General features: G+C 71.8%; 104 protein-coding genes and 1 tRNA gene (2 of these 105 running past the window's edge). 65 read left to right on the forward strand and 40 right to left on the reverse strand.

Going from position 1 to position 113,466, the window contains the following annotated elements:
- Together rsgA and aroA are read right to left on the reverse strand one after the other, a co-directional pair.
- A protein-coding gene (gene rsgA, locus DAI20_RS10155) for a ribosome small subunit-dependent GTPase A (RefSeq protein WP_108250419.1) crosses the window boundary here: on the reverse strand, positions 1 to 258 show its 5' portion. The gene continues 786 nt to the left of window position 1, outside the view; only the first 258 of its 1,044 coding nucleotides appear in the window; its start codon is at positions 256 to 258; its stop codon lies off the left edge, out of view.
- Between the two features lie 25 nt (positions 259 to 283).
- Positions 284 to 1,687, reverse strand: coding sequence for a 3-phosphoshikimate 1-carboxyvinyltransferase (gene aroA / locus DAI20_RS10160; RefSeq protein ID WP_108250420.1), 1,404 nt, complete (start codon positions 1,685 to 1,687; stop codon positions 284 to 286).
- 110 nt (positions 1,688 to 1,797) lie between these two features.
- Here aroA and DAI20_RS10165 point away from each other — a divergent pair, with 110 nt between their 5' ends.
- The 3 genes from DAI20_RS10165 (at position 1,798) to DAI20_RS10175 (ending at position 3,191) form a co-directional block, all read left to right on the forward strand.
- Entirely contained in the window at positions 1,798 to 2,445 is a 648-nt protein-coding gene (locus DAI20_RS10165) for a sigma-70 family RNA polymerase sigma factor (RefSeq protein WP_205781409.1), read from the forward strand.
- On the forward strand, positions 2,442 to 2,684 hold the full coding sequence (locus DAI20_RS10170; RefSeq protein WP_108250421.1) for a zf-HC2 domain-containing protein: 243 nt from the start codon (positions 2,442 to 2,444) through the stop codon (positions 2,682 to 2,684). The genes DAI20_RS10165 and DAI20_RS10170 overlap by 4 nt, the downstream gene beginning before the upstream one ends.
- 66 nt (positions 2,685 to 2,750) lie before the next feature.
- Positions 2,751 to 3,191: a GNAT family N-acetyltransferase gene (locus tag DAI20_RS10175; protein WP_108250422.1), complete on the forward strand. Its 441-nt coding sequence runs from the start codon at positions 2,751 to 2,753 to the stop codon at positions 3,189 to 3,191.
- Here DAI20_RS10175 and DAI20_RS10180 read toward each other — a convergent pair.
- The gene (locus DAI20_RS10180) at positions 3,188 to 3,808 is read right to left on the reverse strand and encodes a helix-turn-helix domain-containing protein (protein WP_108250423.1); all 621 of its coding nucleotides are present in this window, start codon (positions 3,806 to 3,808) and stop codon (positions 3,188 to 3,190) included. The two genes, DAI20_RS10175 and DAI20_RS10180, sit on opposite strands and share 4 nt — an antisense overlap.
- 47 nt (positions 3,809 to 3,855) lie before the next feature.
- Here DAI20_RS10180 and DAI20_RS10185 point away from each other — a divergent pair, with 47 nt between their 5' ends.
- Positions 3,856 to 4,728 (forward strand): class I SAM-dependent methyltransferase, encoded by an 873-nt coding sequence (locus DAI20_RS10185; protein ID WP_108250424.1) that lies wholly within the window; start codon positions 3,856 to 3,858, stop codon positions 4,726 to 4,728.
- Positions 4,729 to 4,841: 113 nt separating this feature from the next.
- Positions 4,842 to 5,873, forward strand: a complete 1,032-nt coding sequence (locus DAI20_RS10190; RefSeq protein WP_108250425.1) for an NAD(P)/FAD-dependent oxidoreductase — start codon at positions 4,842 to 4,844, stop codon at positions 5,871 to 5,873.
- A gap of 72 nt (positions 5,874 to 5,945) precedes the next feature.
- Here the strand turns inward: DAI20_RS10190 and DAI20_RS10195 are convergent, their stop codons facing one another.
- The gene (locus tag DAI20_RS10195; RefSeq protein ID WP_108250426.1) at positions 5,946 to 9,923 is read right to left on the reverse strand and encodes a multifunctional oxoglutarate decarboxylase/oxoglutarate dehydrogenase thiamine pyrophosphate-binding subunit/dihydrolipoyllysine-residue succinyltransferase subunit; all 3,978 of its coding nucleotides are present in this window, start codon (positions 9,921 to 9,923) and stop codon (positions 5,946 to 5,948) included.
- Between the two features lie 148 nt (positions 9,924 to 10,071).
- On the opposite strand from DAI20_RS10195, the gene guaB1 reads away from it, so the two are divergent.
- The 3 genes from guaB1 to DAI20_RS10210 all read left to right on the forward strand — a co-directional run bounded on the left by guaB1 (position 10,072) and on the right by DAI20_RS10210 (position 14,108).
- On the forward strand, positions 10,072 to 11,511 hold the full coding sequence (gene guaB1, locus DAI20_RS10200; RefSeq protein WP_108250427.1) for a GMP reductase: 1,440 nt from the start codon (positions 10,072 to 10,074) through the stop codon (positions 11,509 to 11,511).
- A gap of 193 nt (positions 11,512 to 11,704) precedes the next feature.
- Entirely contained in the window at positions 11,705 to 13,072 is a 1,368-nt protein-coding gene (locus DAI20_RS10205; RefSeq protein WP_108250428.1) for a hemolysin family protein, read from the forward strand.
- Positions 13,065 to 14,108 (forward strand): hemolysin family protein, encoded by a 1,044-nt coding sequence (locus DAI20_RS10210; protein WP_108250429.1) that lies wholly within the window; start codon positions 13,065 to 13,067, stop codon positions 14,106 to 14,108. Before DAI20_RS10205 ends, DAI20_RS10210 begins: the two co-directional genes overlap by 8 nt.
- Positions 14,109 to 14,339: 231 nt before the next feature.
- On the opposite strand, the gene DAI20_RS10215 is transcribed toward DAI20_RS10210, so the two are convergent.
- Both DAI20_RS10215 and DAI20_RS10220 read right to left on the reverse strand, forming a co-directional pair.
- Positions 14,340 to 15,416 carry an NADH:flavin oxidoreductase/NADH oxidase gene (locus DAI20_RS10215; protein ID WP_108250430.1) on the reverse strand — a complete coding sequence of 359 codons (1,077 nt, stop codon included), beginning with the start codon at positions 15,414 to 15,416 and terminating at the stop codon, positions 14,340 to 14,342.
- 55 nt (positions 15,417 to 15,471) lie between these two features.
- Positions 15,472 to 16,092, reverse strand: a complete 621-nt coding sequence (locus DAI20_RS10220) for an HAD family hydrolase (protein ID WP_108250431.1) — start codon at positions 16,090 to 16,092, stop codon at positions 15,472 to 15,474.
- Between the two features lie 82 nt (positions 16,093 to 16,174).
- Here DAI20_RS10220 and DAI20_RS10225 point away from each other — a divergent pair, with 82 nt between their 5' ends.
- From DAI20_RS10225 to DAI20_RS10235, 3 genes are all read left to right on the forward strand, one after another.
- Positions 16,175 to 17,017: an ADP-dependent NAD(P)H-hydrate dehydratase gene (locus DAI20_RS10225; protein WP_438501981.1), complete on the forward strand. Its 843-nt coding sequence runs from the start codon at positions 16,175 to 16,177 to the stop codon at positions 17,015 to 17,017.
- 93 nt (positions 17,018 to 17,110) lie between these two features.
- Positions 17,111 to 17,437 carry a DUF7882 family protein gene (locus tag DAI20_RS10230; RefSeq protein WP_108250433.1) on the forward strand — a complete coding sequence of 109 codons (327 nt, stop codon included), beginning with the start codon at positions 17,111 to 17,113 and terminating at the stop codon, positions 17,435 to 17,437.
- The gene (locus tag DAI20_RS10235) at positions 17,437 to 17,667 is read left to right on the forward strand and encodes a hypothetical protein (protein ID WP_108250434.1); all 231 of its coding nucleotides are present in this window, start codon (positions 17,437 to 17,439) and stop codon (positions 17,665 to 17,667) included. Before DAI20_RS10230 ends, DAI20_RS10235 begins: the two co-directional genes overlap by 1 nt.
- Positions 17,668 to 17,760: 93 nt before the next feature.
- Here the strand turns inward: DAI20_RS10235 and DAI20_RS10240 are convergent, their stop codons facing one another.
- Positions 17,761 to 18,087, reverse strand: coding sequence for a DUF7882 family protein (locus DAI20_RS10240; RefSeq protein WP_108250435.1), 327 nt, complete (start codon positions 18,085 to 18,087; stop codon positions 17,761 to 17,763).
- A 150-nt stretch (positions 18,088 to 18,237) separates the two neighbouring features.
- On the opposite strand from DAI20_RS10240, the gene DAI20_RS10245 reads away from it, so the two are divergent.
- Genes DAI20_RS10245 through DAI20_RS10255 form a run of 3 tightly spaced genes read left to right on the forward strand, consistent with a single transcriptional unit; the run spans position 18,238 to position 21,226 of the window.
- The gene (locus DAI20_RS10245) at positions 18,238 to 19,509 is read left to right on the forward strand and encodes a glycosyltransferase 87 family protein (RefSeq protein WP_108250659.1); all 1,272 of its coding nucleotides are present in this window, start codon (positions 18,238 to 18,240) and stop codon (positions 19,507 to 19,509) included.
- Between the two features lie 59 nt (positions 19,510 to 19,568).
- A complete protein-coding gene (locus DAI20_RS10250) occupies positions 19,569 to 19,886 on the forward strand; it encodes a thiamine-binding protein (RefSeq protein ID WP_108250436.1) in 318 nt (105 codons plus the stop codon).
- 59 nt (positions 19,887 to 19,945) lie between these two features.
- Positions 19,946 to 21,226, forward strand: a complete 1,281-nt coding sequence (locus DAI20_RS10255) for an MFS transporter (RefSeq protein ID WP_108250437.1) — start codon at positions 19,946 to 19,948, stop codon at positions 21,224 to 21,226.
- A gap of 29 nt (positions 21,227 to 21,255) precedes the next feature.
- Here DAI20_RS10255 and DAI20_RS10260 read toward each other — a convergent pair whose 3' ends face one another.
- The 5 genes from DAI20_RS10260 to metX form a co-directional block, all read right to left on the reverse strand.
- Positions 21,256 to 21,912: a response regulator transcription factor gene (locus DAI20_RS10260; protein ID WP_108250438.1), complete on the reverse strand. Its 657-nt coding sequence runs from the start codon at positions 21,910 to 21,912 to the stop codon at positions 21,256 to 21,258.
- Positions 21,913 to 21,963: 51 nt separating this feature from the next.
- Positions 21,964 to 23,205: a hypothetical protein gene (locus tag DAI20_RS10265; RefSeq protein WP_108250439.1), complete on the reverse strand. Its 1,242-nt coding sequence runs from the start codon at positions 23,203 to 23,205 to the stop codon at positions 21,964 to 21,966.
- A complete protein-coding gene (locus DAI20_RS10270; protein WP_108250440.1) occupies positions 23,202 to 24,365 on the reverse strand; it encodes a sensor histidine kinase in 1,164 nt (387 codons plus the stop codon). The genes DAI20_RS10265 and DAI20_RS10270 overlap by 4 nt, the downstream gene beginning before the upstream one ends.
- 239 nt (positions 24,366 to 24,604) lie before the next feature.
- On the reverse strand, positions 24,605 to 25,276 hold the full coding sequence (locus tag DAI20_RS10275; RefSeq protein ID WP_108250441.1) for a response regulator transcription factor: 672 nt from the start codon (positions 25,274 to 25,276) through the stop codon (positions 24,605 to 24,607).
- A gap of 186 nt (positions 25,277 to 25,462) precedes the next feature.
- Entirely contained in the window at positions 25,463 to 26,668 is a 1,206-nt protein-coding gene (metX, locus tag DAI20_RS10280) for a homoserine O-acetyltransferase MetX (RefSeq protein WP_108250442.1), read from the reverse strand.
- 266 nt (positions 26,669 to 26,934) lie between these two features.
- Here metX and DAI20_RS10285 point away from each other — a divergent pair, with 266 nt between their 5' ends.
- Positions 26,935 to 27,948, forward strand: a complete 1,014-nt coding sequence (locus tag DAI20_RS10285; RefSeq protein ID WP_108250443.1) for an RNA polymerase sigma factor — start codon at positions 26,935 to 26,937, stop codon at positions 27,946 to 27,948.
- Between the two features lie 140 nt (positions 27,949 to 28,088).
- Here the strand turns inward: DAI20_RS10285 and DAI20_RS10290 are convergent, their stop codons facing one another.
- Together DAI20_RS10290 and DAI20_RS10295 are read right to left on the reverse strand one after the other, a co-directional pair.
- Positions 28,089 to 29,426, reverse strand: a complete 1,338-nt coding sequence (locus DAI20_RS10290; RefSeq protein ID WP_108250444.1) for a bifunctional o-acetylhomoserine/o-acetylserine sulfhydrylase — start codon at positions 29,424 to 29,426, stop codon at positions 28,089 to 28,091.
- A gap of 96 nt (positions 29,427 to 29,522) precedes the next feature.
- Complete coding sequence (locus DAI20_RS10295; RefSeq protein WP_240606008.1) at positions 29,523 to 30,668, reverse strand: acyltransferase family protein; 1,146 nt, start codon at positions 30,666 to 30,668, stop codon at positions 29,523 to 29,525.
- A 133-nt stretch (positions 30,669 to 30,801) separates the two neighbouring features.
- Here DAI20_RS10295 and DAI20_RS10300 point away from each other — a divergent pair, with 133 nt between their 5' ends.
- From DAI20_RS10300 to DAI20_RS10325, 6 genes are read left to right on the forward strand one after another with little or no spacing between them, the layout of a single operon-like run.
- Positions 30,802 to 31,581: an SDR family oxidoreductase gene (locus DAI20_RS10300; protein WP_108250445.1), complete on the forward strand. Its 780-nt coding sequence runs from the start codon at positions 30,802 to 30,804 to the stop codon at positions 31,579 to 31,581.
- A 40-nt stretch (positions 31,582 to 31,621) separates the two neighbouring features.
- A complete protein-coding gene (locus DAI20_RS10305; RefSeq protein ID WP_108250446.1) occupies positions 31,622 to 31,825 on the forward strand; it encodes a hypothetical protein in 204 nt (67 codons plus the stop codon).
- The gene (locus DAI20_RS10310) at positions 31,822 to 32,385 is read left to right on the forward strand and encodes a phosphoribosyltransferase (protein ID WP_108250447.1); all 564 of its coding nucleotides are present in this window, start codon (positions 31,822 to 31,824) and stop codon (positions 32,383 to 32,385) included. The genes DAI20_RS10305 and DAI20_RS10310 overlap by 4 nt, the downstream gene beginning before the upstream one ends.
- A 37-nt stretch (positions 32,386 to 32,422) precedes the next feature.
- On the forward strand, positions 32,423 to 33,145 hold the full coding sequence (locus DAI20_RS10315; protein WP_108250448.1) for a Type 1 glutamine amidotransferase-like domain-containing protein: 723 nt from the start codon (positions 32,423 to 32,425) through the stop codon (positions 33,143 to 33,145).
- A complete protein-coding gene (locus DAI20_RS10320) occupies positions 33,142 to 33,852 on the forward strand; it encodes a uracil-DNA glycosylase (RefSeq protein ID WP_108250449.1) in 711 nt (236 codons plus the stop codon). The genes DAI20_RS10315 and DAI20_RS10320 overlap by 4 nt, the downstream gene beginning before the upstream one ends.
- Before the next feature lie 13 nt (positions 33,853 to 33,865).
- The gene (locus DAI20_RS10325) at positions 33,866 to 34,444 is read left to right on the forward strand and encodes a GNAT family N-acetyltransferase (RefSeq protein WP_108250450.1); all 579 of its coding nucleotides are present in this window, start codon (positions 33,866 to 33,868) and stop codon (positions 34,442 to 34,444) included.
- Positions 34,445 to 34,678: 234 nt separating this feature from the next.
- Here DAI20_RS10325 and DAI20_RS10330 read toward each other — a convergent pair whose 3' ends face one another.
- The 5 genes from DAI20_RS10330 to DAI20_RS10350 all read right to left on the reverse strand — a co-directional run bounded on the left by DAI20_RS10330 (position 34,679) and on the right by DAI20_RS10350 (position 38,305).
- Complete coding sequence (locus DAI20_RS10330; RefSeq protein ID WP_108250451.1) at positions 34,679 to 35,812, reverse strand: baeRF2 domain-containing protein; 1,134 nt, start codon at positions 35,810 to 35,812, stop codon at positions 34,679 to 34,681.
- A complete protein-coding gene (locus DAI20_RS18790) occupies positions 35,805 to 36,104 on the reverse strand; it encodes a hypothetical protein (RefSeq protein ID WP_205781411.1) in 300 nt (99 codons plus the stop codon). The genes DAI20_RS10330 and DAI20_RS18790 overlap by 8 nt, the downstream gene beginning before the upstream one ends.
- Positions 36,105 to 36,267: 163 nt before the next feature.
- A complete protein-coding gene (locus DAI20_RS10340) occupies positions 36,268 to 37,041 on the reverse strand; it encodes a hypothetical protein (protein ID WP_108250452.1) in 774 nt (257 codons plus the stop codon).
- On the reverse strand, positions 37,038 to 37,946 hold the full coding sequence (locus tag DAI20_RS10345; protein WP_108250453.1) for an ABC transporter ATP-binding protein: 909 nt from the start codon (positions 37,944 to 37,946) through the stop codon (positions 37,038 to 37,040). Before DAI20_RS10345 ends, DAI20_RS10340 begins: the two co-directional genes overlap by 4 nt.
- A complete protein-coding gene (locus tag DAI20_RS10350; RefSeq protein WP_108250454.1) occupies positions 37,943 to 38,305 on the reverse strand; it encodes a GntR family transcriptional regulator in 363 nt (120 codons plus the stop codon). The genes DAI20_RS10345 and DAI20_RS10350 overlap by 4 nt, the downstream gene beginning before the upstream one ends.
- 160 nt (positions 38,306 to 38,465) lie before the next feature.
- On the opposite strand from DAI20_RS10350, the gene DAI20_RS10355 reads away from it, so the two are divergent.
- On the forward strand, positions 38,466 to 39,890 hold the full coding sequence (locus tag DAI20_RS10355) for an amidase (protein WP_108250455.1): 1,425 nt from the start codon (positions 38,466 to 38,468) through the stop codon (positions 39,888 to 39,890).
- Between the two features lie 66 nt (positions 39,891 to 39,956).
- On the opposite strand, the gene DAI20_RS10360 is transcribed toward DAI20_RS10355, so the two are convergent.
- On the reverse strand, positions 39,957 to 40,988 hold the full coding sequence (locus tag DAI20_RS10360; protein WP_108250456.1) for an LLM class flavin-dependent oxidoreductase: 1,032 nt from the start codon (positions 40,986 to 40,988) through the stop codon (positions 39,957 to 39,959).
- Positions 40,989 to 41,383: 395 nt separating this feature from the next.
- On the opposite strand from DAI20_RS10360, the gene DAI20_RS10365 reads away from it, so the two are divergent.
- The 5 genes from DAI20_RS10365 to DAI20_RS10385 all read left to right on the forward strand — a co-directional run bounded on the left by DAI20_RS10365 (position 41,384) and on the right by DAI20_RS10385 (position 46,356).
- On the forward strand, positions 41,384 to 42,247 hold the full coding sequence (locus DAI20_RS10365; RefSeq protein WP_108250457.1) for a siderophore-interacting protein: 864 nt from the start codon (positions 41,384 to 41,386) through the stop codon (positions 42,245 to 42,247).
- 4 nt (positions 42,248 to 42,251) lie between these two features.
- On the forward strand, positions 42,252 to 43,322 hold the full coding sequence (locus DAI20_RS10370; protein ID WP_108250458.1) for an iron chelate uptake ABC transporter family permease subunit: 1,071 nt from the start codon (positions 42,252 to 42,254) through the stop codon (positions 43,320 to 43,322).
- Positions 43,319 to 44,392, forward strand: coding sequence for a FecCD family ABC transporter permease (locus tag DAI20_RS10375; protein ID WP_240606009.1), 1,074 nt, complete (start codon positions 43,319 to 43,321; stop codon positions 44,390 to 44,392). The genes DAI20_RS10370 and DAI20_RS10375 overlap by 4 nt, the downstream gene beginning before the upstream one ends.
- Positions 44,393 to 44,424: 32 nt before the next feature.
- The gene (locus tag DAI20_RS10380; RefSeq protein ID WP_108250459.1) at positions 44,425 to 45,249 is read left to right on the forward strand and encodes an ABC transporter ATP-binding protein; all 825 of its coding nucleotides are present in this window, start codon (positions 44,425 to 44,427) and stop codon (positions 45,247 to 45,249) included.
- A 69-nt stretch (positions 45,250 to 45,318) separates the two neighbouring features.
- Positions 45,319 to 46,356, forward strand: a complete 1,038-nt coding sequence (locus tag DAI20_RS10385; RefSeq protein WP_108250460.1) for an ABC transporter substrate-binding protein — start codon at positions 45,319 to 45,321, stop codon at positions 46,354 to 46,356.
- On the opposite strand, the gene DAI20_RS10390 is transcribed toward DAI20_RS10385, so the two are convergent.
- Together DAI20_RS10390 and DAI20_RS10395 are read right to left on the reverse strand one after the other, a co-directional pair.
- Entirely contained in the window at positions 46,340 to 46,747 is a 408-nt protein-coding gene (locus DAI20_RS10390; RefSeq protein WP_108250665.1) for a Fe-S oxidoreductase, read from the reverse strand. The genes DAI20_RS10385 and DAI20_RS10390 overlap by 17 nt on opposite strands.
- Positions 46,744 to 48,183, reverse strand: coding sequence for a dihydrolipoyl dehydrogenase family protein (locus DAI20_RS10395; protein WP_108250461.1), 1,440 nt, complete (start codon positions 48,181 to 48,183; stop codon positions 46,744 to 46,746). The genes DAI20_RS10390 and DAI20_RS10395 overlap by 4 nt, the downstream gene beginning before the upstream one ends.
- 88 nt (positions 48,184 to 48,271) lie before the next feature.
- On the opposite strand from DAI20_RS10395, the gene DAI20_RS10400 reads away from it, so the two are divergent.
- Positions 48,272 to 48,442, forward strand: a complete 171-nt coding sequence (locus DAI20_RS10400; protein ID WP_108250462.1) for a CsbD family protein — start codon at positions 48,272 to 48,274, stop codon at positions 48,440 to 48,442.
- A gap of 110 nt (positions 48,443 to 48,552) precedes the next feature.
- On the opposite strand, the gene DAI20_RS10405 is transcribed toward DAI20_RS10400, so the two are convergent.
- From DAI20_RS10405 to DAI20_RS10435, 7 genes are all read right to left on the reverse strand, one after another.
- Positions 48,553 to 49,356 carry a crotonase/enoyl-CoA hydratase family protein gene (locus DAI20_RS10405; RefSeq protein ID WP_108250463.1) on the reverse strand — a complete coding sequence of 268 codons (804 nt, stop codon included), beginning with the start codon at positions 49,354 to 49,356 and terminating at the stop codon, positions 48,553 to 48,555.
- 22 nt (positions 49,357 to 49,378) lie between these two features.
- Positions 49,379 to 50,224, reverse strand: coding sequence for an arginase family protein (locus DAI20_RS10410; protein WP_108250464.1), 846 nt, complete (start codon positions 50,222 to 50,224; stop codon positions 49,379 to 49,381).
- Positions 50,225 to 50,376: 152 nt separating this feature from the next.
- Entirely contained in the window at positions 50,377 to 51,117 is a 741-nt protein-coding gene (locus tag DAI20_RS10415) for a PspA/IM30 family protein (RefSeq protein WP_108250465.1), read from the reverse strand.
- A 38-nt stretch (positions 51,118 to 51,155) separates the two neighbouring features.
- Entirely contained in the window at positions 51,156 to 53,204 is a 2,049-nt protein-coding gene (locus DAI20_RS19095) for a TPM domain-containing protein (protein ID WP_205781412.1), read from the reverse strand.
- Between the two features lie 76 nt (positions 53,205 to 53,280).
- Positions 53,281 to 53,943, reverse strand: coding sequence for a cyclase family protein (locus DAI20_RS10425; protein WP_108250467.1), 663 nt, complete (start codon positions 53,941 to 53,943; stop codon positions 53,281 to 53,283).
- A gap of 34 nt (positions 53,944 to 53,977) precedes the next feature.
- Positions 53,978 to 54,838, reverse strand: a complete 861-nt coding sequence (locus DAI20_RS10430; RefSeq protein ID WP_108250468.1) for a hypothetical protein — start codon at positions 54,836 to 54,838, stop codon at positions 53,978 to 53,980.
- On the reverse strand, positions 54,831 to 55,415 hold the full coding sequence (locus DAI20_RS10435) for an RNA polymerase sigma factor (RefSeq protein WP_108250469.1): 585 nt from the start codon (positions 55,413 to 55,415) through the stop codon (positions 54,831 to 54,833). The genes DAI20_RS10430 and DAI20_RS10435 overlap by 8 nt, the downstream gene beginning before the upstream one ends.
- A gap of 214 nt (positions 55,416 to 55,629) precedes the next feature.
- Here DAI20_RS10435 and DAI20_RS10440 point away from each other — a divergent pair, with 214 nt between their 5' ends.
- Positions 55,630 to 56,562: an acetamidase/formamidase family protein gene (locus DAI20_RS10440; protein ID WP_108250470.1), complete on the forward strand. Its 933-nt coding sequence runs from the start codon at positions 55,630 to 55,632 to the stop codon at positions 56,560 to 56,562.
- A 62-nt stretch (positions 56,563 to 56,624) separates the two neighbouring features.
- On the opposite strand, the gene DAI20_RS10445 is transcribed toward DAI20_RS10440, so the two are convergent.
- From DAI20_RS10445 to DAI20_RS10460, 4 genes are all read right to left on the reverse strand, one after another.
- Positions 56,625 to 57,542, reverse strand: coding sequence for a DUF1206 domain-containing protein (locus DAI20_RS10445; protein WP_240606010.1), 918 nt, complete (start codon positions 57,540 to 57,542; stop codon positions 56,625 to 56,627).
- Positions 57,543 to 57,591: 49 nt separating this feature from the next.
- Positions 57,592 to 57,954 (reverse strand): hypothetical protein, encoded by a 363-nt coding sequence (locus tag DAI20_RS10450; protein ID WP_159084994.1) that lies wholly within the window; start codon positions 57,952 to 57,954, stop codon positions 57,592 to 57,594.
- Positions 57,955 to 58,397: 443 nt separating this feature from the next.
- Complete coding sequence (locus DAI20_RS10455; RefSeq protein ID WP_159084995.1) at positions 58,398 to 59,858, reverse strand: HNH endonuclease signature motif containing protein; 1,461 nt, start codon at positions 59,856 to 59,858, stop codon at positions 58,398 to 58,400.
- A 309-nt stretch (positions 59,859 to 60,167) separates the two neighbouring features.
- Positions 60,168 to 60,239: transfer RNA gene (locus tag DAI20_RS10460), tRNA-Arg, on the reverse strand.
- 111 nt (positions 60,240 to 60,350) lie between these two features.
- On the opposite strand from DAI20_RS10460, the gene DAI20_RS10465 reads away from it, so the two are divergent.
- The 3 genes from DAI20_RS10465 (at position 60,351) to DAI20_RS10475 (ending at position 62,512) form a co-directional block, all read left to right on the forward strand.
- Entirely contained in the window at positions 60,351 to 61,031 is a 681-nt protein-coding gene (locus DAI20_RS10465) for a pyridoxine/pyridoxamine 5'-phosphate oxidase (RefSeq protein ID WP_108250473.1), read from the forward strand.
- Between the two features lie 85 nt (positions 61,032 to 61,116).
- Positions 61,117 to 61,620 (forward strand): LpqN/LpqT family lipoprotein, encoded by a 504-nt coding sequence (locus tag DAI20_RS10470; RefSeq protein ID WP_108250474.1) that lies wholly within the window; start codon positions 61,117 to 61,119, stop codon positions 61,618 to 61,620.
- A 130-nt stretch (positions 61,621 to 61,750) separates the two neighbouring features.
- Entirely contained in the window at positions 61,751 to 62,512 is a 762-nt protein-coding gene (locus DAI20_RS10475) for a gamma-glutamyl-gamma-aminobutyrate hydrolase family protein (protein ID WP_108250475.1), read from the forward strand.
- Positions 62,513 to 62,709: 197 nt separating this feature from the next.
- Here the strand turns inward: DAI20_RS10475 and DAI20_RS10480 are convergent, their stop codons facing one another.
- Entirely contained in the window at positions 62,710 to 63,432 is a 723-nt protein-coding gene (locus DAI20_RS10480) for a hypothetical protein (RefSeq protein ID WP_108250476.1), read from the reverse strand.
- A gap of 151 nt (positions 63,433 to 63,583) precedes the next feature.
- On the opposite strand from DAI20_RS10480, the gene argS reads away from it, so the two are divergent.
- From argS to prmC, 9 genes are all read left to right on the forward strand, one after another.
- Positions 63,584 to 65,248, forward strand: coding sequence for an arginine--tRNA ligase (gene argS / locus DAI20_RS10485; protein WP_108250477.1), 1,665 nt, complete (start codon positions 63,584 to 63,586; stop codon positions 65,246 to 65,248).
- An 18-nt stretch (positions 65,249 to 65,266) separates the two neighbouring features.
- Positions 65,267 to 66,052, forward strand: a complete 786-nt coding sequence (locus DAI20_RS10490) for an LmeA family phospholipid-binding protein (protein ID WP_108250478.1) — start codon at positions 65,267 to 65,269, stop codon at positions 66,050 to 66,052.
- Positions 66,053 to 66,305: 253 nt separating this feature from the next.
- Entirely contained in the window at positions 66,306 to 67,844 is a 1,539-nt protein-coding gene (locus DAI20_RS10495; RefSeq protein WP_108250479.1) for a diaminopimelate decarboxylase family protein, read from the forward strand.
- The gene (locus tag DAI20_RS10500) at positions 67,841 to 69,172 is read left to right on the forward strand and encodes a homoserine dehydrogenase (RefSeq protein ID WP_108250480.1); all 1,332 of its coding nucleotides are present in this window, start codon (positions 67,841 to 67,843) and stop codon (positions 69,170 to 69,172) included. The genes DAI20_RS10495 and DAI20_RS10500 overlap by 4 nt, the downstream gene beginning before the upstream one ends.
- A gap of 124 nt (positions 69,173 to 69,296) precedes the next feature.
- On the forward strand, positions 69,297 to 70,373 hold the full coding sequence (thrC, locus tag DAI20_RS10505) for a threonine synthase (protein ID WP_108250481.1): 1,077 nt from the start codon (positions 69,297 to 69,299) through the stop codon (positions 70,371 to 70,373).
- Complete coding sequence (gene thrB / locus DAI20_RS10510) at positions 70,370 to 71,302, forward strand: homoserine kinase (protein ID WP_108250482.1); 933 nt, start codon at positions 70,370 to 70,372, stop codon at positions 71,300 to 71,302. The genes thrC and thrB overlap by 4 nt, the downstream gene beginning before the upstream one ends.
- 280 nt (positions 71,303 to 71,582) lie before the next feature.
- A complete protein-coding gene (rho, locus tag DAI20_RS10515) occupies positions 71,583 to 73,931 on the forward strand; it encodes a transcription termination factor Rho (RefSeq protein WP_108250483.1) in 2,349 nt (782 codons plus the stop codon).
- A 4-nt stretch (positions 73,932 to 73,935) separates the two neighbouring features.
- Complete coding sequence (gene prfA, locus DAI20_RS10520; RefSeq protein WP_108250484.1) at positions 73,936 to 75,018, forward strand: peptide chain release factor 1; 1,083 nt, start codon at positions 73,936 to 73,938, stop codon at positions 75,016 to 75,018.
- Positions 75,015 to 75,872 (forward strand): peptide chain release factor N(5)-glutamine methyltransferase, encoded by an 858-nt coding sequence (gene prmC, locus DAI20_RS10525; RefSeq protein WP_108250485.1) that lies wholly within the window; start codon positions 75,015 to 75,017, stop codon positions 75,870 to 75,872. The genes prfA and prmC overlap by 4 nt, the downstream gene beginning before the upstream one ends.
- 47 nt (positions 75,873 to 75,919) lie before the next feature.
- Here the strand turns inward: prmC and DAI20_RS10530 are convergent, their stop codons facing one another.
- On the reverse strand, positions 75,920 to 76,978 hold the full coding sequence (locus DAI20_RS10530; protein ID WP_108250486.1) for a magnesium and cobalt transport protein CorA: 1,059 nt from the start codon (positions 76,976 to 76,978) through the stop codon (positions 75,920 to 75,922).
- A complete protein-coding gene (locus DAI20_RS10535) occupies positions 76,965 to 77,672 on the reverse strand; it encodes an HAD family hydrolase (protein WP_108250487.1) in 708 nt (235 codons plus the stop codon). Before DAI20_RS10535 ends, DAI20_RS10530 begins: the two co-directional genes overlap by 14 nt.
- Before the next feature lie 45 nt (positions 77,673 to 77,717).
- On the opposite strand from DAI20_RS10535, the gene DAI20_RS10540 reads away from it, so the two are divergent.
- From DAI20_RS10540 to DAI20_RS10600, 13 genes are all read left to right on the forward strand, one after another.
- Complete coding sequence (locus DAI20_RS10540) at positions 77,718 to 78,401, forward strand: L-threonylcarbamoyladenylate synthase (protein ID WP_108250488.1); 684 nt, start codon at positions 77,718 to 77,720, stop codon at positions 78,399 to 78,401.
- Position 78,402: 1 nt separating this feature from the next.
- Positions 78,403 to 79,671 carry an MraY family glycosyltransferase gene (locus DAI20_RS10545; protein WP_108250489.1) on the forward strand — a complete coding sequence of 423 codons (1,269 nt, stop codon included), beginning with the start codon at positions 78,403 to 78,405 and terminating at the stop codon, positions 79,669 to 79,671.
- Positions 79,668 to 80,141 (forward strand): Cg1360 family ATP-synthase-associated protein, encoded by a 474-nt coding sequence (locus tag DAI20_RS10550; protein WP_108250490.1) that lies wholly within the window; start codon positions 79,668 to 79,670, stop codon positions 80,139 to 80,141. The genes DAI20_RS10545 and DAI20_RS10550 overlap by 4 nt, the downstream gene beginning before the upstream one ends.
- 174 nt (positions 80,142 to 80,315) lie before the next feature.
- Positions 80,316 to 81,119: a F0F1 ATP synthase subunit A gene (atpB, locus tag DAI20_RS10555; RefSeq protein ID WP_108250491.1), complete on the forward strand. Its 804-nt coding sequence runs from the start codon at positions 80,316 to 80,318 to the stop codon at positions 81,117 to 81,119.
- A gap of 84 nt (positions 81,120 to 81,203) precedes the next feature.
- On the forward strand, positions 81,204 to 81,443 hold the full coding sequence (gene atpE, locus DAI20_RS10560) for an ATP synthase F0 subunit C (RefSeq protein WP_108250492.1): 240 nt from the start codon (positions 81,204 to 81,206) through the stop codon (positions 81,441 to 81,443).
- Positions 81,444 to 81,474: 31 nt separating this feature from the next.
- A complete protein-coding gene (locus tag DAI20_RS10565) occupies positions 81,475 to 82,038 on the forward strand; it encodes a F0F1 ATP synthase subunit B (protein WP_108250493.1) in 564 nt (187 codons plus the stop codon).
- A complete protein-coding gene (locus DAI20_RS10570) occupies positions 82,039 to 82,827 on the forward strand; it encodes a F0F1 ATP synthase subunit delta (protein WP_108250494.1) in 789 nt (262 codons plus the stop codon).
- A 30-nt stretch (positions 82,828 to 82,857) separates the two neighbouring features.
- Positions 82,858 to 84,495, forward strand: coding sequence for a F0F1 ATP synthase subunit alpha (gene atpA, locus DAI20_RS10575; RefSeq protein WP_108250495.1), 1,638 nt, complete (start codon positions 82,858 to 82,860; stop codon positions 84,493 to 84,495).
- A 90-nt stretch (positions 84,496 to 84,585) separates the two neighbouring features.
- Entirely contained in the window at positions 84,586 to 85,488 is a 903-nt protein-coding gene (locus DAI20_RS10580) for a F0F1 ATP synthase subunit gamma (protein ID WP_108250496.1), read from the forward strand.
- Positions 85,489 to 85,502: 14 nt separating this feature from the next.
- On the forward strand, positions 85,503 to 86,963 hold the full coding sequence (gene atpD, locus DAI20_RS10585) for a F0F1 ATP synthase subunit beta (RefSeq protein WP_108250497.1): 1,461 nt from the start codon (positions 85,503 to 85,505) through the stop codon (positions 86,961 to 86,963).
- 2 nt (positions 86,964 to 86,965) lie between these two features.
- The gene (locus DAI20_RS10590) at positions 86,966 to 87,232 is read left to right on the forward strand and encodes a F0F1 ATP synthase subunit epsilon (RefSeq protein ID WP_108250498.1); all 267 of its coding nucleotides are present in this window, start codon (positions 86,966 to 86,968) and stop codon (positions 87,230 to 87,232) included.
- A gap of 56 nt (positions 87,233 to 87,288) precedes the next feature.
- Positions 87,289 to 87,825, forward strand: a complete 537-nt coding sequence (locus tag DAI20_RS10595; protein ID WP_240606011.1) for a P-loop nucleotide/nucleoside kinase family protein — start codon at positions 87,289 to 87,291, stop codon at positions 87,823 to 87,825.
- Complete coding sequence (locus DAI20_RS10600; RefSeq protein WP_108250499.1) at positions 87,825 to 88,580, forward strand: YaaA family protein; 756 nt, start codon at positions 87,825 to 87,827, stop codon at positions 88,578 to 88,580. Before DAI20_RS10595 ends, DAI20_RS10600 begins: the two co-directional genes overlap by 1 nt.
- Positions 88,581 to 89,138: 558 nt before the next feature.
- Here DAI20_RS10600 and DAI20_RS10605 read toward each other — a convergent pair.
- Positions 89,139 to 89,744 (reverse strand): DNA-3-methyladenine glycosylase I, encoded by a 606-nt coding sequence (locus tag DAI20_RS10605; RefSeq protein ID WP_108250500.1) that lies wholly within the window; start codon positions 89,742 to 89,744, stop codon positions 89,139 to 89,141.
- Positions 89,745 to 89,856: 112 nt separating this feature from the next.
- On the opposite strand from DAI20_RS10605, the gene DAI20_RS10610 reads away from it, so the two are divergent.
- The 11 genes from DAI20_RS10610 (at position 89,857) to DAI20_RS10660 (ending at position 111,339) form a co-directional block, all read left to right on the forward strand.
- Positions 89,857 to 90,819, forward strand: coding sequence for an aldo/keto reductase (locus tag DAI20_RS10610; protein ID WP_108250501.1), 963 nt, complete (start codon positions 89,857 to 89,859; stop codon positions 90,817 to 90,819).
- Between the two features lie 62 nt (positions 90,820 to 90,881).
- Positions 90,882 to 92,324, forward strand: a complete 1,443-nt coding sequence (locus DAI20_RS10615) for an aminobutyraldehyde dehydrogenase (RefSeq protein ID WP_108250502.1) — start codon at positions 90,882 to 90,884, stop codon at positions 92,322 to 92,324.
- A 180-nt stretch (positions 92,325 to 92,504) separates the two neighbouring features.
- On the forward strand, positions 92,505 to 93,746 hold the full coding sequence (locus DAI20_RS18975; RefSeq protein WP_240606012.1) for an FHA domain-containing protein: 1,242 nt from the start codon (positions 92,505 to 92,507) through the stop codon (positions 93,744 to 93,746).
- 4 nt (positions 93,747 to 93,750) lie between these two features.
- A complete protein-coding gene (locus tag DAI20_RS10625) occupies positions 93,751 to 94,599 on the forward strand; it encodes a PP2C family protein-serine/threonine phosphatase (protein WP_108250503.1) in 849 nt (282 codons plus the stop codon).
- Between the two features lie 168 nt (positions 94,600 to 94,767).
- Positions 94,768 to 96,201, forward strand: a complete 1,434-nt coding sequence (locus DAI20_RS10630) for a serine/threonine-protein kinase (protein WP_108250504.1) — start codon at positions 94,768 to 94,770, stop codon at positions 96,199 to 96,201.
- Positions 96,202 to 96,216: 15 nt separating this feature from the next.
- Positions 96,217 to 102,123, forward strand: coding sequence for an Ig-like domain-containing protein (locus DAI20_RS10635; protein ID WP_108250505.1), 5,907 nt, complete (start codon positions 96,217 to 96,219; stop codon positions 102,121 to 102,123).
- A 35-nt stretch (positions 102,124 to 102,158) separates the two neighbouring features.
- Positions 102,159 to 103,130: an AAA family ATPase gene (locus DAI20_RS10640; protein ID WP_108250673.1), complete on the forward strand. Its 972-nt coding sequence runs from the start codon at positions 102,159 to 102,161 to the stop codon at positions 103,128 to 103,130.
- Between the two features lie 128 nt (positions 103,131 to 103,258).
- Positions 103,259 to 104,641: a DUF58 domain-containing protein gene (locus DAI20_RS10645; protein ID WP_240606013.1), complete on the forward strand. Its 1,383-nt coding sequence runs from the start codon at positions 103,259 to 103,261 to the stop codon at positions 104,639 to 104,641.
- Positions 104,641 to 107,013: a transglutaminase-like domain-containing protein gene (locus DAI20_RS10650; RefSeq protein WP_108250506.1), complete on the forward strand. Its 2,373-nt coding sequence runs from the start codon at positions 104,641 to 104,643 to the stop codon at positions 107,011 to 107,013. The genes DAI20_RS10645 and DAI20_RS10650 overlap by 1 nt, the downstream gene beginning before the upstream one ends.
- A gap of 248 nt (positions 107,014 to 107,261) precedes the next feature.
- The gene (locus tag DAI20_RS18980) at positions 107,262 to 108,176 is read left to right on the forward strand and encodes an FHA domain-containing protein (protein WP_240606014.1); all 915 of its coding nucleotides are present in this window, start codon (positions 107,262 to 107,264) and stop codon (positions 108,174 to 108,176) included.
- A gap of 118 nt (positions 108,177 to 108,294) precedes the next feature.
- Complete coding sequence (locus DAI20_RS10660) at positions 108,295 to 111,339, forward strand: FtsK/SpoIIIE domain-containing protein (protein WP_108250507.1); 3,045 nt, start codon at positions 108,295 to 108,297, stop codon at positions 111,337 to 111,339.
- Between the two features lie 94 nt (positions 111,340 to 111,433).
- On the opposite strand, the gene ald is transcribed toward DAI20_RS10660, so the two are convergent.
- The 3 genes in view from ald to DAI20_RS10675 are tightly spaced (at most 16 nt apart) and all read right to left on the reverse strand, a layout consistent with a single transcriptional unit that may run on beyond the window.
- The gene (gene ald / locus DAI20_RS10665) at positions 111,434 to 112,552 is read right to left on the reverse strand and encodes an alanine dehydrogenase (protein WP_108250508.1); all 1,119 of its coding nucleotides are present in this window, start codon (positions 112,550 to 112,552) and stop codon (positions 111,434 to 111,436) included.
- Between the two features lie 16 nt (positions 112,553 to 112,568).
- Entirely contained in the window at positions 112,569 to 112,904 is a 336-nt protein-coding gene (locus DAI20_RS10670) for a hypothetical protein (RefSeq protein ID WP_108250509.1), read from the reverse strand.
- A protein-coding gene (locus tag DAI20_RS10675) for an asparaginase (protein WP_108250510.1) crosses the window boundary here: on the reverse strand, positions 112,901 to 113,466 show its 3' portion. It continues 439 nt past the right edge of the window; 566 of the gene's 1,005 nt are visible here — the last part of the coding sequence; the start codon falls outside the window, past its right edge; the stop codon is at positions 112,901 to 112,903. The genes DAI20_RS10670 and DAI20_RS10675 overlap by 4 nt, the downstream gene beginning before the upstream one ends.

A 113,466-nucleotide genomic window follows, 5' to 3' on the forward strand; every position in this document is an offset into this window, starting at 1 on the left:
GTTCGTCACGACCGAGTTGCGCCCGAGCTCGCGGGCCTTGGTCGCCGTGAGCTCGTGCTCGTCCGGCGTCCCCTCGCCGACGAGCACGCCGTACCTGCCGCGATCCATGGTGGTCACCCGGCCGGGGATGGCCTCAGCGTGCCCGGGCCGCGTCTTGGTCCGCGGCCGGTTCCCCTTGGGGTTCGGCCGCGTGCGCACGGCCGACTCGTCGTACTCCTCGTACTCGTCGTCCTCGTCGAGTCCCGTGAGCCAGCTCATCGCGCGGCGTTCCGTTCGCGCCGGATCACAGCAGGCTCAGCGGGTCGACGGCGGCGGGGGTGCGCCCGAGGAGGGGACCGAGCCACAGCTCCGGGAACTGGGGCAGCGTCTTGGCCGTCGTGGCGATGTCGTCCACGAGCACGCCGTCGACCGCGAGGCCGATGATCGCGCCGGCCGTGGCCATGCGGTGGTCCTCGTAGCTGCGCCAGGGACCGCCGTGCAGCGGGGCGGGGGAGATCTCGAGCCCGCCGTCGGTCTCCGTGACCGCGCCGCCGAGGCCGTTGATCTCGGTGGCGAGCGCCGCGAGCCGGTCCGTCTCGTGACCGCGCAGGTGGGCGATGCCGGTCAGCCGGGTCGGGCCGTCGGCGAGCGCCGCGACGGCGGCGATGGTGGGGGCGAGCTCGCTCGCGTTGTCCAGGTCGAGGCCGGCGATGCGCCCGGAGCCGGTGACCGTCAGGTCGCCCGCGCCGTGCCCCGTCGGCGCGAAGGACGAGCGCCCGCCCATCCGCTCGAGGATGCCGGGCACCTCGCCGCCGACCTGGGTCGTGTGCTCGGGCCAGTTCTCGATGGTCACCGAGCCGCCGGCCACGAGCGCCGCCGCGAGGAAGGGAGCCGCGTTGCTGAGGTCGGGCTCGATGGTGACGTCCCTGGCCCGGATCGGAGTGTGCGGCACCACCCAGGTGCCGGGCTCCGGCGTCTCCACCGTCACGCCGCGCTCGGCCAGCGCCGCGATCGTCATGTCGATGTGCGCGATGCTCGGCAGGGAGTCGCCGGTGTGCCGCAGGACGAGGCCGCGCTCGAACCGCGGCGCGACCATCAGCAGGGCGGACACGAACTGACTCGAGCTCGACGCGTCGATCTCGAGCTCGCCGCCCTCAACAGCGCCGGTGCCGTAGAGGCTGAACGGCAGGGTGCCCCGGCCGTCGTCGTTCACGTCGACGCCGAGCGCCCGGAGCGCCTGGACGGTGGTGCGCATGGGCCGACGGCGCGCGGACGGGTCGCCGTCGAACGTCACCGGGCCGAGGGCGAGCGCCGCGAGCGGCGGAAGGAAGCGCATGACGGTGCCGGCGAGGCCGCAGTCGATCGACGTGCCACCCTCGAGCGGCCCGGGGGTGACCACGAGGTCGGGGCCGTACTCGCCCGTGCCCTGCTCCTCGGCGATGCCGACGCCGAGGGACCGGAGCGCCTGCACCATGAGCGCGGTATCGCGCGAGTGCAGCGGGGCGCGAAGCCGAGAGGGTGCGTCGGCGAGGGCGGACAGCACGAGCTCGCGGTTAGTCAGGCTCTTCGAGCCGGGGATCTGCAGGCGGGCGTTCAGCGGCCCGGCGGCGACCGGCGCCGCCCAGGGACCGTCGTCGCCCACGATCTCGCCGTTCGCCCCGTCGTCGTAGGGATTGAACTGCGGTCCGGAATACCTGAATATCTCCATCGGTTGCTAACACTACCGGCCCGGGACATTCGGGAGGGGAGAGGAGGAGTGTGCTCGCGACGATGACGGCCCCAGCCGACACGGACCTGTCGAAGCTAGAATTGCCGCTGATGACTACCAGTGACGAGAGCGCTTCTGCAGACGCCCCGAACGAGACGGTGCTGCCCGACAATCGTGCGCTCTTCGAGGAGCAGGCTCTGCCCTACCTCGACCAGCTGTACGCCGCCGGGCTGCGCATGACCCGGAACCCCGCTGACGCCCAGGACCTGGTCCAGGAGACCTTCGTGAAGGCCTACTCCGCGTTCGGACAGTTCCAGCAGGGCACGAACCTGAAGGCGTGGCTGTACCGCATCCTCACCAACACGTTCATCAACACCTATCGCAAGAAGCAGCGCGACCCCTACAACGGCACCATCGACGAGCTCGAGGACTGGCAGCTGGGCGGTGCGGAGTCGGCCACGTCGACGACCACGCGCTCGGCCGAGGCCGAGGCCATCGATCACCTGCCGGACACCGCGGTCAAGGATGCGCTGCAGTCCATACCCGAGGACTTCCGGCTGGCCGTGTACCTGGCGGACGTCGAAGGCTTCTCCTACCAGGAGATCGCCGACATCATGAAGACGCCTGTCGGCACCGTGATGAGCCGCCTTCACCGCGGTCGCCGCCTTCTTCGGGACAAGCTCACCGACTATGCCAAGGAGCGGGGCGTGCGTGTGCACGCTCCCGCCTCCAAGCGCCTTACTGGAGTGAAGAAATGACCGACTGCGGCTGTGACAAGGCCAAGAAGGACCTCGAGGAGTATCTCCACCACGAACTCCGCAAGGAGGACGCGGCGGACATCCGCGAGCACATGGAGAACTGCCCCGACTGCAAGGCAGAGCTCCGGGTGGGCGAGGTGCTGACCGAGGTCGTGCAGCGCGCGTGCAAGGAGACTGCTCCCGAGGACCTGCGGGTCCAGGTGCTGAGCACTCTGCGCACGATGCAGAGCGCCCACTGACCCGCTTTCCCTGGGCGTCCCGACGACGGCGTCGGGGAGGGCTGCGGGCTGCGGTAGGTTTCTGCAGTGACCAATGCCATCGAACCGCTCGGCGTCCCCTCTAACGGGGACCTCGAGGTCATCGTCGAACTGCTCGCCCTGCTCGGCTACAACGCCACGACCGAGCAGGTCGCGCGCCGCATCGCCCGGATGAAGGCCGACGCCGGTCACGAGAACTGGGTCGTGCGCAACGAGTCCGGCGAGATCGTCGGCCTCGCCGGCGGTCAGGTGATGTGGGGCTTCAACGACGACGCGCCGCAGGCTCAGCTCATCATCCTCGTCGTGCGTGAGGGCAGCCACGGCGTCGGCATCGGCTCCGACCTCGTGCTGCACTTCGAGAAGTGGGCGCGGGCGCAGGGGGCGATCCGCTTCTTCGCGACGTCCGCCGCCGCCGTCGACAGCGTGTCCCGCTTCTACGCGCGCCGCGGCTACCACGCCGCGGGCCTGCGCTTCTTCAAGCTCGGCTAGCCGCCCGGACGCGCTTTCCCTGCGCCGGGTGGCTTCGTCCTGCCCGCGCCGGGGTGCAGGTGCGCGCGCTCCCCGTCGTGGTCGACGATCGTGAGGATCTCCACCGGGCCACCGTGCGCACGGATGGCGTGCGGCACCATCGTCGAGAACTGCGCCGCGTGCCCCGTGTGCACGAGGATGGACCGCTCGCCGAGCCGCAGCTCGGCGGTGCCGGAGAGCACGGTGAACCAGTCGTGTCCCGGGTGCACGCCCAGCTCGTCGTCGCCCCGTGCCCGCTCCGGCGTGATGCGCATCTTCGCCACCGTCACGCCGTTCAGGGTGCCCTCGCGGGAGAGCAGCCAGGTCGTGAGCCCCGGTTCGGAGTCCGGCTCGGGACGGATCACGACGTCCTCCTCCTCCGCAGACTCGATGAGGTCGTCGAGGGTGGTGCCGAGCGCCCGGGCGATGGGAACGAGCTGGTCGAGCGCGATCCGGCGGTGGCCCGTCTCGATGCGGCTGAGCGTCGACGGGCTGAGGAAGCAGCGCGCGGCGAGGGTGTCGAGCGACCACCCCCGCCCGATGCGGAGCCCGCGGATGCGCCGGCGGATGAGGGCGTCGAGATTAGGCTCTTGCGTCATACGCAATAGTGTATGTCTCTGACGCATAGCGCGCCTACCGTGGAGGCATGACCCATCCGCTTCCCTCCACCCGCCATCCCGGGCACGATCACGGGTGCGCTCATGGCCCTGTGCACCGCGGACTGACCGAAAGCCTCGCCGAGCTGCTCGACCTCGACGCGGCCGTCCTCGGCTCCTATCTGGGCGAGGCGACCCTGTGGGCGTCCGCCCTCGCGGCCGCACCGCCGCGGACGGTCGTCGACCTCGGGGCGGGGACCGGCGTCGGCGCCTTCGCCCTCGCCGCGCGCTTCCCGTCCGCCGACGTGGTGGCGCTCGACCGTACGGCCACGATGCTCCGCCGCATCGAGGACACCGCCCGGGGAACGGCATCGTCCGACCGGGTGCGCACCCTCGAGGCGGACGTCGACGTGGCCTGGCCCGCGCTCGGACCGGTCGACCTCGTCTGGTCGTCCTCGGCCCTGCACGAGGTGGCCGACCCGGGGCGGGTGCTCGACGACGTGCGCACCGCGCTCCGCCCGGGCGGGCTCGTCGTGATCCTCGAGTCCGCCGGACCGGCGCGTTTCGCCTTCGGGCCCGCCGCCGGGCTCGAGCCCGCTTTCGCAGCGCGCCTGCGCGACGCGGAACGCACGCTGCGGGGGGACGCCGAGGTCGACTGGGGCCTGCCGCTCGCGGAGGTGGGCCTCCCGCTCGTCGACCGGCGCACCTTCACCGCCACGGCGCGTCCGGGCTCGCCCGGCGTCGGCCGGTACGTCCGCCTGTACCTCGAGCGGATCCGCTCGGGCCTGCAGGAGCGCCTCGGCGCGCCGGATCTGGCGACCCTCGACGCGCTGCTCGCCGCTCGGGGAGCGGACGCGCCGCTCTCGTCCGGAGACGTCACGATCCGCACGACCAGGACCGCCTGGGCCGCCCGCCGACCCTGACCCGCCGACCCTGACCCGACCCGTCCCCGTCCCACCCCCGATGACCGGACGCGGCGCACCCGACGCCGCGCCGTCCGCCTTTTCCGCATCCCAGCACCTTCAGGAGGAACCCCATGAACGCACCAGACCACAGCACGGACGTCGTCGTGATCGGCGGTGGCCCGGCCGGCCTCGCCGCCGCGGTCATGCTCGCGCGCTCGCTCCGCTCCGTCCTCGTCGTCGACGCCGGCGAGCCGCGCAACGCGACCGCCGCGGGCGCCCACAACCTGCTCGGCCGGGAGGGCGTGCCGCCCCTCGACCTGCTCACGGCGGGCCGCGCCGAGGCCGAGGGCTACGGCGCCAGGATCTTGCCCGGGCGAGCCGTTTCCGCGCGACACGTCGACGGCGGCATCGAGGTGGGCCTCGCCGACGGCGCGACCGTCCGCGCGCGCCGCATGCTCCTCGCCACCGGGCTCGTGGACGAGCTGCCGGACCTTCCGGGCCTCCGCCCGCTCTGGGGGAGGAGCGTGCTGCACTGCCCCTTCTGCCACGGCTGGGAGGTCCGCGGGCGCCGGATCGGCGTGCTCGGCACGATCCCGCAGAACCTGCATCAGGTGCTCCTGTTCCGCCGGCTGAGCGAGAACGTCACCCTGTTCCTGCACACCATGCCGGAGCCGGACGACGAGGCCTGGGAGCAGCTCGCCGCGCTCGGCGTCCGCGTCGTGCGGGGCACCGTGCGGGAGCTGCGCGCGGAGGGGGACGCCCTCCGTTCCGTGGTCCTCGAGGACGGGCACGTGTTCGATCAGGATGCGCTCGTCGTCGCCCCGCGCTTCGTCGCCCGGGGCGAGCTCTACGAGCAGCTCGGCGGCGAGTTGACCCGCCAGCCGACGGGAGTCTTCGTGCCCGCGGGCCCCGGCGGCCGCACCGACGTGCCCGGCGTGTGGGTGGCGGGCAACTCGGCGGACCTCACCGCCACCGTCGCGGTGTCCGCTGCAGCGGGCACGAGCACGGGCGCCGCGATCCACGGGGACCTGATGATGGAGGACGTGGCCGCGGCCGTGCAGGCCCGGCGCGCGCCGTTCTCCGCGGCGGCCGAGGCTCGCCAGACGCAGCGCCTGCTCGGCGACCGCAGGCACGGCCTCGATTCCGTGGTCCCGTCGCGCTGAGCCTGTCCGGCACAACGACGACGGAGCCGGGTCCTCGTGGACCCGGCTCCGTCGTCGTGACGTGCGTTGCGCTTACGCCAGCGCGCGATTGATGAGCTGCTCCTGCTCGCGGCCGTGGCGCTTCGCCGAGCCGGCGGCGGGGGAGGCGGCGGCGGGGCGGGACACGACCTTCAGCTCCCGGCCGCCGAGGGCCTTGGTCCCCTCCATGCACATGAACGGCCAGGCGCCCTGGTTCTCCGGCTCCTCCTGCACCCAGACGAGCTCGGCGTTCGGGTACTGGTCCACGACGCTCTTCAGCTGGTCCGCGGGCAGCGGGTAGAACTGCTCCATGCGCACGAGGGCGACGGAGGTGTCCTGGCGCTTCTCGAGCTCGCCGAGCAGGTCGTAGTGCAGCTTGCCCGCGTGCAGCAGCACGCGGCGCACGGCACCCTTGTCCGGCACCCGGCGGTCGTCGAGGACGGGCTCGAAGCGGCCGGTCGTGAAGTCGGCGACCGCGCTGGTCGCGCCGCGGAGCCGCAGCATGGCCTTCGGCGTGAAGACCACGAGCGGGCGGCGCGGGCGCGCGTACGCCTGGCGGCGCAGCAGGTGGAAGTACGATGCGGGCGTCGACGGCCGGGCCACGGTCATGTTGTTCTCGGCGCACAGCTGGAGGTAGCGCTCGATGCGGCCGGACGAGTGGTCCGGTCCCTGGCCCTCGTAGCCGTGCGGCAGCAGCAGCACGACGGAGGAGCGCTGGCCCCACTTCTGCTCGGCGGACGAGATGAACTCGTCGATGATGGTCTGGGCGCCGTTGGCGAAGTCGCCGAACTGCGCCTCCCACAGCACGAGGGCGTCCGCCCGCTCCACGGAGTAGCCGTACTCGAAGCCCATGGCCGCGTACTCGCTGAGCAGCGAGTCGTAGACCCAGAACTTCGCCTGCTTCTCGGACAGGTTGGCGAGCGGGAGGAACTCCTGCCCGTTCTGCCGGTCGTGCAGCACGGCGTGCCGCTGCACGAACGTGCCGCGCCTGGCGTCCTGGCCGACGAGGCGCACCGGCGTGCCCTCGACGAGCAGCGAGCCGATCGCCGCGAGCTCGCCGAAGGACCAGTCGATGCCGCCGTTGCGGCTCATCTCGACGCGCTTGCGCATGAGCGCCTGCAGCTTCGGGTGGATGGTGAAGCCCGCGGGCGGGTTCTCGTGCGCGTCGCCGATCGCGGCGAGCGTCGACTCCGAGATGGCGGTGCTCTCGGGCTCGCCCGAGGCGTCGTCCTGCTGCGAGTCGGGGCGCTCGAGGTCGGCGATCGCGCCGTCGTCGCCGACGGTGATCGGGATGGACGCGGTCTGCGCGGCGTGGGTCTCCGCGAACGCGCGCTCGAGGCGGTCCTGGAAGTCGCGGTGCGCGGCCTCGTACTCGTCCTGCGTGATGTCACCACGGCCGACGAGCGCCTCGGTGTACAGCTTGCGGACGGAGCGCTTCGCCTCGATGAGGTTGTACATCAGCGGCTGGGTCATCGACGGGTCGTCGCCCTCGTTGTGGCCGCGCCTGCGGTAGCAGATGAGGTCGATGACGATGTCGCGCTTGAACTCCTGGCGGTAGCGGAACGCGAGGTTCGCCACCCGGGCCACGGCCTCCGGGTCGTCGCCGTTCACGTGCAGCACGGGCGCCTGGATGCTCTTGGCGATGTCCGTCGAGTACACCGACGAGCGGGACTCGGTCGGAGGGGTCGTGAATCCCACCTGGTTGTTGATGACGATGTGCACGGTGCCACCCGTGCGGTACGCCCGCAGCTGGGAGAGCTGCAGCGTCTCGAAGACGACGCCCTGTCCCGCCATCGACGCGTCGCCGTGGATGAGGATGGGCAGCACGGGGAAGGTGCCGACGGGCTTCCGGTCCTGCTTCGCCCGCACGATGCCCTCGAGCACGCCGTTGACCGCCTCGAGGTGCGAGGGGTTCGCGGCGAGGTACACCGGCATCTCCTCGCCGTTGGCGCCGCGGAACGTGCCCTCGGTGCCGAGGTGGTACTTCACGTCGCCCGAGCCCTGGACCGTGCGCGGGTCCTGGGTGCCCTCGAACTCGCGGAAGATCTGGCCGTACGTCTTGCCCGCGATGTTCGTGAGCACGTTGAGGCGGCCGCGGTGCGCCATGCCGATGGCGGCCTCGTCGAGACCCTCCTCGGCGGCGGCCTGCAGGATCGTGTCGAGCAGCGAGATGGTGGACTCGCCGCCCTCGAGGCTGAAGCGCTTCTGGCCGACGTACTTGGTCTGCAGGAAGGTCTCGAAGGCCTCGGCCTCGTTGAGCTTGCGCAGGATGCGCATCTGCTCGTCGTGCGTGGGCTTCGTGTAGGGCACCTCGACGCGCTCCTGGAACCACTGGCGCTGCGCCGGGTCCTGGATGTGCATGTACTCGATGCCGGTCGTGCGGCAGTAGGAGTCGCGCAGCACGCCGAGGATATCGCGCAGCGCCGCCTGGCGCTTGCCGCCGAAGCCCGCCGTGACGAACTCGCGGTCCAGGTCCCAGAACGTCAGCCCGTGGGTCTCGATGTCGAGGTCCGGGTGGCTGCGCTGGCGGTACTCGAGCGGGTCGACGTCGGCCATCAGGTGGCCGCGGACGCGATAGGCGTTGATCAGCTCGTGCACGCGCGCCGTCTTGTTGATGCGCTCGGAGAGGTCGACATGAATGTCCGGCGCCCAGTGGATCGGGGCGTAGGGGATGCGCAGGGCCGCGAAGATGTTCTCGTAGAAGTCGCGCTTGCCGGTGAGCAGCTCGTGCACGACCTTGAGGAACTCGCCCGACCCGGCGCCCTGGATGACGCGGTGGTCGTAGGTCGAGGTGAGCGTGATGGTCTTGCCGATGGCCAGCTCGTTCAGGGTCTGCTGCGACGCGCCCTGGAACTCGGCCGGGTACTCGAGGGCACCGGCGCCGATGATCGAGCCCTGGCCGCGCATGAGGCGCGGCACCGAGTGCACGGTGCCGATGCCGCCCGGGTTGGTGAGGGAGATCGTCGTGCCCTGGAAGTCCTCCGCGGTGAGCTTGTTGCCCCGGGCCTTGCGCACCAGCTCCTCGTAGGCGGAGAGGTACTCGCCGAAGGTCATGGTGTCGGCGCGCTTGATGCTCGGCACGAGCAGGGCGCGGGTGCCGTCCGGCTTCGGGATGTCGATCGCGAGGCCGAGGTTCACGTGGGCGGGCGCGACCACCGACGGCTTGCCGTTGACCTCGTCGTAGTAGACGTTCTGGCTCGGGAAGTCCTTCAGCGCCTGGACGAGCGCCCAGCCGATGAGGTGGGTGAAGGACACCTTGCCGCCGCGGGCGCGCTTCAGGTGGTTGTTGATGACGATGCGGTTGTCGATCATCAGCTTCGCCGGGACCGTGCGCACGCTCGTGGCCGTCGGGATGGTGAGGCTCGCGTCCATGTTGGTCGCGAGGCTCTTCGCCATGCCGCGCAGCGGCGTGACGACGTCCTCGGCCACGGGGGCGGCCTGCTCGGTCGCCGACCTCTTCTGCGACGTCGAGGGCGCCTCCGCCGGGATCGGCTGGGCCTTCGCGGCGACGGACGTGGTGCGGGCGGTCGGCTGGTTCGGCGTCACGGGAGCGATCGGGTCGCTCGCCGCCGCGGCGGCGGATGCGGCCGCGTCGGCGTTGCCTGCGACGGGGCCGTCGGTCGCCGTGTCCGGCGCGACCTCGACCGGGATCTGCGGCTCGACGTCGCTGTCGATCTCGGTCTCGCGGCGGGTCGTGTCCTGGCTCGCGCCGGTCGCGACGTTCCCCTCCTTGCCGGAGGGGGCATCCGCGGGAGCCCCGACGGCCGCAGGGGCGGTGGCGGTGCTCGTGCTCGCCGGCGTGTCCGCCGTCGCACCCGCCCCGCCGTCGCCGGTGTCCACGCCGGCCTCCGACGCCATGGCGGCGTCGTGGTTCTGCGGCGTGTAATTCTCGAGGATCGGCCACCAGGACCGATCGACGGAGTTCCTGTCCACCGTGAAACGCTCGTACATCTCGTCCACGAGCCACTCGTTCACACCGAACTCGGCGGCGGTGGCATCCTCTGTTCCGGTCCCGGTCAATTGGCTCGACACAGCCGCTCGCCCACTCTCTCGCTTCGTTAATCCCGGTGAACGGATCAGCCCTGATCCGCCCCACTCTCTCCAACTGACAAGCCTAAACCTTCCGGCAAAGGCGCCTCGCCCGGAACGTCCAGGAAGTCCAGGAAGTAGCGTTGGATCCATGCGGTTCTACGAGACCAGGCCACGACACGACCTCACCTACTCGGACGTCTTCCTCGTCCCGAGCCACTCGGACGTCGGAAGCAGGCTCAACGTCTCGCTGGCGCCGAACGACGGCACGGGCGCACAGATCCCCATCGTGTCCGCGAACATGAACTCGGTCACCGGGCCGCGCCTCGCCGCGTCGCTCGCCCGGCGCGGCGGACTCGGCGTGCTGCCGCAGGACATGCACCTGCAGGACCTCGACGCCGCAATCCGGTGGGTGAAGGACCAGCCCGTCGCCTACGACACCCCGTTGATCCTCCGCCCGGACGAGACCGTGGCGACGGCGCTCACGAAGCTGCCCGCCGTGCCCGGCCACGGGATCGTGCTGCACGACGAGCGCGACCGGTACGTCGGCTGCATCGAGGCGTCCCGGCTCGGCACCGCTCTGCCGGACGCGCGGCTCGGCGACCTGCTGCACGGCGCGCTGACCGCGCTGGACGCGGACGACGTCACGAGCGCGCGCGACGCCTTCCGGCTGATGACCGACGCCGGCGTCGACTTCGCCCCGGTGCTGCACCACGGCCAGGTGATTGGCACGCTGAGCCGCAAGAGCGCGCTGCGCTCGACGCTCTACGCGCCCGCCGTCGACGCATCCGGCCGGCTGCTCGTCGCGGCCGCGGTCGGCATCAACGGCGACGTCGCCGCCAAGGCGAAGGCCCTGGCGTCCGCGGGCGTCGACGTGCTCGTGCTCGACACGGCGCACGGCTACCAGCGCGGCATGCTCGAGGCCATCGCCGCCGTGAAGGCGCTCGGGCTGTCGCAGCCGATCGTGGCGGGCAACGTCGTGACGGCCGACGCGGTGAAGGCGCTCGTCGAGGTGGGTGCGGACATCCTGAAGGTCGGCGTCGGCCCGGGTGCCATGTGCACGACGCGCATGATGACGGCCGTCGGTCGTCCCCAGTTCTCCGCGGTGCTCGAGACGGCAGAGGCGGCACGCGCCGCCGGCGCGCACGTCTGGGCCGACGGCGGCGTGCGCTACCCGCGCGACGTGGCGCTCGCGCTCGCCGCCGGGGCGGCGTCGGTCATGGTCGGCTCCTGGTTCGCCGGCACGATCGAGGCGCCCGGCATCATCGTCACCGACGACGACGGGCGGCACTACAAGGAGAGCTGGGGAATGGCGTCGACCAAGGCCGTGCAGGAGCGGTTCGGCCGGCTCGACCCCTACGAGCTCGCCCGCAAGACGCTGTTCGCCGAGGGCATCTCGAGCTCCCGCATCTACCTCGACCCGCAGCGCCCGTCCGTCGAGGACCTGCTCGACATGATCACGTCCGGGGTGCGCAGCTCCTTCACCTACGCGGGCGCGTCGAGCGTGGACGAGTTCCACGAGCGTGCCCTCGTCGGCATCCAGTCGGCCGCGGGCTACGAGGAGGGCAAGGCGCTGCCGGTCTCCTGGTGAGGTGGCGTCGGACTCGGTCGGGTGGTTCCGCGCCGCGATCGAGCGCTCTCCGCGGGGAGGCTTCCCAGCCGGGGCATGACTACACTGGGCCGAATAATGGACGACCCTCCTCCCAGTACGTCGGCGCCGTTCCATTCGGCGCCGTGCCTGCCCCTCCTTCCTCTTCCCCCGATGACCCGATCGGGAGGCCGCCATGTATGAGTGGATCCTCCTCGGCGTCGGCCTCCTCCTCACGGTGGGCACGGGCTTCTTCGTCGCATCCGAGTTCGCGCTCGTCAACCTCGACCGGTCGGACCTCGAGGCCCGCGAGGCCCGGGGTGAGAAGGGCCTCGGCCCCACCATCGGCGCCCTGCGCATCACCTCGACGCACCTCTCGAGCGCCCAGCTCGGCATCACCCTGACGACGCTGCTCACCGGCTACACCATGGAGCCCGCGATCAGCACGCTGCTGCGCGCGCCGATGGAGGCGCTCGGCGTGCCCGAGGCCGTGCTGCCCGGGATCGGCACCGTGCTCGCGATCTTCATCGCGACCCTGCTGTCCATGGTGATCGGCGAGCTCGTGCCCAAGAACTTCGCCCTCGCGCTGCCCCGGCACACCGCCAAGATCGTCATCCCGTTCCAGGTGCTGTTCACGACGGTGTTCAAGCCCGCCGTGCTGCTGCTCAACAACAGCGCGAACGGCATCCTGCGCCTCCTCGGCATCGAGCCGAAGGAGGAGCTCTCCGGTGCCCGCACGGCAGAGGAGCTGTCCTCCCTCGTGCGCCGCTCCGCCATGGAGGGGCTCCTGGAGGCCGACACCGCCGTGCTGCTCGACCGCACGCTCATGTTCAGTGCGCACACCGCCGCGGACGTCATGACGCCCCGCCTGCGGGTGGCCACCGTCGAGCGCGGCGACTCCGCCCAGGACGTGATCGACCTCGCCAAGAGCACCGGCTACTCCCGGTTCCCGGTCGTCGACCACGACGTCGACGACATCGTCGGCCTCGTGCACGTCAAGCAGGCGGTCGCCGTGCCGCGCGCCAAGCGCGCGCTCGTGCCCGCCTCCGCGCTGCAGACCGAGCCCGTGCGGGTCCCGGAGACCATGAAGCTCGACTCCATGCTCGGCGAGCTCCGCGGCCGCGGCTACCAGATGGCCATCGTGGTCGACGAGTACGGCGGCACCGCCGGCGTCGCGACCCTCGAGGACCTCGTCGAGGAGCTCGTCGGCGAGCTGATGGACGAGCACGACCGCGCGCGGGCCGACGTCGTCCGCGGCCGCGGGTACACGACGTTCCCCGGCATGCTGCGGCCGGACGAGCTGCTCGACCGCGCCGGCATCACGGTGCCCGAGGACGGCCCGTACGAGACGGTCGCCGGCTTCGTGATGAGCGAGATCGGCCGCCTGCCCGTCGTCGGCGACGAGGTCGCGATCGAGGGCGGCGCCCTCCGCGTCGAGCGGCTCGACGGACGACGCATCGACCGCATCCGCTACACGCCGACGCCGACCCCGCCGGAGAACGACCGTCCGGTCGACGAGCTGGCCGCCGAGGTCAAGCGACGCAGGGAGGAGTCCCGTGGATAGCTACTGGGGCGGCCTCGCCGCACTCGTCGTGCTGCTCGCGCTCAACGCCTTCTTCGTCGGCGCCGAGTTCGGCGTCATCTCCGCGCGCCGCTCGCAGATCGAGCCGCGTGCCGAAGCGGGCAGCAAGGCCGCGAAGACCACGCTGTGGGCCATGGAGCACGCGACGCTCATGCTGGCGACGAGCCAGCTGGGCATCACGGTGTGCTCGCTGCTCATCCTCAACGTCTCCGAGCCGGCGATCCACCACCTGCTCGAGATCCCGCTGTCGCTCACGCCGCTGTCCGAGGAGGCCATCTCCACGGTCGCGTTCGTGATCGCCCTGCTGCTCGTGTCGTTTTTGCACGTGGTGCTCGGCGAGATGGTGCCGAAGAACATCTCGTTCTCGGTGCCGGACCGCGCGGCCCTGATCCTCGCGCCGCCGCTCGTCTGGGTCGGCCGGGTGTTCAAGCCGATCATCGTGCTGCTGAACGCCACGGCGAACGCGGTGCTGCGCCTGTTCCGCGTCGAGCCCAAGAACGAGGCCGCGAGCGCGTTCACCATCGACGAGGTCGCGAACATCGTCGACCAGTCGACCCGCGAGGGCGTGCTCGAGGACGCGGCGGGCGCGCTCACCGCGGCCTTCGAGTTCACGAACAAGCGCGTCAACGACGTGACGATCGACCTCGACAAGCTGATCGGCCTGCCGGAGTCCGTGACCCCGGCGCAGGTCGAGGCCGCGGTCGCGCGCAACGGGTTCTCGCGCTACGTCCTCGTGAACGACGAAGGCGAGCCGGTGGGCTACCTTCACCTCAAGGACGTCATCGACCTGGACGACGAGGACGAGTTCGACGAGCCCGTTCCAGCCAAGCGCGTGCGCCAGCTGGTCTCGATCTACGAGGCCACCGAGCTCGAGGACGCCCTGGCCACCATGCGCCGCTCGGGCGCCCATCTCGCCCGGAGCTTCGACGAGGACGGGCGCACCACGGGCGTCGTGTTCCTCGAGGACATCATCGAGGAGCTGGTCGGCGAGGTCCAGGACGCCACCCGCCGCTCCTGACCCCGTTCCTCCGGGCGGTGAGTCGCCGGGGCGTCTCAGGGTGTCCGACCCGCATCCAGGCACACCACGCATCCGGTGTTCCGGATTCAGGCTGAAAACGCGACACGCCGCATTCCGGGGGTCCGGGATGCGGCGTGTCGCAGCTGAGCCTGAATCCGGAATGGGGTCCGGGGCGCGGGGTCCGCGGCGTGAGTCTCGCGGCGTGGACTCAGCGGGGTCGGCGGGTGGGGATCAGGAGGCCCACTTGGCGCGCAGGTACTGCGCCGGCCAGTAGTCCAGGTCGGCGCCGAGCTCGTGGGCCGCGCGCAGCGGGAAGTGCGGGTCGCGGAGCAGCTCCCGCGCCATCATGACCACGTCGGTGGCGCCCGACGACACGAGGTCCTCCGCCTGCTGCGCGGTCGTGATGAGCCCGACCGCGCTGACGGGAACGCCCGCGTGCTCCCGCACGTACGTGGCGAACGGCACCTGGTAGCCGGGGGAGAGCGGGATGGGCGCGGACACGTTGCCGCCCGTGGAGATGTCGAAGAAGTCCGCCCCGGCCTCGCGGGACCAGCCGGACACGACGGCGGTCTGCTCCTCGTCCCAACCGCCCTCGGTCCAGTCCGTGGCGGAGAAGCGCACGAGCAGCGGCATGTCCTCGCCGATCTCCGCGCGGACGGCCGAGATCACGCGCAGCAGCAGCCGAGCGCGGTTCTCCAGGCTGCCGCCGTACTCGTCCGTGCGCTCGTTGCTGAGCGGGGACAGGAACTGGTGCAGGAGGTAGCCGTGCGCGGCGTGGATCTCGACCGTGTCGAAGCCCGCCTCGACCGACCGCCGGGCCGCGGACGCGAAGTCCGCCACGACGGCGTCGACGCCGTCCGCGTCGAGCGCGACGGGCTCGTCGTAGTTCGGGAAGGCGATGGCCGACGGGGCCACGGTCTGCCAGCCGCCCTCAGCCACCGGAACGGTGCCGTGCCCGCCGGTGGAGTACGTCGACGCCTTGCGGCCCGCGTGGGCGAGCTGGATGCCGATGGGGCTGCCCTGGGAGTGCGCGAAGTCGATGACGGGGCGCCAGGCGTCGCGCTGCCTGTCGTTCCAGATGCCGGTGTCCTCGGGGGAGATGCGCCCCTCCGGGCTGACCGCGGTCGCCTCGGTGAGGATGAGGCCGGCGCCGCCCTTGGCGAACGACCCCAGGTGCACGAGGTGCCACGCGGTCGGCACGCCGTCCCGCTCGTACACGGAGTACTGGCACATCGGCGCCACCCACAGGCGGTTGCGCAGCGTCAGCGACCGGAGGGTGATGGGGGTGAACAGGGCGGGAGTGGGCATGCGTGCTCCTTGGACTCGGTGGCCGCGCGTGTCGGTGCGCCCTGGCCGCCGTCGATCAGGCGACGGCGTGGGAGGCGAGGAACTCGCGCAGGCCATCAGCGGTGACGAACACGTGACCGGCGATCCCGACAGACTCGGCCCCGGCCACGTTCTCTTCCTTGTTGTCTACGAAGAGCGCCCGGTCCGCCGTTATTCCCAGCTCGCCGAGCACGTGCCGGTAGATCGCGGGATCCGGCTTCACGAGGTCGAGCTCCGCGCTCACGAAGAAGCGCTCGAAGAAGCGGGCCATCGGGCCGTACCGGAAGTAACTGCCGTAGTCGAAGCCCGCGTTGGAGAGCAGGGCAAGGCGCGTGCCGCCCTCGTGGAGCTCGTGCAGCACGTCGAAGACCTCGCCGTTGACGCTCAGCCAGCTGCGGAAGTCCGCCACCCAGAGCGCATGGATGCGCGAGGGCGGCCACGTCGCGCCGAGCCGGCGGCCCATCCGGCCCCAGTACTCCGCCGCGTCGATGCGACCCTGGTCGAGCAGCCCGCGGTCGCGCCAGTACTCCGGCCAGAACGCGTCGGCGTGGACGGCGGCGAGCTGCAGCAACTCGGCCCGGTCCGCGGCGCTCGGCCCGTGCGAGATCACCTCGCCGTAGTCGAACAGGACGACTCGGTCGGGGATGCGGAGGGTCACGTCTTCAACCTATCGTGAGGGTCATGACGCACTCCGGATGCCCCTCAGACCTCCTAACCCGCATCCCGGGGGCGGCGGGGCGGTGAGCGGCACCGACTGGCGCTCCTGGTCCGAGGCGGACGCGCGGGCCGATCTGCGGCCGCCCGTGCCGGGCGACGACAAGTACACGCGGGGCGTCGTGGGCATCATGACCGGATCGGCCATGTACCCGGGCGCCGCGGTGCTCGGCGTCGAGGCGGCCGCCCGCGCGGGGGCCGGGATGGTGCGTTACCTCGGGCCCGAGCGGGCGGCGGACCTCGTGCTGCAGCGGCGGCCCGAGGCGGTGACGGCGGACGGCCGGGTGCAGGCGTGGGTGCTCGGCTCCGGCATGGACGCGAAGTCACGCTCCGACGAGGCGACCGAGGGGCTCCTGCGTGCGCTGGGGCAGGGTGTGCCGACGGTGATCGACGCGGGCGCGCTCGACCTCGTCGGCCGGGTCGGCGGCCCCGCCGTCATCACCCCGCACTACCGGGAGCTCGCCACCGTGCTGACCGCCGCGGGGGAGGACGTGACGGCGGAGGACGTCGCCGCGGACGCGGCCGGTTGGGCGGAGCGCGCCGCGGCGACGCTCGGCGTGACCGTGCTGCTGAAGGGCCACACCACCTACGTCGTGGGACCGGAGACCCGGATCCGCGTGCTCGCCGGGCCGGCCTGGTTGGCCACCGCGGGGTCCGGGGACGTGCTCGCCGGGATCCTGGGCGCCATGGTGGCCGCCGCCGCTGACCGCATCTCAGCCGACCCCGCCGCGCTCGCCCGGGTGTCCGCATCGGCGGCCCTCGTGCACGGGCGCGCCGGTGCCCTGGCGTCGGCGGGCGGTCCGCTCGTCGCCCTCGACATCGCCGAGGCGGCCCCGGCGGTGATCGCAACGCTGCTCGCGAGCGGATGACCGGACCCGGCACGAGGTGGGGGAACCGGGGGAGGCGGAAACTCCGATGGTGCGGGGCATGAGTAGGGTGTCTTCGAGCAGGAAGGTGAACGAATGGGCAAGCTGACGTACGACTCGCATCTCACGGTGGAGTTCGACGACCGCCTCCTCGCCCACCTGCAGGTCGTGATCGGCATGAAGCTGCGCCGCGGCGAGTCCTTCTACTTCAGCTGGCGCGACGACCCCAAGGCGGGTGACGGGCGCAGCACGATCTGGATCCAGGACAGCGTGCCGCTCTACTACCGCTACTACGGCGGCAAGCCGCCCGCCCTGAACCGGCTCTGGATCGAGGCCCTGCTCGCGACCGCGAACACGGCGACCGGACTGCAGATCGTGCGCGAACCCACCAGCGGCGCAAACGGGACCGAGAGCGAGCTGTGATGCGCGTCGAGATCATCTACGACAGCCAGCTGTACTCGATCGGCAATCGCGATGCCGACTCCGTCCGCGCGGAGATCGAGGAGGCGCTGCGATCGGGGTCGCTCCACTGGCTCGAGGTGCAGCGCGGGGAGGGCGAGTACACGCCCGCCCACCTGCTCATCGCGCCCGGCATCCCGTTCGCCGTGACGCAGGCGCTCACGGGCGGCACGTCGCCGCTCACCGAGGACTGAGCCGCCACCGGGGACGACATCGACCAGGCGACCGGCGGAGACCTGGCGTCGAGGCTCCCGCGGAAGTGCGTGCGGGGTGAAGTGCGAGCGGGGCTAGGACGCGTCAGCCGAGATGTGCGGCGCCCCGGGCTCGTCGACGATGTGCAGGCCCTGCGGGCTATTGGCCAGCTCGAGCAGCTTCTCCAGCCAGTCGCGGTTTAACTGCGGCGCGGTGTTGCCCGAGTAGAGGAAGAGCAGGGGGATGGCCGGCTGGATCCAGGCGGTGCCCCGGCCGGAGCCCCCGGCGAGGCCGTTCGTCCAGGAGAAGAAGAAGCTCTCGTTGCGGCGGAGCTTGGAGCCCATGACCACCTGCAGATGAGCGAGCGGACGGTCGTCGATGGGGATCTCGAAACCCCGCTGCCCGTAGACCAGTCTTCCCATGGACGCACCTCTCACTAGACCGGGGCACAGAGTCGCCACGGGCCGTCACTCAGTTCTAGCAGGAACCGCGCCTCCGCTGGGGGAGCGTGACCGCCCCCGTCCGCGGAAGGATCGTCTCGACCGGCTTCTCCCGCCGGTAGAGTCGTGCCGATGAGGTCCGCCGGGGAAGCACTGCAGCGTGCCGCGGCGCATCCCGCGACGCTGTGGTCGGCGTTCCTGCTCGTGCACCTCGCCATCGCCGCGTTCAACCTGTTCGATCGCACCTCCAACCCGATCGGCGACATCCGCCGCGTGTACTTCGGCTGGGCGCAGCAGTCGATCGGCGGCACCGTCGTCGGCATCGACACGCCGTTCGTCTATCCGATCCTCGCGCTTCCGCCCATGCTCGCCGCGGCCGCGCTGGGCTGGGACGCCTACGCCGCGACCTGGATGCTGATCGCGATCGCCGCCGACGCTTGCGCGTTCGCCGTGCTGCTGCACGCCGGGCGCACGGTCAGCGGGCCGCGGCCGGCGCGGACCCGCGCCGCCTGTTGGTGGATCGCCTTCCTCGCGCTGCTCGGCCCGATCGCCCTCGGCCGCGTCGACGCGCTCACGGTGCCGCTCGCCATTACGGGGCTGCTCCTCCTCGCCACCCGCCCCGCGCTCGCGACCGCTCTGCTCACGGTGGGCGCGTGGGTCAAGGTGTGGCCCGCCGCGCTCGTCGGGGCGGCGCTCGTCGCGTTCGGCACCCGCCGCCGCTTCCTCGCCGCCGCGGCGGGCGTGTCGGCCCTCGTCGTGCTCGTCGCCCTCGCGCTCGGCAGCGGAGGCAACGTGCTGAGCTTCGTGACCCAGCAGACCGGTCGCGGCCTGCAGATCGAGTCCCCGGTCAGCACGCCCTGGCTGTGGCTCGCCCAGGCCGGGGGGAGCGCCGCCATCTACTACGACCGCGAGCTGCTCACGTTCCAGGTGCGCGGAACGGGCGTCGACCTCGCCAGCGCGCTCATGACGCCGCTGCAGGCGATCGCCGTGCTCCTGGTCATCCTGCTCGGCGTCCGCGCCACCCGCCGGGGCGCGGCGGCCCGCGACCTGCTGCCCGTGCTCGCCCTCGCGCTCGTCGTCGCACTCATCGCTTTCCACAAGGTCGGCTCCCCGCAGTTCACCTGCTGGATCGCCGCGCCGATCGTGCTCGGCCTGATCGCCCGCGGACGCCGTTTCGCCGTGCCCGCGGTGCTCGGCCTCGTGCTCGCCCTGCTCACCCAGGTCGTTTACCCGGTGCTGTACGGGATGCTGCTCGAGCTGTCGCCCGCCCTCCTCACCGTGCTCACGCTCCGGAACGCCCTGTGGTTCGTGCTGCTCGGCTGGGCCGTCGCCGAGCTGTGGAAGGCTGGGAGGGCGCGGTCGCTCCTCGGCGAGCGCGTCGCCGTGCAGCGCGAAGGGGTGTGACCCGCGTCCCCCCTCCTCGCGGTGCCTGCGCAGTGGCCGAGGTGGAGAAGGGGTATCGCATGCTTGTCGCATTCTCAGTAGCACCGAGTGGGGGAGAGTCGCCGGACGCGTCCGTGCACGACGCGGTCGCGGCGGCGGTGCGGATCGTGCGCGAGTCCGGCCTGCCCAACCACACGGACGCGATGTTCACGACCATCGAGGGCGACTGGGACGAGGTGTTCGACGTCGTCCGCCGCGCCACCGAGGCTGTCGGCCGTTTCGGCCCGCGCGTGTCCCTGGTGCTGAAGGCGGACATCCGCCCGGGGCGCACGGGTGAGCTCACCGGGAAGCTGGAGCGCCTGGAGCGCGCGCTCGAGGAGGGCGCGAGCGGGGCCTAGCGCCCGTCCCGCACTCCGGCACGGCCGGCGCCGCCGCCCACGGCGATTAGGCTTGTCGGGTGAATCCCCCCTCCTCGGGGCCGACGACGTTGTCTTCGGCCCGTATTCGTTGTGCCCTCCTCGCGCTCGCCCTGGGTGGATTCGGCATCGGCGCGACCGAGTTCGTGGCCATGGGTCTCCTGCCGACGATCGCGGCCGATCTGCTGCCCGACGCCTACGCCGCGTCCCCGGAGGCGGCGAACGCGAAGGCGGGTCTCCTGATCTCGGCCTACGCGCTCGGCGTCGTCGTCGGCGCCCCGACCATCGCCGCGGCAGCCACCCGCTGGCCCCGCAAGCAGCTGCTGCTGTGCCTGCTCGCCGCGTTCACGCTCGGCACGATCCTGTCCGCCGTGCTTCCGACGTTCGAGCTGGTGCTCGCCGCCCGGTTCCTCGCCGCCCTCCCGCACGGGGCGTACTTCGGCATCGCGTCGCTCGTGGCCGCGTCGCTGATGGGGGAGGGCAAGCGTGCGCGCGGCGTCGCCTTCGTCCTGTCCGGCCTGACGATCTCGAACGTGATCGGCGTGCCCATCATCACCTGGGTGGGCCAGACGTCCGGCTGGCGCCTCTCCTACCTGCTGGTGGCCGCGATCTTCGCGGCCACCTTCGCGGCCGTCTGGGTGAGCGTGCCGCTCCAGCCCGGGGATGCGGGCGCGAGCGTGCGCTCCGAGCTGCGGGTGTTCGCCCGCGGCCAGGTGTGGTGGGCGCTGCTCATCGGCGCCGTCGGGTTCGGCGGGCTGTTCGCCGTGTACACCTTCGTGTCGCCCATCGTGACCGAGGTCACCGGCCTCGGCCTCGAGCTCGTGCCGGTGACGCTCGTCGTCTGCGGCGTCGGGATGACCGTCGGCAACTTCGTGGGCGGCTGGTACGCCGACCGGGGGACCCGGCGCTCGATCTTCGTCTTCTTCGGCGCGATGATCGTGTCGCTCGTCGGCCTCGGGCTGACCGCGTCGACGCTGCCCGGCCTGCTCGTGTTCGTCTTCCTCGTGGGCGCATCCGCCTCCGCGCTGAGCCCCAGCATCCAGGTGCGGCTCATGGACGTGGCGAAGGACAGCCAGTCCATCGCGGCGGCGCTGAACCACCCGTCGCTCAACATTGGCAACGCGTCGGGCGCCTTCTTCGGCGGCGTCGGCGTCGCCGCGGGCTTCGGCTACCTGGCGCCGGTGTGGATCGGCCTCGCCATGAGCGTCGTCGGCGTCGCGCTGGCGGCCGTCAGCTTCTCGCTCGACCGGCCCGCCGCGCGCCCCGCGAGGATCGGCACCGACCCGCGTCCGCGCACGCAGCCGGTGCCCGCGCAGGGCTGAGCCGCGGCCCCGATGGGAGGTGACGGGCGCTAGTCGGTCTGCAGCAGGATGCCGTCCTGGATCGCGCGCTTCCGCAGCGCCACCTTCGTGCCGACGTCGAAGCCCGCGACCCGGTACTTCTCGCGGATGCGCTTCAGGTAGGACTTCGCCGTCTCCTCGGAGATGCCGAGCTGGTAGGCGACCGACTTCACGGGCTCGCCGCCGCCGTACAGGGCCATGACCCGGCGCTCCTGCGCGCTGAGCTTGGGCACACCGCCGACATCCGTCGCGTTGATGGCGAGGTCGAGCTCGCTCGAGATGTACGAGGAGCCGACGTTGGCCAGGCGGATCGCGTCGACGATCATGCTTGCGTCCTCGCTCTTCACGAGGTAGCCGAGCGCTCCGGACGCGAGGGCCTCGCGCACGACGGCCGGCTCCGAGTACGTGCTCATGAGCACCGTCTTCACCCCCGTCGTGCGCAGGGTCGACAGCTTCAGCGAGATCGGGATGTTGTCCTTGAGGTCGAGGTCGAGGAGCACGACGTCGACGGGGAACTCCGGGTGCGTCAGCAGCTCCGGCCAGGTCGAGACGGCGGCCACCATGTTGATGTCGGTCGCGGCGTTGCGGATCCATTCGGTCAGCGCCCCGAGGAGCATCTTGTGATCGTCGACGATCGCCAGTCGAATGCGTTCGGTGGGGGATGCCATGTGAGTCCTTCGTCCTGATGCTGTGAAGTGGTGTCCGAGGAAGCGCTGTGCCTACTGGTCTGCGGGGTTGCCGACGATGCAGTCGATCTCGACGCGGATGCTGCCGTCCTTGACCTGGACGACGTGGGAGCCGACCTTGCCGAGCGCCTCCCACAGCGACGGGTTGACGCGCTTGCGCGGGATGCCCGTCGTGCCGATGACGATGGGCAGGACGACCTTGCGGTCGATGTTCGTGCCCGGGGCGGGGTGCTTGATCGGACCGAGCGTGAGCTGCACGGTGACGCCCTGCCGGGTGCTGCTCGTGAGCAGGAGCCACGCCGCGGACAGCAGCCCGTCTCGCTGGCGGGGGTGCATCAGCCCCGCGAGGGCGCCGGGATCGACGAGCCGCACGGACGGGCCGAGGAACTCGGACTCGCTGATGGCGTGGTGCAGCCAGGTCTCCCGCCTGCCCTCGATGAGGTGCAGGCGCAGCTCCGTCGCGAGCGAGGCCGCGGTGGATGCCGTCTGCGGCGACAGGGGGAGCGGCTCCGCCCCGGTCGCGACGTCCTCGAGCAGGCGCTCGGCGGCGAGGTCGAGCCGGGCGAGCTCCTCGGAGGCGAGCATGCCGACAGCGAAGCGCGGGGCGGACACCGTGCTCTGCACCTGCACCCGGTCGAGCTCGATCTGCACGATGCGCCGGAAACCCGTGACCACGACGACGCCGACGACGGCGGGGAACATGACGCGGGCGACCGCGACCACGAGGGCGGCGAGGGCGGGATCGTCGGGGGTCAGGTCCCCGGGCCGGGTGAGCAGCATCGCCCCGACGAGCACGGCCGCGACGACCGCCGCGGCGGTGATGATCTCCCGGGAGCGCCGCAGAGTGACGAGCAGCACGAGCACGCCGCCGACCGAGACGGAGGCGGTGCCGAAGCGCCCGATGTCCTCCTGGGGCAGCACGGCGATGAGGTCGAGCGCGACCGCGCCGGCCAGGCCGGCGAGCAGGGCCGCGAACGCCCAGTTGGGCAGGCGGGAGGAGTTGCGGCCGACGAAGGATGCGGCGACGAGTCCGACGCCGATCAGCAGGATCCATGCCCCGACGGTGAGCCCCGCATCGGGGTGGTTGTCGAGCTGGATGACGAACTGGACGAGGCCGCACGCCACGATGAGCAGGAAGATCAGGGCGGTGCCGAAGCCCAGGTAGTCCGTGCCGACGGAGGCGGGTCGGCTTCCCGCGGTCTTGATCGGCCTCGTGCGCCTGCTCTGGATCCCGGCGATGCCGCCGAGCGTGTTCTCCTCTATCGCCGATGTCACTTCGGCACCTCCAGAACGACGGTCGTGCCGGAGCCCGGGGCCGAGAACAGGCGGGCGTTGCCGCCGACGTCACGGAGCCGGGCGACGACGGATTCCTTGAAGCCGAGCTTCTGCGTGTCGATGTCGCCGATCTCGAAGCCGACGCCGGAGTCGGTGACCATGGCGCGCACCGTGGTGTCATCGTCGGTGATGGTGACGTGCGCCACGGTGACGCCGGAGTGGCGGCGCACGTTCTCCAGGCACTCAGCGAGCGAGAGCAGGAAGGCGTCGAGGATCTCGCTCGGCAGGAGCACCTGCCCGGTGCCGTGCCAGCTGACCTCGAGGCCCATCCGTCCGAAGCGCTGCTTTACGTTCTCGAGCGTGTTGCCGAGCACCGACTCCGTGACGGGCTCGAGCGTGTAGTCCCCGGACGCCTGCGGGGCCGGGGTCGCGCCGAGCCGCAGCTGGCGCAGCAGCCGGGCGTCGTCGCTCGCCTGCTGGCGGAGCGCCGCCTCGGAGACGCCGTAGCCGGAGTGTGCGAGGAGCGTCAGCGTCGCGAGCACGGTGTCGTGGAGCAGCCGGGCGCCCTGCCGGCGCTGCGCCTCCGTCTCGCTGGCCTGCCGCTCGGCCCGGTGGGCGCGGCCGATGTTGGCGATGCGCCGCGACGCGCGGCGCAGGCTGGCACTCAGCCAGGAGCCGATGAGGAACGCGGCGACCCAGACGAAGAGCACGAACGCGAGCAGCGGCGTGGTGTAGCCGGTGCCGGAGGTGACGAAGAGGGTGAGGGCCACGGAGACGAGGAACGCCACCGCGACGACGGCGTTCCGCCAGGTGCGGGGCTTCGAGGCGATGGCGATGGAGGACGTGGAGCCACCGGCGAGCATCGCCGCGGCGAGCATCCCGGCGAGCGTCGGCCCGCTCTCCGGCCGCAGGCTGAGGAGCATCACGATGGAGACGGCGCTCGCGTTCGTCAGCACGGCCCAGGGCAGCCAGGACCCGATGGAGATGCGGTACTGGCTGTAGGCGAGCAGGGCGAAGAGCGGCAGCGTGAGCACGAGCGTGCCCGGTTCGATCGCGCCGGGCAGTACCAGCAGCAGGAGCGCGAGCGCGGTGAAGCCGTGTCCGAACACCCGCGCCGTCCGTTGGAGCAGAAGGTCGCGCTCCCGCAGGATCCGTTCCATTCGTCCTCGGCCACTCGCTCGCGTGAATAGGGAAGCGGGAAGTGGCCGATGCGTGCATCGAAGCCTGACCCCCCGCGGGGGCTCCACAAGCGTCAAAAAAATGACCGATCCCCCACCGAGCATCTTAGGCGGGAAACCGCCGATCCGGTTACTGCATTGGGGAAATCCGCCCGGTATGACGCCCCGTGAAGCGGAGGAGGCGGCCCCGTTGAGGTATCCCCCCAACGGGGCCGCCGCGGTCACTCGGGGGTGATCCAGCCCTGGCGCACCGCGTGGCGGCGCAGCAGGAGCTTGGACCCGAGGTCGATGCCCACGGCGAGGTACTTGCGCCGGGCCCGCTTGATGTAGGACTTGACGGTCTCCTGCGTGGTCTCCATGTCCTCGGCGACCTGCCGGATCGACCGGCCCGCCGCGTAGAGCACGAGCGCGCGCATCTCCTGCCGGCCGAGGCCGGGGTCGACGTCGGACGCGCCGTCGGTCAGCGCGCGCTGCACGACCGGCGAGTGGCGCTGGCGGTCGACGGCGGCCGCGCGGATGGCCTCGAGCAGCTCGGCGGCGGACTCGCTCTTCGGCACGAAGGCGATGGCGCCGGCGCGGATCGCGCCGCGGATGGACGCGGTGTCGGCGTGCCTGCTGATGACGATGGTCTTGGCGCCGGCGGCGGAGATCGCGCGGATCTTCACGCCGATCGGGATGTCGTCCTCGAGGTTCAGGTCGAGCACGACGATGTCTGTCGGGAACGCCTCACTGGCCAGCAGTCCCCGCCACGACGTCGTCATCACGGCGACGTCGATGCCGCTGCGCGATTTCGCCAGCCGGGCGCTCAGCCCGTCGAGCAGGAGTTGATGGTCGTCCACGATTGCGACGCGGAGACGGGCGGGCGCAGGGGCGCTGAGGGACGTGCGGGTCATCGACCGATCCAGTTCTCTTCGCCCGCATTCCGGCACCCCCCGTGCCAGGAATTGCGGGGTCTGGCGAAATACTAGGAACGAACGGGGGCGCGCGGGGGCGCGACAGGGCGTTTCACCCCTGTACTGGGGCGCACGCCTGCCCCCCGTACAGGTGCATCCGCCCCCGTTCGGGGGCTGTTCGGGGGCTCAGGTCGCGAGAAGGCGTCCGAGGTGGTGCCCCACGGCGTCGTCCTCGATGAGGAAGCCGTCGTGTCCGAACGCGCTCGTGATCACCGCGGGCTCGTCGCCGTCCAGAGTGCTCGGGATGTAACGGGCGAGCACCTCCTGGTCGGGCACGGGGAACAGGCGGTCGCTGTCGATGCCGAGCACGAGGGTCCGCGCCGTGATGCCGGCGAGCGCGCGCGCGACGCCGCCGCGATCCCGGCCCACGTCGTGGGAGTTCATGGAGTCGACCAGCCGGAGGTAGCTGTTCGCGTCGAAGCGCCGCGTGAAGCGGTTGCCGTGGAAGTCGAGGTAGGACTCGACCGCGAAGCGCCCCTCGCCGCCGAGCGGGCTGATGCCGCTCTGCCAGGAGCGCTCGAACCGGTCGTTGAGCTCGCTCGGGCTGCGGTAGTTGAGCAGCGCCATGCGGCGGGCGAGCGCGAGGCCGAGGTGCGGCCCCTCGCCGTCGGGGGCGTCGTAGTACTCGCCGCCACGGAACTGAGGGTCGATCCGCACGGCCTGCGCCTGCACGGAGTTCAGGGCGATCTGGTCGGCGCTCGACCTCGGCGGCGCGGCGAGCACGGCGAGCCGCTCCACCCGGTCGGGAGCGAGGATGCCCCACTCGAGCGCGTGCATGCCGCCCATCGAGCCGCCGATGACGGCCGCCCAGCGGTCGATGCCGATCGCGTCGGAGAACGCGATCTGCGCGCGTACCTGGTCGCGGATGGTGACGTAGGGGAATCGCGGGCCCCACTCGCGCCCGTCCGGCGCGAGCGAGGCGGGACCGGTCGTGCCCTGGCAGCCGCCGAGCATGTTCGGCGCGACCACGAACCAGCGGTCCGTGTCGATGGCCTTGCCCGGCCCCACTATCCCGGACCACCAGCCCGCGGTGGGCTGACCCGGGCCGGCGGGTCCGACGACGTGGCCGTCCCCCGTGAGTGCGTGCAGCACGAGCACCGCGTTGTCCCGTTCGGGGGAGAGCTCGCCCCAGGTCTCGTAGGCGACGCGCACGGCGGGCAGCTCGTCGCCGCGATCGAACCGGAAGCGCCCGATCGGGGCGAAGCGCCGCTCGAAGATCGGGTCGCCCTCGCGCCACGCGCCGCTCGCCGGAGGCTTGCCGAGCAGCGATCGCACCTGGGCGTCCGTGACAAAGCTCGACGGAACCGTGTCTTCGGAGATCTGCCAGTCCATGGTGAGTCAAGTAGAGCAGAAGCGCATACGGCCCGGAGAAGTGTTACGCCGTGCCCGATTCCCGCGGGGACAGGGAGGCCGGGTGCCGGGGCATCGGTGCGCGTACCCGTGTAGGTCGTTTCCGGCCCGGTGTCAAGCCTCGGAATGTAAATGACGATCGTTATGGATTGGAACTACAGTCAAGTCACTGGCCCCCGAACGGGGGACGGCCCAGGGGTCGAGTTGGACCGGTCGGCCGTGGATCGCGCCGGTATGGAGGGAATCTGATGACGATCATCGATGACGCAACAGGAACGAAGACCACGAAGGGCGAGGCCCCTCTGCGGATCGCGCTCAACGACGACGACGAGATCGAGCAGCGCGCCGGATTCATCCTCGGCGCCTCCCTCGACCCGGTGAAGGACTATCTGCGGCAGCTGTCGAAGGTGCCGCTGCTGACGGCCGAGGAGGAGGTCTCGCTGGCGAAGCGGATCGAGGTCGGCGTGTTCGCGCAGGAGAAGCTCGACACCGAGACCGATCTCGACGACCAGCTGCGCCGAGACCTGAAGTGGCTCGCGCACGACGGCGCGGTCGCGAAGGAGAACCTGGTCAGCGCGAACCTGCGCCTGGTCGTCAGCATCGCCAAGCGCTACACCGGCCGCGGCATGCCGTTCATGGACCTGATCCAGGAGGGCAACATGGGCCTGGTCCGGGCGGTGGAGAAGTTCGACTTCACCACCGGGTTCAAGTTCTCGACCTACGGGTCCTGGTGGATCCGTCAGGCCATCGCCCGGGCGCTGGCCGACCAGTCCCGCACGATCCGCATCCCCGTGCACACGGTCGAGCTGATCAACAAGATCGCCCGCATGGAGCGGGAGCTGCGCATGGAGCTCGGCCGCGACGCCACGATCGAGGAGGTGGCCAAGGAGGTCGACCTCCCCGTCGAGAAGGTCAAGGACCTCCGCGACCGCGGCCGCGACCCCCTCTCCCTGCACTCCGCCCTCGGCGACGAGGGCGACGGCGAGTTCGGCGACATCATCGAGGACACCGACACCATCCAGCCCCTGGACTCCGTGACGGCGAAGATGCTGAACCAGCACGTCGCCACCCTGATGGAGTCCCTGCCCACCCGGGAGAGGGAGATCCTCACCCTCCGCTTCGGCTTCGGGGACGGGCAGACGAAGACGTACGAGCAGATCGGCATGCTCTACGGGGTCACCCGCGAGCGCATCCGTCAGGTGGAGCTGAAGACGATCGCTCACCTGCGCTCGATCGCGGCGCACGAGTACCTCGAGGACTGACACGGGGCGCCGGCGGCGGCGCGCACAGCGACACCCAGGGAAACGGTCCCCGAGCCAGGCGGCTCGGGGACCGTTTCCCGTTTCCATGTGGCCTCCGCAGCGGGGCGGAGCCCACGTGGGGGACCAGACCGCGGGGCGGATCAGACGCGCGACGCCTCGACGGTCGCCCGGGCCGCCGCGAGGCCGGCGGTGAGGTCGGCCAGAATGTCGTCGATGTTCTCCAGCCCGACGGAGAGCCGCACGAGCCCGGGCGTAACGCCCGAGGTGAGCTGCTGCTCGGGCGTGAGCTGGGAATGCGTCGTGGAGGCCGGGTGGATCACCAGGCTGCGCACGTCACCGATGTTGGCGAGGTGGCTGAACAGCGAGAGGTTGTTGACGAGCGCGCGGCCGGCGTCCACCCCGCCCTTAAGCTCGAAGGACAGCACGGCGCCGACGCCCTTCGGCGCGTAGCGGTTCGCCGCCGCGTACCAGGGGCTCGACGGCAGGCCCGCGTAGTAGACCGTCGCGATGTCGTCGTGGGCGTCGAGCCACTCGGCGACGTGCTGCGCGTTCTGCACGTGACGCTCGATGCGGAGGCTGAGCGTCTCGATGCCCTGGATCAGCTGCCAGGCGCTGGCCGGCGCGATGGAGGCGCCGAGGTCGCGCAGCAGCTGCACCCGGGCCTTGATGATGTAGGCCAGGCCGTCGCCAAGCGCCTCGACGTAGTTGACGCCGTGGTACGAGGGGTCCGGGGTCGTGAGGCCGGGGAACCGGTCCGCGTGCTGCGACCACGGGAACCGGCCGCCGTCCACGACGAGGCCGCCGATCACGGTGCCGTGGCCGCCCAGGAACTTGGTCGCGGAGTGCACGACGATGTCCGCGCCGTGCTCGAAGGGGCGGATGAGATAGGGCGTCGCGATGGTGTTGTCCACGATCAGCGGCACACCGCTCTCGTGCGCGACGTCGGCGACGGTGCGGATGTCGAGCACGTTGATCTTGGGGTTGCCGATCGTCTCGGCGAAGAACAGCTTCGTGTTGGGCCGCACGGCGCGGCGCCACTCCTCGGGGTCGTCCTGGTTCTCGACGAATGTCGTCTCGATGCCGAGACGGGCGAGCGTGTACTTGAAGAGGTTGTACGTGCCCCCATAAATGGAGGAGGAAGAGACGATGTGGTCGCCCGCCTGGGTGAGGTTCAGGACCGCGAAGGTCTCGGCGGCCTGCCCGGACGCGACGAGCAGGGCGGCCGTGCCGCCCTCGAGCGCGGCGACGCGCTCCTCGACCACGGCCTGCGTCGGGTTCTGGATGCGCGTGTAGATGTTGCCGAACTCGGTGAGCGCGAAGAGGTTCTGCGCGTGCTCGGCGTCCCGGAAGACGTAGGAGGTGGTCTGGTAGATCGGCGTCGCGCGGGCGTTCGTCACCGGGTCCGGCGCGGCTCCGGAGTGAATCTGCTTGGTCTCGAACTTCCAGTCGGCCTTGTCGGTTGCCGCGTTGTCGCTCATCTACGCACTTCCTTGTCCTCGATCGGGTCTCGCTCGACACTAAGGACGGCCGCGGCGAGCGTCAACGGACCAGGACACACCGCGTAACGCGTGGTGTCACCGGTCCCGGCGAGATCCCGTCGGGTCGGTGCGCGAGGACCGGGCGGGGGAGTCGTCGGCCTCGACGAACAGCCAGCGAGGCCGGGGCTCGACGAGCGGCCGGAACACCCGCCGAACCCACGGTCCCGACAGCAGGATGGAGATGCCGACGCAGGCGAGGATCATGCTGATCAGCGCCGTCGCGTTCGAGTTGTCGCCGCGCAGCACATCGGACTCGCGGATGGGGTAGAGCACGAAGCTGTGCAGGAGGTACACGTACATCGTGGACTGGCCGAAGGCCGTGATCCACGTGTTCGATCGCGGCACGAGCGCGAAGAACGCGAAGCTGAGCAGCACCGCGAGCAGGATGAAGGCGAGCCGCAGCAGGCCCGCGTACCACTGGTCCTCACCGAGCACCTTGTAGTTGTCGTCATAGAAGAACCAGAAGCGCAGGTCCATCTCGCGCCAGGTGTCGATGAAGACGTAGACGACGACGCCCCAGGCGGCGAGGGCGGCGATGGCGGCGGCCCGGATCCACCAGACGGCGCGCTCGGCGAACCGCCACCGATCGACGAGGTGCCAGTCGTTGAGCTTCCAGCCCAGCACGAAGAACGGCAGGATGCCGATCGTGCGGGAGAGCGAGAACGTGTTGTCGACGTTTGTCAGGTAGCCGACCCCGATCGACAGGAGGACCGCCCAGAACAGCGGCCAGCGCACGAGCGCCAGGTAGGGCAGGACGAGCCGGAAGATGCCGAGCGCGAGCAGGAACCAGAGGGTCCAGGACGGCTTCGTGAGGTTGACGTCGGTCTTCCCCTCGACCAGCCACTGCACGACCGTCCAGATCGTCTCCATGATGAAGTACGGCAGCAGGATGTCGGTGATCACCCGCTTCATGCCGCGCCCCGTCGGCGGGCCGGACTTGCTGAAGTAGCCGCTGATGATGGCGAACGCCGGCATGTGGAAGGCGTAGAGCACGAGGTAGACCGCGAGCGCGTTGTCGGAGTCAATGGTCTGGCGCTGGATGCCGTGCCCGATGACGACGAGCATCACGCAGAGGAAGCGGGCGTTGTCCCAGAACGGCACGCGCACGCGCTTCTTCGCGTCGGGCGCGGCGAGCTCCTCGGTGCCGAACGCACCGGGGGCGTTCGTCGCGGGTTCGCTCACGCGGCAAGCATAGGGCGGCGTGGGCGCCCCGCGCGGGCGGCGGTGTCCGGCGCACGCCTCGCCGTGCGCTCGGTACGGTGGGAGCGGGCCGGGCCGGAGGCGGTCGCCTGCCGCCCTCGAACAAGGAGTTGCCGTGGGAGATGTCAGACGGGTCGTTGTCACCGGTGCGAGCTCGGGGATCGGCGCCGCGACGGTGCGCCTGTTCCGCGAGCGCGGCTGGAGCGTCGTCGGGGTCGCCCGGCGCGAGGACCGGCTGGCCGGGCTGGCCGAGGAGACCGGCTGCGACGTCTTCGCCGCGGACATCACCGACCAGGCCGACGTCGACGCCCTCCGCGCGTTCGTGGAGAGCACGGGCGGCGCGAACGCGCTCGTCAACAACGCGGGTGGCGCGTTCGGCCTCGACACGGTCGAGGCGGGGTCGGCAGAGGACTGGCTGCGGATGTACGACGTCAACGTCATCGGCACCAAGCGGGTCACGAGCGCGCTGCTCCCCGCGCTGCGCGCCTCCGTCGCGGAGGGCGGCCACGCGGATCTGCTCACCGTCACGTCCATCGCCGGTCACGTGGCGTACGAGGGCGGCGGCGGGTACAACGCCGCCAAGTTCGCCGAGCACGCGCTCGTCGCCGTGCTGCGGCTCGAGCTGAACGGCGAGCCGATCCGGGTGATCGAGGTCGCCCCGGGCCAGGTGCACACGGAGGAGTTCTCGCTCGTGCGCTTCGGTGGCGACCGGGAGCGCGCGGACGCGGTCTACCGCGACGTGCCCGACCCGCTGTCCGCCGAGGACGTCGCGGAGTCGATCGTGCACGCGCTCGAGCTTCCCGGTCACGTGAACCTCGACCTGATCACGATCAAGCCGGTCGCGCAGGCCGCCCCGCACAAGCTCGCGAAGGGTGAGCTGCGAGTTCGCGGCTGAGTCCGAGCGCCCGGCGGGGACCCCGGCGTAGGGTCGGACCATGAGTGAAACCACGTACACGGCACAGCTGGTGGGACCCGACGGCACGGAGAGCATCGAGCTCGAGCTCGTCGCCGGTGAGCCGCAGAGGAGCTTCGTCCGCCCGTCGGGGGAGGACGGCCAGGAGATGGTCTGGGAGCTCGACGCCGAGGCCGAGGGCGCGGTCTACCGCCCGGGCGGCATCCCGAGCGCCGACTACTCGTGACGGCGGAGGCCCCGCCCGCGGGTCAGCCGGACCCGGCCACGACCGACGCAGCCGCCGCGCCGCGGGAGGTTCTCAGCTGGGACGGCTTCGGCGACGCGTCCCGCGAGCTGGCCACCCGCATCGCCGAGAGCGGCTACCGGCCCGATCTCGTCATCGCGATCGCCCGCGGGGGGCTGCTGCTCGCCGGGTCGCTCGCCTACGCCCTCGGCACGAAGAGCTGCGGCAGCCTGAACGTCGAGTTCTACACGGGCGTTGACGAGCGGCTTCCGGAGCCCGTGCTGCTGCCGCCCATGCTCGACGCGCCCGCCCTCGACGGGCGTCGCGTGCTGCTCGTCGACGACGTGTCGGACTCGGGCAGGACGCTCGCGATGGTCGTCGACCTGCTCTCCGGCATGTCGGCCGAGGTGCGCAGCGTCACGCTGTACACGAAGCCCCGCACCATCCTCACCCCGGACTACGCCTGGCGCGAGACGGACCGCTGGATCGACTTCCCCTGGTCGTCCCAGCCGGTCGTCGAGGCGGCGCGGACGGCGGTCCCCGGAGACCTCTCCGCGCACTGACGGCATACGGGGCCCGCCGTCGGCTAGCGTTGACCGAGTGAGTGTGCATCTGGTCGGTGGCGGTTGGTCTGACGACGGCGGAAGCGTGTACCGCGCATTCCTCGAGGAGGCGACCGCCCGTGCCGTGTCCGGTGGCCGCTCGGTGCCGCGGATCGCGGTGATCGTCGTGCACGACGGCGACGGCCTCGACACCTTCGCCCGGTTCGACTCCATTCTCGGCGCGGCCGGCCCCTGCGAGCCCGTGAGCGTGCTCGTGGCCGAGGGCACCGAGGTGCCGCAGAGCGCGTTCGCCGAGGTCGACGCCATCCTCGTCGCCGGCGGACTCACCCCCGCGTACCTGGAAAGCGTGCGGCCGCGCTTCGGCGAGATCCGCAGGCAGGTCGCCGACGGCACGCCGTACCTCGGCTTCTCCGCGGGCGCCGCCATCGCGGCGGAGCGGGCGATCGTCGGTGGCTGGAAGATCGGTGACGTCGAGGTCTGCGCCGAGGAGGCGGGCGAGGAGCTCGAGGAGGTCACCATCGAGGAGGGCATCGGCCTGCTCGATGTCGCAATCGACGTGCACGCCGCCCAGTGGGGCACCCTGACGCGCCTCATCGCGGCCACGGAGGCGGGCCTCGTCGACGGCGGACTCGCGGTCGACGAGAGCACCGTGCTCATCGCGGGCGACGGGCCGTTGCGGGTGGCCGGGCGCGGGAGCGTCTGGACCGTCATCGCCGCAGAGTCCGGTGTCGTCGTGAGTTCGGCGGCAGCGAGGGCATGACGCCCCGCAGCCTCGCGGAGCTCGCCGACGCGGGGGAGATCGACCCCGGCTGGGCGGCGGCGCTCGCGCCCGCGCAGGACACCATCTCGGCGCTCGGCGACTTCCTGCGGGCGGAGGCCGCCGCGGGGCGCGGCTACCTGCCCGCCGGTCCAAACGTCCTGCGGGCCTTCCGCACCCCGTTCGAGTCCGTGCGCGTGCTCATCGTCGGGCAGGATCCGTACCCCACGATCGGCCACCCCATCGGCCTGGCCTTCGCGGTCGAGCCGCACGTGCGGCCGGTGCCGCGGAGCCTCGCCAACATCTACCGGGAGCTGCGCGACGACGTCGGCGTCGAGCCGCCCGCGCACGGCGACCTCAGCGCGTGGGGGAGCCAGGGCGTGCTCCTGCTCAACAGGGTGCTCACCGTGCAGCCGGGGGCGTCCGGCTCCCACCGCGGCAAGGGGTGGGAGGCCGTGACCGAGCTCGCCATCCGCGCGCTCGTGGCGCGGGGTCGGCCCCTCGTCTCGATCCTGTGGGGGAAGGACGCCGGCACGGTCGCGCCGCTGCTCGGCTCCACCCCCGCCATCACGTCCGTGCACCCGAGCCCGCTGTCGGCGAGCCGCGGGTTCTTCGGCTCCCGCCCGTTCAGCCGGGTCAACGCGCTCCTCGAGGAGCAGGGCGAGCGGCCCGTCGACTGGGCGCTGCCGCCCGCGACGGCGGGAAACTAGACTCGACCGCATCATGCTGGAAGAGGAATACCAGGAGCGCAGGAGACTGCCGCGGCACCTGCGGCCGCAGGCCCCCGAGCCCGCGGAGTTCTCGTTCACCATCCGCACGGCGGAGCCCACGGACCTGCCCGACATCCGCGAGATCTACAACCTCTACGTGGCCAACAGCACGGTGACGTTCGACGAGGACCCCATGACGCTCGCCGCGTGGCGCTCCAAGTACGCGTACCTCAAGAAGCTCGGCATGCCGTTCATCGTGGCCGTCTCGCCGGGCGGGAACGTGCTCGGCTACGCCCTCGTGACCCCGTGGGCGCAGAAGAAGGCCTACCGCTTCACCGTGGAGAACTCGATCTACCTGAGCCCCGCCGCGACGGGCAAGGGGCTCGGCCGCGCGCTCATGGAGGAGCTCATCGTGCGGTCGAAGGCGGCCGGGCTCAAGGAGATCATCGCCGTGATCGCCGATCGGGGCGCCGACGCGTCGCTTCGCATGCACGAGAGCTTCGGCTTCCGGGAGATCGGCCGCATGGGCCGCGTCGGCTACAAGTTCGAGCGCTGGCTGGGCACGATCATGCTGCAGAAGTCGCTCAAGTAGCGCCAGTTCACGCCCGGCGACGCGCCCCTGCCCAGGCAGGAGGATCGTGCGCAGCTTAGAGCTGGGCAGGAGCCTCGTGCCTGGGCAGGGGCGATGGAGAAGCCGGGTGCGTGCGACGTGCGGACCGCCAACACGCCCCTGCCCAGGCAGGGGCACCGTGCTCAGGGTGAACCTGGGCGGGATGCCTGTGCCTGGGCAGGGGCGGTGGAGCCGACTATTCGCGGGGGATGCGCGTCAGTCGTTGCGCGCGGCGGGACCGGTCGGCCAGCGCAGCAGCGCGGCGACGCCCTGCGGCAGCTCCTGGTCGCCCAGCGCGAGGACCTTCGCGTCCGTGAGCACGGCCGCCCGCACGAGCGCGTCGGCCGCGGGCACGTGTCCCACGACCGTCGCGCCGAGGGTCTCCTCGGGCGCGGTCGCGACCCACGGCTCGGTGGCGAGGGCGAGCAGCGTCCGGTCGGCGAGCAGACGCTGCGAGACCAGCAGCGTGTCGACCTGGCTCTGCTGCAGCGCGTGCACGACGGCCCCGAGGCCGGTTTCACCGAGTCCGCCCGTCGACGCCGTCTCCTGGGCGAGGCGGTCGAGCGCCGCACGCTCCTCGAGGGCGAGCAGCTCCGCGACCCGCGTCTCGATCTCGTGCTCGAGCGGCTCGTCCGACGAGCCCTCCGCCCGGGTGTTGCCCGCCACGAGCACCGCGACCTTCTGCGCCGCCGAGCCCAGCTGGTCCCGCAGCAGCTGCTGAGCGCGGACGTCGCCCGAGATGAGGACCAGCTCGACCTTCTCCGTCCGCACCAGCTCGTCGATCGACTCGGCGATCTGCGCCTCGTTCCGCTTCCACGTCTCCTCGGCGTGCTGCTGGAACCGGCGGTGCGACCAGCCGCCGAGCTGCACCTTGCGGATCTGCTCGGTCTCGCCCTCGATCTCCTGCTCCGACTCCGGCGCGGAGCCGCCCAGGCGGAACAGCTTGACGACGCCGCCCTCGCGGTTCGCCTCGACGACGACGTAGCTCAGGTCGCGCGGCCGGTGCGCGACCAGGGGGAGCAGGCCGGGTACGAGGCCGTAGCTCACGGCGCGCTCGGCGCGCGATTGGCCCGGAAGAAGCTCCTGCACGAGCACCTCGCCGTCACGGATCACGAGGAAGTGGCTCACGGGGCCGCCGACGTGCGACGGGCGCGACAGGATCTCGTCCACGACGTCGAGATCGGAGTCGGGCGCGCCGGCGGCGGCCAGCTCCTCGCGCAGCGCGCGGCGGCGCAGCTCCCGGGTGCGGTGCGGGTCGTTCGTGTCCTCGGACGCGTCGGCGTACACCGCGGTCAACGGGGCGCCCGAGCGGTACAGCTCCGCGAGCATCGAGTGCACGCCGTCACTCATCGGCGGCCTCCTGGCCGGTCTCGGTCGTGAAGGTCTCGCCGCTGCCGCGCTCGCCGGTGCCGGCCTCCTCGACGATCTGGGCCGCCCCGCGGTCCGAGAAGTCGGGCGCGTGGACGGGGTCCAGCCCGGACGCCTCGTTCACCTCGTCCGAGTCCGTGTCGTCCGGAAGGGGCTCCGTCTGGCGGAAGTCCTCGACGTGCCCGGGGCGGTGCCCCTGGATGATCGCCTGCTCCTCCTGCTGCAGCTCGTCGTCCAGGTTGAATCCGTGCGTGGTGTTGCCGCGCTCGCTCATGCGTTCTCCCTTTCGCGTGGGTTCTCGGGATGCGCTGAGCACCCCGCATCCCAGCATTCTCCGGACCGCCGTCGCTGCCAACGGGGAACGGACGAAAGAGGCCGCCGGTCGCCGATCCGCGCGGGGGCGGGACGGCGGCCGGTGGCCACGCACGACGCGGCGGCTAGTTCCTGGGCGTCGCCCTGCGCAGGACGAGGAAGCCGGTGACGGCCGCGACCGCCGTGGGCAGGAGCAGCCAGGCCGCCACCCCGGAGGCCCCGTTCGTCGCGAACCACTCGCCGACCGCGGGCCAGGTGTCGGTGTAGGTGAACAGCGCGACCAGTGCGATGAGGAGGACGCCGAGCGCCGCCCAGAACGCGATCATGCCGTACATGCGCCAGCGCATGTAGACGGTGGCGATCGCCGCGCCCGCGAAGAAGAAGAACAGGAACAGGGAGAAGAACACGAACAGGCGCGCGAGCCCGCCCTCGGTCCCGAAGTAGATCGCGGTGAACATGTGCCCGCCGAGGCCCCAGCCCCCGGTCGCCTCCTCGATGGCGGCGAGGATCGCCATGCCGACGGCGTAGCCGGCGGACACGAGCACGAACAGCAGGGAGGTGCCCAGGTAGTACTCCCGGCGGGTGACGCTGTAGCCGAGCGCGAACGGGAAGGTCACGGTGATCGCCTGCGCCGCGACGACGGACATGTAGACGAAGATGAACGTCGCCGCGCCGCTCCACTGCGTGCCGTCTACGGCCTCGCCCGAGTCCATGCTGATGCTCACGTCGAGGACCGCCCAGATGGCGTAGTTCACCGCGAAGATGAGGGCCAGGATGATCGCCGGCGTCTGCACGATCACCCACGTGTTCGTGAGGTGGAGCCGGACCACGTTCCAGATGCGGTTGGTCTGCTCGGCCCGCGGCGTCTCGAGGGTCGAGGACGGGGAGGTGGCGGTCATGATGTCTTCTCGAATTCCTTCTCGGTGGTGTTGGTGCGGCGGACGATGAGCTGTTGCAGGGAGACGGGCGCCAGTTCCAGGCCGGCGTCCGCGGCGTCGCGGCGCTCCGCAGCCGTCAGGGCGGGGACGGTGACGGACGCCAGCCCGCCGACGCCGTCGCGGTGCAGCACCTCGCGGCCCGCCACGAAGGCGTCGACCGCACGCCGCCCGCCGACGACCGTGACCGCGGAGGACCGCACGTCCTCGGCGTCCTGGTCGATGAGGACGCGCCCGTCGTCGATCACGAGGACGTGCTCGAGCAGGTTCGACACCTCGTCGATGAGGTGCGTCGACAGCACGATCGTGCGGGGGTGCTCCGCGAAGTCCTCGAGCAGGCGGTCGTAGAAGATCTGGCGCGCGACGGCGTCGAGGCCCAGATACGGCTCGTCGAAGAACGTCAGCGGCGCCCGCGACGCAAGGCCGACGACGACCCCGATGGCGGAGAGCTGGCCGCGGGAGACTTTCTTGATCGGCCGCTTCATCGGCAGCCGGAACTCCTCGATGAGACGCTCCGCGAAGGCGGCGTCCCAGTGGTCGAAGAACCAGGGCGCGCTGGCGAACACGTGCTTCACCCGCCAGTCGTCCGGGTACTTCTGGCTCTCCTTGACGAAGCAGACCCGGCGGAGCACCGCGGGGTTCTCCATGGGCGACTCGCCGAACACCTCGATGCTGCCGGTCGTGGGGAACTGCTGCGCCGTGAGGAGTTGCATGAGGGTGGTCTTCCCCGCTCCGTTGCGGCCGAGCAGACCGTAGATGCGGTCGGGCTCCAGGGAGAAGGACACGTCGTCGACGGCGGAGAACGAGCCGAAGCGCTTGGTCAGGCCGGTCACGCGGACGACGGGGGCGGGATCCGTTGCGGCGCTCATGCGGTCACCTCTTCCGTGCGGATCATGTCGGACAACTGCTTCGGGTCGATGCCGAGCTTCGCGGCCTCCCGGAGCAGGGGGCGCAGGTACTCCTCGCGGAAGCCCTCGCGACGCTGGGCGATCAGGCGCTCGCGGGCGCCCTGGGCGACGAACATGCCGATTCCTCTCTTCTTGTAGACGACGCCGTCCTCGACGAGCCGGTTCACGCCACGCCCCGCGGTCGCGGGGTTGATGCGATAGAACGCGGCGAACTCGTTCGTGGACGGGATCTGGGACTCCTCCTCGATGACGCCGTCGATGATGTCGTTCTCGATCTGCTCTGCGAGCTGCACGAAGATCGGCTTGCCGTCGTCGATCACGGGTTCCCTCCTTCCCTGGGAAGGACCCGGCGCAGCGGGTCCGGTCCGGGGGCCGCCTCGAACGGACGGCGGTTACCCGGTTCGTTAGTCATGTAACTAACCAACCATGTGGCGCGGCCCGTGTCAATGCTCGATTCCACGGTCCGCCTAGGCTCTGAGAGTGTTCGAACTCCATCACCTCACCGCCCAGGAGCAGTGGGACTGGCTGCACCGCGGCGAGATCACCCCGGCCGAGCTGGCCGAGCACTACCTCGGCCGCATCGATCGCCTGAACGACGAGCTCGGTGCCTTCGTCACGGTGACGCGGCGCGAGGCGCTGCAGCGCGCCGCCGACCTCCCCGACCTCGTGCCGCGCTCCGCCGTGCTGTGGGGCCTGCCTCTCGGTGACAAGGACCTCAGCCAGCGCGCGGGCGTGCGGACGACCTTCGGCTCCGCGCTGTTCGAGGACTTCGTGCCGGACAGCACGGACGAGATCGTGACCGTGCTCGACGCCGCGGGCGGGGTGAGCCTCGGCAAGACGAACGCGCCGGAGTTCGGCCTGCCCTCCTACACCGAGAACCGCGTCGCGCCGCCCGCCCGGAACCCCTACGACGTCCGCCTCGGCGCGGGCGGGTCGAGCGGCGGCGCGGCGGTCGCGGTGGCGGCCGGACTGCTCCCGGTCGCGCCGGGGTCGGACGGCGGGGGGTCCGTGCGCATCCCGGCCGCGGCGACGGGTCTGGTCGGGCTCAAGCCGTCCCGCGGCCTCGTTCCCGCGGGAGCCGGCATCGCCTCCCTCGGCGGGCTCGTCGTGCCGGGGCCACTAGCCCGCACGGTCGCGGATGCGGCCATGTTGCTCGACGCCATGATCGCCAGGGTGAACGGCAGGATCGCGCACCCCTTCACGCTGCGCGCGCCGGACGACGGCGCACCCCTGCTCGGCGCCGCCGTCCGGGGCGAGGGGCGCTTCCAGCTCGCCGTGATGACGACCTCCCCCTGGGACAGCGCCTACGACATCGCGCTCGATCCTGAGGCCCAGGCCGCGTTCGACGTCGCCGTGCGGGAACTGAACGCCGTCGGTCACGGGCTCGAGGGGATCGCCCTGCTGCCGGACGACACGTACGCGCCCGCGTTCCGCACGATCTGGCAGGCGGGCGCCGCCGGCATCCCGGCGGAGGGGGCCGAGCTCGAGAGGGTGGAGCCGCTCACCCGCTGGCTGATCGAGCGCGGCCGGGCCCTGTCCGCCCGGGACCTCTCGAGCGCGCTTGCTGCGCTCGCCGCCTACGAGCGCAGCGTCCTCGCCCAGTTCTCGTCCTTCGACGCCGTCGTGACGCCCGCGCTGGCGCAGACGCCGCGGCCGATCGGCTGGTACGACGCGGAGGACGGCGAGCGCAACTTCGCCCAGCAGGTGCAGTACACGCCGTTCACGTCGTTCGCGAACGTCACGGGGTTGCCCGCCATCACCCTGCCCGTGCACGTGACGCCCGACGGCCTGCCGATGGGCGTGCAGCTCATCGGGCGGCCGGGAGGCGAGGCGACGCTCCTGGCGATCGGGGCCCAGCTCGAGCGCCGGCTGCGCTGGCACCGGAGGCACCCGCCGCAGTGGTAGGGCGACGTGCGGAGAAGCGGGTGACGTGGTGAGCGGCGTGCTGGCGAGCAGTGCCGCCCGCCGGCCTCAGCCGGCGTGGCGGGCGACCTGCGGCAGCACCTCCGTGGCGAAGAGCTCGATCGACTCCATCATCAGCGGCTGAGGCACGCCTGACCAGTCCATCTGCAGCGTGTGCCGCGTGTGCCCCATCCGCTCCTGCAGGGCCAGGATCCGGTCGGCCACCTCGTTCGGGCTGCCCGCGAGAATCGCGCCGCGCGGTGCGGTCATCTGGTCGTAGGTGATGCGGTTCGGGGTCGGGAACCCGCGCTCGGCGGAGATGCGCCGCATCGAGTCGATCCAGTAGGGGTAGAACGCCTCCTTCGCCTTGCGCGAGTCGCGGCCGATGAATCCGGGACCCGCGACGGCGACCCGCAGCGCGTTCGCGTCCCGCCCGTGCTCGGCGGCCGCCTCGCGGTACAGCTCCGCGAGCGGGGCGAAGCGCTCGGGCAGGCCGCCGATGATGGCGTAGCTCACCGGGAGCCCGAGGCTGCCCGCGCGCACGGAGGACTGCGGATTGCCGCCGGTGGCCACCCAGATGTCGAGGTGTCCCGACGTCGGGCGGGGGAGGACCAAGGCGTTCGTCAGCGGCGGCCGGAACCGCCCGCTCCAGGTCACCGTCTCGTTCGCGTCGATCGCGAGGAGCAGCTCGAGCTTCTCCTCGTACAGGGCGTCGTAGTCCTCGAGCCGCGCCCCGAACAGCGGGAACGACTCGATGAAGGATCCGCGGCCCGCCATCAGCTCGGCCCTGCCGCCGGTCAGCAGGTCGAGCGTCGCGAACTGCTGGTAGACCCGCACCGGGTCCTCCGTGCTCAGCACGGTCACCGCGCTGCCGAGCCGGATGGAGCGGGTGATGCCCGCCGCGGCCGCGAGCACCGTGGCCGGTGCGGAGATCGCGTACTCGGGCCGGTGGTGCTCGCCGAGCCCGAAGGAGTGCAGGCCGAGCTCGTCGGCCAGCCGGATGCGCTCCAGCGTGTTGGCGAGCTGCTGCCGGGGGCTGATCCGCTCCCCGGTGACCGGGTCCGCGTGGATGTCACCGAAGCTGTAGATGCCGAGTTCCATACTTCTGGATACACCCGTAGCGCCCTGCGCCGCGCCGTTTCCCCGTGTGCCCTGGTCCCGCCCCTGCCCCCGCCGCTTGCCGCTTGTCGCCTCGCGCCTCCCAGGCCTCGCCCCTCACCCTCACGCAATTCAGCAGATTCGCGTCGGAGGTCGGCGTGTCGGCGCGCGCGGCCGGCGTGTCGGGCGAGATCTGCTGAGTTGCGTTCATGCCTCGGCGGGATCTGCTGAGTTGCGTCGATTTCTTGGCGGGGTCTGCTGAGTTGCGTCGGTGGCGGGCCCGGATCTGCTGAATTGCGGCGATCACGCGTCGGTCACCGGGGGTGCGGTGCGTCGTCGGCGCGGCCTGAATGACGGACTCTTTGCTGAGGCTCAGTTAGCCCTGCCATACTTAGGTAATGCTTACCTTGACTGACGCTCCCGCGCGCGTGCGTCTGTCGGAGCCCGTATACCGGCCGTTCGAGGTCACGGTGGCGCGCATCCGGCGGCTCGGACCGTCGTTCCTGCGCTTCACGTTCACCGGGGACGACCTCGAGCACTTCGGGACGGAGTGCCTGGATCAGCGCATCAAGGTGGTCGTCCCGGTCGACGGCATGCCGATGTGCGACCTCTTCGGCGCCGACGGCGGGGCCGACTGGTACGCCACCTGGCGCGCGCTGCCGGACGCGGAGCGCAACCCGTTGCGCACCTACACGGCGCGCGCGGTGCGCCCCGAGCTGCGCGAGGTCGACGTCGACTTCGTCTGCCACGGGGACACCGGACCCGCGACGCGCTGGGCGACGACGGCCCAGCCGGGCGACTCCCTCCTGCTCGTCGGCCCGAACGCGCTCTGCGACACGAGCGCCGGGGTCGGCATCGAGTGGCGTCCCGGCGACGCGCGAACTCTGCTCCTCGCCGGGGACGAGACCGCCGTGCCCGCCATCAGCGGCATTCTCGGCTCGCTCGACGACTCGGCCACCGGTCACGTCTTCCTCGAGGTTCCGTACGCGGACGACATCCAGCACGTGACTGCGCCCGCCGGTGTCACCGTCACGTGGCTGCCCCGGAACGACCTCCCGCACGGCGAGCGCCTGACCGAGGCCGTGCGGCACTGGGCGGCGGGACATCCGCCGCTGCACGGCGCGTTCGGCCTGTACGCCTGGCTCGCCGGCGAGGCGGGCACCGTCAAGGCACTTCGCCGGTTCCTGGTCCGCGAGGCGGGCGTCGACCGCTCGCAGGTGGCCTTCATGGGGTACTGGCGCGCGGGGCGGCCCGAGAACTGACCCGGTGAGCGACACACTCGACAGCGTTCGGCTTCGAACCCCGGCGGCCGCGCTCAAGGGTGGCAGGCGCGGCCTCCTGCACTCCACGCGCGCCCGGTCGCTGCTCTTCGTCGCGTCGGTGCTCATTCTCGCCATCGTCGCGGCCGCGAGCCTGTTCGTCGGGTCGGGCGACATCCCGGCCGACGTCGTGTGGCGGTCGCTGTTGTCCGGTGGCTCCGACACCGACGCCATCCTGGTCTCCGGCTTCCGGGTGCCCCGGATGCTGCTCGCCCTGATCGTCGGCGCGTCCCTGGGCCTCGCCGGGGCCCTCATGCAGGCGATCACCCGCAACCCGCTCGCCGACCCCGGCATCCTCGGCGTCAACGCGGGTGCCTACTTCGCCGTCGTCGCGGGCATCTCGTTCTTCGGGGCGAGCGCCGTCACCGGCTACGTCTGGTGGGCCTTCGGCGGCGCCATCGTCACGACCATCGCGGTGTACGTCATCGGCTCCCGCGGCCGCGCGGGCGCCACGCCCGTGCGGCTCGTGCTCGCGGGCGTGGCCATCGGGGCGGTGCTCGGCGGACTGAGCCTCGGCCTCACGCTCCTGCAGCCGGAGGTGTTCGACCGCATCCGGTTCTGGTCGGTCGGCTCGCTGCAGAGCAGGCAGATGGACATCGTTGTCGGCGTGCTCCCGCTCGCGGTCGTGGGCATGGCACTCGCGCTCTACCTCTCCCGCGTGCTCAACGTCGTCGCGCTCGGCGACGACCTCGCCCGAAGCCTCGGCGCGCACATCCAGCGCACCCGGATCCTCGCGCTCCTCGCCATCACGCTGCTCTGCGGCGCGGCGACCGCGGCGGCCGGGCCGGTCGGGTTCCTCGGCCTCATGGTGCCCTACGTCGCCCGCGCGCTGTTCGGGCCCGACCAGCGCTGGGTCATCCCGTTCACCCTCACGCTCGCGCCCCTGCTGTTCCTCTGCGCCGACATGCTCGGCCGGGTGATCGTGAGCTCGGAGCTACCGGTCGGCATCGTCACCGCCTTCCTCGGGGCCCCGATCCTCATCCTGATCATCCGTTCCCGGAAGTCGAGGCCGCTGTGAGCCGCGCCGCGGCGGTCGCCGCTCGTCCCGCCGGGGGAGCGGGCCGCAGGGTGATCCGCGCCGGCGACCGGATGAGCCTGGTCGTGCACCGGAGGGGAGCGATCGTGGTGCTCGCCCTCGTCGTGTTCACCCTGGCCCTCGCCTCGGTCGCGATCACGCTCGGCGAGTACCCCGTGCCCGTCGCGCAGATCCTGGACACGTTCGCCGGCGGCGGCTCGGACGGGGTGCGCCGGATCGTGCTCGAGGGCAGGCTGCCCCGCATCGTTCTCGCCGTGATCGCGGGCGCCGCGCTCGCGCTGAGCGGGGCGGTGTTCCAGTCGATGACGCGGAACCCGCTCGGCAGCCCGGACATCATCGGCTTCAACACGGGCGCGTACACCGGCGCCCTCGTCGTCGTGCTCCTGCTCGGCGGCAACTACGTCGCGCAGTCGGTCGGCGCGCTGGTCGGCGGCCTCGTCGCGGCCGTGCTGGTCTACCTGCTCGCCTGGACGAAGGGGGTGCAGGGCTTCCGGCTGATCGTCGTCGGCATTGCTGTCGGCGCCATCCTGCACTCGGTCAACGCGTGGCTCATCATCCGCGCGCGGCTCGAGGAGGCCCTCGCCGCGGCCACCTGGGGCGCCGGTTCCTTCAACGAGGCCGGGTGGGAGAAGGTCGTGCCGGTCGGGATCGCCGTCCTGATCGTCGTCCCGCTGCTCGTGCTGTTCGCCCGCCCGCTCGCCCTGCTCGAGATGGGCGACGAGACGGCGCAGAGCCTCGGCGTGCGCCCCGAGCTCACCCGCGGAGTCCTGCTGCTCGCGGGCGTCGCGCTCGTCGCGGCCATCACGGCGGCCGCCGGTCCCATCGCGTTCGTCGCGCTCGCGGCGCCGCAGCTCGCGCGGCGGCTCGCGCGGTCGCCCGGGGTCGCCCTCCTGCCGTCCGCCGCCATGGGCGCCGCGCTGATGCTCGCGAGCGACGTCGTGGCGCAGCGGCTGCTCGCCCCGACCCAGCTGCCCGTCGGCATCGTCACGGTGTGCATCGGCGGGCTCTACCTCGTGGGCCTGCTGATCGCGCAGACCAGGAGGCAGGGATGAGCGGCGACGCGGGGCCGATCGAAGGGGCGGGGATGACCGAGGGAACGAGCAAGAGGGGCGCGGGCGAGGCAGGAGCGCGGCTGACCGGGCGCGGCCTGCGGGTCGGCTACCACGACCGCACGATCTTGCACGAGCTCGACATCGACATCCCCGACGGCTCGTTCACGGTCATCGTCGGGCCGAACGCGTGCGGCAAGTCGACGCTGCTGCGCTCCCTCGCCCGACTGCTCCCGCCGTCGGCCGGGTCCGTGCTGCTCGACGGCAAGGCCATCGCGTCGTACTCGGCCAAGGAGGTCGCCCGCGTCGTCGGCCTGCTCCCGCAGACGTCGATCGCCCCGGACGGCATCACGGTCGTCGACCTCGTGTCCCGCGGCCGGTTCCCGCACCAGAAGCTGCTGCGGCAGTGGTCCGAGGTCGACGAGCAGGCGGTGACGCGCGCGATGGCGGCCACCGGCGTGGACGACCTCGCCGCCCGTCCCGTCGACGAGCTGTCCGGCGGCCAGCGCCAGCGGGTCTGGGTCGCGATGGCGCTCGCCCAGCAGACGCCGCTGCTGCTGCTGGATGAGCCGACGACGTTCCTCGACATCGCCCACCAGGTCGAGCTGCTCGACCTGTTCGCCCGGCTGAACCGCACGGCCGGGCGCACCCTCGTCGCCGTGCTCCACGATCTCAACCAGGCCTCGCGCTACGCGGACAACCTCATCGCCATGAAGGACGGCCGCGTCGTGGCCGAGGGCCGTCCCGTGGACGTCGTCACCGCGGAGCTCGTGGAACACGTGTTCGGGCTGCGGGCCCGGATCATCGAGGACCCCGAGACGGGCACGCCGCTCGTGATCCCGCTGGCCCCCGTTTCCTGACGCCTCGGCAGTCCGGTAGGTTAGGCTTACCTAAGCTCTTCCTCCTGCTCCCTCACAGAAAGATCCGTCATGCCCCGTTCCGCGTCCCGCGCCACAGCAGGCGCCGCCGTGCTCTCGGCCGCCCTCCTCGTCCTCTCCGGCTGCTCGTCGTCCCCCGAGGAGACCCCGTCCGGAGAGGCGTCCGGGAACGGCGGCGAGACGCTCGGCACGGTGGAGACCATGTTCGGCACCATCGAGGTGCCCCAGCCGGAGGACGAGCTGCGGGTCGTCGCGCTCGGCTGGTCCGACGCGGAGATGGCGCTCGCCCTTGGCGTGAAGCCCGTCGCGGTCTTCGACTGGCAGAGCTTCGGCGAGGAGGACAAGGGCGTCGGACCATGGGCCTCCGACCTGTTCGAGGACGAGACGCCCGAGATCCTCGAGCGCGCCGACGAGACGCTGAACTACGAGCAGATCGAGGTGCTCGACCCGGATCTGATCCTCAACGTGCGCAGCTCGAACGACGAGCAGGAGTTCAACCGCCTCAACGAGATCGCCCCCACCGTCTACGCGCCGGAGGGAACCGCCGCGTTCGCGACGCGCTGGGACGTGCAGATGACCAGCGTCGCCGCCGCGCTCGGCGAGAGCGAGCAGGGCGAGAGCATCATCGAGGACACCAAGGCGGCCATCGCCGCCGCCGCCGCAGAGCACCCGGAGTTCAAGGGCCTGACGACGGTCGCCGGCACCAAGTTCGGTGACGCCTACGGCGCCTACCTCGCCGGTGACGGGCGCTTCGACATCCTCGCCGACCTCGGCTTCGTGAACGCCCCCGGCGTCGAGTCCCTCGAACCCAGCGGCTTCTTCACGGCCGTGTCCGCCGAACAGGTCGGCGCGCTCGAGGCCGACGTGCCGGTGATCCTCCCGATCGGCTACACCGTCGCCGAGACCCAGGCGGATCCGCTGCTCGCGAGCCTCGCCGCGGTGCAGCAGGGCCGCGCCGTGTTCATCGACCCCGAGGACGAGCTGTCCGACGCGTACTCGGCCGCCAGCCCCCTCGCCATCCCCGTCGTGCTGGAGGAGCTCGTGCCCCAGCTCGCCGCGGCGGCCGCGAAGGTCACGCCGGCGGGCTGACCCTCGTCCTGCGGGAGGGGCGGCTGCGCACGTAGCCGCCCTTCTCCAGTCCCGCCTCGATCTCGAACCGGTTGTGCAGCGGATCGCGGCCGGCGCGCGCGTAGAGCAGCGGGAACAGCATCCCGTACCGCTTCCACTGGCGCACGTGCACGGCCTCGTGCTCAAGGACCCGCGGACCGGCGTTCGAGCGGGTCAGATAGACCGCCCCGACGCACGTCCCGCCGCGCCGGAACGCCCACGCGGGGAGTCCCGTGCACACGATCAGCTCGCCGACGCGGCGGACACGCCCCGTGCTCAGCGGCACGCCGACCGCGAGCCCGACGAGCGTGGCGAAGTAGAACCCGGCGCGGGAGACGGGGGAGTCGATCAGCAGACGGCGGAGCACGGTCAGGCCGACTCGCGGCCGTACGCCTCGAGCAGTCGCAGCCAGACCTCGCTCATCGTCGGGTAGGCCGGCACGGCGTGCCACAGCCGCGAGAGCGGCACCTCGCCGACGACGGCGATGGTCGCCGACTGCAGCATCTCGGCCACGTCCGAGCCGACGAACGTGACGCCGAGCAGCACCTGCCGGTCCTCGTCCACGACCGCGCGGGCGCGGCCCGTGTAGCCGTCGGCCTGCAGGCTGCCGCCGGCGACGTCGCCAATCTCGTAGTCGACGACGCGGATGCGGTGGCCGGCCTTCTCCGCCGCATCGGCGGTGAGTCCGACGGACGCGACCTCGGGATCGGTGAAGGCCACCTGCGGCACGGCCGCGTGGTCCGCCGTGGCCACGTGCGCGCCCCAGGGCTCGTCGTGCACCCGCCCGCCGGTGGCACGGACGGCGATGACGTCGCCGGCCGCGCGCGCCTGGTACTTGCCCTGGTGGGTCAGCAGCGCGCGGTGGTTCACGTCGCCCGCGGCGTACAGCCACGGCTCGGCCGCGTTCGTCTCGGCCTTCACGAGCAGGGTGTCGTCGACGTCGAGCCACTCGCCCGGAGTGATGCCGACGCTGTCGACGCCGATGTCCGCGGTACGCGGGCTGCGGCCCGTCGCCACGAGCACCTCGCCCGCGGTGAGCGACGACCCGTCGTCGAGCGCGAGCACGACGTGGCCGTAGGCGTTGCGCTCGGCGGAGGTCGCCGAGACGCCCCGACGGATGTCGACGCCGAGCCCGGTGAGCCCGTCTCCCACGAGCTCGGCGGCGAACGGCTCGTTGCCGCTGAGGATGTCGCTGCGCACGAGCATGGTCACCGTGCAGCCGAACGACGCGTACGCGGTCGCGATCTCGCAGGCGACGACCCCGCCGCCGATGATGGCCAGGCTGTCCGGGATGGACTGGGCCGAGGTCGCGTCCCTGCTCGTCCAGGGCGAGACGTCTGCGAGCCCGGGGATGTCGGGGATCACGGGGGCGGATCCCGTGATAACCGCGACCGCGGAGTTCGCCGTGAGGGTCAGGAGGCTGCCGTCGGTCGCGGTGACCTCGACGGTCCGCACCCCGGTGAGCCGCCCGTGCCCGCGGACGAGGTCGATGCCCGCGCCGTCCAACCAGTCCACCTGGCTGTCGTCGTTCCAGTCGTGGGTGAAGGAGTTCCGCCGGGCGAGCACGGCGGCGACGTCCAGGTCACCGGTCGCGGCCTCGCGGCTGCCGCCGACGCTCTTCGCGGCCCGCAGGGCCATCCCGCTGCGCAGGAGCGCCTTCGACGGCATGCAGGCCCAGTACGAGCACTCCCCGCCGACGAGCTCGTGCTCGACCACGACGACGCTGAGTCCGCCCTGCTTCGCGCGGTCGGCCAGGACCTCGCCCACCGCTCCGCCACCGAGAACCACAAGGTCATACGTCGTCGTCATGGGCAGAACGTTACTACCCCTAACATTCGGGTCATCTGGGGCGTAGCGTCTTCTTGTTCGCGAAATTCGCGTGTTAAGGAGGTCGCTTATGGGACTCGACGACAAGATCAAGAACGCTGCCGAAGAGGCTGTCGGGAAGGTCAAGGAATCAGCCGGAAACGCCAGCGGAGACGACAAGCTCGCCGCCGAGGGTGCCGGAGACCAGTCCAAGGCCAACCTGAAGCAGGCCGGCGAGAACGTCAAGGACGTTTTCAAGTAGCCGACCGGCGCCGCGTCGCGAGCGCCAATCTTCGGTGTGAACGTATTGGGAGGGCGACCCGCCCGACCGGGCAACCGGTCCGCGGGTCGCCCTCTTTCGTGCGCGCCGGCCTAGCGCCCCTCGAAGCGAGCGGGGCGCCGCGCCAGGAACGCCTCCATGCCGGCGCGGGCGTCCTCGCTGCGGGCGAGGCGTGCGAGCTCCCCGGGCAGGCGGGCCTCGGCGGCCGCGTCACCCTCGCGCACGGCGAGGCGGGCGTTGGCCAGCGTCGCCTGGACAGCGAGCGGGGCCTGGGCCGCGATGCGCCCGGCCAGCTCGACCGCGCGCTCGAGCTGCTGCCCGTCCGGAACGACCTCCTGGACGAGGCCGATGCGCAGCGCCTCGGCGGCGCCGAACAGGTCGCCGGTGAGCACCCAGCGCATCGCGTTCCCCCAGCCGACGGCCCGCGGGAAGCGCAGGGTGGCGCCGCCGAAGGGGAGGATGCCCCGGCTGACCTCCACCTGACCGAACCGGGTGCCCTCGGCGGCGACGACGATGTCGCTCGCGAGCGCGAGCTCGATCCCGAGCGTCAGGCAGGTGCCCTGCACCGCCATCACCACCGGCTTGCTCAGCGCGCTCCCGTCGACCTGCCACGGGTTGATGCCGCCCTCGGGCACCATGTCGAGGCCGTCAGCGGCGCCGATCCGCGGCGCGATGTCCGCGAGGTCGAGGCCGCCGGTGAAGTGCTCGCCCACGCCGTGCACGACCGCGACCCGCGAGTCCGCGTCCCGCTCGAACTCCCCGTAGGCAAACGCGAGCTCGGCGAGCATCCGCAGGTCGGCGGCGTTGCGCTTCTCGGGGCGGTTGAGACCGATCAGCCGCACGTGGCCGCGCTGTTCGACGACGACGCGGGGGGCGTCGGGGGAGGGATGCGTCATGCGGACTCCTCGGGCGATGGCGTCAGCGCGTCAGCGCGCTGATGATGCGCAGGATCGCGCCCATGTCGCGGGACACATCGTCCGGCGAGGAGGGGGCGAACTCGGTGATGCCCGCGCCGACGAGCTCGAAGTCAGCGCGCAACGCGGTGATGGCGGAGACGAGCGTCGGCACGGTGAGCCCGAACGGCTCGGGGTAGCCGATGCCGGCCATCTCACCGGGATCGAGCACGTCGAGGTCGACGTGCACGTAGATCCGGGTCGCGCCCGATGCGCGCACGGCCGCGACGACGGCGGCCGCGGCCGACTCCGGGTCGGCGACGTCTCCGGGGGAGAGCCGCGCAACGCCGGCCTCGGCCAGGAATGCGTCCTCGGGCTCGTCGGCGGCGCGGGTGCCGACGAGCACCACCCGCCGGGGCGGCAGAGCGAGCTCCGGGGACAGCGCGAGGCCGTCCGCCCCGTCGCCGAGCAGCGCCCGCAGCACCATGCCGTGGAAGGCTCCGGACGGCGACGACTCCGGGGTGTTCAGGTCGGGATGGGCGTCGAACCAGATGAGCGCGGTGTCGGTGCCGAAGCGGTCGAGCGCGTGCTCGACGGCGCCGAACTCCACCCCGCAGTCACCGCCGATGGTGATGGCGGGACCGTCCACCTCGGCGAGGGCGGAGCGCTGCGCGGACCGCACGGCGAGCAGGGAGGCGAACCGGGAGACGCCGCTGTCCAGGGGCTCGCCTGCCTCCATGGGCACGGCGACGACACGGGTCGCGGCCGCCGGGAGATCGCCGCGGATGGCGTCGGCGCCGTCGATGAGGCGCATCGCGCGCGAGGATCCCGAGCCCTGCCACTGCGGGACGACGACGAAGGTGGCGACCATGGGCTCGTTTCTGTTCGCCGCCGTGGAGGCGGCATAGGGCAAGGGGAGGGGACGCGGGGTCCCCTAGGAACGGGGATTCCGCGGCACGGCTGCGGGGCCGGCCGGCCGGCCGGACCGCGATGCGGCCCGGCCGGCCGGCTACGGGGCGGAACCTACGCGCCGGACTCGACGGCGCGCTGGCTGCCGCCGGACTTCAGCGCGGCGAGCCGGGCCTCGACCTCGGTCAGCTCGCCGAGGTCCTCGAGGCTCTCGAACTGCGCGTCGAGGCTGGAGGCGGCGAGCTCCTGCTGGCCGCGCACCTTGGCCTCCTCGCGGCGGATCTTCTCCTCGAAGCGGCTCACCTCGCTCGTCGGGTCCATGATGTCGATGCTCTTCATGGCCTCGTGCACCTGGGTCTGCGCCTCGACGGTCTTCGAGCGGGCGATGAGCTCGTCGCGCTTGGAGCTCAACTGGCCCAGCTTCTCGCGCATGGCGTTCAGGCCCTGCTTGAGCTGGTCGACGACCTGGGTCTGCGACGCGATGGTCGGCTCGGCGTCCTTCGCCTCGTTCTCGTACTGGAGCTGCTTGCCGAGGGCCACCCGGGCGAGGCTGTCGAACTTGTCCGCGTCGGCCGCGTTGCCCGCGGCGCGGAGCTCGTCCGCCTTGCTGCTCGCCGCGAGAGCCTTGCGACCCCAGTCGCTTGCGGCCTGGATGTCCTCGCGGTGGTCGTCCTCGAGCAGGCGCAGGTTTCCGATCGTCTGCGCGACGGCGCTCTCCGCCTCGGCGATGCTGCTGGTGTAGTCCCGGACCATCTGGTCGAGCATCAGCTTCGGGTCCTCGGCCTGGTCGAGCATGCTGTTGATGTTCGCCTTCGCGAGCTGCGCGATGCGCCCGAGGATGGACTGCTTTGCCATGTTGTCTCTCTTTCTTCTTCTGCCGAACAGGGTTGCCATTAGAAAGATCCTCCGTCTCCGCCGCCACCGAAACCGCCGCCGAAGCCGCCTCCGCCGGACCAGCCGCCTCCGCCGCCACCGCCGCCCAGGAAGCCGCCGCCACCGCCGCCGCCGAACATGCCGCCGCCGTGGTGGCCGCCGCCCAGCATGCCGCCCAGGATGCCGCCGATGATGGCCCCGGAGAACGCGTCGCCGCCGCCCCGGCCGCCGTAGCCGCCGACGCCGAGGCCGCCGCCACCGAAGCCACCGCCTCCACGTGTGGTGTAGTCGTCCACGTCCTCCTGCGCCTCGCGGATCGCGTTGGATGCGAGGGAGGCGGAGCGCTGGGCCGAGGCGAGGGCGGTGATCGGGTCGTTGCGGCTGCGGGCGTGCGCGTCGTCGAGCAGGCGGGCGGCCTCGGCGAGCTGCTGCCGCGGGTGCGGTCCGACCGCGCCGCGCCGGGTGGAGATGAAGTCGTCCGCCGCGGAGACCTGGGCCTCGGCGACCTGCAGCGCGCGGCCCAGGGAGGCCGCCGCTCGCATGGCCTGCTCGCGCTGCTCGCGGACGCCCGCGAGAGCCTCGTCGAGTCGGGCCTCGGCGTCCTGGAGCCGGCGTACGGTGGCGATCGGGTCGGTGCGCGCTCCGCGCGCGGCGCGGGCGTCGGCGATGGCCCGGTCGGCGGACTGGATGAGGCCGGTGAGGTGCGGCATCCGACGGGTCAGCTGGCGGGCCTCGGCGATGTCGGACTCGACGTCGCCGATCTCCGCCTCGATCTGACGGGACGCCGTCGCGAGGTCGCGGTCCACCTTGTCGACCGCCTCGAGCAGCTGCCTGGCCTGGCCGAGGCTCTGCTGGGCGGCGCGGACGGGGATCGCGACGCCGGTGCGGCCCTCGCGGAGCCCGCCGGCCGCCTCCTGGGCGCTCTGGGTGGCGAACTCCAGGAGCTTCCGCGCCTGGTCGACGTTGCCGTTGAGGGTCGCCATGGTCTCGCCCTCGTAGCGGCTCGCGAGCGAGGCGATCTTGCGGTCGGCCTCGTCGAGGCGCCGGCTGATCGCCTCGGCCTCCGTCGCCACGCCGCCGATGGTCGCGGGCGCGTTCTTCTCGAGCGCGCGCAGGTCGTCGAACGCCTTCGTCTGGGCGTCGAGCTCGGCGTTGGCGGACTCGGAGAGCTCGATGATGCGAGAGGTCCACTCGCGGCGCTCCTCGTCGGTGTCCGGGAACGCGTCCTCGAGCTTCTGCTTGAGCGTGAACGCCTCGCGGGCCTTCCCGGAGGCGCTGGCGAGGGCCTCGGCGAACGGCTTCGTCGCCTCCGCGCCGAACTCCGCCTCGGCGAAGCCGAGCTCCTGCTGGCTGGTCTTCAGGGCGTCGTCGAGCTGGACGAGCATGCTGCCCGCGCGCTGGTCGAGCTCCTTCTGCTCGCGCTGGGCCGCCTCGACCTGCTTCGCCCCCGCGCGGCGCTTGCGCACGGCCGAGGCGATGCCGATGCCGACGGCCACGAGCACCACGAGCACGAAGAGGCCGAGGATGGCGAAGAACCCGCCGAGCCCGCCGCCCGTGCCGGAGGCCGGCTGCTCGCCGCCGCCGGCGCCGAGGTTGCCGTCGACGGCGGCCTGGATGCCGTTGGCCGCCCCGATCGCCGCGCCCGCCCAGTCGTCCTGGGCGAGGCTCGGCACGATGTACTCGCGGCTGATGTCGTCGCCCTGCCCCGCGAGGTCGGAGGACGGCGAGATGCCGAGGTTGTACACCCGCTCCTCGACGGCGACGGCGAGGAGGTAGTTGTCGTCGCCGAACTGGTTGAGCTGACCGGTCGCGCTCGTCCAGGCGGCACGGTCGGACGGGCTCTCGAAGGAGTCGACGAAGGCGACGTAGAGCGTGCGGCCGGTGGTCGACTCGAGCTCGTCGATCGCGTCCTGCACTGAGGACTCCGCCGCGCTGTCGAGCACGTCCGCGGTGTCGAGGAGGTTGGAGCCGCCGAAGTCGACGGGCGGCTCGGCGTACGCGGGGGACGCGGAGGACAGGCCGACGAACCCCAGCACCAGAAGAAGGGCCACCATCAGCCTCGATCGCACTACGAATCTCCTCACGGCGTGTCGGACGTTCGAGGCAAGGCTATCGGGACGGCTGTCGCGCTGTCCGAGTGTCCGCTCAGGGCACCTCCGCGAACGCCCGGACGGGGAAGGTGCCGAACGCCTCGACCTTCGGCGGCACTGCGGTGAAGAGCGCGCCGCTCTCCGGCAGCCGGTCGAGCGCGGTGAGGTGCTCGACGACGTGGATGCCGGCGTCGAGCAGGAGGGAGTGCGCGGGGCGAGAGCCGCCGCTCTGGGTGTCGTCGATGTTGAGCGAGTCGATGCCGACGAGCAGCACGCCCGCCTCGACGAGGTGGCGTGCGCCCTCCTCGGTGAGGTACGGCGCGTCGACGCCGTACTCCGGGCGGCCGAAGTGCCTGTCCCATCCCGTGTGCAGCAGCACGGCGGCGCCACCGAGCTCGCGCCCGGCCAGGTCGCCCGGCCGGATCCCGCGCTCGGCCGAGCCCTCGAGGGAGAAGACCTCGGCGGGCAGGCGCACGAGGGTCTCGAGCTCGAGCGACGCGAGGTCTCCGCCCTCCTCGTACCGGTGGTACGGGCTGTCGAGGTAGGTGCCGGTGTTGCCGATCATGGTGAGCACGTCGATCGCGAACTCGGTGCCCGGGTCGTACACGCTGCGCGACTCCTCGCGCGTCAGGTGCGGGGTGATGGTGGGCACGGGCAGGCCGGGGTAGGTCACCATTCCGGCGCGGATGCTGTGGCTCAGGTCGACGAGTCGGGGCACCTGCCCAGTATGGCCGCACCCCGGCCGGCCGTCGCTACTGCAGTTCGATATCCGCGAGCGGTCCGCTCACCACGTCGGGCGACGGCAGCGACGCGGCCGACGGACCCTCCGGGGTCAGGTAGAAGATCGCGGAGAGCTGGTACACGCCCGGCTCCAGCGGCGGGAGGTCCTCGCGGAACGACTCCGCCGAGTCGTCCTCGATCCCGCAGCGCACCGGCAGGATGCTCGCGGGCAGGTCGACGGACGCGCCCGGTTCGAGGTCGATGAGCTGGGCCATCATGATCTGCGGCCCGTTGGTGTGCCACACCGTGATGCCGGCCTCGGACACCGTCATCGCCGGGCTCGCGCCCGTGTAGCCGGTCACCCGCTCCGTGCCGGTGTTGGTGACCGTCACCGTGCCCGTGATGTACTCCGTGCCGACGGGCGCCGTCGCGGGGAAGCGCGGCGTCGCGACCAGCCCGGTCTGCGCGGGCGCGACCTCCGCCAGGGGGCCGCCGCAGAAGTTCACCTTCTCGGCGGGGGCCAGGGAGATCCCGCCCCCGGCGGCGCCCGAGTCGGACACCGCCCCGGGCGCCGGGAGGGGGCCCGACTCGGCGCCGCCACCGCCGCCGGCCTGACCCTCGACCGGGCCGGCGGGGGAGTCGGCGGTGGAGTCCCCGCTCGGGCCGCTGGACAGCGTGGTGACCTCGCCGACGCCGCCCAGGGCGTTCGCCCCGGCGAACCCGATGCCCGCGATGGCCAGCGCGCCCGCGCCGCCGGTGGCCAGTCGCCGCGGGAGACGGCGCCGGCGAGCCCGCCGGAGGACGGCGTCGACGTCGAGCACGCCCGTGGGCGCGTTCGCGGCCGTGTCGCTGAGGAGGGAGCGCGTTGCCGCGCCCTCGCGGGGGTCAGACATGGTGGGCTCCTGATTCTCGGGCGGGTCGTGCGGGGGACTTTGCGGGGGACGATGCGGGCGCCGGCTCGGGTTCGGGCTCCGGGTCGGCGAGTGAGGCATGCAGCTTGCCGAGCGCGTCGCTCAGGTAGCGCTTGACCGCGCCGGGGCTGATGCCCAGGGTGGCGGCGATGTCGTCGACCTTGAGGTCGTCGTAGAAGCGCAGGACGACGCAGGCGCGCTCCCGCGGCGACAGTGCCGCGAGCTCGCCGTGCAGGTCGAGCCTCCGTTCGACGTCCGGCGTGGCCGGGTGGGTGGCCTCGGGCTGGGCGGCGAGGTGGGCGACCGACCGCCATCGCGTTGCGCGGCGCCCGCGGTCGAGGTAGCCGTTGAGGATGGCGCGCCGGACGTACGCCTCGGCACTCGAAACGGAGAAGCCGTTCCGCAGGCGCCCGAACGTCTTCACGAGCGCGTCCTGCACGAGGTCGCGGGCGTCATCCGGGTCACCGCAGACGAGATAGGCGTACCGGGTGAGCTCGTCGCCGCGCCGCTCCACGAGCTCGCGCACGATCCTCTCCCACCGGACTGTCGATGTGCTCACGCGGCAGCGCTCCCATCTAAAGGCGTTCTCGGGTCGGGCGTCACGGCGACGCTTTTTCCCTTCACCTGTACAAACGCACACCCCGACCGGAACGTTGGGGTGCCCGCGGCAGCAGGCTAACTCAGTCGCTTCCGCGCGTCCCTACACTGAGCCCCATGAGCCTTGCCCGGACCGCGGAGCGGTCGTCACTGCCCGGTCGACCGGCGAACGCACCGTGACGGTGCATCATCTCGAGGCGACGCGGGAGACGACGGCCGACGTGTTCGATCCCCGGCATCCGCCCGTGCTCACGGTTGATCCGGGGGACACGATCGTCGTCGACTCGCTCGACGCGTCCGGGCATCTCGCGCGGCAGACCACGCCGGGCGAGGTGCGGCCGAAGCTGTTCGCCGATCCGCGCGGGCACGCCCTCACCGGACCGATCGCGGTGCGGGGCGCTCGCCGCGGCGACATGCTCGCGCTGCGTCTCGTGGACCTGCGGGTCGGCGAGTGGGGCTGGACCGTCGCGGGGGCTGCGGAGACGCCCATCACCCGGCGGCTGGGGCTGGGTGCGGGCGCGCCCTCGTGGCTGCTCTGGGAGCTGGACGCCGAGCGCGGCGTCGCGACGGAGAGCCGCGGCTTCTCCCGCTCGATCGCGCCCTTCCTCGGCGTGATGGGCGTCGCGCCGTCGGCGCCGGGGGAGCACTCGACCATCCCGCCGCGCCCGGAGAGCGGCGGCAACATCGACTGCCGCGAGCTCGTGGCGGGGTCGACCCTCTTCCTGCCGGTGTCCGTGCCGGGCGCGCTGCTGTACCTCGGCGATGGGCACGCGGCGCAGGGCGACGGCGAGGTCGGCGGCACGGCGATCGAGTGCCCCATGCGCACGGAGGCCGTCGTCGACATCGCGCGGGACCGGCCGCTTCGCACGATCCACGCCGAGACGCCGACCGGGCGCATCACCTTCGGGTTCTCCGCGGACCTGGACGAGGCGATGGGCGACGCCCTCGACGCGATGGTGGAGTGGATGTGCGTGCTGCTCGACGTGCCGAAGCCGACGGCGCTCGCGCTGGCGAGCACGGTGGTCGATCTGCGGGTGACGCAGGTCGCGAACCGCACGTGGGGCGTGCACGCCGTGCTGCCCGACGGCGTGCTAACCGGCGCGGTGTGAGCCGGGGTCTGACCGGGGAGGTTTGACCGGCGCCGTCCCCCGCCCCGGCTTCCGCTGAGGGATCAGAGCCGGGCGGTCGGCGCCCGCACGAGCGCGTACGCGCCGTAGGCGATCAGGCCGACCCCGACGACGTGCAGCAGCACGCCGCCGAAGGGGAGTGCGACGAGCGCCCGCAGCGCGCCGTCCATGCCGGTCGCCTGCGATGCGTCGGCGGTGACCGCCGCGATGCCGAGGAGCACTCCGACGATCCCGAGCGCGATCCCTTTGGCGACGTGCCCGAGCACGCCGACCGCGACGGTGAGCTTTCCGGGCAGGCCCTCCGGCACATGGATGTCCCGGCGGAAGTCGGCCGTGACCCCTCGGTAGGCGAACGTGATGCCGACCGCCAGGACGAGAAGGCCCGCGGCCACCAGGGCGACCGCGCCGCCCGGCGTGCGGATGGCCCCGACGCTCAGGGCGTGGATGGTGCGCGCGGCGGAGGAGTGGCCGCCGAGGGCGAAGATGAGGGCGGACCCGGCGACGACGAGGAAGACGAGGGCTTTCGAGCCCTCCATCACGCGGCGGACGATGGCGCGCCGCCTGTCGTCCTCGCGCACGAGGATCGCCTGCGTCACCTGCCAGGTGCCGAGCGCGGCCAGCCCGATGACGACCGCCCAGAGCAGCGCGTAGCCGAGGGGTGTGGCCGTGAGCGAGGCGAGCGCGCCCGTCTCGTCCGCGCGCCCGGCGGCGCCCGAGGAGCCCGGCCCGGGGCGTGAGGTGGCCGCGTTCGATCCGCCGCCGCTCGCGGACGCCGCGCCGGATTCCTCGGCAGCGAGGGCGACGCTGATCGCGATCACGCCGACGATGACGTGCAGCACGCCGCTGACCGCGAAGCCCAGCCGCGCGAGGACGGCGAAGACGCTGCTGCGCTGCGCCTTGCGCGCGAGACGCCTGCCCGGGGACACGGTCGCGCCGCCCGCGCGGATCCCGCTCGCACTCACCGCGGCGGACGCGCGGCGCCACACGGCGTCGCGGTGGCCCGGGTGGCGGTCACAGCGGGTTGCTGCCGGCGGAGGGGAAGTCGAGGTCGTCGAGGCTCTGGACCGGCTGGTCGTCGTGTTCGGTCAGGACAGCTGTGCTGGGGCCGAGCTCTTCGATGCGCTGCCTGAGGGTTGTGACGAGCTCCTCGTCCACGATGTCCGCGGACTCGGTCAGCTCGGGCACCATGATGAGTTGGCTGGCCGGGCCGAGGAGGAGCGTCGCCATGCCCACGCTCCTGTCGCCCAGGAGCACCGGGATCTCCACCGTTCCGGCGGTGTTCACTTTCGCCAGCGCTTCCGAGTAATCGACCACAAGGGACGCGATGGCGTCGCCGGTCACCACAGATTCGCCGGCATAGCGGATACGTCTCATGCTTCATCCCTAGTCGCGCACAGAACCGATAACAACCCGGGCCCTCCCTCCGGCGGGCTCAGGAACCGCGGGTGCCGCCAGTCGGCCTTGGTTGTTCCCGAGGGCTTCGCGAGCAGCGAGGGCATGCGGATGGTGCGGCCGCCGAGTCCGAGGTGCGTTCCGCATACGGTCGCTGAGCTTGTCGAAGCGCCGTGAGGTGCGTCGCGTCCCTTCGACGGGCTCAGGGACCGGGTGCTTCCGCGTGTCTGCGCTGGTTGTCCCGCAGAGCTTCGCGAGCAGCGACGGATTGCGGATGGCCGGGTCGTCCATGCAGGGCCCGTCACCGACACGATCGCTGGTCCGTACGGTCGCTGAGCCTGTCGAAGCGACGTGAGGTGGGTCGTGTCCCTTCGACGGGCTCAGGGACCGTGAGGAACAGGCGTCGGGTAGCAAGGGGAGCATGATCAGCCGCCGGGCGAAGAGGGATCGGGGGAGTGGTCCCGAAGGCTGTCACGGAGGCGGTGTCGGCGGGCGTTCCAGTCCTGGACCGCTCTGCTCTTCGTCGCCAGGTGGCGGGCCTCCCGGTTCGCGCTGATCGACCTCGGTGGGATCAACATGTACCGCCCACCGGTTCTGGTGATGTCCCAGCCGTGATTGTGGAGTAGCAGGTGGTGGTGCTTGCACAGGAGCACGCCGTCGGCGATGTCTGTCTTGCCGTGGTCCCGTTTCCACTGGTTGATGTGGTGGGCTTCGCACCAGGACGGCGGTCGGTCGCAGCCGGGCCACATGCACCCGCCATCTCGGACGGCGAGACCGGTGCGCTGGCGGGAGGTGAAGAGGCGCTGCTCCCGTCCGACGTTCACGCACTGGCCGTCGTCATCGAGCACCACTGCGACCGTTCCGGCCGAACAGATCGCCCGGCGGATGGTGCCGATGCTCACGGCCTCGCCAGTGTCCTGGATCGAGCCGTGTCCCTCGCCGGAATCGAGGCTCTCCTTGGTGACGATCACCCGGACCGCGGGTCGCCTCGACCCGTACACCTGTCCCGGGTCGGCGTCCGCTCCTATGCGCAGCAGCTCGAGGAACCCGTCGGCCGCAAGGCGTTCGGTCGACCGCGGATCGTTGACGATCGCATCGATCCGCTCGCGGTCCTCTTCCTTGACAAAGCGCGGGCCGCCTCGTCTCGGGTTGGTCAGCTCGTCGAGGACGGACAGGAGGAAGGCGCCGGGTTCGGGGGCGTAGAGGAACTTGCCCTCCACCATCCCGTCCGGTCGCTTCCACGCCTTCAGGTGCTGCTGCTCTAGCTGCGCCTTTTCGCGGTCCGCGACCTCGGTGTCGTCCAGGTCGTCGCGCAGTTGGCGTGCTCGGCGGTGGAGTTGGCCTGCCGTCAGAGCCGACGCGTCGTCAAGTAGCTCCTTGGCCGCCTCTCTCAGCGCGTCAGCCGGCACCGACTCCGTCGGCAGTCCCAGCCCCGCTCGGATGGCGTCGGCTTGAGCGATCGAGATCCGCCCGTCCGTGACGGCGTGAGCGATCGGCGCCTGCCACGGAGTCGGCGGGGCTGGGAGTTCCGGGTGCTCGCGCTGAAGAGTCTCCACCGCATCGGTCTCGGCGAGCATCTTGCCCACCTCGACGATTGAGACAGCACCGCCCTTGGTGGCGCCGGTGATGGCCTCGACCATGGCCTGTGGTGTGCGGTAGCCCTCCTGCTGCGCCAACCCTGCTGAACCAAGGTCAGGCATCGAGCGGCGGTTCAACTCGCCCGCGATCCAGGCCGAGAAGGTGTCGCAGGACTGTCTGAGGTCCGCGATAGCGTGCAGCGCGTCGAGGAGATCCTGCTTCGGGAGGAGCGTGAACGCGGCGGGAGAATCGCCCAGGCGCGCGACCGCATCCACTGTGCGGAGGAGCGTCGCTGCCGGGGTTCTCATAGCACACATTCTACCACGTCGAAAGTTTCTTCGATGAAGAACTTTCGCTCCTGCGGAGAAGTCCGACGGCCTGGGGAATGGGATGGCCAGCGTCCCTTCGACAAGCTCAGGGACCGCGCCGGGCGCAGCTGAGAGAACGGGCTGTGTCCCTTCGACAGGCTCAGGGACCGTGGGGGCGCAGTTGACGGAACGACCGGCGTCCCTTCGACAAGCTCAGGGACCGTGGCGGGCACGGTCATAGTCCAGACCAACGTCGCGGCGCGCACCGAAAGAGGCGGCGGAGCGGCGCCCGCAGAGTCGTAATAGAGGTGCCCCCAGCAAGATTCGAACTTGCGCCCCTGCCTCCGGAGGGCAGTGCTCTATCCCCTGAGCTATGGGGGCCAGGGGGAAATGCCTCACCAGGTTAGCACCGGCGGCCACGCCTCCTCGCCATCACCGATCGGTGCGCCGCACCGCAGCGGGCACGCAGCCCGACCGCCCTAGGCTGGGGGGATGGCCGACGAGTCCCTGCGCGACCTGCTGCGCTCCCTTCCCGTGTTCGGTGACGACGTTCCCGAGTTCGATCCGGAGGCCGCGCCGGCCGACCCGCTCGAGCTCCTGGTCGAGTGGCTGCGCCGCGCCATCGAGGCCGGCGTCAGCCAGCCGCACGCCATGGTGCTCGCCACGGCGGACGCCTCCGGGCATCCCTCCGCGCGCACCCTGCTGCTCAAGGACGTGACCACCTCGACCGCCGACGAGCCCGGCGCCGTCTGGTTCGCCAGCCTCTCCGACAGCCCGAAGGGCCGCGACCTCGAGGCGAACCCGCGTGCCGCCCTCCTGCTCTACTGGCGCGAGCAGGGCAGGCAGGTGCGCATCTCCGGCTCCGTCTTCCACGGCGACCGGGATGTGAGCGAGCGGGACTTCCTTGCGCGCCACCCCGCCGCCCGCGCCACCGTGCTCGCGGGCCGGCAGAGCGAGCCGATGCCGTCCGGCGACGAGCTCGAACGCGAGATGGCGAGCGCCCGCGAGTTCGTCGCGGTGAACCCGAACTTCGTGCCCGACACGTGGCGGAGCTACCTCGTTCAGCCGCACAGCGTCGAGTTCTGGCAGTCGGCCCCGCGCCGCGAGCAGCGCCGCCTCCTGTACAGCGCGACCGAGAACGGCGGCTGGCACCGGGACATGCTCTGGCCGTAGGCCGGCCAGCCTGCACACCGAGCGGCAGCGCGCGCAGTCGCACGGGCAGGACCAACAGAACGAGAGCAAGAGAAGAAGGAGTGCCATGGCAGGCAGCGTGACCAACCCGAGCGAGGCGTTCCCGCCCGCGGTGGGGATCCGGCTGGACTACCCGGACCGCTGGGCGCCGCTCGCGGGCGCCGGGGTGCACCTCGCGGTGATCCGGGAGGAGCTGCCCGGGGAGTTCCGGCCGAATGTGGTCGTCACCGTGAAGCGCGTCGACGCATCCTTCACCCTCAGTGCCGCGGTGCAGCAGCTGCGGGCGAAGCTCTCGGGCCTGCCCGAGTACCGCCAGGAGCGTGCCGAGGACCGCCCGGTGCTCGGCACCGACGGCTTTGCCGCCGAGGGAGAGTACGTGCACCCGCAGGCGGGCACCCTGGCGATCGTCACCTCCATGGCCGTGATCACGCGGCCGAACGCCGTCGATCTCATCGAGGTCTCCGGCACCTGCACGGCCGCGCAGGCGGAGACGGTGCTCGACGAGGTGCGGTCGATCATCGACAGCGCCCGCACCGTGAAGACGGCCCTGATGGCGGTTCCCGGGTCCTGATCGGGCGCCCGATCGAGGGTGGCTCGGCGGCGCGTTCGCGCACCCGACGACCGGCCGCGAGCCTCGACTTCTGTTGCGTTTCGTGACGCGCCTCGGAGCATTCGCGGGAAGCGCCTTGCAGAATGGGGAAATGACCAGCAGCCGTCCCCGCCTCGCCGTCGTGCAGGTGACCCGATCCCGGCCGGAGAACGAGGCGTACAACGCCTTCGTCCAGGTACTCAACGGGCGCGTGTGGGCGATGGCCGAGGCCGCGGGCTGGCACGTGCTGCGCCTCGCGGCCGAGGAGCTGGGACCGCGAGCGCTGCTCGCCGCGACGGAAGACGTCGACGCGGTCGTCATCATGGGTGGCGAGGACGTGAGCCCCGCGTTCTACGGCGGCGACGTCGACTACCCCGGTCGCTCCCTCCACTACCGCTCGGCCGACGAGGGCCAGATCGCGCTCGTGCGTCGCGCCGTCGCGGACGGCACGCCGCTGCTCGGCATCTGCCGCGGCGAGCAGATCATCAATGTGGCGCTCGGCGGCACGCTTCACCAGCACATCGAGGACGGCGACCTGCACCGCAACACCGGCGTGCCCATCACCGAGGTGATGGCGGACCACGAGGTGAGACTCGCCCCGGGCAGTCGGATCGCGGACGTGCTCGGCGCCGACACCGTGATCGTGCGCAGCGCTCACCACCAGGCGATCGACCGCGTGGGCGACGGGCTCGTCGTGGCCGCGACCGCGCCAGACGGCGGCATCGAGGCCGTGGAGCACGTGTCCGCGCCGATCACGGGCGTGCAGTGGCACCCCGAGGACGCGCAGGCCGCCGCGGACCAGCTGCCCGCGCTGCTGGAGGCCCTCGCCGCTGCCGCCGTGCCCGCCGTGGAGGCTGGGGAGCGCGCCGCGTAGTACGCCCGCGTCCACGCACGGCGGGATGTTCGCGATTCAGGTTGTGTTGCGACACGCCGCGTTTCGCGGTCCTCAGATGCGGCGTGTCGCAGCTGAGCCTGAATTCGGAAACGTCCGCCGTCCCCTTGCGTCCCTTCGACAGGCTCAGGGACCGTGTGGGCGTCCCTTCGACGGGCTCAGGGACCGTGGCTCGTGGCCTACGGGCGGGCCGAGGAGACCGTCGCGATGGTCGCGGTCATGAGGTCAGCGGGGTCGGTCGGGTCGAGGAAGGCCGCCGAGCGCGCCACGACGCGGTACTCGCCGGTGAACGCCTGCGCGATGCCCTGCCCGGCCTCGGTGCCGTAGTACCCGGCGTCGCCACCGTAGAACGGCACGGCCTGCGACGCCGCGGCCACGGCGTCCTTCTCGCCCTGCAGCACGGCGGGTGCCGGGTGCGCAACGGCCACCTCGATGACCTCGCCGCTCGTCTGGTTGCGGTAGCCGCACGCGACGCCGCCGCTTGCGGCGATCGCGGCGGGCAGGGTGCCCGCGGCCGGCTGGTACCCCGGGTCGACCGAGAAGTTCGGGTTGAAGTCGTAGAGCGCCTGCGCGGGCACGAGGGCGTCGCAGGCGATCGCCACGGGGACGCCCGGCGCGGCGGTGGGCGGAGCGGTCGGCGCGGCGGAGGGGGTCACGACGGCGTCCGGGGTGGCGCTCGCGCTCGCGTCGGGAGTGGCGGAGGGCGCCGCAGAGGGCGTCTCGCTCGGCGTCGCCGAGGGCGCGGGGGCCTCGTCCGACGGGGTGGGACTGCCCGAGGCACCGGGGGCCCCGTCGGTCTGCGTGCAGCCGGTGAGGAGCAGTCCCGCGGCGAGCACGACTGCGGCCGCGGTGAGGCCGCGGGTTCGGGGCAGGGCGGGGGAGGAGGGGTGCGACATCGGCATGCGGGGAACGCTCCTTGCGTCATTCGGCGGACACAGGAGCCGCTGCCGATCTCGCGTCGGCGACCGAACCCCCGGGTCCATTCTCACCGAGGCGGGCGGTGTTCCCGCGCTCCGAGGGAGGCCAGTCGCGCGACGGGTAGGCTTGTCTGCCGTGACTTCCGTGAATCTCTCCCGCTCCATCTACGATCTCGTGGCGACGGCCGCGGACCGGCGAGCGCCGGACTCCGGGGTCACGATCACGGCCGACGATGTCGTGCTCGAGCGCCCCAAGAATCGCGACCACGGCGACTGGGCCACCAACATCGCCATGAAGCTCGCGAAGCGTCTCGGCACGAATCCCCGCGAGTTCGCGGCGGAGATCGCCCGCGACATCGAGGGGCTGCCCGGCGTCGCCTCCGTCGACGTGGCCGGCCCCGGCTTCATCAACATCCGGCTCGAGGCCGCGACCGCTGGCCTCCTGGCCAAGACGATCGTCGAATCCGGCGAGGAGTACGGCCGCGGCACGTCGCTCGCGGGCGTGCGGATCAACCTCGAGTTCGTCTCCGCGAACCCCACCGGCCCGATCCACATCGGCGGCGTCCGCTGGGCGGCCGTGGGCGACAGCCTCGCCCGCATCCTCATCGCCGAGGGCGGCGAGGTGACCCGGGAGTACTACTTCAACGACCACGGCTCGCAGATCGACCGCTTCGCGCGCAGCCTGATGGCCAGCCACCTGGGCGAGCCGGCCCCGGAGGACGGCTACGGCGGCGCCTACATCGGCGACATCGCGTCGCGGGTCGTCGAGCTGTACGACGGCGACATCGACGCGCTGCCCCGCGAGGAGGCGCAGGAGGTCTTCCGCTCCATCGGCGTCGAGCTGATGTTCGGCGAGATCAAGCAGAAGCTGCACGACTTCGGCGTCGACTTCGACGTGTTCTTCCACGAGGACTCGCTGCACGAGTCCGGCGCCGTCGAGCGCGCCATCGAGCGGCTGCGCGAGCTCGGTCACGTCTTCGAGGAGGACGGCGCCATCTGGCTGCGCACCACGACCTTCGGCGACGACCGCGACCGCGTCATCATCCGCAGCAACGGGGAGCCCGCCTACATCTCCGGCGACCTCGGCTACTACCTGAACAAGCGCGAGCGCGGCTTCGAGCAGAACATCATCATGCTGGGCGCCGACCACCACGGCTACGTCGGCCGCATGATGGCCATGGTCGAGGCCTTCGGCGACGTTCCCGGCGTGAACCTGCAGATCCTCATCGGCCAGATGGTCAACCTGCTGAAGGACGGCCAGCCGCTGCGGATGAGCAAGCGCGCCGGCACGATCGTGACGCTCGAGGACCTGGTGGACGCCGTCGGCGTCGATGCGGCCCGCTACGCGCTCGTCCGCTCGTCCACGGACTCGAAGCTCGACATCGACCTCGAGGTGCTGCAGCGCCGCACGAACGACAACCCCGTTTTCTACGTGCAGTACGCCCACGCGCGCACCCGCTCGGTCGCCCGCAACGCGAGCGGCGTCGGCGTCGACCGCAGCGCCTTCGCGCCCGAGCTGCTCACCCACGAGACGGAGTCGATCCTGCTTGGCGTTCTGCAGGAGTTCCCGCGGATCGTGACCCAGGCCGCGGAACTGCGCGAGCCGCACCGCGTCGCCCGGTACATCGAGCAGCTCGCCGGCGCGTACCACCGCTGGTACGACAACTGCCGCGTGACGCCGCTGGGGGAGGAGCCGGTCACCGACCTGCACCGCACCCGGCTCTGGCTGAACGACGCGGTCGGCACCGTCATCCGCAACGCACTCGGGCTGCTCGGGGTCTCCGCACCCGAGCGCATGTAGCGCGGGGACGAGACCACCGTGAGCTCAGCGGCCCAGCCCGCCGCGCGCCCCCGTCGGCGCGGGCGGGCGCTGGGCCGCGTCGCCGTCGTGCTCCTGGTGCTGCTCGTGCTGCTCGGCATCGGCGCTGTCGTGGCGGACGGGGCACTGCGTTCGTACGCGGAGGACCGCGTCGCGGAGGACATCGAGTCGGAGCTGCCCGCCGGCGTGGAGGGGAACGTCGACGTGACGATCGGCGGCGCGTCCGTGATCCTGCAGTACCTCTCCGGATCGTTCGAACGCGTCGACCTCGTCGGGCGCGGCCTGACGGTGAACGGGACGCCCCTCGACGCCCACATCCGGGCGACGGGTGTGCCGGCGGACCGGACGAAGCCCGTCGAGCGCGCCGTCGGCCGTTTCGGCATCGACGAGGCGGCCGTGACCGCGCTGCTCGACGCGTCCATGGACGCCCCCGCCGACGTCGCGCTGACGCGCGGCGCGGTCGAGTACTCGGCCCCGGTGCAGCTGCTCGGCATCGAGCTCACCTACGACGTGACCGCCGAGCCGCGGATCGACGGCGACACGGTGGTCTTCACCCCCACCGACGCCGCGCTCTCGGCGGGGTCCGGGAGCTTCGACGTCGGGAACCTGCTCGGCGAGGAGCGGCTCGCCTCGCTCGCCTTCCCCGTGTGCGCCGCGCAGTACCTGCCGGAGGGCGCGCGGCTGACCGACCTCGACCTCGAGCCCGGCCGCGCCACGGCGACCGTGGAGGCCGAGTCGCTGCAGCTGAGCGGCGACGCCCTCGGCACGGTCGGCTCCTGCGGCTAGCGCCCGCCCGCCCGCTCGCTCTGCCCCTGCCCCGCCCCTGCTCCTGCCCCTACCTCCTGCCCCCGTTCAGCCCGGCTCGGCCCCGCGCGGCCGTAACGTTGCTCCGGCGGCTCCTCGGCATTCAGTAGAATCGCACCGCGTCGTGCTGAGAACAGGGCACGGCGCAGATCGAAAGCGCACAGTGCCTCGGCCTTCGGCGAAACCCGCCGTCCCGTTCGCCTCGCCAGTCCCGTCAACACCCGTGAGGTGATCCGTGCCCGACAACCCGCTCGCCCCCGCGTGGCTCCGCGTGCCCGAGGACGCCAACGCGCTCGCCGACGGTCTCTGGTCGCGCAACGCCCGCCGGGCGGACTCCGGCGAGCTCGAGGTGGCCGGCGTACCCGTCTCCCGCCTGGCCGAGGAGTTCGGCACGCCCCTGTTCGTGCTCGACGAGGCGGACCTGCGTGAGCGCGCCCGCGGAGCCGTCCTGGCGTTCGAGCGCGAGTTCGCGCGCATCGGCTCCGGGGCCAAGGTCTACTACGCGGGCAAGGCGTTCCTCTGCACCGAGGTCGCGCGCTGGGTGACCGCGGCGGGCCTCGGCATCGACGTCGCCAGCGGCGGGGAGCTCGCCGTCGCACTCGCCGCGGGGGTCGACCCCGGCCGGCTCGGCATGCACGGCAACAACAAGGCTCCCTGGGAGATCGACCGCGCCGTGCGCGTGGGACTCGGCACCATCGTGATCGACAGCCTCCAGGAGATCGGCACCGTCGCCGATGCCGCGTCGCGGTTCGGCCGTCGCCAGGCGGTGCGGCTGCGGGTCAACAGCGGCGTGCACGCGAGCACCCACGAGTACCTCGCCACCGCCCGGGAGGACCAGAAGTTCGGCGTCCCGCTCTCCGACGTGGAGGACGCCGTCGCCCGGATCCGCTCGCACGAGAGTCTCGACTTCCTCGGGCTGCACTCCCACATCGGCTCGCAGATCTTCGACACCGACGGCTTCGTCGAGGCGGCCGCCCGGCTGCTCGCGGTGCACGCGCGACTGCTCGAGGGCGGGCCGGTGCCGGAGCTCAACCTCGGCGGCGGGTTCGGCATCGCCTACACGTCGGTCGACGACCCGACCCCGGTCGAGGAGATCGCGCGCCGCATGGCGGACATCGTCCGGGCGGAGTGCGACCGGCTCGGCATCCCCGTGCCCGTCGTCGCCGTCGAGCCCGGCCGGTCCATCGTCGGCCCCTCCACCCTCACGCTCTACACCGTCGGCACGATCAAGGACGTCGAGGTGACCCTGCCGACCGTGCCCGTGCCCGAGGAGGGCGCGTCGAGGCGCGCGACCGCGAACGGCGTCGTGGACGGGACCCTGTCCGTGAACCCGGCGACGGACGGCGACGAGGCCTCGGAGTTCACCGTCGTGCGGAAGTACGTGAGCGTCGACGGCGGCATGAGCGACAACGCGCGGCCGGCGCTGTACGGCGCCGACTACACCGTGCGGATCGCCGGCCGCACCTCGGCAGCGGAGCCGGCCCTCGTGCGCATCGCGGGCAAGCACTGCGAGAGCGGCGACATCGTCGTGCACGCGGACTACCTGCCGGGCGACGTGCGCACGGGCGACCTGGCCGCGCTGCCTGCGACCGGCGCCTACTGCTGGTCGCTCTCCAGCAACTACAACTACCTCGTCCGCCCGGCCGTCGTGGCCGTGCGCGACGGCGAGGCGCGCGCGATCGTGCGCGGCGAGACCGAGGACGACCTGCTCGCGCGGGACCTCGGCGTCGACCGCGGCGCGACGGGCGGAACCCGCGAACAGGACGGCGAATGATCGAATACCGCAATCTCCGGGTGGCCCTGCTCGGCGCAGGCTCCGTCGGCGCCCAGGTGGCGAAGCTCCTGCTCGAGCACGGCGACGAGCTCGCCGCCCGCGTCGGCGCGAGCCTCGAGCTCACCGGAATCGCCGTGCGCGACGTCGACGGCCCGCGCACGGCCGACCTGCCCCGGCACCTCCTCACCACGGACGCGCAGTCCCTCATCCTCGGCGCCGACATCGTCGTGGAGCTGATCGGCGGCATCGAGCCCGCCCGCACGCACGTGCTGCAGGCCCTCAACTCCGGGGCCGACGTCATCACCGCCAACAAGGCGCTGCTCGCGACCCACGGACCCGAGCTGTTCGATGCCGCGGAGCAGGTGGGCGCGCAGCTCTACTACGAGGCCGCCGTGGCCGGCGCGATCCCCATCATCCGCCCGCTGCGGGACAGCCTCGCCGGCGACCGCGTGCGCCGCATCCTCGGCATCGTCAACGGCACGACCAACTTCATCCTCGACCGCATGGACCGGGACGGCGGCAGCTTCCAGGACGCCCTGGCCACCGCCACCGAGCTCGGCTACGCGGAGGCGGACCCGACGGCGGACATCGAGGGCTACGACGCCGCGCAGAAGGCCGCCATCCTCGCGAGTCTCGCGTTCCACACGACCGTGCCGCTCGAGGCCGTGCACCGTCAGGGCATCACGGCGATCACCGGCGCCGAGATCGAATCCGCGCGCCGGGCCGGCTACGTGCTGAAGCTCCTCGCCATCTGCGAGCGCCTCGCCGACCCCGTGACCGGTCAGGAGGGCGTGTCCGCCCGCGTGTACCCGGCGCTCGTCAGCCGCGACCACCCGCTCGCCGCGGTGCACGGCGCGAACAATGCCGTGTTCGTCGAGGCCGAGGCGGCCGGCAGCCTGATGTTCTACGGCGCGGGAGCCGGGGGACTGGAGACCGCCTCAGCCGTGCTCGGCGACCTCGTCTCGGCTGCGCGACGGCACGTCGTCGGGGGCCCCGGAGTCGCGGAGTCCACCCACGCCGACCTCCCCGTGCTGCCCATCGGCAGCATCACGACCCGGTACCAGATCACGCTCGAGGTCGCCGACGAACCCGGCGTGCTCGCGCGCATCGCGTCCCTGTTCAGCGAGCACGAGGTCTCGGTGGAGACCCTCGTGCAGAGCGTCGCTCAGGCCGGAGCGCCTGCGCGGGGTGGGGCACGGTCCACCGCTACCCTGGTGATCGGCACGCACGCGGCCACGGATGCAGCCCTCGCGGCGACCGTCGCGGCCGTCGCCGAAAGCGACGTCGTCGACGCGGTGACGAGCGTGCTGAGGGTCGAGGGAGCGTGATGGCTTCACGCCTGAAGGCTCACGGCGGCACCGCCGCGGTGTCGTGCGTAATGAAGAGAAGGAGCCTGATGGCTCCCGACGGCACCGCCGCGGTATCGTCCGCAACGAAGATAGAAGGAGCCTGATGGCCCAGCAGTGGCGCGGAGTTCTGCGCGAGTACGCCGACCGACTGAACATCACGGACGCGACCCCGATCGTGACGCTCGGCGAGGGCGGCACGCCGCTCATCCCCGCGCCCGCGCTTTCGGCGCGCACCGGTGCGAAGGTCTGGGTCAAGTTCGAGGGCATGAACCCCACGGGCTCGTTCAAGGACCGCGGCATGACGATGGCCATCTCGAAGGCGGTCGAGCACGGCGCCAAGGCGGTCATCTGCGCGTCCACGGGCAACACGTCCGCGTCGGCCGCGGCCTACGCGACGCACGCGGGCATTACCGCGGCGGTGCTCGTGCCCGAGGGCAAGATCGCCATGGGCAAGCTCAGCCAGGCCATCGCTCACAACGCCGAGCTGCTGCAGGTGCAGGGCAACTTCGACGACTGCCTCGACATCGCCAGGGACCTCGCGGCCAACTACCCGGTCCACCTCGTCAACTCGGTGAACCCCGACCGCATCGAGGGCCAGAAGACCGCGGCCTTCGAGGTCGTCGAGGTGCTCGGCGACGCGCCGGACTTCCACTTCATCCCTGTCGGCAACGCCGGCAACTACACCGCCTACACCCGCGGCTACACGCAGGACCTCGAGGTCGGCAACGCCAGCCGCCTTCCCCGCATGTTCGGCTTCCAGGCCGAGGGCAGCGCGCCCATCGTCCGCGGCGAGATCGTGCGCCACCCCGACACCATCGCGAGCGCGATCCGCATCGGCAACCCCGCTTCGTGGAAGCTCGCGCTGGAGGCCCGGGACGCGACCGACGGCTACTTCGGTGCCATCCCGGACGCGCAGATCCTCGAGGCGCACCGCATCCTCTCCGCGGAGGTGGGCATCTTCGTCGAGCCCGCGTCCGCGATCAGCGTGGCCGGCCTGCTCGAGCGCAGCGAGGCCGGGCAGATTCCGGCGGGCGCGACCGTCGTGCTGACCGTCACGGGACACGGCCTGAAGGACCCGCAGTGGGCCCTCCGCGCCGCGGACGGCAGCGACGTGAAGCCGACCGTCGTCCCGGTCGACACCGCGCAGATCGCCGGCGTGCTCGGGCTGGGCGCGGCATGATCGCACCCGGCCGCTCGGTCAGCGTCAAGGTCCCCGCGACCACCGCGAACCTCGGTCCCGGCTTCGACACCCTCGGCCTCGCTCTCGCCCTGTACGACGAGCTGACGGTCACGGTGCGCGAGCAGCCGGGCGCGACGGTCGACGTGCACGGCGTCGGCGCGGGGGAGGTGCCGACCGACGAGAGCAACCTCGTGGTGCGCGCCATCGCCCACGCCTTCGCGGCGTACGACCAGCCCCTGCCCGGCCTGCACCTCGTCGCGCACAACGCGATCCCGCACGGCCGGGGGATGGGCTCCTCCGGCGCGGCCATCGTCGCGGGCATCCTCGCGGCGAAGGGCCTGCTCGAGGGCCTCGTCGAGATGGACGCGGACGCGCTGCTCGGCCTCGCCACCGACCTCGAAGGACACCCGGACAACGTCGCTCCCGCCCTCTTCGGTGGGCTCACGATCGCGTGGGTGACTCCCGAGGGCCCGCAGCACAAGAAGCTCATGGTGCACCGCGGCGTGTCGCCGCTCGTGTTCGTGCCCGAGGCCAAGATGTCCACCGCGCTCGCGCGGAGCCTCCAGCCGGAGTCCGTGCCGCACGAGGACGCGACGTTCAACGTGTCGCGCTCGGCGCTGCTCATCGCGGCGCTCATCCAGAGTCCCGAGCTGCTGCTCGCGGCGACCGAGGACAGGCTGCACCAGAACTACCGCGCCGCGGCCATGCCGGAGACGAACGCGCTCATCACGATGCTGCGCGAGCACGGGCTCGCCGCGGTCGTTTCGGGCGCCGGACCCTCGCTTCTCGTGCTCGGCAGCGACCCGGGTCAGCGCCTCCGCGCGGCCGAACTCGTGGCCCGACACGCCGAGACTCAGTGGCAGGCGCTCATGCTGGCCGTGGACTTCAAAGGTGCTACAGTGATCGTGCATCCGGAGGGGGCCGAGTAGCAGCCAACGCGCTTCTCGTGCCGCTCCTGAGTCCGAGGGCGTCCCGCTTGTCGGACTGGCCGGATCGGAATCGCACACGGCGACCATCGCGGGTCGCGATTCCAACGTGCCACGGATTGCACTTTCCAGATATTCATTGCTGTCGCAACTTCTCGTAGTTTCGGTCCTTCGCGACCGGCACCAGCGCCCGACTGGTACGTCCTCTCGCCGCTAGCAGTGAAACGCGACCAGTACTCCACCGTGGAATCTGTCCACGGTTCGGGGGAAGGAACCCTTTTTCGTGACTGACGTCAACACCCAAGAGACCACAGCGAGCCCCGAGCTCGCCCGCCTGCGCGTCTCCGAGCTGCAGGCCATCGCCGCCGAGCTCGGTATCCCGGGAGCGTCGAAGCTCCGCAAGGGCGAGCTCGTGGACGCGATCTCCGCCGCCCGCTCCGGCGCGCCCGTCGAGGTTCCCCTCGACGTCACCGTCGAGGGCGAGCCCGCAGCCGAGGCGCCCGCCGAGCAGGCGCCCGCAGAGACCCCGGCCCCCGAGCAGGAGCCCGCCGACGCCGTGAGCGCCGAGCAGGTCGCTCCCGAGCAGCCCGTCGGCGAGCTCGACGCTCCCGCGGCGCCCGCCGCCACGGAGCAGAACAGCCCCGAGCAGAACGCCTCCGAGGCTGCCGGCACCGAGCAGACTCCCGAGCAGGACGCGCCCGCGGCAGCCGACGCCTTCGTGCTGCCCACCCAGGCCGACATCGCCGACACCACCGCCGAGCGCCCGGCCGCGCCGGCACTGACGCTCGACGACCTCGCGAGCTCGCTCGAGCCCGCGTCGCGCCGCCGTCCGTCGCGCCGCGCGAGCGCCCCCGTCATCACCCCGGGCGCCGTGGACGAGGACCCCCGCGGGGCCGAGGACAGCAGCGACGCCGCGCCGGCCACCGCCGGGGACGACGAGCAGGGCGCCCGTGGGCGCGGCCGTCGTCGCAACGAGCGCACCCGCGACACCGCCGAGACCACCGACGCCCAGCAGGAGACCGAAGGCGGCGACGCCGGTTCCGAGCAGCGCGACGGCGAGCAGCGCGAGGGCGGCCGCAACCGCGGCCGCAACCGCAATCGCAACAAGCAGGACCGCGGCGACAGCCAGCAGGGCCAGGGCAACCAGGGCCAGAACAACCAGGGCCAGAGCAACCAGGGCCAGCCGAACCAGGGCGGCCAGCAGGGCAACCAGAACCAGGGCGGCCAGCAGGGCGCTCAGGCGAACCAGGGCACCCAGGCTCAGCCCGAGCAGGACCTCGACGGCGGACGGCAGAACCGTGGCGGCCAGCAGCAGAACCGCGACCAGGCTCGCGACCAGAACCGTGCCGACGCCCGTGACCAGGGCGAGCGCGGCGGACGCAGCCGCTACCGCGACCGCAAGCGCGGCCGCGGCCCCGCGGGCGACGAGTTCGAGCCCGAGATCGCCGAGGACGACGTGCTCCTGCCCGTCGCCGGCATCCTCGACGTGCTCGACAACTACGCGTTCGTGCGCACGACCGGCTACCTCCCCGGCACCAACGACGTCTACGTCTCGCTCGGCCAGGTCAAGAAGTACAACCTGCGCAAGGGCGACGCCGTGGTCGGCGCCATCCGCCAGCCGCGCGACAACGACAGCAGCGGCCGCCAGAAGTACAACGCGATCGTGCGGATCGACTCCGTGAACGGCCTGCCCCTCGACGAGGCGGCGACGCGCGTGGAGTTCGGCAAGCTCACCCCGCTGTACCCGCAGGAGCGCCTGCGCCTCGAGACCGAGCCCAACAAGCTGACGACCCGCATCATCGACCTCGTGTCGCCGATCGGCAAGGGCCAGCGCGGCCTCATCGTCTCGCCGCCCAAGGCCGGCAAGACGCTCGTGCTCCAGGCCATCGCCAACTCGATCGCGACGAACAACCCCGAGGTCCACCTCATGGTCGTGCTCGTGGACGAGCGCCCCGAAGAGGTCACCGACATGCAGCGCACGGTGAAGGGCGAGGTCATCGCCTCGACCTTCGACCGTCCCGCCGAGGACCACACGACGGTCGCCGAGCTCGCCATCGAGCGGGCCAAGCGCCTCGTCGAGCTGGGCCACGACGTCGTCGTGCTGCTCGACTCGATCACCCGCCTCGGCCGTGCGTACAACCTCGCCGCCCCGGCGTCGGGCCGGATCCTCTCCGGTGGCGTCGACTCGTCCGCGCTGTACCCGCCGAAGCGCTTCTTCGGCGCCGCGCGCAACATCGAGCACGGCGGATCGCTTACCATCCTGGCCACGGCGCTCGTCGAGACCGGCTCCAAGATGGACGAGGTGATCTTCGAGGAGTTCAAGGGCACCGGCAACATGGAGCTCCGCCTCTCCCGCCAGCTCGCCGACAAGCGCATCTTCCCCGCCGTCGACGTCAACGCCTCCGGCACCCGCCGCGAGGAGATGCTGATGGGCGCCGACGAGGTCAAGGTCACCTGGAAGCTGCGCCGTGCCCTCGCGGGCCTGGAGCAGCAGCAGGCCCTCGAGATCGTGCTCAGCCGCCTCAAGGAGACCTCGTCGAACGTCGAGTTCCTCATGAAGGTGCAGCAGTCCATGCCCGGCGGCAACGGCGGCAACCACAGCAGCGGCCACTCCGCGCACGAAAAGGGCTGATCGCGTGTTCGAGTCAGTGTCGTCACTACTGGCCGAGCACGAGGATCTCCAGAACCAGCTGGCCGATCCCGAGCTGCACTCCGATCCGGCCAGGTCGAAGCGGGTCAACCGGCGTTACGCCGAGCTGAGCCGCATCGTCGCCGCATACCAGGAGTGGCGCGGCCTCGTGGACGACGTCGAGGCCGCGCGCGAGCTCGCCGCGGAGGATCCGGCGTTCGCCGAGGAGCTCCCGACGCTCGAGGCGGCGCTCGATCCCGCCCAGGAGCGCCTGCGGCGCCTGCTGATCCCTCGCGACCCGGACGACGCCCGCGACGTGATCATGGAGATCAAGATGGGCGAGGGCGGCGCGGAGTCTGCGCTGTTCGCGGCCGACCTCCTGCGCATGTACCTGCACTACGCGGAGTCCAAGCGCTGGAAGACCGAGATCCTCAGCCAGACCCAGAGCGACCTCGGCGGCTACAAGGACGTCCAGGTCGCGATCAAGGGCAACTCGAACGACCCCGCGCAGGGCGTGTGGGCGCACCTCAAGTACGAGGGCGGCGTGCACCGCGTGCAGCGCGTGCCGGCGACCGAGTCGCAGGGCCGCATCCACACGTCGGCGGCGGGCGTGCTCGTCATCCCCGAGGTGGACGAGCCCGAGGAGGTCGAGATCAACCCGAACGACCTGAAGATCGACGTCTACCGGTCGTCCGGGCCCGGCGGCCAGTCGGTGAACACGACCGACTCCGCCGTGCGGATCACCCACCTGCCGACCGGCATCGTCGTCGCCATGCAGAACGAGAAGAGCCAGCTGCAGAACCGCGAGGCCGGCATGCGCGTTCTGCGCGCCCGCGTGCTCGCCAAGCAGCAGGAGGAGCTGGACGCCGAGGCGTCCGCCGTGCGCAAGAGCCAGATCCGCACCATGGACCGGTCCGAGCGCATCCGCACCTACAACTTCCCGGAGAACCGCATCGCGGACCACCGCACGGGCTACAAGGCGTACAACCTCGACGCCGTGATGAACGGCGCCCTCGACCCGATCGTGGAGTCCGCCATCTCGGCGGACGAGGAGGCGCGGCTCGCCGAGATCGGCGACACGGCAGAGTGACGGACGCGCGCGGCCTCCTCCGCGAGGCCGTCGATGCCCTGACCGCCGCCGGCGTGCCGGATCCGCGGGTCGACGCCGAGCTCCTGCTCGGGCACGCGCTCGACGCGAGCCGCGGCCGCGTGCAGTCACTCGAGATCACGGGCGCCGACATCGACCACGCGGTCGCCGAGCGGATGCGCGCCCTCGTGGCACGCCGAGCGACGCGCGAGCCGCTGCAGCACATCACCGGCCGGGCCCCGTTCCGCTCGCTCGAGCTCGCCGTCGGCCCCGGCGTCTTCGTGCCGCGGCCGGAGACCGAGCAGGTGGCCCAGTTCGCGATCGACGCCCTGCGCGCCGTCGCGTCGGAAGCGCCCATCGCCGTCGACCTCGGCACGGGCAGCGGCGCCATCGCGCTCGCCCTCGCCACCGAGGTGCCGCACGCGCGGGTGTACGCCGTCGAGAAGTCCCCCGACGCCCATCGCTGGGCGACGCGGAACTTCGAGGAGACCGGCGTGACCAACGCGACTCTCGTGCTCGGCGACCTCGCGGACGCGCTCCACGAGCTCGACGGCACCGTGTCCCTCGTGGCGAGCAACCCGCCGTACATCCCGCGCGAGGCGGTGCCCCGCGACCCCGAGGTGCGTCTCTACGATCCGCAGCTCGCGCTCTACGGCGGGGAGGACGGACTGGACGTCGTGCGCGCGCTCTCCGCGACCGCCGCCCGGCTGCTGCATCCCGGCGGCACCCTCGTGCTCGAGCACGGCGAGCTGCAGGGCGCCGCGATCCGCGAGCTGCTGCGGGCCGACGGCTGGAACGCCGTCGCGACCCACCGGGACTTCACCACCCGCGACCGCGCCACCGTCGCCCTCCGCTGACGCGCCGAGTCCCTCCGTCGGTCCGCCCTGCAGGGGGTCCGCGCGGGCTAGAGCCAGTGCTTCTTCTTGAAGATCGTGTACAGCCCGAACCCCATGGCGACCATCGCCGCGACGGCGGCCGGGTACCCGTAGGTCCAGTGCAGCTCGGGCATGGTGTCGAAGTTCATGCCATAGATGGTGCCGATGAGCGTGGGCGCGAACAGGATGGCGGCCCAGGAGGAGATCTTCTTGACCTCCTCGCTCTGCTCGAGGCTCACCTCGGACAGGCGCCGCATCTCCTCGTTCTGCTCGAGGCTCGCCTCGGACAGCCTGCGCATCTCGTCGTTCTGCCGCTGAGTGGTGAGCGTCGAGTGCACCGTCAGGGCGTTCTGCAGCACCTGGCGGAAGGCGTCTGCGCGCTCGGACACTCGCAGCACGTGGTCGAGCACGTCCCGCAGCAGGCGCTGCAGCTCGATGTCGACGTTGTACTTGTCCGATCCGCGCCCCAGGGCGTCAAGCACTCCGGCGAGGGGCTGCACGGCGCGCTGGAACTCGATGACCTCGGTCAGCAGGGCGTAGATGCGGCGGGACACCTCGGGATCGCCGCCGAACAGCTGGTCCTCGATCTCGTCGATGTCGTTCTCGAGCCCCGCGATCACTGGGCCGTACTCGTCCACGACCTGGTCGAGCATCGCGTAGAGCACCGCGTGCGGTCCCTGGGCCAGTAGCTCGGGCTGGTGCTCCAGCCGTCGCCGCACCGCGGCGAGGTCTGGAGACTCCGCGTGCCGGATGGTGACCACGAACTCGAGGCCGACGAAGAGGTGCAGCTCGCCGAACTCCACCGTCTCCTCGGCGTCGATGTAGCGGGCGGGGCGGAGGACCACGAACAGCGTGTCGCCGTAGCGCTCCAGCTTCGAGCGCTGGTGGCCCTTCAGCGCGTCCTCGACGGCGAGGTGGTGCAGGTCGAACTCCTCCGCGATCGTGCGGATCTCGTCCCTGCTCGGCCGGTACAGCCCGATCCAGGCCATGCCGTTCCGTCGCCGCAGCGTCTCGAACGTCTCCGCGAGGGACACGGGCGTCTCGACCCGCTTGCCGCCGGCGTAGACGCCGTTGTCAACGACCGGCATGGCCACCCTCGATCCCGGTGGCCTCGGCGGCACCCGCGGCACGGGCACCAGCGGCGGCACCGGCCCTGGCCGCCGCATCCCGCGCGAACCGCTCGATGGCGTCGCGCAGCCCCGGACCGCCGGTGGCGGGGGAGAAGAGGTGGGCCGTGATGCCGACGGACTCGGCCCCGGCCACGTTCTCGGTGAGGTCGTCGGCGAAGAACGCGTCCTCCGGGGCGGTGTCGTACCGCTCCAGCACGCGCTCGAACACGCGTGGGTCGGGCTTGCGGGCCCCGTACTGGCTCGACGTGCGCAGGTGCTCGTGACCGAAGAGGGGCACGAGGGCGGGCGCGAGCCGGGGGAGGTGCTTGGCCGTCAGGGGACCGTTGTTCGTGAGCAGGGTCACCCGGCCGAGCTCGGCCGCGCGGGACACCGCGTCGAGCGACTCCGGGAACGGGGCCATGGCGCTTCCCCGCGCGCGCACCCAGTCCTCCTCGGCGACGTCGACGCCGACCGCGGCGCGGAAGCTGTCGAGGTAGTCCTCGGCCGACGCGAAGCCGCCCGCCTCGGCCTTCTCCTCCGACCCGGTGCGCCACCAGCGCTCCCGCAACTGCGGTACCGAGTGGCCCGTCAGCTCCGACAGGGCCGCCATCCGGGTGCGCCAGTCGTAGTCATAGAGCACGTTGTCCATGTCGAATATGAAGAGGAGGGCCATCCCTCCCAGTATCGTGCACCGCCGCCAAGTAACATGAACCACGATATGGCGCGCATCTACGACTGTTCGGTCGACTCGGAACTCCTGACCGGCATGAGACTGGCGCGAGCGGCTATCGCCCGCGGCGAGTGCGTCGTGCTGCCCACCGACACCGTCTACGGCATCGCCGCCGACGCGTTCAACCCGGCGGCCGTCACCCGGCTGCTGGAGGCGAAGGGTCGCACCCGCCAGGCGCCGCCGCCCGTGCTCATCCCCGGCATCCCCACCCTCGACGCCCTCGCGGAGTCCGTGCCGGAGGAGGTGCGCCTGCTGGTCGACAGGTTCTGGCCGGGCGCGCTCACGGTCATCCTCCGCGCCCAGCCGTCGCTCTCCTGGGACCTCGGCGACACCCGGGGCACGGTAGCCCTGCGGATGCCGGACAACACCTACGCGCTCGAGCTGCTCGCGGAGACCGGCCCGCTCGCGGTGTCCTCCGCGAACCGCACGGGTGAGCCGGCCGCGACGACGGCCTTCGAGGCCGAGGCGCAGCTGGGGGAGAGCGTCTCCGTCTATCTCGACGGCGACGACACCGTCGCCGTGTCGCCCGGCGAGCACGGCGCCCCGTCCACGATCGTGGACGCGACTGCGCTCGGCCGCGAGGGCGGGAAGCTGCGGATCGTGCGCCAGGGCGCCATCTCGCGGGAGGACATCCGGGCCGTCGTGGGCGACGCGCTCGAAGACGAGGCCTGAGATGCCCTACTACTTCACGATCGGCCTGATCACGGCACTGATCACCCTGATCCTGTCCGTGTTGATCATGAAGCTGAGCCACCGTTACCGGCTCTACCCGAAGATCCGCGAGCGCGACGTGCACACCCGCCCTACGCCGCGGCTCGGCGGCGTCGCGATGTTCGCGGGCGTGCTCGTGGCGTTCGCCATCGCGTCGCAGATCTCCTGGTTCGACCTCGTGTTCGCGAGACCGGGGCCCATCTGGGCGATCCTCGGCGCCGCCTTCATCATCGTGGCGATCGGCGTCGCCGACGACATCTGGGACCTCGACTGGATGACCAAGCTCGCCGGTCAGATCCTCGCGGCGGGGCTGCTCGCCTGGCAGGGCGTCGCCATCGCGTCGCTGCCGATCGGCGGGCTCACCGTTGGCTCGTCCTACATGTCGCTGATCATCACCGTGCTCGCCGTCGTGCTCGTGATGAACGCCATCAACTTCATCGACGGCCTCGACGGCCTCGTCGCCGGCGTCGCGATCATCGCGAACAGCACGTTCTTCATCTACAGCTTCCTGCTGTCCCTGGAGGAGGGGCGCACCGAGCGGTTCAACCTGGCCTCGTTGATCTCGGTGATCATCATCGGCGCCTGCGTCGGGTTCCTGCCGCTCAACTGGCACCCCGCGAAGCTGTTCATGGGCGACGCCGGCGCGCTGCTGATCGGCCTGCTGATGGCGACGAGCGCGATCGCGGTCACCGGGGAGATCGACCCCGTGAACTTCGCGCGGAGCGAGTTCCTGCCGGCCTTCCTGCCGATCCTGCTGCCGTTCGCGATCCTCGTCGTGCCCCTGCTCGACTTCGGTCTCGCGGTGTTCCGCAGACTACGGGCGGGCAAGTCGCCGTTCAGCGCCGACCGCCAGCACCTGCACCACCGGCTGCTCGACATGGGCCACTCGCGGCTGCACGCCGTCTTCATCTTTTACGCCTGGACGACGGTGGTCTCCGTCGGCTGCCTGCTGTTCTTCGTGATCAAGCCCTACTACTGGGCCTTCCTCTTCATCTTCCTCGGGCTCGTCGTGTGCGCGGGGCTGACCCTCGCGCCGGTCACCCGGCGCAAGTCGGTCGAGGCGAAGGTGCAGTCCGCCTCCGGCGCCGACGCGTCCGCCCTCGCCGCGTTCGACCCGCTCGACAGCGCATCCGAGGACCTCGACCGGTCCCGGGTGACCGATGACCAGCTGGCCACCGTGGAGCGCGCCGCGACCGGCGGCATCCACCTCCCCCCGAAGGACTCCCGATGACGAATACCGCAGGCGGCCACCGCCGCCCGAGCTCGACGCCCGTGTTCCAGAGCGTGCTGCGCGGGGGCCTCGTCCTCGCCGTCGCGATCGCCGTCGTGGGCGGTGTCATCGGCTTCCTCGCCGCGGGCACGCCCGGGCTCGTCTCGGCGCTCATCGGGGCACTGATCGGCGGCCTGTTCCTCGCCGTGACCGCCGCGAGCATCCTGTTCGCGAACCGGCTGAGCAACGGCGACATGCTGCACCCGGCCTACTTCGGCATCATCCTCGGCGCCTGGCTGCTGAAGTTCGTGCTCTTCCTCATCATGGTGTTCCTGCTGCGCGAGCAGCCCTGGATCGACGGGACCGTGCTGTTCCTCACCCTGGTCGCCGGCGTGCTCGGCACGCTGGCCATCGACGTCATCGTCGTCGCCCGCTCGCGCATCCCCTATGTGAGCGACGTGAGCCTGCCGGGAGACGGCGACAGGCGGTAGCGATTGGGCGAGGGGAGCGTTATCTTGCTAGACTCTCCCACGGTTCCCCCCGCGCTAAACGAAGACATCACCGCCTGAGCGGTGCTTCCGAAGCGGGATGTTCTTCCCATCGTTCGCTGACGCGAGAGCCTTCGCTCCACGCCCCGAAACAGGAGAAAAGCGCTGCTCAACGCTATGCACCTGCTGGTTCCGAAAGCCGCCGAAGAGGGCGGATTCGTGGGCCCGTCAATCGCGGAATTCTTCCCCGACATCATCCTGTTCGAGGGCACCCCCTTCGCCATGAACCGCATCATGATGCTGCGGCTCCTGGTCGTCGCGGTGCTCGTGCTGATGTTCTGGCTCGGCACCCGGAACATGAAGATCGTCCCCGGCCGGTTCCAGACCCTCATCGAGATGGCCCTGAACCTGGTCCGCGTCAGCATCGCCGAGGACGTCCTCGGCAAGAAGGACGGAACCCGCTTCCTCCCTCTGCTGACCACGGTCTTCTTCCTGGTGCTCGGCATGAACCTCACCGGTGTCATACCCGGCCTGAACATCGCGGGCACGTCCGTGATCGGTCTGCCGCTGGTCCTCGCCGTCATCGCCTACATCGCGTTCATCTACGCGGGCCTCAAGAAGCACCCGGGCGCCTTCCTCAAGAACTCGCTGTTCCCGCCCGGCGTGCCGAAGCCGATCTACGTCATCGTGACGCCGATCGAGTTCGTGTCGATCTTCGTGCTGCGGCCGATCACCCTCTGCCTGCGACTCCTGATGAACATGGTCGCCGGCCACCTCCTGCTCGTCCTGCTGTTCTCGGCGACGCAGTTCTTCTTCTTCAGCGCAGCCGTCGACGGTGCGTTCCGCGCCTTCGGTGCCGGAACCCTCCTCTTCGGACTTGTCTTCACCCTCTTCGAGGTGCTGGTCGCTGTGCTGCAGGCGTACGTCTTCACCCTGCTCACCACGGTCTACATCCAGCAGGCCCTGGCCGAAGAGCACTAACGATCTACATCCGGTTCGCGCCGGATGAAGAGCTCGAAACGATGCAGGCGTCCGCCCGCGTCGCCATCACGGAAGGAAATACACGTGGACACCACTGTTCTCGCGGAACTCAGCGGAAACATCGCGACGGTCGGTTACGGCCTCGCCGCCATCGGACCGGCCATCGGTGTGGGAATCGTCGTCGGCAAGACGATCGAGTCCGTCGCTCGCCAGCCCGAGCTGCAGGGTCGCCTCCAGATCCTGATGTACCTGGGTATCGCCTTCACCGAGGCGCTCGCGTTCATCGGCATCGCGACGTACTTCATCTTCACCGCCGGCCAGTAGTCCCCCCATCTAGGTTCTCCGAGGAGACGCAATGCTTCACGCAGTAATCACTGCAGCCGCAGAGGACGGGCACGAGGCTCAGAACCCGCTCATCCCGGCGACGTACGACATCGTCTGGTCCCTCGTCTGCTTCGCGATCATCTTCGCGGTCTTCTTCTGGAAGGTGCTCCCCGCCATCCGCAAGACGCTGGACGAGCGCTCGGAGATCATCGAGGGCGGCATCGCCAAGGCCGAGAACGCCCAGGCCGAGGCCGCGGCGGCGCTTGCCGAGTACAACGCCCGCCTCAGCGAGGCGCGCGCCGAGGCCGGCCGCATCCGCGAGCAGGCGCGGGCCGACGGCCAGCGCATCCTCAGCGACCTCAAGCAGCAGGCCTCCGTCGAGGCGGCCCGCATCACCGCGAACGCGCAGGCGCAGATCGAGGCGGAGCGCCAGGCGGCGCTCGTCTCGCTCCGCTCCGAGGTGGGAACGCTCGCGATCGACCTCGCGTCGGGCGTGCTCGGCGAGAGCCTCACCGACGACCGTCGCTCCGCGGCGCTCGTCGACCGGTTCCTCGCGCACCTCGAGGCCAGCGAGACCGCGGGCAGGGCCAAGTAGATGGGGAGCGCGACTCGCGGTTCCCTCGGTGAGGCCCGCGCCGCACTGGCGCAGGTTCCCGAGGTCCGGCTGGAGACGGCCGAGCAGCTGCTGCAGGCGGGCCGCGTGATCGGTTCGTCCAACCAGCTGCGCAACCTGCTGGGCGACCCCGGCCTCGAGACCTCGGACAAGACCGAGATCGTGCGTCGCGTGTTCTCCGGCTCGCTCGACGGCATCGCCCTGCAGCTCGTCACGAGCATCGCCGGCGACCGCTGGTCGAGCGACGACGACCTGCTCGAGGCCATCGAGGAGCTCGGCCTCCGGGCCGCGGCGCGGTCGGCCGACTTCGGTACCGACATCGTGGGCGAGCTGTTCGAGTTCGGCAGGGCCGTCCGGTCCAACCCCTCGCTCGAGCTGGCGGTCAGCAGCAAGCTCGGGACGGCGGCGGCGAAGGCCTCGCTCGTGACCGAGTTGCTCGCCGGCGCGTCCCAGCAGACCCGGCTCATCGTCAGCCACCTCGTTCAGCAGCCGCGCGGCCGCCGCATCAGCGAGCTTCTCCGTTCCGCCGCGGCGGTGGTGTCGGACGAGTCCGGCCGACTCGTCGCGACCGTGACCGTCGCCCGTCCCATCGCGGGCGAGCAACTGGAGCGGCTGCGGGAGGGACTAGCCCGCGCGTACGGGCGTAACGTGGCCATCAACCAGGTCATCGACGAAAGTGTCATCGGCGGGCTTCGCGTGCAGATCGGCAATGACGTCATCGACGGAAGCGTCGCCACCAAGCTCAACGACCTGAGACTTCAACTCGCCTGACCCGCGGGAACCTCAACAAAGGAAATTTTCATGGCAGAACTTTCGATCAGCCCGGACGAGATCCGGAATGCGCTGAAGGACTTCGTGCGGGCCTACGACCCCACGAAGGCGTCCACCACCGAGGTCGGCTACGTCACGAACGCCGGCGACGGCATCGCCCACGTCCAGGGCCTCCCCGGGGTCATGGCGAACGAGCTCATCCGCTTCGCCGACGGCACCCTGGGCCTCGCCCAGAACCTCGACGAGGACGAGATCGGCGTCATCGTGCTCGGCGAGTTCTCCGGCATCGAGGAGGGCATGGAGGTGCAGCGCACCGGCGAGGTGCTCTCCGTCCCCGTCGGTGACGGCTACCTCGGCCGCGTCGTCGACCCGCTCGGCAACCCCATCGACGGTCTCGGCGAGATCGTGTCCGAGACGCGTCGCGCCCTCGAGCTCCAGGCGCCCGGCGTCATGATGCGCAAGAGCGTGCACGAGCCCATGCAGACCGGCATCAAGGCCATCGACGCCATGATCCCGATCGGCCGCGGCCAGCGCCAGCTCATCATCGGCGACCGCCAGACCGGCAAGACGGCCATCGCGATCGACACGATCATCAACCAGCGCGCCAACTGGGAGTCGGGCGACGTCAACAAGCAGGTCCGCTGCATCTACGTCGCCATCGGCCAGAAGGGCTCGACCATCGCCGGCGTGCGTGGCGCGCTCGAGGACGCGGGCGCGATGGAGTACACCACCATCGTCGCCTCCCCGGCCTCCGACCCCGCCGGCTTCAAGTACCTCGCCCCCTACACCGGTTCGGCCATCGGCCAGCACTGGATGTACGGCGGCAAGCACGTGCTGATCATCTTCGACGACCTGTCGAAGCAGGCCGAGGCCTACCGCGCCGTGTCGCTGCTGCTGCGCCGTCCGCCGGGACGTGAGGCGTACCCCGGCGACGTGTTCTACCTGCACTCCCGCCTGCTCGAGCGCTGCGCGAAGCTGTCCGACGAGCTCGGCGCCGGTTCGATGACGGGTCTGCCCATCATCGAGACCCGTGCCAACGACGTCTCGGCGTACATCCCGACGAACGTGATCTCGATCACGGACGGCCAGATCTTCCTGCAGTCCGACCTGTTCAACTCGAACCAGCGCCCCGCGGTCGACGTCGGCATCTCGGTGTCCCGCGTCGGCGGCGACGCCCAGGTCAAGTCGATCAAGAAGGTCTCCGGAACGCTGAAGCTGGAGCTCGCTCAGTACCGCTCGCTCGAGGCGTTCGCGATGTTCGCGTCCGACCTCGACCAGACGAGCCGCCGCCAGCTCGCGCGCGGTGCCCGCCTCACCGAGCTGCTCAAGCAGCCGCAGTACTCGCCGTACCCCGTCGAGGACCAGGTCGTCTCGATCTGGGCCGGCACCAAGGGCAAGCTCGACGAGGTTCCGGTGTCCGACGTGCTGCGCTTCGAGCGCGAGCTGCTGGACTACCTCGGCCGCACCACGGACGTGCTCACGCGGCTGCGCGAGACGAACGTGCTCGACGACGACACCGTCGCGATCCTCGACCGCGCGGTGGACCAGTTCAAGCTCGAGTTCCAGACGGGCGAGGGCAAGTCCCTGGTCGGTCCCGGCAAGGAGCAGTTCGACAGCATGCCCGCCGAGGACATCAACCAGGAAAAGATCGTCAAGACGCGGCGCTAGCCGACCCCGTTCCGCCGGTCGTCCCTCTCGAGCGCTTCTCGCCTCTGAGAGGGACGGCCGGCACATCACCGAACTACCTACAGGAGATACATGGGAGCCCAGCTTCGGGTCTACCGGCAGCGCATCCGCTCCGCCCAGACGACCAAGAAGATCACCCGTGCCATGGAGCTGATCTCTGCTTCGCGCATTCAAAAGGCACAGGCGCGGGTCGCGGCCTCCGCCCCGTACTCACGGGCCGTCACCCGGGCAGTGTCCGCGGTGGCGACGTTCTCCAACGTCGAGCACGTGCTCACCTCCGAGGCGGAGAACCCCCGTCGCGCGGCGATCGTCGTCTTCACGTCGGACCGCGGCCTCGCCGGAGCCTTCAGCTCGCAGATCCTGCGCGAGGTCGGCGAGCTGGCCGAGAAGCTGAGCGGCGAGGGCAAAGAGGTCGTCTACTACCTCGTCGGCCGGAAGTCCGTGGGCTACTTCGCCTTCCGCAGGCGCGAGTCCGAGCGGCAGTGGATCGGCGGCACCGACAAGCCCGAGTTCGAGACCGCCAAGGAGATCGGTGGCGTCCTCGTCGAGAAGTTCGTGCAGGACACGGACGAGGGCGGCGTCGACGAGATCCACATCGTCTACAACCGCTTCGTCAGCATGGTCACCCAGACTCCCGAGGTCGTGCGGCTGCTGCCGCTCGAGGTCGTCGAGGGTATCGATGAGCCGGGCGATCAGGCGATCCTGCCGCTGTACGAGTTCGAGCCCGACGCCGACGCCGTGCTGAACGGGCTTCTCCCCGTGTACATCGAGAGCCGCATCTTCAACGCGATGCTCCAGTCCGCAGCGTCCGAGCACGCCGCCCGCCAGAAGGCCATGAAGTCCGCAACGGACAACGCCGACGCCCTCATTCGCGACTACACGCGCCTCGCCAACAACGCGCGCCAGTCCGAGATCACCCAGCAAATCTCCGAAATCGTGGGTGGAGCCGACGCGCTCTCCTCCGCGAAGAAGTAAAGAAGGAAGAGACCATGACTGACACCGTCCTCGCGCCGTCCGGCACGAGCCAGGCGGCCGGCGTCGGACGCGTTGCTCGCGTCACCGGCCCGGTCGTCGACATCGAGTTCCCGCACGACTCCATCCCCGAGATCTACAACGCCCTCACCACGGTCATCACGATCGAGGGCGAGTCGACGACGCTGACCCTCGAGGTCGCCCAGCACCTCGGCGACGACCTCGTCCGCGCCATCGCCCTGAAGCCCACCGACGGCCTCGTGCGCGGCCAGGAGGTGCTCGACTCCGGTTCGCCCATCTCCGTGCCCGTCGGTGACGTCACCAAGGGCAAGGTCTTCAACGTGCTGGGCGAGGTTCTCAACGGCGTCCCCGGTGAGCAGCTCGAGATCACCGAGCGCTGGCCCATCCACCGCAAGCCGCCGAGCTTCGACCAGCTGGAGTCGAAGACGCAGCTGTTCGAGACCGGCATCAAGGTCATCGACCTCCTCACGCCCTACGTCCTCGGTGGCAAGATCGGCCTCTTCGGCGGTGCGGGCGTCGGCAAGACCGTCCTCATCCAGGAGATGATCCAGCGCGTCGCGCAGGACCACGGCGGTGTGTCCGTGTTCGCCGGCGTCGGCGAGCGCACCCGTGAGGGCAACGACCTCATCGCCGAGATGGAGGAGGCGGGCGTCTTCGACAAGACCGCCCTCGTCTTCGGCCAGATGGACGAGCCGCCGGGAACGCGCCTGCGCGTCGCCCTCTCGGCCCTGACCATGGCCGAGTACTTCCGCGACGTGCAGAAGCAGGACGTGCTGCTGTTCATCGACAACATCTTCCGCTTCACCCAGGCGGGCTCCGAGGTGTCGACGCTGCTCGGCCGCATGCCCTCCGCGGTGGGCTACCAGCCGAACCTGGCCGACGAGATGGGCATGCTCCAGGAGCGCATCACCTCGACCCGCGGTCACTCCATCACGTCTCTGCAGGCCATCTACGTGCCCGCCGACGACTACACCGACCCCGCTCCGGCGACCACGTTCGCGCACCTCGACGCGACGACCGAGCTCTCCCGCGAGATCGCGTCGCGCGGTCTGTACCCGGCGGTCGACCCGCTGGCGTCGACCAGCCGCATCCTCGACCCCCGCTACCTGGGCGAGGCGCACTACAACACGGCGATCCGCGTGAAGGCGATCCTGCAGAAGAACAAGGAACTCCAGGAGATCATCGCCATCCTCGGTGTCGACGAGCTCTCCGAGGAGGACAAGGTCACGGTGTCGCGTGCGCGCCGCATCCAGCAGTTCCTCTCGCAGAACACCTACATGGCGAAGAAGTTCACCGGCGTCGAGGGTTCGACGGTTCCGCTTAAGGACACCATCGAGTCCTTCGCCGCCATCGCCGACGGTGAGTTCGACCACGTGGCCGAGCAGGCCTTCTTCAACGTCGGTGGCATCACCGACGTCGAGGAGAAGTGGGCGAAGATCCAGAAGGAGAACGGCTAAGCATGGCGTCTCCGCTGACCGTCACGGTCGTCTCCGCGGACCAGGAGGTCTGGTCCGGCCAGGCCTCCATGGTCGTGGCGCGCACCGTCGAGGGCGAGATCGGCATCCTGGCCGGGCACGAGCCCATGCTCGCGATCCTCGCGAGCGGTGAGGTGCGCATCACCAGCGCCGACGGGTCGCGGATCACGGCCCGCGCCGATGACGGCTTCCTGTCCGTCGAGAACGACACCGTCACGGTGGTCGCAAGCCAGGCCGCGCTCGTCGCGTGAGTTCCTCCGCCTACGGGGCGGTCCCTCCCACTTCCGGGAGGGGCCGCCCCGTCGTCGTGCCCGCGGCACCGGTTCTCGTCGTGATGGCCGGGCTGCCCGGTGCGGGCAAGTCCGCGGTCGCCGACGTGCTCGGGGATCGGCTGGGCGCACCGGTGGTGTCGGTCGACCCGATCGAGTCCGCGATGCTGGTTGCGGGGGTCCACCCGGGGCAGCCCACGGGCCTCGCGGCCTACGTCGTGGCCGAGGGGATGGCGGAAGCCGTCCTCCAAGCGGGGGCGTCCGTCGTCGTCGACGCCGTGAACGCCGTGGAGCCCGCCCGGGCGCAGTGGTCGGCGCTGAGCGCGCGCACCGGGGTGCCGCTGCTCTTCGTCGAGGTGGTCTGCTCGGACGAGTCCGTGCACCGCTCCCGCCTCGAGGCGCGTCACCGCGGCCTCCCCGGCATGCGCGAGCTCGGCTGGGCGGACGTGCTGCGGTCGCGGAGCGAGTACGAGGAGTGGGCGGGGGAGTCCGCCGCGTGGCCGCGACTGCCCGTCGACTCGATGCGTCCGGTGAGCGACCTGGTCGACGAGGTCCTCATGCGGTTGGGAGCCTGATGCGCATCCTGCTGCCGCCGTCCGAGACGAAGCGGGACGGCGGTGACGGCGCGCCGCTCGACGTTCGTTCGCTCGCCTTCCCCCAGCTGAACACCCGGCGGCGCGCCGTGCTGAAGGCCGTGCGCGAGCTCGCCCGGGACCGCGACGCCAGCATGGCGGCTCTGAAGATCGGCCCGAAGCTCGCCGGCGAGGTGGACCGCAATCGGGCCGTGACGCGGTCGCCCACCATGCCGGCCATCGACCGCTACACCGGCGTGCTCTACGACGCGCTGGACGCGGCGGCGCTGCCGGAGCCTGCCCGCCGGTTCGCCGCAGACCGGGTGTTCGTGCACTCGGCGCTGCTCGGACCCGTCGGCGCGCTCGACGGTATCCCCGCCTACCGGCTGTCCCACGACTCGCGCCTGCCCGGCCTGCCGCTGCGCGCGCACTGGTCGACCGCCGTGGCCCGCGTGCTGGACGATCGCGACGACCTGCTGCTCGACCTGCGATCCGAGGGGTACGCCGGGCTCGGGCCGGCGCCTCGGCGGGACGGGTCCGTCTACCTGCGCGTGGTGACCGAGGGCGCGGACGGCGTCGCCCGGGCGCTCAACCACTTCAACAAGCACGCGAAGGGCGCATTCACCCGCGCGCTGATCGAGCACGGCGAGGACTTCGCGTCGGTGGACGACCTCGTCGCGTGGGCGGCGGGCGCCGGACTGCGATTGCGGGCGGGAGCGCCGGGCGAGCTGGAGCTCGTGGTCGACGGGGCCCGCTAGCGGCTGCGGCGGGGGCGTGCGCGGTCGCTGAGCCTGTCGAAGGGACGCGAGTCGGGAGCGTCGCCGGCACCACGCGGGGTGGGTACGGTCCCTGAGCCTGTCGAAGGGACGCATCCGGCTCTGCGAGGTCCGGAGCGTCGCTTCGACGAGCTCAGCGACCGTGTGGTTCCGTCCCCGGACGCAATTCAGCAGATTCTGCGCGACACGCCGTGTGCGAGCGCCGACACGCCCGCCCGCCGAGCGGGGTGGGTACGGTCCCTGAGCTTGTCGAAGGGACGCGACCGGGCTCTGGGAGGTCTGGAGCGTCGCTTCGACGGGCTCAGCGACCGTGTGGTTCCGTCCCCGGACGCGATTCAGCAGATTCCGCCCGACACGCCGTGTGTAAGCCACGACACGCCGACCGCCGAGCGGGATCTGCTGAGTTGCGTTCGGGCCCAGCGGGATTTGCTGAGTTGCGTTGAGTACCGAAGCGGGTTCGCTGAATCGCGCTCAGGACGGAGCCGGATCTGCTGAGTTGCGTCAGGTCCCTCCGGCTGCTGCGCGCGGGACCGGCCGCGGTCACTCCGCGCGGTGGCAGCCGACGATGTGGTCGTCCACCATGCCGGTGGACTGCATGAGCGCGTACATGGTGGTGGGTCCGACGAAGTGGAAGCCGCGGCGCTTCAGCTCCTTGCTCATCGCCAGGGACTCGGGCGTCGTCGCCGGGATGTCGCCGAGGCCGTGCGGCCTCTCGTGCGCCTGCCGCGGCGGGGGAGCGAAGCCCCACATCAGCCGGTCCAGCGCGCCGTCGCCCTCCGCCTCGAGGAGGGCGAGCGCCGCCCGGGCGTTGCCCACCGTCGCCTCGATCTTCGCGCGGTTTCGGATGATCCCGGGGTCACCGAGCAGGCGCTCGACGTCGTCCGCGGTCATGGCGGCGACGGCCTCAAGCTCGAAGCCGGCGAAGACGTCGCGAAAGTGCGGCCGGCGCCGCAGGATCGTCAGCCAGGAGAGACCGGCCTGGAACCCCTCGAGGCTCAGCTTCTCGAACAGGGGACGGTCGCCGTGCAGGGGCGCACCCCACTCCTCGTCGTGGTAGCGCAGGAGGTCGGGGTCGCCGGCACCCCATGGGCAGCGGGCGCGGCCGTCATCGCCGACGATCGCGAGGGAGGAGGATACGTCTGTCATGCGCTCGACCCTACTTTTCGCCCCGGCTCGCCAGCGAGCGGCTCACGCTCTCGGGTAGGCACGAATCGCGGCAGGGGCGGGGGAGGACAAGACGCGTCGGTAGCCTTGCCGCATGGCAGAGATCTCCTACCGCACCCTCGGCGACTCCGGGCTCATGGTCTCGAGCGTCGGAATCGGTTGCAACAACTTCGGCCGCGCGAAGACGGCATCCGAGAGCGCGGAGGGCACCCGGGCGGTCATCGACGCCGCCATCCACGCGGGCATCACGTTCTTCGACACGGCCGACATCTACGGCGCGACTCCCGGGCTCAGCGAGACGCTGATGGGGGAGGCCCTTCAGGGCAAGCGCGACGAGATCGTGCTCGCGACCAAGTTCGGCATGGACATGCGCGGGGCGAACGGCCCCGACTGGGGTGCGCGCGGCTCCCGCCGTTACGTGCGGCGCGCGGTCGAGTCCTCGCTCCGCCGGCTGCGCACCGACTGGATCGACCTCTACCAGCTGCACCAGCCCGACCCGAACACGCCCATCGAGGAGACCCTCGACGTGCTCGACGACCTGATCGCCGAGGGCAAGGTGCGCTACATCGGGCACTCGAATCTCGCCGGGTGGCAGATCGCCGACGCAGACCACGTGGCACGGCTCGGCGCTCATCCCCGGTTCATTTCGGCGCAGAACGAGTACAGCCTGCTGGCCCGGAATGCGGAGGAGGAGGTCCTGCCCGCCGTGCGGCACTTCGGGCTCGGGTTCCTGCCGTACTTCCCTCTGTACAACGGCCTCCTCACGGGTAAGTACAGCCGAGAGGGCGGGCCGGCGGACGGCCGGCTCGTCACGGCGAAGCCGCACCTCCTGGCGGACGCGCCGTGGGACGTGCTCGACGCGTATCGCGCCTTCTGCGACGCCCGCGGCATCTCGATGCTCACGGCGACGTTCGCCTGGCTGCTCGCGCAGCCCTCCCTCACGAGCGTCATCGCGGGCGCCTCCCGCCCCGAGCAGGCGACGGGCAACGCCGAGGCCGCGGCGGCCTGGACGCCGTCGCCCGACGAGGTGGCGGAGATCTCCGCGATGTTCTCCTGACGGCCGCGGCGCGGCCTCCTGCCGCGCCGTGCCGGGGTGGAGTCGCCCATAGGATGAACGCCATGAGCGTTCCGGGGCTGCGCAACTTCATCAACGGGGTGTCCGTCGAATCCGACTCCGACGACCGGATCGAGCTGATCGACCCGGTCACCGAGGAGGTGTACGGCACGACCGCCGTGTCCAGCGAGCGGGACGTCGCGCGTGCGTTCGAGGCGGCCGCCACGGCGTTCGAGTCTTGGGGCGAGTCGACCCCGGCCGAGCGCCAGCTCGCGCTGTTCCGCATCGCCGACGCGCTCGAGGCGCGGGCCGAGGAGTTCGCCGACGTCGAGTCCCGCGACACGGGCAAGCCGCGCGCAACCCTCGTGCAGGACGAGATCCTCCCCTCGGTCGACCAGCTCCGCTTCTTCGCCGGTGCCGCCCGTGTGCTCGAGGGCAAGGCGGCCGCCGAGTACCTGCCCGACCACACCTCCTTCGTGCGCCGCGAGCCGATCGGCGTCGTCGGTCAGGTGACGCCGTGGAACTATCCGCTCAACATGGCCGTCTGGAAGCTCGCCCCCGCCATCGCGGCGGGGAACACGACAGTGCTGAAGCCCTCCGACACCACCCCGTCGTCGACCCTGCTGTTCGCCGAGCTCGCGGCGGAGTTCCTGCCGGCGGGCGTTCTCAACGTGCTCACCGGTGACCGCGCCACGGGCGCCGCCATGATCGAGAACAGCGTGCCGCAGCTGGTGAGCATCACGGGCTCGGTGCGTGCGGGCATGGAGGTCGCCCGGGCCGCCGCCGCCGACCTGAAGCGGGTGCACCTCGAACTGGGCGGCAAGGCGCCCGTGATCGTGTACGACGACGCGGACATCTCGCTCGCCGTCGAGGGCATCGTCGCGGCCGGGTACTTCAACGCGGGTCAGGACTGCACGGCGGCGACACGTCTGCTCGTGCAGGAGGGCATCCACGACGAGTTCGTGGCCGCGCTCGCCGCTTACGCCCGGGTCAACGCCACGACGGGCGCGCCCCGTGAGGAGGGCGTGCTGTTCGGTCCCGTCAACAGCGCCGACCAGCTCGCCCGCGTGTCCGGCTACCTGGAACGCCTCCCGGACCACGCCTCAGTCGAGGTGGGCGGACGTCGCCAGGGCGACCGCGGCTACTTCCACGAGGCGACGATCGTCTCCGGCCTCCGGCAGACCGACGAGGTCGTGCAGAACGAGATCTTCGGGCCGGTCATCACGGTCCAGCGGTTCGCCGACGAACCGGAGGCGCTTCGCTGGGCGAACGACGTGCAGTACGGCCTTGCGTCCTCGGTGTGGACGAGCGATCACGGCCGCGCCATGCGCGCCGCGAAGAAGCTCGACTTCGGCTGCGTGTGGATCAACACGCACATCCCCATCGTCGCCGAGATGCCGCACGGCGGCTTCCGGCACTCCGGCTACGGCAAGGACCTGTCGATGTACGGCTTCGAGGACTACACGCGGGTGAAGCACGTCATGAGCTACCTGGGGGCACCGGCATGATCCGCCGTACGAACCGCTCCGTACGGCCCGAGGACGCAGCACTTCCGCCCCGGGTGAAGCACGTCATGAGCTACCTGGGGGCACCGGCATGATCCGCCACATGAAGCACTCCGTACGGTCCGAGGACGCAGCACTTCCGCCCCGCATGAAGCACGTCACGACCTACGTGGGGGCACCCGCATGACGCGTCGCGGACGCCTCGAGTACGCCCCGCCGGACTCGCACGCCTGGACCGTGATCGCCCACGCGCACGTCGTGTCGATCCTCCCGGCCTCCACCCCGCCCGAGCTCGTCGCCCGGCTGTGGAGCGCGGCGACGACCGCCTCGGTCAGCCTGGAGAGCTACGTCGCCGCGTTCCCGCTCTTCGGTCCCGACGCGGTCGAGTCGTTCGCGGTCGCGCTCATCGAGGACGTGACGCAGGGCGCCGAGCATCCCGAGGCCCGGATCGAGGTCGTGCTCCGCGGCAACGGAATCGCTCGGCTCCAATCGCCGACCGGCACGCGCATCATCGACGCGCGCAGCAGCCAGCCGTGGTACCTCGGCGAGTTCGAGAACGTCACCTCCTTCGTCCTCGCCGCCGCGCCGATCGACTACCCCGACGCGGAGGCGGACGGGGACGCGACGTTGCCCCTGCTGAGCGGGGTCGTGCCGGCGAGCTGGGCGCGATGGACCCCGAGAGCGCCCGTGACGACGGAGACCGGCGAGCTCGAGGACACCGTCCTCGGACTCGGAACGGGCAGGCGCGAGGCCCCGGTGGCGCCGCCCGCCGACCCCGCCGCACGGCCCGTCGCGGCTCCTCCGGTAATTGCCCGCCCCCAGGACGACGGGGATCCGCTCGACGACGACACGGTGCTCGGCGCGCGCGCACGGCGGGCGCAGCCCGGCCCTGCCGCGGACGACGCCGTCGACGGCGACACCATCATCCCGGTGCGTGGCGGCGACCCGCTCGCGGCCCCGCGGATGCCCCCGTCGTCGGCCGAACTCGACGACACCATCCTGACGCCGGGTCGGCGCAGCCCGGAGCGGCCTCAGCAGTTCGCCCCCGTGCCCGGCGACGGCGGCGAGCCGCCCGCCCGGACCCCGCTGTACGCGTTCCGCGTCGGGGTGGGAGAGGCCTACGCCCTCGAGCGCCCGGCCTACCTCGGCAGGAAGCCGAGCGCGCCCCGCATCGTGACCGGCCCGAGCCCGAGGCTCGTCCCCGTCGGCTCGCCCCGCCAGGAGGTCTCGAGCACGCACCTCGAGATCCGCCAGGAGGGCACCGCCGTCGTGGTGACCGACCTGCGCTCGACCAACGGCACGATCGTGTCGGCGCCGGGGGCCGACCGGCTGACGCTGCGTCAGGGCCAGTCCGTCGTGGTCGCGCCCGGAACCCGAATCGACATCGGCGACGGCAACGTCGTCGAGATACTCCCCGCGAGGTAGACCGTTGACACAGATCGGCCAGGACGAGCAGGCGCATTCCCTCACGATCCCCGGGCAGGACGGCAGGCCCGTCACGCTCGCGTGGGCGGCTCTCACGGACACCGGCCGGAGGCGGCAGCAGAACCAGGACAGCGTGCTCGCGCGTCCGCCGTACTTCGTGGTCGCGGACGGCATGGGCGGCCACGCCGCAGGCGACGTGGCGAGCGACGCCGTCGTCAAGCGTCTCGCCCAGCGGGTGACCGGCGAGTTCGCCGAGCCCGCCGACCTGATCGGTGCGCTGCACGACGCGGCGGCGGACATCGCCGACTACTCGCGCGAGTCCACGCTCGGTACCGGCACGACGGTGACCGGCGCGGTGCTCACGCTCGTGGACGGCGCGCCGCAGTGGCTCGTCTTCAACATCGGGGACTCGCGGGTCTACGCGCAGATGGACGGCGTGCTGTCCCAGGTGACCGTCGACCACTCGGTCGTCCAGCAGCTCGTCGACGCCGGCACCATCACGAAGGAGCAGGCGGAGCAGCATCCCGACAGCAACATGATCACCCGCGCCGTCGGCTTCAACGAGCTGCCGTCGCCGGACTACTGGATGCTCCCGATGCTTCCCGGGCTGCGCCTCCTCGTGTGCTCCGACGGACTCACGAAGGAGGTGCGGGACGAGGAGATCGCCCTCCACCTGCGCTCCGGAGCTGACGCCGCGTCCACGGCGCGGACCCTCGTCCAGCGCGCCCTCGAGCTCGGCGGGCGGGACAACGTGACGGTCATCGTGCTCGACGTGCTCGCCCCGGAGGGCGCTGCGGACGCCGACGAGACCGGTGCGGCGGTCGGGGACACGCGCCCGCGGCGACGGCGCTAGAGGTGCGTGCCCCCCTCACTGGGGGCACGTCCGACCCCGATTGAGGTTCCCCTTCGCCTAGCCGGGAGCCTGCCGCTCTTTAGACTTGACCCACTGGCACGGCACGTAAGACGCCTCAGTGAAGAGCTGCAGACCCCGGTGCGACCTGGGGGAATCTCAGGGGGGATCATGGCCAGACGCTTGCCGTCATCCCCTCCGAGCCTGCCCGGATTCAGCTACATCCGTGTGCTCGGCTCCGGCGGCTTCGCCGACGTGTTCCTGTACGAGCAGAACATGCCGCGCCGCCAGGTGGCCGTGAAGGTGATGCTGTCCGAGGTCGTCAACGACCAGGTCCGCGCGATGTTCCAGGCCGAGGCCAACCTGATGGCGCAGCTGAGCACGCATCCGTCGATCCTGACCGTGTACCAGGCGAGCGTCTCCGCCGACGGCCGGCCCTACCTCGTCATGGAGCTCTGCTCGGCATCGCTCGGCGAGCGTTATCGTCGCGAGGCCCTGCCCGTCGCCGAGGTGCTGCGCATCGGCATCAAGATCGCGAGCGCGGTGGAGACGGCCCACCGGGCGGGCGTGCTGCACCGCGACATCAAGCCCTCCAACATCCTCACCACCGCCTACGCGAACCCCGTGCTCTCCGACTTCGGCATCGCCGCGACCCTGGGGGAGTCGGACTCCACCGAGGCCATCGGCCTGTCGATCCCGTGGTCGGCGCCCGAGGTGCTGAACGACGAGACGTCCGGCACGGTCGCCAGCGAGGTGTGGTCCCTCGGCGCCACGGTGTACTCCCTGCTCTCCGGCCGCTCGCCGTTCGAGCTGCCCGGCGGCGCGAACCGCTCCGCCGACCTGATCTCGCGCATCAACAGGGCGCGGCCCCAGCCCATCGGCAGGCCCGACGTCCCGGCCCGCCTCGAGGCGGCGCTGCAGCGCGCCATGGCCAAGCGTCCGGACGCCCGCCCGCGCAGCGCGCTCGAGTTCATCCGCGAGCTGCAGGCGGTCGAGCAGGAGATCGGCGTCAGCCAGACCCCCGTCGAGGTCGCCATGGACGAGTGGGCCATCGCCACGGTGGTCGACGTCGAGGACCGCACGCGGGTCCGCGGCATCGTCGCCGTGAACCCCGAGGGCGCGCCGCCCCGGCGCAAGCGCCGGCCGAGCGGGGTCGCCGCGGCGCCCGCGGTCGACTACAGCCCGGTCGGCACGATGCTGCGGCAGAACAGCTCCACCCGGCCGACGGGCGGCGGAACCAGGCCCGACCCCGTTCGGCGGCCCACGCTGCTCTCCTGGGTGCTCGTCGGCGTCGCCGTGCTCGCCATCATCTGCGGCGCCATCGCCACTCTGATTGCGATCCGCTCCACGACCACCCAGCAGCTTCCCCGGGTGAACACCATTACCGCGCTGCAGACCCAGGGGTCCGTCGTGTTCTCCTGGAACGACCCGGGGCTCGAGGACGGCGACCGCTACCAGGTGAGTACCGGCGGTGCGCCCAGCCTGCAGCAGGCGCCGCGCTTCACGGCCGCGGGTCAGCGGGGCGACGAGGTGTGCATCACGGTCACCGTCGTGCGCCAGGGAACCCGGGGCACGCCCTCGAGTGAGAAGTGCGTTGAGTTCTAGGTCGGGGTCCGGCCGATGATGCGGGCCTGGCTGGCCGCTCACCGGTCGATGGTCGCCACGGCGACGAGCGGCACGCTCGTCGCGGCGATCGTGGCGACCGTCGCCGTCGTCTCCGGCGGCTACAGCGCGCAGCGCGTCGACCTCGACGACGGCACCGTGTGGGTGGCGAACTCGGAGGAGCGCGCCATCGGCCGCGCCAACGTCGGCGTCCTCGAGCTGAACACCGTCGTGGGCGGCGACAGCGCGTCGCTCGACGTCGTGCAGCGCGCGGACACCGTGCTGCTGCTGGACCGCGGCAACAACAAGGTGGACATCGTCGATGCGGCGACGAGCGAGGTCGACTCGAGCCTGCCGCTGCCGCCGGGCGCGCCGGAGATCTTCCTCGCCGGGTCCCGCGCCGTCGTCACGTCGACGGGCACGGGCGAGATCTGGCTGATGCCCTCGGACGAGCTGTCGAGCTTCGACTCGCTGTCGGAGCCAACGCTGAGCTTCGGCGTCGGCACCGTGACGAGCGTCCAGGCGGACGGCACCCTGTACGCGTACTCGCCGGACGCGGGCGAGCTCTACCGGGTGGACACCGCGGACGGGGACTCCGTCACCTCGGTGCAGTCGCTGGAGTTCGAGGAGACCGACGCGCGGTTCCAGGTCACGAGCGTCGCCGGCCGGCCCGCCGTGTACGACGGCGGCTCTGGACAGCTCGTCTTCGACGGCCGCCGCATCGACCTCGGCGAGACGATCGCCGACCCGGGCGGCGCGGTGCTGCAGCAGCCGTCCGTCGACGGCGAGGAGCTTCTCGTCTCCCACCGGGGCGGAATGCTCGCCCTGCCCGTCGGCGGGGGCGTGCGCCAGCTCGCCGCGGTTGCCGACGGAGCGCCCGCCGCCCCGGTCTCGGTCGAGGGCTGCGACTACGCGGCGTGGTCGAGCGGCACGAGCTGGCAGCGCTGCGACGCCGGTGAGGGCCGGACCGCAGAGCTCGAGTCCGTCCGCGAGGACGCCGATCTCGCCTACCGGGTGAACGGGAGGAACGTCGTCCTCAACGACGCGCTCAGCGGTGTCTCCTGGGCCGTCCAGGGCGGCAACGAGGTCATCGACAACTGGGCCGACCTGATCACCCGCAACCAGAACAGTCGCGAGGTCGAGAGGACCGATGCGGACGTCCCGCTCGACTACGAGAAGACCCAGGCCCCGCCGATCGCCGTCGACGACGAGGTCGGCGTGCGGGCGGGCCGCGCCAACGTCCTGCGCGTTCTCTTCAACGACTACGACCCCAACGGGGACATGATCGTCATCTCCGAGGTCACCCCCATCGACGAGAACGTAGGGCGCCTCGAGCTTGTCAGCGACCGCCAGCGCGTTCAGCTCACCCTCGCCCCCAACGTGACGGGCAGCTTCAGCTTCGGCTACACCATCACGGACGGCAGGGGCGGCAGTGCCTCGGCGATGGTGTCGGTCACCGTCCGCGGCGACGACGAGAACTCGCCCCCGCAGCAGGTCCGCGCGACGACCCTGAACGTGCAGGAGGGCGGCCGGGCCGGCCGCAGCGTGCTCGGCGACTGGCTGGACCCCGACAGCGACCCGTTCTACCTCGTCGAGGCGTCCACTGAGGTGCCGGACTCCGTCACCTGGAAGCCGGAGGGCGCCGTCGCCTTCACGGAGGCGACCCCCAACGGCCCCGAGGTGCGGCCGGTCTCGTTGGTCGTCTCTGACGGCAGGGAGACCAGTGCCGGGTCCATGTCGGTCACCGTGCGCCGCGTGGGCGACGTGCCGATCATCGCCTCCCAGTTCGTGGTGCTCGCCTACGCGAACACCGAGACCACGATCTCCCCGCTCGTGCACGTCCGCGGCGGGAGCGGACAGGTGCGTCTGACGAACGTGCCGACCGCGACCGGGAGCACGATCACGACGGACTACGAGGGCGGCACCTTCCGCTTCACCGCGACCGAGCTCCGCACCTACTACCTCGAATACACGGTCTCGGACGGGACCCAGACCGTCACGGGCCAGATCCGGGTGGACGTCACGGCGCCGCCGGAGGCGAACACGCGCCCCATCACCGTCACCCACACCGCGTTCATCCGCGAACTGTCGACCCTGAACGTCGACGTGCTTGCCACCGACATCGACCCCGCGGGCGGCGTGCTGCTCGTGACCGGCGTCATGGACGTGCCCGAGGAGTCCGGCGTGCAGGTCGAGATCCTCGACCAGCGCCTCCTCCGCGTCACCCTCACCCGGCCGCTCGAGGGCCCCGTCTCGTTCATCTACCGCGTGAGCAACGGCCTGGCCCAGGCCGACGGCACCGTGACCGTCGTCGAGGTCCCCGAGCCGGCCGTGAAGCAGCCGCCCATCGCCGTGGCCGACACCATCTCGGTGCGCGTCGGCGACGCCATCGACATCCCGGTGCTGGCCAACGACAGTCAGCCCGAGGGCGACCCGCTGACCCTCGCGCCCACGCTTCCGCAGGGGCTCCCCGAGGGCGACGGACTGCTGTTCGCCGCCGAGGACCGGCTCCGCTACCTCGCCCCGCACAAGACGGGCAACTTCAGCGCGGTCTACCGCGTCGAGGCCCCGGACGGGCAGTGGGCGACCGCGTCCGTGACGATCGCGGTGCGCGAGGTCGACGAGGCCTCGAACAACCCGCCGGTGCCGAAGACCCTCACCGCCCGCGTGATCGCGGGGGAGCGCGTCCGCATCCCGGTCGCGCTCGCCGGCATCGACCCCGACGGCGACTCGGTGCAGCTGCTCGGCCAGGAGCGGAGCCCGGAGAAGGGCGCCGTGACGGCGGTCGGGGACGACTGGATCGAGTACGAGGCGGGCGAGTACTCCGCGGGCACCGACACGTTCTCCTACGCGGTGGTGGATGCGCTCGGCGCGCGGGCGACGGGCACAGTCCGGGTGGGCGTGAGCGCTCGCTACGACGGCGCCCGCAACCCCATCGCCATCCAGGACGAGGTGACCGTGCGCCCGGGCCGCACCGTGTCCGTACAGGTGCTCGCCAACGACTCCGACCCGGACGGCGGGGCGATCCGGATCACGGGCGTCACGCCGACGATCGAGGGTATCGAGGCCACGCACAACGACATGGTGGTGCGCGTCGCGGCGCCGCAGACGCCGGGCCGGTACGGCTTCGTCTACGACATCGAGAACGAGCGGGGCGGCACGAGCTCCAACTTCCTCACCGTCGTGGTCGCCGCGGACGCTCCGCTGTCCCGTCCGGTCGCGGACGACACGGTCCTCACCCTGTCCGACGTGCTCGGGCGCGAGACCATCGACGTGAACGTGCTGTCGAACGTCTTCTTCGCGGACGGCTCCGTCGCCGGTCTCGACCTCGACGTGTTCTCCGACTCCGCGGAGATCACGGACGACAAGCGCGTGCGCGTGACGCTCGGCGACGAGCGGCAGATCATCCCGTTCCGGGTCGCCCACCCCGACGACCCTCGGGTCTCGGCGTACGCGTTCATCTGGGTCCCCGGCTTCGCCGACGCGCTGCCCCAGTTGAAGAAAGGCGCGCCGCGCCTCGCGGTGGAGAGCGAGGCCGCCCTCACCATCGAGCTCGCCGACTACGTCGTCGCCGTCGAGGGCCGCGACGTGCGGCTGACGGACGCCAACACCGTGCGGGCGACCCACGCGAGCGGGCAGAGCCTCGTCGTGGACCCCGACACGCTGCGCTTCACGAGCGAGGCCCGGTACTTCGGTCCCGCCTCCATCTCCTTCGAGGTGACGGACGGCTCGTCCGCCGACGACCCCGACGGCCGCAAGGCGACGCTCGTGCTCCCGATCACGGTCACCCCGCGGGAGAACCAGCCGCCCGCCTTCAACGGTGCGGTGCTCGAGCTCGAGCCGGGCCAGGACCGCGAGATCGACCTCCTCAAGCTCACCACCTACCCGTACGCGGAGGACCTCGGCGAGCTCGGCTACTCCATCGTCGGGCAGGGTCCCGCGGGGTTCAGCGCGTCGATCTCCGGCCAGACGCTCCTCCTGCACGCTGACGAGGGCGCGCGCGAGGGCACGACGTCCGCCCTGACCGTCGCCGTGCGGGATGCGCTCAACGAGGGCCAGGCCGGCCGCATCGACCTGCGCGTCGTGCCGTCGACCCGCCCGCTGGCGCAGCCGGCGGCGGACACGGCCATCGCGCCTCGCGGGCGCACGACGGTCGTCGACGTGCTGCAGAACGACGAGGCGACGAACCCGTTCCCCGGCCGGCCGCTCAGCGTCACCGCCGTCCGGGGCATCGACAGCGGGTCGCTGCCCGCGGGCGTCGAGGTCGTGCCGAGCGCCGACCGGTCCACCCTGTCGATCACCGTCGGACCCGACGTCGCACCCGGCGACGTGTCCGTGCAGTACCAGGTGACGGACGCGACAGGCGATCCCTCCCGGAGCGCGTGGGCAACGGTCCGCATCTCGGTGCAGGACCGCCCCGACCCGGTGGCGAACCTGCGCACCACCGGCTTCGGCGACCGCCAAATCTCGGTGGCGTTCGACGCCGCCGCGTTCAACAACTCGCCGATCCAGGGCTACGAGGTCAGGGCCGTGCGCGGTGGCACCGTCGTCTCGACCCGCACCTGCGTCTCGACGGCGTGCGACGTGGCCACGGACGGCAACGGGCCCGACCGGAGCGTGAGCATCCAGGTCTCCGCGATCAACGGCATCGGTGCGTCGGACCCCACGGCCCTGCCGAACCTCTGGTCCGACGTCATCCCCGCCGCCCCGACCGGTCTCCGCTCCGAGCCGCTCAGCACGGGCCTCCGCGTGCTGTGGAACCCGGTCGACACGGGCACGGGCAGCGCCGTCACGAACTACATCGTCACGGTCGGCGGCGTCGTCCGCGACGTGCCCGCCGGCACCACCTCGGTCGAAGTGCGCAACGCCGCGGCGAACGACTCGACGGTGCCGTTCTCGGTGAGCCCGCGCAACCGCGCGCAGGTCACCAGCGCGAGCGTCTGGAACGCCGCGAGCGGAAGCGACGTGCCGCTGGGGCGGCCGCAGCAGGTCGGCACCCCGACGCCCGAGGCGCAGCACGACGGCGCGGGCACGGTCGTTCTCCGCTGGCAGCCGTTCGCCGGATCCGGGCGCGACGGCATCCGGTACTGGGTGGCCGCCTACCAGGGCGGCAACGTGCCCTCCTGCTCGATGCGGACCGAGGGCGTCGTGCCGTGGTCGCCGGCGATCACGGGCGCCGTGCCCGCCGACTCCGCGGACAGCCACCGGTTCACCGGGCTGGCGGCGAACCAGGAGTACCGGTTCGCCGTGATCGCCGCGAACAGCCAGGGCTGCACCCTCGTGACCGAGATCCGGCCGGTGATCCCCCGGGTCGCGCCGACGGTGAACGACGTGCGGGTGACGCGGGCGGCCGACGGCGACCTGACCGCCGCGGGTGGCGTCTCGCTGCCCGTCCTCGCCGGCATCGACTCGCCCGGCACGGGCGGCGACGCGGCCCGCCAGTACGTCTACCGCGTGTCCGGGCGGCAGGCCGAGGCGGCGGCGAACGAGGGCGGCGTGCTGACCCTCGTGCCGACGGGGGAGCCCGCGGCCATCGAGGTCAAGGCGATCGACACATACAGCGACGGCACGCGCCTCGAGAGCGCGTGGTCGGCGCCCGTGTCCGCCGGGGTCGCCGTCGACGCCCGGGCCGCCGGGGTCCGCTTCACCCCGAGCGAGGCCGGCGCCGAGGTTCCGGTCGAGGGCGAGGCGCCCGGCGAGAACGAGGTTCCCGCCGACGGGTCGGGTATCTTCTCCTGGACGGGTGCGCCGTCGGGGCCGGGGTACGAGTCGGTCGACTACTCGATCGACGGCGGGGGAACCTGGCGCAGCATGCCCGCGTCGGGGGAGAGCGAGACCACCGGCGGAGGCGACGACGTCGCCGAGCTCATCGTGCGGGTGACGGCGAACGGCGCCGCGTACACGCAGCACTACAGGGGGGACTAGTCATGGACGCGACCATCGACTCGAGAGGCAGCACGATGACGATGACGCCCGAACAGGCGACCTGGTTCGAGGACGTCTTCGGGCGCCTGGTCGGCAACGTCGAGCACGTGCTCCTCGGCAAGACGCAGGTGATCCGGCTGGCCTTCACCGCGCTGCTGAGCGAGGGCCACCTCCTCCTCGAGGACTTCCCTGGCACGGGCAAGACTTCGCTGGCGCGCGCGGTCGCGCAGAGCGTGCAGGGCATGAACAGCCGCCTGCAGTTCACCCCCGACCTGCTTCCCGGCGACATCACCGGCGTCAGCATCTACGACCAGCGGACCGGCGAGTTCGACTTCCACCCGGGGCCGATCTTCGCGAACATCGTGCTGGCGGACGAGATCAACCGCGCGAGCCCCAAGACCCAGGCAGCCCTGCTCGAGGTCATGGAGGAGGGCCGCGTCACGGTGGACGGGCGCTCGCACGAGGTCGGCTCGCCGTTCATGGTCATCGCCACCCAGAACCCGATCGAGCAGGCGGGCACCTACCGGCTGCCCGAGGCCCAGCTCGACCGCTTCCTGCTGAAGACCTCGATCGGCTACCCGGACCACGCCTCGACCCTCCGCATCCTCGAGGGGGCGGCCACCCGGCCGCACGAGGTGCGCGTGCCGTCCGTCGTCACCGGGGCGACGGTGCTGGAGCTCGCCGCAACGGCGCGCACGGTGCACGTCGAGTCCTCCATCAACGACTACGTCTCCCGGCTGGTCGACGCGACGCGCTCGGCCTCCGAGGTGCGCCTCGGCGCTTCCGTCCGCGGCGCCCTCGCCCTGGTCCGCACCGCCAAGACGTGGGCCGCGGCCAACGGCAGGCACTACGTCGTGCCCGACGACGTGAAGGCGCTCGCCGAGCCGGTGCTCGCGCACCGCCTCGTGCTGGAGCCGGAGGCGGAGTTCGACGGCGTCACGACGTCGAGCGTGTTGGCGCAGGTGCTGCTGGAGACGCCGCCGCCGAGTGAACGGCACGCGATGTGACGCCCGCGTCCTCCCGCTCGACCCGGTCCGGATCCGGCGCCCGACCCGCACCCGGGGCGGGCGCCGACCTCGCCGTGCCCACGCCCCCGGCCTCGAGCCGGACGCGCCAGCGGCGCAGGGCCCGTCCGGTGCGCGGCTCGACCAGCGGATCCGGCGGGCGCGCCCGGTTCGAGTCCGAGCACTCCACCGGGATGAGCGCGCTCAGCAATCGGCGCACCCGCATCGTCGGCGGGCACACGGGCGTCATCGCCGACCTGGCGATCTCCCTCGTGCGGTTCACCGCGGCTGCGAGGCGGCTCGTTGCGCGCGCCCTCCGCACGGTCGGGTCGGTGGTGACCCCGCTCGGCTGGACCATCGCCGCGTTCGTGCTGCTCGGGTTCACCGCGGGGTACGCGCTGGGCTGGCTCGAGTTCATCGCGGTCGCCTGGGCCGGGCTCGTCCTGTTCGTCGTCGCGCTGTTCTCCCTCCTCCGCAACACGCCGCTCGACATCCGGATCGCGATGCCGCACACCCGGGTCGTCGTGGGCGACCGCGCACCGGGCCAGGTCATCGTGCGCAACCCCACCTCGCGCCGCCTGCTGGGCACGACGGTCGAGGTGCCGGTCGCGCGCGGGCTCGCCGAGTTCCCCGTGCCGTCGCTTCGCGCCGGGCGCACGTACGAGGAGGTGTTCGTCGTCCCGACGACCGCGCGCGGCGTGCTCGAGGTCGGGCCGGTCCGCACGGTCAAGGGCGACCCGATCGGGCTGCTCCGCCGCGAGTCCGGCGCGGCCGAGGCGCTGCGGCTCTTCGTGCACCCGCGCACGATCCCGGTGCCGAGCATGAGCACCGGCTTCGTGCGCGACCTCGAGGGCAACCCCACCCGCGACCTGTCGGCGAGCGACGTGGCCTTCCACGCCGTCCGCGAGTACTCGCCGGGCGACGAGCGCAGGCACATCCACTGGCGATCGAGCGCCAAGACCGGCACCGTCATGGTCCGCCAGTTCGAGGAGACCAGGCGCAGCCACATCATGATCGCGCTGAGTCTCGCCTCGAGCGACTACGCCACCGACGAGGAGTTCGAGCTCGCGGTGAGCGTCGCGGGCTCCCTCGGGGTGCGCGCCATCAGCGACGCCAGGAACGTGTCGATCGTCGCGAGCGAGCGGACCCCCGAGTTCGCCAAGCGCAAGACCTACGCGCTGAGGCGCCTGAGCACCATCACGAGGACGCGCCTCCTCGACGACCTGAGCGTCGTCCAGCGCGCGGACAACGCGCTCGCGCTCGTCGACCTCGCCCGGGTGGCGGGCGAGTCCGTGTCCGGCATGTCGGTCGCCTTCCTCGTCTGCGGCACCGGGGCGTCGAGCACCGAGCTGCGGGCGGCCTCGATCAAGTTCCCCCTCGGCGTCGAGGTCGTCGCCGTGGTGTGCGACCCGGGGGCGACGCCGGGCCTCCGGCGCGTCGCCGGCCTCAGCGTCCTGACCGTGGGCTACCTCGACGACCTCGCCAAGTCCCTGACCCGATCGGCCGCCGCCTGATGGCCGCGACCCAGGCCGCGGGCACGGCGCGTCCCATCCGGCCGGAGCGGACCGGGCGCGCGAGCCGGGCCCTCAGCGCCTCCCGGGCGACCGCGACGGGGAACCTGATCGCGGTGCTGCTGCTCCAGCTGCTCTCCGCCTACTCGCTGTGGCCCATCTACAAGACGCACCGCTTCGCGGTGCTCGTGCTCGTCACGGTCTTCGCCGGCTGGGTGATCGCCGGGCTGGGCGCCCGCCTCCGCTGGCAGAGCTTCACCGTGTTCGCCGCGGGACTCGCCGCCTTCCTCCTGCTCGGCGTGCCCATCGCCGTGCCGGGACAGGCCCTGTTCGGGCTGCTGCCGACGCTCGACGGCCTCGAGCAGCTGCTCCTTGGCGCCGGGCTCGGCTGGAAGCAGCTGCTGACGATCTCGCTGCCGGTCGGCGACTACCAGACCCTCCTCGTGCCGGCGTTCATCCTCGTGCTCGTCACGACCATCATCGGCGTCACCGTCGCCGTGCGCACCCGGGTGGGGGAGCTCGCCGTGTTCGCCCCGGCCGCCCTCCTCGTCGCCGGGATCGTGCTCGGCCCCAACACCGCCCGGTTCCCCGTCGAGCTCGGGCTGGCCTTCCTCGTCGGCGCGCTGCTCTGGTTCGCCTGGCTGCGCGCGGCGCGACGGTCGCTCGCGATCCGCCTGCTGAACAGCCAGAGCGGGATGCCCATCGAGGCGCCCGAGCGCAGCCTCCTCACCGCCGGCCGCGTGGTCGGCACGGTCGCGACGATCGCCGTGGCCGTCGTCGTGGCCGAGGGGGCGACCACCCTCGTGCCGCCCCGGGGCGACCGGGACGTCCTGCGCGCGGCCGTCGAGCAGCCCTTCGACCCGCGCGAGTACACGAGCCCGCTCGCCGGCTTCCGCGAGTACTTCCAGCCCGCCATGGCGTCGGCGGAGCTGATGACGGTCTCCGGGCTGCCCGCCGGTGCGGGGCTCCGGCTCGCGACGATGGACGCGTACAACGGCGTCGTCTACAGCGTCGGCACCCCCGATCTCTCCAGTGCGTCCGGATCCTTCACCCGCGTGCCCTACGAGCTCGACCAGGCGGAGGTGCGCGGACGGGTGGCGACCATCGACGTTACCGTCGGCGAGTACGAGGACGTGTGGCTGCCGAGCGTTGGCCAGCTGGAGCGCATCACCTTCCACGGCCCGCGCGCCGGCACCCTCGGCGACTCCTTCTTCTACAACGACAACACGGGCGCGGGGGCGGTCGTGTCCGGGCTGCAGCAGGGCGACTCGTACTCGCTGCAGGCGGTCGTGCCGCCGTCCCGCGCCGACGGGGAGCTTGCGCGGGCGGATCCTGGACCGGCCGAGGTCCCCGCGCTTCCGCAGCTTCCGGAGGAGGTGGCGACGGCGCTCGCCGGCATGGTGGGGACGGATCGCGATCCCGGTCGCCGGCTCGTCGCCATGCTCACCGCGCTCCGCGAACGCGGCTACGTGAGCCACAGCGTCGGGCCGGACGAGCCGTTCAGCCGGTCCGGCCACGCCGTCGACCGCATCGTGCAGCTGCTGACGGACGACCCCATGGTGGGCGACGCCGAGCAGTACGCCGTGGCCGCGGCCGTCCTCGCGAACGAGATCGGCTTCCCGGCGCGTGTCGTGCTGGGCTTCCGGGCGGACGACGGGCGCGCGGGTGCTGATCGGACCACGGTCACCGGTGCGGACCTCACCGCGTGGATCGAGGTGAACACGGCCGAGGACGGCTGGGTCGGCGTCGATCCCAACCCCGAGGTGCGCGAGATCCCCGAGGCCGCCCCGGAGGACCCCACCTTCGTCTCGCGTCCCCAGTCCGTCGTGCCGCCGCCCGCGGAGGAGCGGACGGAGCCTGACAAGCAGACCCCGCCGGACACGTCCGACGAGGAGCCGGACGGGCAGGACCCCGTCCTCGCCATCCTGTTCGCCGTGCTGCGCGTGCTCGGCTGGACGCTCCTTGCCGCCGCGCTGATCGCCTCCCCCTTCCTCGCGATCCTCGGCGCGAAGCTGCGCCGGAGAAGGCAGCGGAGGCGGCGGGGGACCCCGCTCGACCGCATCCGCGGGGGCTGGGCGGAGTTCGCCGACATCGCGCTCGATCACGGCTACGATCTGCCGGAGTCCGGCACGCGGCGCGAGATCGCGAGCGCGGTCGGCAGTCCCGCGTCGCGTCGGCTGGCGGCGGCGGCCGATCTGGCGGTGTTCTCGCCGGGCGAGGCCGACGAGGGCCAGGCGGGCGAGGTCTGGTCCACTGTGCGCGAGCTGCGCGGTGCCATGGGAAGCACGCTCACCCGCTGGCAGCGGTTCAAGGCGGCCGTGTCGCTGCGCTCGCTCGGGCGCGGCGCCGGGGCCGACCGGGGGAGGACGCGGTGACCGGGGTGTCGAACGGTCCGGGGAGCCCGAAGAGTCCGGGGAGTCCGAACGGTCCGGGAAGTCCGGGCTGCCGGGCGTGCGGCGCCCTGCTGCGGGCGGAGGCGATGTTCTGCGGGGAGTGCGGCACCGCCGCGCGCCGCCCGGGTTGGATGGACGCGGCGCTCGACCGCTCGCTGCCCCGGGCGCCGCGATCAGCAGCCGAGCGCGCGAGCGTCCGGGAGGGCGCGGGCGCGCAGGAGCGGGGCGGCATGCCCGAGCGACCCGGTGCGCCCGAGTTGTGCGCGGTGCCCGAGCGGCCCGCGCAGTCTGAGCGGTCCGCGGTGCCCGAGCGGGCTGCCGCGCCCGAGCGGGCTGCCGCGCCCGAGCGGGCTGCCGCGCCCGAGGATCGGCGTCACGCGTCCGCTGTCGGGCCCGCGGTTCCCGTCTCTGCTTCCGGTGTTGAGCGCCACCGCCCGGCGTCCGGTCCCGAGTACGAGACCACCGTGCGCACCGGGGGCGACCGGCCGCCGGATCCCGAGCCCGGTCCGGCGGCCAGGCCGGAGCTCGAGCTGCGACCGGAGCCCGGGCCCGAGCCCGAGCCGGGGCTCGGCGCGGAGCTGTGGCATCCCGCGGAGCACGACCCCGGGCCGGAGCCGGCCTGGCTGAGCGAGCCGGATCCGGAGCACCCCCGGCAGGCCCTGCCGCCCGTGGAGCACGGGGATCGGCGTGCGGCGGTCCCGCCGACGATGCCGATGCCGACACCCGAGCCGCGCACGTCGCCGCCGGTCGGGCCCGGGCAGGAGTCCGGCGGGTCAAGGGTGGCGGCGCCGTTCGACCGGGGGCCCCGGGAGAAGGTCTGCGGCTCGGTCGTCGCGCGGTTCAGCACGGGTGAGGTCGTGACGCTGCACGGCACGGGACTGATCGGCCGTAACCCGACCCCGCAGGAGGGTGAGCGGTTCGACGCGCTCGTGCGCATCCTCGACCCGGCACGGTCGGTCTCGAAGACGCACCTGGAGTTCGTGGTCGACGCCGGGCGGCTGTGGATCCGTGACCGCTTCTCCGGCAACGGCACGATCCTGCGACACCCGAACGGCACCGGATCCCGGTGCGAGGGCGGCAGGCGCTATCGCGTGGGCGAGGGCGACAGGGTGGAGATCGGCGAGCAGCACTTCGACGTCCGCTGAACGCGGGCGGGACCGCGCCGATGCGGCCTCTCCGCCACCACGGGCGGCCTCGCCAGGGCTCTCCACGGCATGCCGCCCACGCGACCGGAGGAGACCGGGACCCTGGTGACATGGCCGGGTGCGTTTCTCGCTGCCCGCCACCCCAGAACCGGCACCGCCCACCCCCTTCCCGCTCCTCGGCGTGCTCGCCCCGCTCCTGGTGACCGGCGGCATCTGGGCGCTCACCCGTTCTCCGTTCGCGCTGATCTTCGCCCTGCTCAGCCCCGTCATCGCCGTCGCGAGCGTCGTCGACTCCCGCCTCCAGGCGCGACGCCGGGCACGGATCGCCGCGGCTGCGGAGCGGGTCGCGCTGGCCGAGCTGGCGACCGCCATCGGCGAACGCCTGCACCAGGACCGCGCCCGGCGGTTCGTCCGCACGCCGCCCGCGGGCAACATCGTCACGGGTGGGGCGCCCGGGGCCGCCCTGTGGCGGGCCCCGGCCGCCGATGGGCGGCCGATCGTGCTCGGCCTCGGTCGGCAGCCGAGCGACGTCGTGCTCGACGGGCGTCCGGTCACCCCGCCTGCGCGCAAACTCGCCGATCGCGCGGCGGTTCTCGAGGCGGTGCCCGTGTGCGTGGACGCCCTCCTCGGGGTCGGCGTCTGTGGCCCGCCCGCCCTGGCCCGCGCGCTGCTCCGCGGCCTCGTGCTGCAGCTCCTCTTCGCGGCCCCGCCCGGAGCGCTGGCCGTGCACCGACGGCCCGGCGACGGCTGGGAGTGGCTGGCAGCGGCGCCGCACGCGATCGAGGACGACGGGGCAGATCGGGATGACCGGGGGAAGCGCGGTGACCGGGCGGAGCGGGGCGGCCGAGAGGACGCGTCCCGCGTGAGCGCGCCACCGATGGCGGAGCTGGTGCTGGCGGACGGGGAGCGGGAGGTCCTGCTGGCATACGCCCCCGCCGCCTCCGAGCTGCCCGCGGGGTGCGGCACGGTGGTCGTCGTCTCCGGCACGGCGGCGGCGCGGGTCGTCGCCGGATCGCCGTCCGTAGCGGAGGGCGACCAGGCGATCGAGCCGGAGCTGATCGCCGCCGCCCAGGCCGCGGCGGTAGCACGGGCCCTCGCCGCTCACCCCCGCGCGCTCAACGCAGCCTCGGGTGGCACCCTGCTGCCGCCAGTGGTCGGGCTGGGCGACCTGCTGCCCGAGGAGCGCGGGCCCGGGGGCGCCGCTCCCGGCTCGCGCGACGACCGGGGGGCGGCCGCGGCGAGGCGTCCGGACCGGCTGGCCGCCCCGATCGGCGTGCGCGAGGGCGGCGGCCCCCTGGTGCTGGATCTCGTGGCCGACGGGCCCCATGCCGTGGTGGGCGGCACGACCGGCAGCGGCAAGAGCGAGCTGCTCGTCACCTGGGTGTGCAGCCTTGCGGCGACGCACGATCCCGCCGAGGTCACGTTCCTGCTCGTCGACTTCAAGGGCGGGTCCGCCTTCGACCCGCTCGCGGCGCTGCCGCACTGCGTCGGCCTGCTCACCGACCTGGGGCCGCGAGAGGCGGAGCGGGCTCTGGCCAGCCTGCGTGCGGAGGTGCGGCAGCGGGAGCGGCTGCTGCGCGAGGCCGGGGCGCGGGACATCGCCTCCTGCCCGGCCGGGTCCGCCCCGCCGCGCCTCGTCGTGGTCGTCGACGAGTTCGCCGCGATGCTCACCGACTTCCCCGACCTGCACGACCTCTTCGTCGACCTCGCGGCCAGGGGCCGCTCGCTCGGCGTGCACCTGGTGCTCTGCACCCAGCGGCCGTCGGGCTCGGTCCGCGACGCCCTCCTCGCGAACTGCAACCTGCGGCTGTCGCTGCGCGTCAACAGCCGCGCCGACAGCACGGCCCTCCTGGGCAGCGATGCCGCCGCGGCACTGCCCGCCGCTCCGGTGGGCCGCTGCGTCGTGCGGACCGGCGGCGGCGATCCGCAGCTGTGCCAGGTGGCGACGGCCGGGCCGGACCCCCGAGGCGTCATCGCGCGGGTGTCAGCGGGCGAGTGGGGGACCGGCCCCGCCCCGCAGCGCCGGCCCTGGCTGGAGCCCCTGCCGTCGGTGCTCGGCGTGCGGGAGCTCGAAGACCCGACGGTGCAGCGGGAGGACGTGCCCGGCGCGATCGTGTTCGGGCTGCTCGACGTGCCGGAGCAGCAGGCCCGCAGGTACGCGGCCTGGCATCCGGTCGAGCACGGGCCGCTTCTCGTACTCGGCGCGGCCCGGTCGGGGAAGACGGGCGTCCTCGCCGCTCTGAGCCGGGCGAGCGGTCCCGGTCGCCCCCTCCGGATCGTGTCCGCGGACCCGGTGCAGGCGTGGGACGCGGTCGGGGCGGCCCTCGAGCAGGTGCGGGCGCCCGGCGGCGGTGCCGGCGGCGATGCGACGGACGCGCACCTGCCCGGCCACGGAGCGCGATTCGTGCTCGCCGTCGACGACGTCGACGTGCTCCTCGGCAGGCTGGGCGCGGAGTACGGCGCGGAGCTCCTGGACCGGCTCGCCGCACTGCTGCGGGAGGGCGCTGCCGCGGGGTGCTCGCTCGTGCTGACGGCGCAGCGGCTCTCGGGCGCCATCGCGCCCCTGGCCGCGCTGGCGGGGCGCGTCCTGCTGCTGCGCGCCGCCAGCCGGCAGGAGCACGTGCTGGCCGGCGGCGACGCACAGCGGTACGACCCCGATCTGCCGCCCGGGGGCGGGTGGTGGCAGGGGCACCGCGCCCAGGTCGCGCGGGTGCCGCCCGTGCCGCCCGCCGAGCCCGAGGCACCGCGGCGGGTGCGGCTGAGGCCCGGTCGCGCCTACGCCGTCGTGTCGACCCGGCCGGCCGAGACGGCCCGCAGGCTCGCCGCCGCCGCGAACGGCCCGCCGATCCTCGTCACCTCCCTCGGCGTGGACCCGGTCGGCGCGGACGATGCGGGCACCGCCCGGCGGGGCGCCTCTGGGGCGGCGACCGGCGGCGACGACGCGATCCCGGTGCTTCTCGGCGACCCCGAGGAGTGGCAGGCGCAGTGGGGCGTGCTCCAGTCCGCCAGGCGGTCGCGCTGCATGATCTACGACGGCTGCACGCCGCGGGACGTCCGGGCCCTCGGCCGGCCCCGCGGGCTTCCGCCCCTCCTCGGCGACGCGCGCTCCGTCTGGTTCGCGGAGCCGGGCGGCGAGGTGCAGAGGCGCGCGTGGCCGGACTGACCAGCACGACGCGTCCCTCCGGGTGCCGGAGCGCGGGCTCGTGTCGCCCCGCCCGCGTGCGGTTGCCCGGCATGCGGCCCGGGACCGCCCGCGGTTAGGCGGCCGCGAGCACGGAGTCGATCGAGCGGTGCTCGAGCCCGTGGGCCGTCGCGACCGGAACGCTCGTCACGGCCCCGCCGTACGTGTTCAGTCCGAGCGCGAGCGCCGGGTCCGTCGATAGGGCATCGCGCCAGCCCGCGGATGCGAGGGCCCGCACGTAGGGGAGGGTCGCGTTGGTGAGCGCGTACGTCGACGTGTGCGGCACGGCGCCTGGCATGTTGGCGACGCAGTAGAAGAGCGACCCGTGCACCGGGAAGGTCGGCTCCGCGTGCGTCGTGGGGTGCGAGTCCTCGAAGCAGCCGCCCTGGTCGACAGAGATGTCGACGAGCACGCTGCCCGGCTTCATCCGCGACACGAGGTCGTTGCTCACCAGCTTCGGCGCCTTTGCGCCCGCGACGAGCACGGACCCGATCACGAGGTCGGCCGCGAGCAGGGCGTTCTCGATCTCGAACGCGTTCGAGGCGATGGTCTTCACCCGGCCCGCGTAGTGCGCGTCGAGCTCCCGGAGCCGGAAGATGTTCGTGTCGAGCACCGTGACCTCCGCGCCTAGGCCGACAGCGACGGACACGGCGTTCGTGCCCGCGACCCCGCCGCCCAGGACCGTGACGCGGGCGGGATGCGTGCCGGGCACGCCGGGCACGAGCAGGCCAGGACCACCGCTCGGCTTGAGCATGGTGTGCGCGCCGACGATGGGCGCGAGGCGCCCCGCGACCTCGCTCATGGGGGCGAGCAGCGGCAGCGCGCGGGTCGGCAGCTGCACCGTCTCGTAGGCGATGGCGGTGACCCCGGCGGCGGTGAGCGCGGCGGTGAGCTCCGGCTCCGCCGCGAGGTGCAGGTACGCGAAGAGGGTGAGGTCCGGCCGGAAGTACCGGTACTCGGCCGCGATGGGCTCCTTGACCTTGAGCACCAGCTCGCTGGCCCAGGTGCTCTCTGCGTCGGCTGCGATCTCGGCGCCGGCGGACACGTACGACTCGTCGGGGATGGAGGATCCGACGCCGGCCCCGGACTGCACGACGACGGTGTGGCCCCTCGCCGTGAGGTCGTGCACCCCCGATGGGGTGATGGCCACGCGGAACTCGTTGTTCTTGATCTCTGTCGGGACGCCGATCCTCATGGCGCAACCATATCGATCAGGAGGAGTAGGCCGCCGCAGCGACCGCGACGACGCAGCCGAGTCCGACGACGGCGATCGCGATCATCAGCGCCGCCATGGTGCCGAGCCGCTTCCGCCCGGGCTCCGTGCGGAGGCGCACGACCACCATGGCCGCGTACAGCCCGAGCACCGACACCAGCCCGAACAGCGCGACGCCGGGCGGGTCGAGGGGCAGCTCGAACGTGAGGATGACCGCGCAGATGAGCGTCAGCAGCCCGCCGAGGATCAGCCAGATGCCCCCGTTCGACGTCGTCAGCGACGCCTGGTTGCGCATCAGGGTGGGGTCGTCCTCGTCGTCGTCCGGGTAGGTCATGGGGTCGTCACCGCCGGGCTCACCCGGATGGCGCCGACGCGCAGCCCGCCGCCCAGCACCTCGAGCTCGAGGTCGGGTCGCAGGCGCTCGACCTGATCGCGGGCGACGGCGCCGACCGACGCGAGCAGCTCGAGCGCGACGATCGTGGCCACCCGCAGGTTGCCGTCGAGCACTTTCAGCGCGACCGTCGTGCCCTCCGGGGTCGCCATGACCATGACGCCCTCGGCGCCGCCCTTCGCGATGAGGCCGAGGCGCTCGATGACGATGGTGTTCGCCCGTCCCGGTCCGTCGATGACCCAGCCGTTCTCGCGGATGGCGGCTGCCAGCGCCGCGGCCCGGCGGAAGATCTCGAAGGGCGACGAGACGGAGCTCGTGCTGATCTTGGCGATCCCGCGGGCGAGGCCGGTGACGGAGACGGCGTACACGGGGGCGCCGCAGCCGTCGACCCCGGTCGCGGCGATGCGCTCACCCGCGAAGCGCTGCAGGACGTCGCGGATGCGCTCCTGCAGGGGGTGGTCGACGTGCAGGTAGCTCGCCGTGTCCCAGCCGTTCTGCACGCAGG

This window comes from Planctomonas deserti (assembly GCF_003067705.1).
In the GTDB taxonomy this organism is placed as follows: Bacteria; Actinomycetota; Actinomycetes; order Actinomycetales; family Microbacteriaceae; genus Planctomonas; species Planctomonas deserti.

Excerpts from the sequence above, each read along its gene's own strand:
- aroA (WP_108250420.1), bottom strand. The coding sequence starts at position 1,687 with ATGGAGATATTCAGGTATTCCGGACCGCAGTTCAATCCCTACGACGAC.
- DAI20_RS10165 (WP_205781409.1), top strand. The coding sequence starts at position 1,798 with ATGACTACCAGTGACGAGAGCGCTTCTGCAGACGCCCCGAACGAGACG.
- DAI20_RS10170 (WP_108250421.1), top strand. The coding sequence starts at position 2,442 with ATGACCGACTGCGGCTGTGACAAGGCCAAGAAGGACCTCGAGGAGTAT.
- DAI20_RS10180 (WP_108250423.1), bottom strand. The coding sequence starts at position 3,808 with ATGACGCAAGAGCCTAATCTCGACGCCCTCATCCGCCGGCGCATCCGC.
- DAI20_RS10185 (WP_108250424.1), top strand. The coding sequence starts at position 3,856 with ATGACCCATCCGCTTCCCTCCACCCGCCATCCCGGGCACGATCACGGG.
- DAI20_RS10190 (WP_108250425.1), top strand. The coding sequence starts at position 4,842 with ATGAACGCACCAGACCACAGCACGGACGTCGTCGTGATCGGCGGTGGC.
- guaB1 (WP_108250427.1), top strand. The coding sequence starts at position 10,072 with ATGCGGTTCTACGAGACCAGGCCACGACACGACCTCACCTACTCGGAC.
- DAI20_RS10205 (WP_108250428.1), top strand. The coding sequence starts at position 11,705 with ATGTATGAGTGGATCCTCCTCGGCGTCGGCCTCCTCCTCACGGTGGGC.
- DAI20_RS10215 (WP_108250430.1), bottom strand. The coding sequence starts at position 15,416 with ATGCCCACTCCCGCCCTGTTCACCCCCATCACCCTCCGGTCGCTGACG.
- DAI20_RS10230 (WP_108250433.1), top strand. The coding sequence starts at position 17,111 with ATGGGCAAGCTGACGTACGACTCGCATCTCACGGTGGAGTTCGACGAC.
- DAI20_RS10235 (WP_108250434.1), top strand. The coding sequence starts at position 17,437 with ATGCGCGTCGAGATCATCTACGACAGCCAGCTGTACTCGATCGGCAAT.
- DAI20_RS10240 (WP_108250435.1), bottom strand. The coding sequence starts at position 18,087 with ATGGGAAGACTGGTCTACGGGCAGCGGGGTTTCGAGATCCCCATCGAC.
- DAI20_RS10245 (WP_108250659.1), top strand. The coding sequence starts at position 18,238 with ATGAGGTCCGCCGGGGAAGCACTGCAGCGTGCCGCGGCGCATCCCGCG.
- DAI20_RS10250 (WP_108250436.1), top strand. The coding sequence starts at position 19,569 with ATGCTTGTCGCATTCTCAGTAGCACCGAGTGGGGGAGAGTCGCCGGAC.
- DAI20_RS10260 (WP_108250438.1), bottom strand. The coding sequence starts at position 21,912 with ATGGCATCCCCCACCGAACGCATTCGACTGGCGATCGTCGACGATCAC.
- DAI20_RS10270 (WP_108250440.1), bottom strand. The coding sequence starts at position 24,365 with ATGGAACGGATCCTGCGGGAGCGCGACCTTCTGCTCCAACGGACGGCG.
- DAI20_RS10275 (WP_108250441.1), bottom strand. The coding sequence starts at position 25,276 with ATGACCCGCACGTCCCTCAGCGCCCCTGCGCCCGCCCGTCTCCGCGTC.
- metX (WP_108250442.1), bottom strand. The coding sequence starts at position 26,668 with ATGGACTGGCAGATCTCCGAAGACACGGTTCCGTCGAGCTTTGTCACG.
- DAI20_RS10285 (WP_108250443.1), top strand. The coding sequence starts at position 26,935 with ATGACGATCATCGATGACGCAACAGGAACGAAGACCACGAAGGGCGAG.
- DAI20_RS10290 (WP_108250444.1), bottom strand. The coding sequence starts at position 29,426 with ATGAGCGACAACGCGGCAACCGACAAGGCCGACTGGAAGTTCGAGACC.
- DAI20_RS10305 (WP_108250446.1), top strand. The coding sequence starts at position 31,622 with ATGAGTGAAACCACGTACACGGCACAGCTGGTGGGACCCGACGGCACG.
- DAI20_RS10320 (WP_108250449.1), top strand. The coding sequence starts at position 33,142 with ATGACGCCCCGCAGCCTCGCGGAGCTCGCCGACGCGGGGGAGATCGAC.
- DAI20_RS10325 (WP_108250450.1), top strand. The coding sequence starts at position 33,866 with ATGCTGGAAGAGGAATACCAGGAGCGCAGGAGACTGCCGCGGCACCTG.
- DAI20_RS10330 (WP_108250451.1), bottom strand. The coding sequence starts at position 35,812 with ATGAGTGACGGCGTGCACTCGATGCTCGCGGAGCTGTACCGCTCGGGC.
- DAI20_RS18790 (WP_205781411.1), bottom strand. The coding sequence starts at position 36,104 with ATGAGCGAGCGCGGCAACACCACGCACGGATTCAACCTGGACGACGAG.
- DAI20_RS10340 (WP_108250452.1), bottom strand. The coding sequence starts at position 37,041 with ATGACCGCCACCTCCCCGTCCTCGACCCTCGAGACGCCGCGGGCCGAG.
- DAI20_RS10345 (WP_108250453.1), bottom strand. The coding sequence starts at position 37,946 with ATGAGCGCCGCAACGGATCCCGCCCCCGTCGTCCGCGTGACCGGCCTG.
- DAI20_RS10360 (WP_108250456.1), bottom strand. The coding sequence starts at position 40,988 with ATGGAACTCGGCATCTACAGCTTCGGTGACATCCACGCGGACCCGGTC.
- DAI20_RS10365 (WP_108250457.1), top strand. The coding sequence starts at position 41,384 with ATGCTTACCTTGACTGACGCTCCCGCGCGCGTGCGTCTGTCGGAGCCC.
- DAI20_RS10380 (WP_108250459.1), top strand. The coding sequence starts at position 44,425 with ATGACCGAGGGAACGAGCAAGAGGGGCGCGGGCGAGGCAGGAGCGCGG.
- DAI20_RS10385 (WP_108250460.1), top strand. The coding sequence starts at position 45,319 with ATGCCCCGTTCCGCGTCCCGCGCCACAGCAGGCGCCGCCGTGCTCTCG.
- DAI20_RS10395 (WP_108250461.1), bottom strand. The coding sequence starts at position 48,183 with ATGACGACGACGTATGACCTTGTGGTTCTCGGTGGCGGAGCGGTGGGC.
- DAI20_RS10400 (WP_108250462.1), top strand. The coding sequence starts at position 48,272 with ATGGGACTCGACGACAAGATCAAGAACGCTGCCGAAGAGGCTGTCGGG.
- DAI20_RS10405 (WP_108250463.1), bottom strand. The coding sequence starts at position 49,356 with ATGACGCATCCCTCCCCCGACGCCCCCCGCGTCGTCGTCGAACAGCGC.
- DAI20_RS10410 (WP_108250464.1), bottom strand. The coding sequence starts at position 50,224 with ATGGTCGCCACCTTCGTCGTCGTCCCGCAGTGGCAGGGCTCGGGATCC.
- DAI20_RS10415 (WP_108250465.1), bottom strand. The coding sequence starts at position 51,117 with ATGGCAAAGCAGTCCATCCTCGGGCGCATCGCGCAGCTCGCGAAGGCG.
- DAI20_RS10430 (WP_108250468.1), bottom strand. The coding sequence starts at position 54,838 with ATGTCTGACCCCCGCGAGGGCGCGGCAACGCGCTCCCTCCTCAGCGAC.
- DAI20_RS10450 (WP_159084994.1), bottom strand. The coding sequence starts at position 57,954 with ATGAGACGTATCCGCTATGCCGGCGAATCTGTGGTGACCGGCGACGCC.
- DAI20_RS10455 (WP_159084995.1), bottom strand. The coding sequence starts at position 59,858 with ATGAGAACCCCGGCAGCGACGCTCCTCCGCACAGTGGATGCGGTCGCG.
- DAI20_RS10465 (WP_108250473.1), top strand. The coding sequence starts at position 60,351 with ATGGCCGACGAGTCCCTGCGCGACCTGCTGCGCTCCCTTCCCGTGTTC.
- DAI20_RS10470 (WP_108250474.1), top strand. The coding sequence starts at position 61,117 with ATGGCAGGCAGCGTGACCAACCCGAGCGAGGCGTTCCCGCCCGCGGTG.
- DAI20_RS10475 (WP_108250475.1), top strand. The coding sequence starts at position 61,751 with ATGACCAGCAGCCGTCCCCGCCTCGCCGTCGTGCAGGTGACCCGATCC.
- DAI20_RS10480 (WP_108250476.1), bottom strand. The coding sequence starts at position 63,432 with ATGCCGATGTCGCACCCCTCCTCCCCCGCCCTGCCCCGAACCCGCGGC.
- DAI20_RS10500 (WP_108250480.1), top strand. The coding sequence starts at position 67,841 with ATGATCGAATACCGCAATCTCCGGGTGGCCCTGCTCGGCGCAGGCTCC.
- thrC (WP_108250481.1), top strand. The coding sequence starts at position 69,297 with ATGGCCCAGCAGTGGCGCGGAGTTCTGCGCGAGTACGCCGACCGACTG.
- thrB (WP_108250482.1), top strand. The coding sequence starts at position 70,370 with ATGATCGCACCCGGCCGCTCGGTCAGCGTCAAGGTCCCCGCGACCACC.
- DAI20_RS10530 (WP_108250486.1), bottom strand. The coding sequence starts at position 76,978 with ATGCCGGTCGTTGACAACGGCGTCTACGCCGGCGGCAAGCGGGTCGAG.
- DAI20_RS10535 (WP_108250487.1), bottom strand. The coding sequence starts at position 77,672 with ATGGCCCTCCTCTTCATATTCGACATGGACAACGTGCTCTATGACTAC.
- DAI20_RS10540 (WP_108250488.1), top strand. The coding sequence starts at position 77,718 with ATGGCGCGCATCTACGACTGTTCGGTCGACTCGGAACTCCTGACCGGC.
- DAI20_RS10545 (WP_108250489.1), top strand. The coding sequence starts at position 78,403 with ATGCCCTACTACTTCACGATCGGCCTGATCACGGCACTGATCACCCTG.
- DAI20_RS10550 (WP_108250490.1), top strand. The coding sequence starts at position 79,668 with ATGACGAATACCGCAGGCGGCCACCGCCGCCCGAGCTCGACGCCCGTG.
- atpB (WP_108250491.1), top strand. The coding sequence starts at position 80,316 with ATGCACCTGCTGGTTCCGAAAGCCGCCGAAGAGGGCGGATTCGTGGGC.
- DAI20_RS10565 (WP_108250493.1), top strand. The coding sequence starts at position 81,475 with ATGCTTCACGCAGTAATCACTGCAGCCGCAGAGGACGGGCACGAGGCT.
- DAI20_RS10570 (WP_108250494.1), top strand. The coding sequence starts at position 82,039 with ATGGGGAGCGCGACTCGCGGTTCCCTCGGTGAGGCCCGCGCCGCACTG.
- atpA (WP_108250495.1), top strand. The coding sequence starts at position 82,858 with ATGGCAGAACTTTCGATCAGCCCGGACGAGATCCGGAATGCGCTGAAG.
- DAI20_RS10580 (WP_108250496.1), top strand. The coding sequence starts at position 84,586 with ATGGGAGCCCAGCTTCGGGTCTACCGGCAGCGCATCCGCTCCGCCCAG.
- atpD (WP_108250497.1), top strand. The coding sequence starts at position 85,503 with ATGACTGACACCGTCCTCGCGCCGTCCGGCACGAGCCAGGCGGCCGGC.
- DAI20_RS10590 (WP_108250498.1), top strand. The coding sequence starts at position 86,966 with ATGGCGTCTCCGCTGACCGTCACGGTCGTCTCCGCGGACCAGGAGGTC.
- DAI20_RS10600 (WP_108250499.1), top strand. The coding sequence starts at position 87,825 with ATGCGCATCCTGCTGCCGCCGTCCGAGACGAAGCGGGACGGCGGTGAC.
- DAI20_RS10605 (WP_108250500.1), bottom strand. The coding sequence starts at position 89,744 with ATGACAGACGTATCCTCCTCCCTCGCGATCGTCGGCGATGACGGCCGC.
- DAI20_RS10610 (WP_108250501.1), top strand. The coding sequence starts at position 89,857 with ATGGCAGAGATCTCCTACCGCACCCTCGGCGACTCCGGGCTCATGGTC.
- DAI20_RS10615 (WP_108250502.1), top strand. The coding sequence starts at position 90,882 with ATGAGCGTTCCGGGGCTGCGCAACTTCATCAACGGGGTGTCCGTCGAA.
- DAI20_RS18975 (WP_240606012.1), top strand. The coding sequence starts at position 92,505 with ATGACGCGTCGCGGACGCCTCGAGTACGCCCCGCCGGACTCGCACGCC.
- DAI20_RS10630 (WP_108250504.1), top strand. The coding sequence starts at position 94,768 with ATGGCCAGACGCTTGCCGTCATCCCCTCCGAGCCTGCCCGGATTCAGC.
- DAI20_RS10635 (WP_108250505.1), top strand. The coding sequence starts at position 96,217 with ATGATGCGGGCCTGGCTGGCCGCTCACCGGTCGATGGTCGCCACGGCG.
- DAI20_RS10640 (WP_108250673.1), top strand. The coding sequence starts at position 102,159 with ATGACGATGACGCCCGAACAGGCGACCTGGTTCGAGGACGTCTTCGGG.
- DAI20_RS10650 (WP_108250506.1), top strand. The coding sequence starts at position 104,641 with ATGGCCGCGACCCAGGCCGCGGGCACGGCGCGTCCCATCCGGCCGGAG.
- DAI20_RS18980 (WP_240606014.1), top strand. The coding sequence starts at position 107,262 with ATGCCCGAGCGACCCGGTGCGCCCGAGTTGTGCGCGGTGCCCGAGCGG.
- ald (WP_108250508.1), bottom strand. The coding sequence starts at position 112,552 with ATGAGGATCGGCGTCCCGACAGAGATCAAGAACAACGAGTTCCGCGTG.
- DAI20_RS10670 (WP_108250509.1), bottom strand. The coding sequence starts at position 112,904 with ATGACCTACCCGGACGACGACGAGGACGACCCCACCCTGATGCGCAAC.